This window comes from Mucilaginibacter hurinus (assembly GCF_003324525.1).
Taxonomy (GTDB): Bacteria; Bacteroidota; Bacteroidia; order Sphingobacteriales; family Sphingobacteriaceae; genus Mucilaginibacter; species Mucilaginibacter hurinus.
Window position 1 is genome coordinate 1 of record NZ_QGDC01000004.1, and the last position, 115,343, is coordinate 115,343.

General features: G+C 42.8%; 94 protein-coding genes and 3 tRNA genes. 46 read left to right on the forward strand and 51 right to left on the reverse strand.

From position 1 onward, the window contains the following. Positions 1-111: 111 nt before the first annotated feature. Positions 112-2,523, reverse strand: coding sequence for a tetratricopeptide repeat protein (locus DJ568_RS07720; protein WP_114004697.1), 2,412 nt, complete (start codon positions 2,521-2,523; stop codon positions 112-114). A 293-nt stretch (positions 2,524-2,816) separates the two neighbouring features. Between DJ568_RS07720 and DJ568_RS07725 the strand changes: the two genes are divergently transcribed. Both DJ568_RS07725 and ald read left to right on the forward strand, forming a co-directional pair. Then, a complete protein-coding gene (locus DJ568_RS07725; protein ID WP_158534893.1) occupies positions 2,817-4,661 on the forward strand; it encodes a sialate O-acetylesterase in 1,845 nt (614 codons plus the stop codon). A 388-nt stretch (positions 4,662-5,049) separates the two neighbouring features. Then, positions 5,050-6,159: an alanine dehydrogenase gene (gene ald, locus DJ568_RS07730; protein ID WP_114004699.1), complete on the forward strand. Its 1,110-nt coding sequence runs from the start codon at positions 5,050-5,052 to the stop codon at positions 6,157-6,159. A 68-nt stretch (positions 6,160-6,227) separates the two neighbouring features. On the opposite strand, the gene DJ568_RS07735 is transcribed toward ald, so the two are convergent. Then, entirely contained in the window at positions 6,228-6,869 is a 642-nt protein-coding gene (locus tag DJ568_RS07735; RefSeq protein WP_114004700.1) for a DNA alkylation repair protein, read from the reverse strand. A gap of 233 nt (positions 6,870-7,102) precedes the next feature. Beyond that, positions 7,103-7,176 (reverse strand) — tRNA-His (locus DJ568_RS07740). 83 nt (positions 7,177-7,259) lie between these two features. On the opposite strand from DJ568_RS07740, the gene rnhA reads away from it, so the two are divergent. Next, entirely contained in the window at positions 7,260-7,730 is a 471-nt protein-coding gene (gene rnhA, locus DJ568_RS07745; protein ID WP_114005004.1) for a ribonuclease HI, read from the forward strand. A 23-nt stretch (positions 7,731-7,753) separates the two neighbouring features. On the opposite strand, the gene DJ568_RS07750 is transcribed toward rnhA, so the two are convergent. From DJ568_RS07750 to DJ568_RS07785, 8 genes are all read right to left on the reverse strand, one after another. Next, complete coding sequence (locus DJ568_RS07750; protein ID WP_114004701.1) at positions 7,754-8,248, reverse strand: metallophosphoesterase family protein; 495 nt, start codon at positions 8,246-8,248, stop codon at positions 7,754-7,756. A gap of 1 nt (position 8,249) precedes the next feature. Next, a complete protein-coding gene (locus tag DJ568_RS07755; protein ID WP_114004702.1) occupies positions 8,250-10,250 on the reverse strand; it encodes an ArnT family glycosyltransferase in 2,001 nt (666 codons plus the stop codon). A 45-nt stretch (positions 10,251-10,295) separates the two neighbouring features. After that, a complete protein-coding gene (locus DJ568_RS07760; RefSeq protein ID WP_114004703.1) occupies positions 10,296-11,021 on the reverse strand; it encodes a tRNA1(Val) (adenine(37)-N6)-methyltransferase in 726 nt (241 codons plus the stop codon). A 2-nt stretch (positions 11,022-11,023) separates the two neighbouring features. After that, positions 11,024-11,413 carry an SMU1112c/YaeR family gloxylase I-like metalloprotein gene (gloA2, locus tag DJ568_RS07765; RefSeq protein WP_199560915.1) on the reverse strand — a complete coding sequence of 130 codons (390 nt, stop codon included), beginning with the start codon at positions 11,411-11,413 and terminating at the stop codon, positions 11,024-11,026. Positions 11,414-11,416: 3 nt separating this feature from the next. Continuing rightward, the gene (gene purL, locus DJ568_RS07770) at positions 11,417-13,642 is read right to left on the reverse strand and encodes a phosphoribosylformylglycinamidine synthase subunit PurL (protein WP_199560916.1); all 2,226 of its coding nucleotides are present in this window, start codon (positions 13,640-13,642) and stop codon (positions 11,417-11,419) included. Between the two features lie 333 nt (positions 13,643-13,975). Continuing rightward, the gene (locus DJ568_RS07775) at positions 13,976-14,848 is read right to left on the reverse strand and encodes an energy transducer TonB (protein ID WP_114004705.1); all 873 of its coding nucleotides are present in this window, start codon (positions 14,846-14,848) and stop codon (positions 13,976-13,978) included. A gap of 193 nt (positions 14,849-15,041) precedes the next feature. Further along, positions 15,042-15,638 (reverse strand): DUF4468 domain-containing protein, encoded by a 597-nt coding sequence (locus DJ568_RS07780; RefSeq protein WP_114004706.1) that lies wholly within the window; start codon positions 15,636-15,638, stop codon positions 15,042-15,044. 70 nt (positions 15,639-15,708) lie between these two features. Then, positions 15,709-16,737, reverse strand: a complete 1,029-nt coding sequence (locus DJ568_RS07785) for a porin (protein ID WP_114004707.1) — start codon at positions 16,735-16,737, stop codon at positions 15,709-15,711. 580 nt (positions 16,738-17,317) lie between these two features. On the opposite strand from DJ568_RS07785, the gene DJ568_RS07790 reads away from it, so the two are divergent. Further along, positions 17,318-19,492 carry a glutamine synthetase III family protein gene (locus DJ568_RS07790; protein WP_114004708.1) on the forward strand — a complete coding sequence of 725 codons (2,175 nt, stop codon included), beginning with the start codon at positions 17,318-17,320 and terminating at the stop codon, positions 19,490-19,492. Between the two features lie 63 nt (positions 19,493-19,555). Here the strand turns inward: DJ568_RS07790 and DJ568_RS07795 are convergent, their stop codons facing one another. Continuing rightward, complete coding sequence (locus tag DJ568_RS07795; protein WP_158534894.1) at positions 19,556-21,250, reverse strand: chloride channel protein; 1,695 nt, start codon at positions 21,248-21,250, stop codon at positions 19,556-19,558. Between the two features lie 152 nt (positions 21,251-21,402). On the opposite strand from DJ568_RS07795, the gene DJ568_RS07800 reads away from it, so the two are divergent. Continuing rightward, on the forward strand, positions 21,403-22,581 hold the full coding sequence (locus DJ568_RS07800; RefSeq protein ID WP_199560918.1) for an AIR synthase related protein: 1,179 nt from the start codon (positions 21,403-21,405) through the stop codon (positions 22,579-22,581). 106 nt (positions 22,582-22,687) lie between these two features. Here DJ568_RS07800 and DJ568_RS07805 read toward each other — a convergent pair whose 3' ends face one another. Then, entirely contained in the window at positions 22,688-25,819 is a 3,132-nt protein-coding gene (locus tag DJ568_RS07805) for a TonB-dependent receptor (RefSeq protein ID WP_114004710.1), read from the reverse strand. Between the two features lie 271 nt (positions 25,820-26,090). Between DJ568_RS07805 and lpdA the strand changes: the two genes are divergently transcribed. The 8 genes from lpdA (at position 26,091) to smc (ending at position 37,134) form a co-directional block, all read left to right on the forward strand. After that, positions 26,091-27,479 carry a dihydrolipoyl dehydrogenase gene (gene lpdA / locus DJ568_RS07810; RefSeq protein ID WP_114004711.1) on the forward strand — a complete coding sequence of 463 codons (1,389 nt, stop codon included), beginning with the start codon at positions 26,091-26,093 and terminating at the stop codon, positions 27,477-27,479. Positions 27,480-27,561: 82 nt separating this feature from the next. Then, positions 27,562-27,927 carry a DMT family transporter gene (locus DJ568_RS07815; protein WP_114004712.1) on the forward strand — a complete coding sequence of 122 codons (366 nt, stop codon included), beginning with the start codon at positions 27,562-27,564 and terminating at the stop codon, positions 27,925-27,927. Positions 27,928-27,975: 48 nt separating this feature from the next. Beyond that, positions 27,976-28,812, forward strand: a complete 837-nt coding sequence (locus tag DJ568_RS07820) for an MBL fold metallo-hydrolase (protein ID WP_114004713.1) — start codon at positions 27,976-27,978, stop codon at positions 28,810-28,812. Between the two features lie 112 nt (positions 28,813-28,924). Continuing rightward, positions 28,925-29,785, forward strand: a complete 861-nt coding sequence (locus DJ568_RS07825; protein WP_114004714.1) for a sigma-70 family RNA polymerase sigma factor — start codon at positions 28,925-28,927, stop codon at positions 29,783-29,785. 285 nt (positions 29,786-30,070) lie between these two features. Further along, complete coding sequence (locus DJ568_RS07830; RefSeq protein ID WP_114004715.1) at positions 30,071-31,060, forward strand: aspartyl protease family protein; 990 nt, start codon at positions 30,071-30,073, stop codon at positions 31,058-31,060. Next, positions 31,057-32,493: a glycogen-binding domain-containing protein gene (locus tag DJ568_RS07835; RefSeq protein ID WP_114004716.1), complete on the forward strand. Its 1,437-nt coding sequence runs from the start codon at positions 31,057-31,059 to the stop codon at positions 32,491-32,493. The genes DJ568_RS07830 and DJ568_RS07835 overlap by 4 nt, the downstream gene beginning before the upstream one ends. 12 nt (positions 32,494-32,505) lie before the next feature. Continuing rightward, a complete protein-coding gene (locus DJ568_RS07840) occupies positions 32,506-33,291 on the forward strand; it encodes a PhzF family phenazine biosynthesis protein (RefSeq protein ID WP_114004717.1) in 786 nt (261 codons plus the stop codon). 306 nt (positions 33,292-33,597) lie between these two features. Next, positions 33,598-37,134 (forward strand): chromosome segregation protein SMC, encoded by a 3,537-nt coding sequence (gene smc / locus DJ568_RS07845; RefSeq protein WP_114004718.1) that lies wholly within the window; start codon positions 33,598-33,600, stop codon positions 37,132-37,134. A 48-nt stretch (positions 37,135-37,182) separates the two neighbouring features. Here the strand turns inward: smc and DJ568_RS07850 are convergent, their stop codons facing one another. The 4 genes from DJ568_RS07850 to DJ568_RS07865 are packed head-to-tail and all read right to left on the reverse strand — an operon-like array spanning position 37,183 to position 40,324. Beyond that, entirely contained in the window at positions 37,183-38,706 is a 1,524-nt protein-coding gene (locus DJ568_RS07850) for a S41 family peptidase (RefSeq protein WP_114004719.1), read from the reverse strand. Positions 38,707-38,759: 53 nt separating this feature from the next. Further along, positions 38,760-39,368, reverse strand: coding sequence for an HAD family hydrolase (locus DJ568_RS07855; RefSeq protein ID WP_114004720.1), 609 nt, complete (start codon positions 39,366-39,368; stop codon positions 38,760-38,762). Beyond that, positions 39,355-39,663, reverse strand: a complete 309-nt coding sequence (locus DJ568_RS07860) for a hypothetical protein (RefSeq protein WP_114004721.1) — start codon at positions 39,661-39,663, stop codon at positions 39,355-39,357. Before DJ568_RS07860 ends, DJ568_RS07855 begins: the two co-directional genes overlap by 14 nt. Positions 39,664-39,670: 7 nt before the next feature. After that, on the reverse strand, positions 39,671-40,324 hold the full coding sequence (locus tag DJ568_RS07865) for an ABC transporter ATP-binding protein (RefSeq protein ID WP_114005007.1): 654 nt from the start codon (positions 40,322-40,324) through the stop codon (positions 39,671-39,673). Positions 40,325-40,514: 190 nt separating this feature from the next. On the opposite strand from DJ568_RS07865, the gene sucC reads away from it, so the two are divergent. Then, positions 40,515-41,708, forward strand: coding sequence for an ADP-forming succinate--CoA ligase subunit beta (sucC, locus tag DJ568_RS07870; protein ID WP_114004722.1), 1,194 nt, complete (start codon positions 40,515-40,517; stop codon positions 41,706-41,708). A 67-nt stretch (positions 41,709-41,775) separates the two neighbouring features. Here sucC and DJ568_RS07875 read toward each other — a convergent pair whose 3' ends face one another. The 3 genes from DJ568_RS07875 to DJ568_RS07885 form a co-directional block, all read right to left on the reverse strand. Then, complete coding sequence (locus DJ568_RS07875) at positions 41,776-43,287, reverse strand: family 43 glycosylhydrolase (RefSeq protein WP_114004723.1); 1,512 nt, start codon at positions 43,285-43,287, stop codon at positions 41,776-41,778. A gap of 104 nt (positions 43,288-43,391) precedes the next feature. Further along, positions 43,392-44,177, reverse strand: a complete 786-nt coding sequence (locus DJ568_RS07880) for a mechanosensitive ion channel family protein (RefSeq protein WP_114004724.1) — start codon at positions 44,175-44,177, stop codon at positions 43,392-43,394. A gap of 71 nt (positions 44,178-44,248) precedes the next feature. Beyond that, on the reverse strand, positions 44,249-47,056 hold the full coding sequence (locus DJ568_RS07885; protein WP_147238728.1) for a glycoside hydrolase family 78 protein: 2,808 nt from the start codon (positions 47,054-47,056) through the stop codon (positions 44,249-44,251). 371 nt (positions 47,057-47,427) lie between these two features. On the opposite strand from DJ568_RS07885, the gene DJ568_RS07890 reads away from it, so the two are divergent. The 4 genes from DJ568_RS07890 to DJ568_RS07905 all read left to right on the forward strand — a co-directional run bounded on the left by DJ568_RS07890 (position 47,428) and on the right by DJ568_RS07905 (position 53,771). Beyond that, on the forward strand, positions 47,428-47,814 hold the full coding sequence (locus DJ568_RS07890; protein WP_114004726.1) for a hypothetical protein: 387 nt from the start codon (positions 47,428-47,430) through the stop codon (positions 47,812-47,814). A 113-nt stretch (positions 47,815-47,927) separates the two neighbouring features. Further along, positions 47,928-49,073 carry an efflux RND transporter periplasmic adaptor subunit gene (locus DJ568_RS07895; protein ID WP_114004727.1) on the forward strand — a complete coding sequence of 382 codons (1,146 nt, stop codon included), beginning with the start codon at positions 47,928-47,930 and terminating at the stop codon, positions 49,071-49,073. 76 nt (positions 49,074-49,149) lie between these two features. Further along, positions 49,150-52,317: an efflux RND transporter permease subunit gene (locus tag DJ568_RS07900; protein WP_114004728.1), complete on the forward strand. Its 3,168-nt coding sequence runs from the start codon at positions 49,150-49,152 to the stop codon at positions 52,315-52,317. Positions 52,318-52,328: 11 nt separating this feature from the next. Next, positions 52,329-53,771, forward strand: coding sequence for a TolC family protein (locus DJ568_RS07905; RefSeq protein ID WP_114004729.1), 1,443 nt, complete (start codon positions 52,329-52,331; stop codon positions 53,769-53,771). A gap of 65 nt (positions 53,772-53,836) precedes the next feature. Here DJ568_RS07905 and DJ568_RS07910 read toward each other — a convergent pair whose 3' ends face one another. Further along, positions 53,837-54,784, reverse strand: a complete 948-nt coding sequence (locus DJ568_RS07910; RefSeq protein WP_114004730.1) for an EamA family transporter — start codon at positions 54,782-54,784, stop codon at positions 53,837-53,839. 316 nt (positions 54,785-55,100) lie between these two features. On the opposite strand from DJ568_RS07910, the gene DJ568_RS07915 reads away from it, so the two are divergent. Then, a complete protein-coding gene (locus DJ568_RS07915) occupies positions 55,101-56,630 on the forward strand; it encodes a CotH kinase family protein (protein WP_114004731.1) in 1,530 nt (509 codons plus the stop codon). A gap of 79 nt (positions 56,631-56,709) precedes the next feature. Further along, positions 56,710-58,269 (forward strand): CotH kinase family protein, encoded by a 1,560-nt coding sequence (locus DJ568_RS07920; RefSeq protein WP_147238729.1) that lies wholly within the window; start codon positions 56,710-56,712, stop codon positions 58,267-58,269. Between the two features lie 27 nt (positions 58,270-58,296). Here DJ568_RS07920 and DJ568_RS07925 read toward each other — a convergent pair whose 3' ends face one another. After that, positions 58,297-58,656, reverse strand: coding sequence for a DUF1801 domain-containing protein (locus DJ568_RS07925; RefSeq protein WP_114004733.1), 360 nt, complete (start codon positions 58,654-58,656; stop codon positions 58,297-58,299). A gap of 114 nt (positions 58,657-58,770) precedes the next feature. Between DJ568_RS07925 and DJ568_RS07930 the strand changes: the two genes are divergently transcribed. After that, positions 58,771-59,577: a glycosyltransferase family 2 protein gene (locus tag DJ568_RS07930; RefSeq protein WP_114004734.1), complete on the forward strand. Its 807-nt coding sequence runs from the start codon at positions 58,771-58,773 to the stop codon at positions 59,575-59,577. Here the strand turns inward: DJ568_RS07930 and DJ568_RS07935 are convergent. After that, positions 59,567-62,335, reverse strand: a complete 2,769-nt coding sequence (locus DJ568_RS07935) for a PAS domain-containing hybrid sensor histidine kinase/response regulator (protein WP_114004735.1) — start codon at positions 62,333-62,335, stop codon at positions 59,567-59,569. The two genes, DJ568_RS07930 and DJ568_RS07935, sit on opposite strands and share 11 nt — an antisense overlap. Before the next feature lie 226 nt (positions 62,336-62,561). Between DJ568_RS07935 and DJ568_RS07945 the strand changes: the two genes are divergently transcribed. After that, positions 62,562-62,963: a response regulator gene (locus DJ568_RS07945; protein WP_114004737.1), complete on the forward strand. Its 402-nt coding sequence runs from the start codon at positions 62,562-62,564 to the stop codon at positions 62,961-62,963. A gap of 7 nt (positions 62,964-62,970) precedes the next feature. Next, the gene (locus tag DJ568_RS17540; protein ID WP_199560919.1) at positions 62,971-64,170 is read left to right on the forward strand and encodes a sugar transferase; all 1,200 of its coding nucleotides are present in this window, start codon (positions 62,971-62,973) and stop codon (positions 64,168-64,170) included. 109 nt (positions 64,171-64,279) lie between these two features. Here DJ568_RS17540 and DJ568_RS07955 read toward each other — a convergent pair whose 3' ends face one another. Genes DJ568_RS07955 through DJ568_RS07965 form a run of 3 tightly spaced genes read right to left on the reverse strand, consistent with a single transcriptional unit; the run spans position 64,280 to position 67,039 of the window. Beyond that, positions 64,280-64,894, reverse strand: coding sequence for an acyltransferase (locus DJ568_RS07955; protein WP_114004738.1), 615 nt, complete (start codon positions 64,892-64,894; stop codon positions 64,280-64,282). 56 nt (positions 64,895-64,950) lie between these two features. Further along, positions 64,951-66,114, reverse strand: a complete 1,164-nt coding sequence (locus DJ568_RS07960; RefSeq protein WP_114004739.1) for a glycosyltransferase family 2 protein — start codon at positions 66,112-66,114, stop codon at positions 64,951-64,953. A gap of 10 nt (positions 66,115-66,124) precedes the next feature. After that, a complete protein-coding gene (locus DJ568_RS07965) occupies positions 66,125-67,039 on the reverse strand; it encodes a glycosyltransferase family 2 protein (RefSeq protein ID WP_114004740.1) in 915 nt (304 codons plus the stop codon). Between the two features lie 62 nt (positions 67,040-67,101). Between DJ568_RS07965 and DJ568_RS07970 the strand changes: the two genes are divergently transcribed. Genes DJ568_RS07970 through DJ568_RS07985 form a run of 4 tightly spaced genes read left to right on the forward strand, consistent with a single transcriptional unit; the run spans position 67,102 to position 69,674 of the window. Next, positions 67,102-67,665 (forward strand): hypothetical protein, encoded by a 564-nt coding sequence (locus DJ568_RS07970; RefSeq protein WP_114004741.1) that lies wholly within the window; start codon positions 67,102-67,104, stop codon positions 67,663-67,665. Then, positions 67,646-68,794 carry a response regulator gene (locus tag DJ568_RS07975; protein ID WP_114004742.1) on the forward strand — a complete coding sequence of 383 codons (1,149 nt, stop codon included), beginning with the start codon at positions 67,646-67,648 and terminating at the stop codon, positions 68,792-68,794. The genes DJ568_RS07970 and DJ568_RS07975 overlap by 20 nt, the downstream gene beginning before the upstream one ends. Beyond that, positions 68,791-69,126: an STAS domain-containing protein gene (locus DJ568_RS07980; RefSeq protein ID WP_114004743.1), complete on the forward strand. Its 336-nt coding sequence runs from the start codon at positions 68,791-68,793 to the stop codon at positions 69,124-69,126. The genes DJ568_RS07975 and DJ568_RS07980 overlap by 4 nt, the downstream gene beginning before the upstream one ends. A 5-nt stretch (positions 69,127-69,131) precedes the next feature. Beyond that, positions 69,132-69,674: an ATP-binding protein gene (locus DJ568_RS07985; protein WP_114004744.1), complete on the forward strand. Its 543-nt coding sequence runs from the start codon at positions 69,132-69,134 to the stop codon at positions 69,672-69,674. A gap of 3 nt (positions 69,675-69,677) precedes the next feature. Here DJ568_RS07985 and DJ568_RS07990 read toward each other — a convergent pair whose 3' ends face one another. Beyond that, positions 69,678-70,544 carry a beta-1,6-N-acetylglucosaminyltransferase gene (locus DJ568_RS07990; protein WP_114004745.1) on the reverse strand — a complete coding sequence of 289 codons (867 nt, stop codon included), beginning with the start codon at positions 70,542-70,544 and terminating at the stop codon, positions 69,678-69,680. A gap of 118 nt (positions 70,545-70,662) precedes the next feature. Between DJ568_RS07990 and DJ568_RS07995 the strand changes: the two genes are divergently transcribed. Then, a complete protein-coding gene (locus tag DJ568_RS07995; protein WP_114004746.1) occupies positions 70,663-71,775 on the forward strand; it encodes an acyltransferase family protein in 1,113 nt (370 codons plus the stop codon). A 29-nt stretch (positions 71,776-71,804) separates the two neighbouring features. Here the strand turns inward: DJ568_RS07995 and DJ568_RS08000 are convergent, their stop codons facing one another. Beyond that, a complete protein-coding gene (locus DJ568_RS08000; protein WP_114004747.1) occupies positions 71,805-73,151 on the reverse strand; it encodes an oligosaccharide flippase family protein in 1,347 nt (448 codons plus the stop codon). 69 nt (positions 73,152-73,220) lie between these two features. On the opposite strand from DJ568_RS08000, the gene DJ568_RS08005 reads away from it, so the two are divergent. The 3 genes from DJ568_RS08005 to DJ568_RS08015 all read left to right on the forward strand — a co-directional run bounded on the left by DJ568_RS08005 (position 73,221) and on the right by DJ568_RS08015 (position 75,671). Further along, on the forward strand, positions 73,221-74,012 hold the full coding sequence (locus tag DJ568_RS08005; RefSeq protein WP_114004748.1) for a glycosyltransferase: 792 nt from the start codon (positions 73,221-73,223) through the stop codon (positions 74,010-74,012). Between the two features lie 27 nt (positions 74,013-74,039). Beyond that, positions 74,040-74,828 (forward strand): glycosyltransferase, encoded by a 789-nt coding sequence (locus DJ568_RS08010; protein ID WP_114004749.1) that lies wholly within the window; start codon positions 74,040-74,042, stop codon positions 74,826-74,828. Between the two features lie 63 nt (positions 74,829-74,891). Then, a complete protein-coding gene (locus DJ568_RS08015) occupies positions 74,892-75,671 on the forward strand; it encodes a glycosyltransferase (protein ID WP_114004750.1) in 780 nt (259 codons plus the stop codon). A 45-nt stretch (positions 75,672-75,716) separates the two neighbouring features. On the opposite strand, the gene DJ568_RS08020 is transcribed toward DJ568_RS08015, so the two are convergent. The 10 genes from DJ568_RS08020 to DJ568_RS08060 all read right to left on the reverse strand — a co-directional run bounded on the left by DJ568_RS08020 (position 75,717) and on the right by DJ568_RS08060 (position 87,874). Next, entirely contained in the window at positions 75,717-76,814 is a 1,098-nt protein-coding gene (locus DJ568_RS08020; RefSeq protein WP_114004751.1) for an acyltransferase family protein, read from the reverse strand. Next, a complete protein-coding gene (locus DJ568_RS08025) occupies positions 76,811-78,016 on the reverse strand; it encodes a glycosyltransferase (protein WP_114004752.1) in 1,206 nt (401 codons plus the stop codon). Before DJ568_RS08025 ends, DJ568_RS08020 begins: the two co-directional genes overlap by 4 nt. A gap of 2 nt (positions 78,017-78,018) precedes the next feature. After that, positions 78,019-79,554 (reverse strand): O-antigen ligase family protein, encoded by a 1,536-nt coding sequence (locus tag DJ568_RS08030; protein ID WP_199560920.1) that lies wholly within the window; start codon positions 79,552-79,554, stop codon positions 78,019-78,021. A 2-nt stretch (positions 79,555-79,556) separates the two neighbouring features. Further along, positions 79,557-79,706, reverse strand: coding sequence for a hypothetical protein (locus DJ568_RS17190; protein ID WP_158534895.1), 150 nt, complete (start codon positions 79,704-79,706; stop codon positions 79,557-79,559). After that, positions 79,696-80,886, reverse strand: a complete 1,191-nt coding sequence (locus tag DJ568_RS08035) for a glycosyltransferase (protein ID WP_114004753.1) — start codon at positions 80,884-80,886, stop codon at positions 79,696-79,698. Before DJ568_RS08035 ends, DJ568_RS17190 begins: the two co-directional genes overlap by 11 nt. 17 nt (positions 80,887-80,903) lie before the next feature. Then, on the reverse strand, positions 80,904-83,066 hold the full coding sequence (locus DJ568_RS08040) for a GumC family protein (protein WP_114004754.1): 2,163 nt from the start codon (positions 83,064-83,066) through the stop codon (positions 80,904-80,906). Beyond that, positions 83,067-83,759 carry a TolC family protein gene (locus DJ568_RS08045; RefSeq protein ID WP_114004755.1) on the reverse strand — a complete coding sequence of 231 codons (693 nt, stop codon included), beginning with the start codon at positions 83,757-83,759 and terminating at the stop codon, positions 83,067-83,069. It abuts the gene before it with no gap. Between the two features lie 217 nt (positions 83,760-83,976). After that, positions 83,977-86,688, reverse strand: a complete 2,712-nt coding sequence (locus tag DJ568_RS08050) for a PAS domain-containing sensor histidine kinase (RefSeq protein WP_114004756.1) — start codon at positions 86,686-86,688, stop codon at positions 83,977-83,979. A 71-nt stretch (positions 86,689-86,759) separates the two neighbouring features. Beyond that, positions 86,760-87,545 carry an NIPSNAP family protein gene (locus DJ568_RS08055; protein ID WP_114004757.1) on the reverse strand — a complete coding sequence of 262 codons (786 nt, stop codon included), beginning with the start codon at positions 87,543-87,545 and terminating at the stop codon, positions 86,760-86,762. 38 nt (positions 87,546-87,583) lie between these two features. Next, positions 87,584-87,874 carry a YciI family protein gene (locus tag DJ568_RS08060; protein WP_114004758.1) on the reverse strand — a complete coding sequence of 97 codons (291 nt, stop codon included), beginning with the start codon at positions 87,872-87,874 and terminating at the stop codon, positions 87,584-87,586. A gap of 146 nt (positions 87,875-88,020) precedes the next feature. Here DJ568_RS08060 and DJ568_RS08065 point away from each other — a divergent pair, with 146 nt between their 5' ends. Both DJ568_RS08065 and DJ568_RS08070 read left to right on the forward strand, forming a co-directional pair. Continuing rightward, on the forward strand, positions 88,021-89,202 hold the full coding sequence (locus tag DJ568_RS08065; RefSeq protein ID WP_114004759.1) for a galactokinase: 1,182 nt from the start codon (positions 88,021-88,023) through the stop codon (positions 89,200-89,202). 19 nt (positions 89,203-89,221) lie between these two features. Beyond that, the gene (locus DJ568_RS08070) at positions 89,222-89,749 is read left to right on the forward strand and encodes an RNA methyltransferase (RefSeq protein ID WP_114004760.1); all 528 of its coding nucleotides are present in this window, start codon (positions 89,222-89,224) and stop codon (positions 89,747-89,749) included. Between the two features lie 5 nt (positions 89,750-89,754). Here the strand turns inward: DJ568_RS08070 and DJ568_RS08075 are convergent, their stop codons facing one another. The 3 genes from DJ568_RS08075 to DJ568_RS08085 form a co-directional block, all read right to left on the reverse strand. Then, positions 89,755-90,120: a hypothetical protein gene (locus DJ568_RS08075; protein WP_114004761.1), complete on the reverse strand. Its 366-nt coding sequence runs from the start codon at positions 90,118-90,120 to the stop codon at positions 89,755-89,757. A gap of 275 nt (positions 90,121-90,395) precedes the next feature. Further along, complete coding sequence (locus DJ568_RS08080; RefSeq protein WP_158534896.1) at positions 90,396-90,791, reverse strand: YcxB family protein; 396 nt, start codon at positions 90,789-90,791, stop codon at positions 90,396-90,398. A 261-nt stretch (positions 90,792-91,052) separates the two neighbouring features. Next, positions 91,053-92,657 (reverse strand): FMN-binding glutamate synthase family protein, encoded by a 1,605-nt coding sequence (locus DJ568_RS08085; RefSeq protein WP_233496652.1) that lies wholly within the window; start codon positions 92,655-92,657, stop codon positions 91,053-91,055. 224 nt (positions 92,658-92,881) lie between these two features. Between DJ568_RS08085 and DJ568_RS08090 the strand changes: the two genes are divergently transcribed. Next, positions 92,882-93,415, forward strand: a complete 534-nt coding sequence (locus DJ568_RS08090) for a YceI family protein (RefSeq protein WP_114004764.1) — start codon at positions 92,882-92,884, stop codon at positions 93,413-93,415. Positions 93,416-93,521: 106 nt separating this feature from the next. Then, entirely contained in the window at positions 93,522-94,142 is a 621-nt protein-coding gene (locus DJ568_RS08095) for an L-threonylcarbamoyladenylate synthase (RefSeq protein WP_114004765.1), read from the forward strand. A gap of 122 nt (positions 94,143-94,264) precedes the next feature. Here DJ568_RS08095 and trpA read toward each other — a convergent pair whose 3' ends face one another. The 4 genes from trpA to trpD form a co-directional block, all read right to left on the reverse strand. After that, positions 94,265-95,053, reverse strand: a complete 789-nt coding sequence (trpA, locus tag DJ568_RS08100; RefSeq protein ID WP_114004766.1) for a tryptophan synthase subunit alpha — start codon at positions 95,051-95,053, stop codon at positions 94,265-94,267. 80 nt (positions 95,054-95,133) lie between these two features. Further along, a complete protein-coding gene (gene trpB / locus DJ568_RS08105) occupies positions 95,134-96,315 on the reverse strand; it encodes a tryptophan synthase subunit beta (RefSeq protein WP_114004767.1) in 1,182 nt (393 codons plus the stop codon). Positions 96,316-96,324: 9 nt separating this feature from the next. Beyond that, on the reverse strand, positions 96,325-96,939 hold the full coding sequence (locus DJ568_RS08110) for a phosphoribosylanthranilate isomerase (protein WP_114004768.1): 615 nt from the start codon (positions 96,937-96,939) through the stop codon (positions 96,325-96,327). After that, positions 96,936-97,934, reverse strand: coding sequence for an anthranilate phosphoribosyltransferase (gene trpD, locus DJ568_RS08115; protein ID WP_114004769.1), 999 nt, complete (start codon positions 97,932-97,934; stop codon positions 96,936-96,938). Before trpD ends, DJ568_RS08110 begins: the two co-directional genes overlap by 4 nt. A gap of 268 nt (positions 97,935-98,202) precedes the next feature. Here trpD and DJ568_RS08120 point away from each other — a divergent pair, with 268 nt between their 5' ends. Together DJ568_RS08120 and DJ568_RS08125 are read left to right on the forward strand one after the other, a co-directional pair. Next, the gene (locus DJ568_RS08120; protein WP_114004770.1) at positions 98,203-99,051 is read left to right on the forward strand and encodes a metallophosphoesterase family protein; all 849 of its coding nucleotides are present in this window, start codon (positions 98,203-98,205) and stop codon (positions 99,049-99,051) included. Between the two features lie 60 nt (positions 99,052-99,111). Beyond that, the gene (locus tag DJ568_RS08125) at positions 99,112-99,972 is read left to right on the forward strand and encodes an SDR family oxidoreductase (RefSeq protein WP_114004771.1); all 861 of its coding nucleotides are present in this window, start codon (positions 99,112-99,114) and stop codon (positions 99,970-99,972) included. Between the two features lie 71 nt (positions 99,973-100,043). Here DJ568_RS08125 and DJ568_RS08130 read toward each other — a convergent pair whose 3' ends face one another. From DJ568_RS08130 to recR, 3 genes are read right to left on the reverse strand one after another with little or no spacing between them, the layout of a single operon-like run. Beyond that, positions 100,044-100,859 (reverse strand): SDR family oxidoreductase, encoded by an 816-nt coding sequence (locus tag DJ568_RS08130; RefSeq protein ID WP_114004772.1) that lies wholly within the window; start codon positions 100,857-100,859, stop codon positions 100,044-100,046. After that, complete coding sequence (locus DJ568_RS08135) at positions 100,843-101,679, reverse strand: glycosyltransferase family 2 protein (protein WP_114004773.1); 837 nt, start codon at positions 101,677-101,679, stop codon at positions 100,843-100,845. The genes DJ568_RS08130 and DJ568_RS08135 overlap by 17 nt, the downstream gene beginning before the upstream one ends. 3 nt (positions 101,680-101,682) lie before the next feature. Beyond that, the gene (gene recR / locus DJ568_RS08140; protein ID WP_114004774.1) at positions 101,683-102,300 is read right to left on the reverse strand and encodes a recombination mediator RecR; all 618 of its coding nucleotides are present in this window, start codon (positions 102,298-102,300) and stop codon (positions 101,683-101,685) included. A gap of 202 nt (positions 102,301-102,502) precedes the next feature. Between recR and DJ568_RS08145 the strand changes: the two genes are divergently transcribed. From DJ568_RS08145 to DJ568_RS08160, 4 genes are all read left to right on the forward strand, one after another. Next, a complete protein-coding gene (locus tag DJ568_RS08145) occupies positions 102,503-103,987 on the forward strand; it encodes a sodium:solute symporter (RefSeq protein WP_114004775.1) in 1,485 nt (494 codons plus the stop codon). A 23-nt stretch (positions 103,988-104,010) separates the two neighbouring features. After that, on the forward strand, positions 104,011-104,718 hold the full coding sequence (locus DJ568_RS08150) for an LOG family protein (protein ID WP_114004776.1): 708 nt from the start codon (positions 104,011-104,013) through the stop codon (positions 104,716-104,718). Positions 104,719-104,808: 90 nt separating this feature from the next. After that, positions 104,809-105,411 (forward strand): signal peptidase I, encoded by a 603-nt coding sequence (gene lepB / locus DJ568_RS08155; protein ID WP_114004777.1) that lies wholly within the window; start codon positions 104,809-104,811, stop codon positions 105,409-105,411. A 160-nt stretch (positions 105,412-105,571) separates the two neighbouring features. Next, positions 105,572-106,840, forward strand: coding sequence for a TCR/Tet family MFS transporter (locus tag DJ568_RS08160; protein WP_114004778.1), 1,269 nt, complete (start codon positions 105,572-105,574; stop codon positions 106,838-106,840). A gap of 194 nt (positions 106,841-107,034) precedes the next feature. Here DJ568_RS08160 and DJ568_RS08165 read toward each other — a convergent pair whose 3' ends face one another. After that, a complete protein-coding gene (locus DJ568_RS08165) occupies positions 107,035-107,655 on the reverse strand; it encodes a DUF502 domain-containing protein (RefSeq protein WP_114004779.1) in 621 nt (206 codons plus the stop codon). 19 nt (positions 107,656-107,674) lie between these two features. Next, positions 107,675-110,134 (reverse strand): bifunctional UDP-N-acetylmuramoyl-tripeptide:D-alanyl-D-alanine ligase/alanine racemase, encoded by a 2,460-nt coding sequence (locus DJ568_RS08170; RefSeq protein WP_233496653.1) that lies wholly within the window; start codon positions 110,132-110,134, stop codon positions 107,675-107,677. A gap of 60 nt (positions 110,135-110,194) precedes the next feature. On the opposite strand from DJ568_RS08170, the gene DJ568_RS08175 reads away from it, so the two are divergent. From DJ568_RS08175 to DJ568_RS08195, 4 genes are all read left to right on the forward strand, one after another. Next, positions 110,195-110,677 carry a regulatory protein RecX gene (locus tag DJ568_RS08175; protein ID WP_114004780.1) on the forward strand — a complete coding sequence of 161 codons (483 nt, stop codon included), beginning with the start codon at positions 110,195-110,197 and terminating at the stop codon, positions 110,675-110,677. A 104-nt stretch (positions 110,678-110,781) separates the two neighbouring features. Then, positions 110,782-110,854 (forward strand) — tRNA-Gly (locus DJ568_RS08180). Positions 110,855-110,907: 53 nt separating this feature from the next. Then, positions 110,908-110,992 (forward strand) — tRNA-Leu (locus tag DJ568_RS08185). 1,005 nt (positions 110,993-111,997) lie between these two features. Continuing rightward, positions 111,998-113,440, forward strand: a complete 1,443-nt coding sequence (locus DJ568_RS08195) for an aminotransferase-like domain-containing protein (RefSeq protein WP_114004782.1) — start codon at positions 111,998-112,000, stop codon at positions 113,438-113,440. 33 nt (positions 113,441-113,473) lie between these two features. Here DJ568_RS08195 and DJ568_RS08200 read toward each other — a convergent pair whose 3' ends face one another. After that, positions 113,474-114,217, reverse strand: a complete 744-nt coding sequence (locus DJ568_RS08200) for an SDR family oxidoreductase (protein ID WP_114004783.1) — start codon at positions 114,215-114,217, stop codon at positions 113,474-113,476. Between the two features lie 239 nt (positions 114,218-114,456). Here DJ568_RS08200 and DJ568_RS08205 point away from each other — a divergent pair, with 239 nt between their 5' ends. After that, the gene (locus DJ568_RS08205) at positions 114,457-115,176 is read left to right on the forward strand and encodes a DoxX family protein (protein WP_114004784.1); all 720 of its coding nucleotides are present in this window, start codon (positions 114,457-114,459) and stop codon (positions 115,174-115,176) included. Positions 115,177-115,343 lie beyond the last annotated feature (167 nt).

The window sequence follows — 115,343 nt, forward strand, 5'->3', positions numbered from 1 at the left end:
ATATCTTGTTTACTATAATTGGGAAAGACCACATCAGGGCATTAATGGCAAAAAACCTATCGATATGGTCTCCCTAAACAACAAATAAAAACACCTAATTCTATTACCAAATTAATAAACCCTTACAGCAATGATATTCCCGACGGTATCAAATTGTGTTACTTTTTCCAACCAGCCTAAATGATATTTTTCTTCCAGATTGATCTTTCCATTTGGATTAAACACTTCTTTAAAACCGTTTAACTCATTGTTCAGATAACTTAACCGGTTGGTTACACGGCCTTTCTCGTCATACAATATCCAATCACCCTGTCTTTGCCCTTTCACTAACCATCCCTCCGACTCGGGCTTTCCGTTTACATAAAAACTTGTAAAGTAGCCGTCATCTTCACCGTCTGTTTTATTTATCTCTGATTTCCTTTTACCGTTAAGATAATAGGTTATTGATAAGCCATTTAACTGGCCATCCCTGTAATGATTCACCTGCTCTATTTTACCCGAGGGATAGTATAACGTGTCGGCCCCGTCAACAACACCTTTACTGTTAAAGCGTGTATTTGACCTGCGATAGCCAGAGTAGCTGAACGTAGGCAAACTCGTGTTATTACCTGTTAAGTCAACGGTATGTAACAATGCACCTGCCTTATCAAAGAACGCCCGAGACTTGATCACACCGTTAACATACATCGACTTACAAAACACCTTTCCATCATCATAATACGAGATGCTCTGGCCGTCAGGCACGCCGTTTTTGCTTGCAGATTTTAACGATAACTGACCACTTTCAAAGTACTCTTCTGAGGCACCATCAGATAAATTACTTTTATAGTTACTTATGACTTTAATTTTGCCTGAAGGATAGTAATATTTCCATGTACCTTCGGCCTTATCATTGGTAAATCTGCCTTCATAAGAAATGTTCCCATTCTCGTGATAACCTTTATAAATACCATCAACTTTACCTGATACGTAAGGAATTAGGGTCTTAACTTTTCCGTTTCTATAGTATAAAGTGCTGGGGCCGTTAAATATATCATTGGTAAAGTTATTAATTTCACTAAGTGCACCGCTCGAATAATACTGGCGTTGTTCTCCTTCTCTTTTACCTTGTTTATAGTTAACGGTAAGCTTTTTGTTGCCTGCGTAATAATAGCTGGTGTATAACCCTTCGGACACCCCGTTACTATAATTATCTTCGCTGCTCAGGTTACCATTTTCGTAATAATAATACTGCTTACCATCTATCTTACCCAACTTGTAAAACTCTTTAGCTCTTGTGTCCCCATTACGATGGTAATACATCCATACACCATTCTTCTCGCCGTTAGCTGTGTAATTACCTGCCGCTCTAAGGTTGCCACCCGGATAATAAATTATCCAGGGGCCAACAAATGTTTTACCATCAACCATTCTTCCTTTGCTTACCAGTGCGCCATCTTCGAAGTAAAATCTGAGTGCTACCGTATCGCGCTCGCCATAATTAAGTTTACGGGTGGCACGTATCAGGTTGAAATAGTTACCCGCCTCCTCGGCAAATTTTTCAAGTTCTTTTTTATTTCGTTTGGTATAATTTTGCACCACCGGCAAATCAACGCCCGAGAATATGTGGAATATAAATACCTCAAACCTTTTCTGATTAAATACCTGCTTAAAATAGGGCAGATAGTATTGCACCCAAAAGTCACCATCAGTATTCTTATATTCCATTTTCTCAAACACGGCTTGTATCTGCCTTGAAATCGCGTCGTCAATAGATACCATAGGTTTGTAGGATGGGTCGAGTGCTATCTTTGATAGCACGATATCTTCTATCTCCTGATAGGCATCTCCGGCGCCAGTGCTGCGCTTATTTTTATATGCTAGCGCGTTATCATTACTTCTGGATAAGTTATTAAGAAAGGTAATGGCATTTGACACATATTTGCCCTGCGGATTTATTAATAAATACCCTATAAAGCTTAGATAAGCCGGCATTAACTTTCCTTGTTCCAGGGCCGCTATCCCAAGCTGAAAATGCGCGCTCGACATGTATGGGCTTATCAGCAACGTTTTCTTGTAAACTTCCTCAGCCTCGGCATATCGCTTCAGGCTCATTAGCGCGATCCCTTTATTAAAATATAAGGATGCAAAGGCGGGGTATTTGGCTATACCCTCGTCAAGTATTTTTAACGCTTCATCTTTCCGGTTCAGGTCATCCAAAATACTGCCTGTAATATTGTACAGATCTGGTTCATGCTCAAGATGCTCTTTCTGGCTTAGTCCTTCCTGCGCGTATTTAAGCGCCTCAGTATAATTGCTGTCTGCCTGATAATTAAGCGCACGTTCATATAGCGACCATACGTAGTTAGTGTCGTTACGCGAAATTTTGTTAAGTAGTTTTAAGGCACCTTTGTAATTACCCGAATCAGACCTGGCATTAGCCTGCCTAATCAGGTCGCCGGAGTTAATAAGTTCTATTTTTTGAGCAGAGGAAACACTATACGATACAAATAGTACTACAAGCAGCAAGTAAAAACGCGTCATGTGATAAGTAAGAAATTTTCAGGTTGAAATCTAGCAGTTTTTTCTCGAAAAACAAATTATTTGCATGATCACGCCCTGCAAATCAACTGTGATATAACGAATGCTTTGTAGTGAATCACTCCCCCCCGGGCATTAAAATTTTGCTTACATTGCATTTATCTTTACTAAAACGGTTTACATAACACCTATCAATGAAAATAAAGAGCTTGATTTTGTTAATAACAGTGGGAGCAATTTTGCAAAGCTGCAAGAGAACTGACAACCTATCCCCTTCCCAACCTCTCACTGACGCCATGGGTTCATCCAGCGGTTTAACCCTTAATACAGTAGGATCGCATAATTTTTATCAATTTATTAATAAAACCGGTAGCTGGGCAGAAGTAGCTAATGAATCGGTATCTATAGGCGGCACTTATAAACTAAGTGATTATAACGGCACATCATTCCAAAAATGGAAAATCACCCGGGTAAGTGACAGGGATTATACCATAAGTAACCTGGGTAATGGTCTATACGCACAATCATATAATCACAATGGCACACGGGTAATTGTGCAAAACAACCGGACATCCGGCGATGAACAACTGTGGCGAATAAGCCATATAAGCGGAAAAAACTATAAGGTAGTAAATGCTGCCGACGGACTTGCCATTACCGGCAACGGCACTGGTATGGTGCAACTAAAACCTTACATAGCAGCAGCGTCACAAATGTGGGGATTTAACCAGCTACCCCCAAGCGACACAATAAAAGCCGGCTCTTTTAAACTGGCCAATATTTTGCAAAACAATATGGTAATACAGCGCGACAAGCCTTTTAAAGTTTGGGGTACCGCCTCTCCAAACGCGTTGGTATCTGTTAAAGCTAGTTGGAACGGCAGTGTGCTAAGTACCAGGAGCGACGGAGGAGGTAAATGGCAGGTAGCCATCCCCGCGGTAGCGGCAAATACAACCCCCCAAACGCTGGTGGCATCAGTTACCGGTCAGCCGGCCGTTACCCTTAGCAATATACTTATAGGCGATGTCTGGGTATGCAGCGGGCAGTCGAATATGGTAATGCGCATGGACAGGGAAGGAACAGGGTTCTGGTCCTATAAAGGTGTTGAAAACTACGAGGCAGAACTGGCCGCGGCGCAATACCCCCAAATGCGCTTTTTAACTGTAGCTGATGCGCAAAACCCTGAGGCGCCCAATGCTGATATTCCGGCCTCGGGAGAGTGGAAGGTTGTTAATCCGGCTAACACGAAACGATTAAGCGCGGTGGCGTATTACTTTGGCAGGCGGGTGCATACCGCTATAAAGGTTCCCATCGGGTTAGTTGTTGCAGCTTTTGGCGGTACTGATTGTGAGGAGTGGACAAGCAAGGAAATTATAAATAATGACCCGATGCTGAAAAACTACTATGCTTCAAACCCGCGTATAGCACGCTTTTATAACGCTATGCTGTATCCCTTAAAAGATATGGCTATAAAAGGCTTTGTATGGTACCAGGGTGAAAACAATGTTGGCAACGAACCTAAAAGCAATTACACTGCATTGAATATTGCTATGGTTAAAAACTGGCGTAGCATTTTCGCAGATAATACGCTGCCGTTCTACTACACCCAATTATCAGCGTATAACCAGGGGGGGAATGACTATGTTCCTATCGCCCGTTTCCGCGAAGCGCAGGTAAGTATCATGGATTTCGACCCCGGCCGCATGGGCATGGCAGTTACGGTGGATGCAGGGCAATGGCTTGATATTCATTCTACTATAAAAAAACCGGTTGGCGATCGTCTGGCCTTTAATGCTTTACATAAAACTTATGGTTTAACTCAGGTTAAATATCGTGGTCCTAATAGCCCCACCCTTGCGCAAACGGATAACGCCGTTACCCTTACCTTTAAAGATGCTAAGGGGCTCAAAGCCAAAAAAGGAGGAACCAAAAATACCGGCGATTTTTACGTGGCCGAAGCTAACAAGATATTTGTAAAGGCAACAGCGAACATAATTGATGGGAAGGTGGTGATAACCAAACCAAAACCGAACCGCGATATAGTATCTGTCAGATATACTTGGTACGACTTTCCTACCGACAATACCTTTCAAAATAGTGATGGCCTGCCAATGGAACCCTTTCGTTTGGATGCGTGGTAAACGGTATTGCATTGTACGATATCCATGTATTTAATTAAATATGAATGCATATTAACCTTGCAGGTTGACGCAACGTTGCACGCATTTTATGAGACCATGTTATTAACCAGAACAGTTACATTAAAGCAGCCCGCATCTGCTTAATACCTTATTCATAAAATTAAATTTCATTCAAAATAGTTAAGCACAATCACATATTTGGCTAAATATTAATTAGTTAACAGTAAATTTTTTTGATTGCTGCCACCCTATGGTGCTATTTTTCTAACTAATTTTGTCACGTTAACTGACTTGCTGTCGCCCGCGTCCTACCAACTAAGGCACTGATTTTAAAGAGCACATCTTTAGAAAATGGCGAGTTATTTTACCTCAAAAAATAACTTATCTTATGACCATTGGCATTCCCAAAGAAATTAAAAATAACGAAAACCGTGTAGCGGCCACTCCCGCTGGCGTGGCCGCATTGGTGGCAGCAGGACACCGTGTAAGCGTACAGCGAAACGCCGGTGCTGGATCGGGGTTTTCAGACAGCGCCTATGAACTTGCCGGCGCTGTGCTTGTCGATACCGCCGCCGAAGCATGGTCGGCCGAAATGGTGATGAAGGTTAAAGAGCCCATCGCCACTGAGTTCCTTTACTTCCGTAAAGGGCTTATTTTGTTTACTTACCTGCATCTGGCGGCTGAACCTGCGTTAACAGCAGCCCTTGTTGATAAAGGCGTAACCGGTATCGCCTATGAAACTATCCAATTACCTAATGGCGCGCTGCCTTTACTTACGCCTATGAGCGAAGTTGCCGGACGCATGGCCGTACAGGTAGGTGCCGGTTACCTGGAGAAACCCAATGGCGGCAAAGGCGTATTGTTAAGCGGCGTACCGGGTGTACGACGAGGCAAGGTTGTGATTATCGGCGGCGGCGTGGCCGGCACCAATGCTGCTAAAATAGCGGTAGGTTCGGGTGCCGAAGTGACTATTTTAGATACTAATTTAGACAGGCTGCGCCAACTGGATGACATTTTTGGCTATCAGATTTCTACAAGGGCATCTAACGCCAGCACTATTGCCGAAGCGCTAAAGAGCGCCGACCTTGTTATTGGTGCAGTTTTAATTCCCGGCGCAAGGTCGCCCCGGCTGGTTACCGAAGCCATGGTAGCCGCGATGGAACCCGGTTCGGTAATAGTGGATGTGGCTATTGACCAGGGCGGCATATTTGAAACCGTTGATCGTGTTACCACGCACGATGAACCTATTTATATTAAGCATAATGTTATCCATTACTCGGTAGGTAATATGCCGGGGGCAGTGCCTTACACTTCCACCACCGCGCTTACCAACGCCACTTTAGGATATGCCCTGCAGATAGCCAACAAAGGCTATCAAAAGGCGCTCGCCGGCAATGCCGCCTTGGCTAAGGGGTTAAATACCTACGACGGCGCCGTGACCTACAAAGCCGTTGCAGACGTAACCGGACATGTTTACCGGGAAGTAATTTTTGATTAAAAGCTGTTATAGATAAGCAGATCTGATGATCTGCTTATTTTTGCATGCTGTTTGGAATCGGTCAGGCGTTATAAATTCCGTTTGCTGCTTTCAATGGCAATAAACTCCGGCAAGTAATCTGGGGTACATCCCTTTGATACCATCTTACCTTTATAAAGACCGTTTTTTTCTCCGATATCAATACAGCGGGCGCGGTATTCTTTATTGAAAACCCCTATCCAGCCTGCAGTGAAATTCATTGCCCATTGTACGTCAGGTTCTTCGATGCTTATCCGGTTTTCAATGGCTGCTAGCAATTCTTCGGTATTTGGGTGGTCTGTTTTACCCATCCACCGCAAACGCGCCTGGTAATACCAAAAAATCCGTCGTTGAAGCGGCGACGGGCTGTTTTGCCACGATTGCATTAGCGCTACCGTTTTCTTCTCCTTAGACAGTTGATTGGCCATCAACCAATCTACCAGACAGTTATGTTCACTAATTGGGTGCCGCTGCATATCTTTGGTCAGCTCATCAATCAAATCCTGCGAAAGAAGCTTATTATCCATTATGAGGATAGCCAATTGCCTGGGCAAAAATTCTCCGGTGGACCATAGTTCCATCGCCAGTCCATGATCCTTTTTTATATCTTTTGCAATTTTTCGCAAGTCACCCAACTTAGTTTTATCATCAATCTGGGCCAGGATGTTTTTTGCTTTTGATGAGCGTTCCATATCAATGTTGATTCGCTATTCCGGACAAATGAACAGGTAGCATTACGGTCAAAGATAAGCAGGAACATTTAGTAACACTACTAAAACTCTAATTGGATATGAAAACTTCAGGTGCTGAATTTTATAAAAGTCTTGTTAAATTAATTATAGAAGGTTTCAGATGTGAGGGCGTAAAGGTAACACGTAACCCCAACCATCAAAAAAAAGCCTCTCATTTTCATGAGAGGCTTCCGGGTAAATGATGGGGCTCGAACCCACGACCCCTAGAACCACAATCTAGTGCTCTAACCAACTGAGCTACATCTACCGTTTTGTAAGGTGTGCAAAAATAGAAATTGTAAGCCTAATTGCAAAGCTTTTTTAATATTTAACTGATACATTTGCCGCATGGTGATTGAGCTGTTTACAGATGGCGCCTCAAGCGGTAATCCCGGGCCGGGCGGATATGGTACTATCTTGCGTGCAGGACAGCACTATAAAGAACTTTCTGAAGGGTTCCGCAAAACCACTAATAACCGCATGGAGCTGCTTGCCGTTATAAAAGGACTTGAAGCGCTGAAGAACCCTAATCAAAATGTCATCATTTATTCTGACTCAAAATATGTAATAGATGCTATTGAAAAACGCTGGGTACATGGCTGGGTAGCAAAGGGTTTTAAGGATAAAAAGAACAAAGATTTGTGGCTGCGTTACCTGGAACTGGCCAAATTGCACAACATAAAGCTTAAATGGGTAAAAGGCCACGCCGGCCATCCCGAAAATGAACGCTGCGACCAACTGGCCGTAGCGGCTTACAAGCGACCTGGTTTACTCATCGACAGCGTTTTTGAAGCAGAAAATGCAAAGGTGAATTTGTTGTAGTTGATACTCGTTGATCCAAAACTTCACTTCCCGCCCAATTCAATTATCTCCATATCGCCCACCCTATCCCCTGTTATACTAAACCGCAGCAGCGTACGCACTTTTTGCCAGCCCTGCTTACCGGCCGCGCCGGGGTTAAGGTGCAGGCAGTTTATTTGCTTATCATAAATTACCTTTAATATATGCGAGTGCCCGCAAATGAAAATCTTGGGCGGGTTGCTGTAAATTTCGTTTCGTATGGCCGGATGATACTTGCCGGGATAACCGCCAATATGGGTTATCCAAATATCGGCCTTTTCGCAGGTAAAACGGAGGTTTTCAGGATATGCGCGTCGCACATACATGCCGTCGATGTTACCGTATACGGCTTTAAAAGGTTTAAAGGCGGCCAGGCGGTTGGCCACATCTATGTTTCCAATATCGCCGGCGTGCCATATCTCGTCACATTGGTCAAAGTGTTTAAACACGGCATCGTCCAAAAAGCTATGGGTGTCCGAGATAAGGCCGATGCGAGTCATTCTAATTACTTGTGGTATAAAGAAATATTGTTTTATGGCTGGCATCCCGGTTTACATACCGCTTGCCTTTGTAATCAATATACAGTTTATTGGTATTGGTAGCTACTATGCAATCAACATTGCTTTCTTTTAAGGGAATGTTTTTACTGTAATTATTTACATAAAGGTGCACCGGGTTAAGCGGGCGGCTGTAGCAATCTTTAAATAACGGGTACTCCCAATCATTATAACCTGATATAAAGCCAATGTTTTTATAACCTAACCGCTTAACTTCATTAAGTACTTCAGCATATTCAGGGTAGGTAGCCTTTTCGGTAATGAGTGAGAAATACTTTTGATACCTATTGTCGCTCACTGATATGGGCCGCGTTATCCTGAACCCGGCTACCATTGCATCGTATTTAATTAACGGGCGGCCAAAGTTAAACACCACCACCAGGTAACCATAAAATAATATTACAGGTAGCATTACGGCCGTCACTTTACGGAATAAGCCACTAACGCCTGCAGCATAACACACCAGCGGCAGGGCCATTAAAAATATGGTGGTGTGCAGCCGCGTACCCAACGACTGCCACTTTAAATACAATACAAATACTACTACCTGTAATACTACGGCTACCAACAAAAGCATTACGCTGCTGCCCGCTTTCCTTGTAGTTAGCGTGGCCAGCGTAATTATCAGGCCAATTAATATCAGGAAAAAATGGAAAAAATTGGGGGCGTAATCATCGTGCGTGGCCGTCATTCCGCCGTAAAAATAAGCCCATAACATATCGCCGGGTATTCCGGAAGTTCCGGGAATGGTGATGGCAGGGTCGTTCAGATTAACATGAACAGCATTACTGAACTTGCGCACTGCTTTATTAGCCAGTAAGGTAATATGCGGCACGCCTAAAACGCCCATGTGCAAATCGGCATTTTTTACCGCATTAACAACGAAGTACCGTACCGACATACTTTCATTTTTGTAGATGCGCGATTCCTCGTGATCCACACCCAAAAAATTACCGCTAAAACCATAGTTGCGGCTGTAATGCCCTATGTTGATCAATACAGGCAGTAACGCTGCCGTTAGCAAACCGCTATAGATATAATGTAGCTTTCTCTCTCTGAACACTTTTACAAGCACATCAATACCAAAAATGAGCAGCACCGGCGCCAGGTACATGTATGCAGTGCCCTTTGTAAAAAGACTTAGTCCCACCGCTAAGCCAAACCAGGCATAATTTTTTAGCGTTGGCTCTTTTATGGCCTTTAGCATAAAGTAAAATGCGGTGAGTACAAAGGCGGCTACCACTATATCATTTTGCGTACTTGATGCCTGCAAAAGCACCTCGGGTATTGTTGCGGCCAATATACAGCCGGCTACTTGCCAGCGGCTACCAAGGCCCATTGCCTTAATAATTAATGTAACCGCTATCATAGCCCAAACCAGGTATACAAACTGCACCGAAGACGACAAATAATCACTAAAATTTAGCAGGTTAATGTGCATAATAAGGTACTCGGCAAAGGGGGGTTGATACAGTTGCCGCACAATATGCGTTGGAAAATGTTCAACAGAGTGCTGACCTATCCAGGCAGGGATGCGTCCCATGTGGTAAGTAAGCGAATCGCGGTTATTGGGCGGATATATTATGCCCTGTGCAAATACCAGCAATAGCAACACGGCCAGCGCGCCCAACATTACCTTTTGGGACAGGCTGAGGGTAGTTAATTTAAGTTTTACATCGCTGCGAAGGTTTTTCACAAACGTATTAAGTTGCTCCCGCTGCTTAAAAAGATAGCGTATATGGCCTGCACCAACAACCGCCCACACCAGCATTATTGCCCAAACATTGATGAACGCAACCAGGCTGAGCACTTCGGTGGTTATAACTACCAGGAGCGAAAATAACAGCACGCTCTGTAGCAGCAGTGAGCGCTTATTTGAATTGGGTTGACGTACGCCAAGCGTTAAAAAGACCCCTGCAAAAGTGATAAGTAATAGTATGGCCATATAAAGGTTTACTGCGATACAGTGCCATAAAGGTATTATTATGCTTTAAAAAACTATAAAGAAATTTGCCAATGCCCGTTGGTACTGCTCGCTGTAAACTTTTGGAGCATTGTAAATTACAAACTGCTGTTGTTTTAACGCAAGCTGTTGTACACCAAAGCTTAATATTTCACGATGTGCTGCATCAGTTTTAAAAGAGTGCAGGGTAATATTTTTTTGCAGATGTAAACCGCGTTGTGCCGCTATGGACTTAACAAGCGCGGCGGTGTTTACCGGCAATACCAGCCATAGAATACCACCGGGCGATAAATGCTGCAATGAAACCGAAATTAACTCTTCAAAAAAACCGGCACCGGCATGTTTGGCCAGGTTTTTAACCGCACTTGGCGATGCCAGCGCATCAATATAAAAAGGGGGATTTGATATTATAAGGTCGTACTTATTTTCCGGATTAATTTTGAAAAAGTCGGCGAAACCCATGGCGTATGCCGTAAGTTTGTCTGCAAATGGGGAGTTATTAAAATTACTTGTCGCAGTAACGGCTGCTTCCTCATCTACCTCTACCGCATCTATTTTGGCTGTCGCGAAACGTTGTGCCAGCATTAACGCGATAACACCTGTACCGGTACCGATATCCAATATGGTTTGTGGTTTTTCCGCTTCGGCAAGAGCGCCAAGTAACACACCATCTGTATTAAGTTTCATGATGCAACCGCGCTGGTCTACATCAAATTTTTTAAAACGGAAAAGATGTTTTTCGGGCTTGCTCATGGTCAGGCTTCGTAAAGCTCAAGCGGCAGCCCGTCAGGGTCGGGGAAAAAGGTATATCGCTTTCCGGTAAATTCGTCTATCCTTACCGGCTCAGTAGCTATTCCGTATGCGTTAAGGGCAGCTATGGCCTCATCTATATCATCCACCGTAAGTGCCAAATGCCGCAGCCCCGCGGCTTCGGGCATTGAAGGGCGCGGCGGCGGCTCAGGGAACGAAAAAAGCTCAACCTGGTATTGTCCTGCAATTTCCAGATCGAGCTTGTATGAATTCCTTTCGGCGCGGTAAACCTCGCGTACTATGCTTAAACCGAGCACTTCGCAGTAAAATTGTTTTGACCGCTGATAGTCTGTACAAATTATAGCGATATGGTGTACCCCGTTTAGTTTCAGCATTGTTTATTCGTCGCCTAATATTACGTGCAGCACGTTATCATGCAGCAGCTTTACATCAGTTACGTGGCCAAACAACTCCTCATCTACATTGAAAAAACCGTTTGTAACAGTACCTAATAGCGTAAATTCGGTTTCACTTGTGGCCATCAGTTCAACAAAGCTGTCCTGCTGCTCAGGTGCAACACTCACTACTATCCTGCCCTGGGCTTCGCCAAACAGGAAAGCATCTTTACGAATGGCGCTATCAGTGGCAATGTCAAACCCTAATCCGTTAGGCATAGCTGATTCAGCCAGGGTTATGTATAAACCGCCATCAGCCACATCATGTACAGATTGCACCAATTTGTGCTGTATTAACAGTTTAATTACCTGGTGGGTGGCGTACTCTTTGTCCAGATCGAAATACGGGGCAGGCGATGCCTGTATTTTATGCCATGATGCCAGGTACTGCGACGCAGCAATATCGTTTACAGACTCCCCTATCAGGTAAATAAAATCGCCGGGTTGCTTAAAGTCAAGCGTCATTATATTATCCAGGTTATCCATTACGCCCAGCATACCAATAGTTGGGGTTGGGAACACCGGGCCCTCATCTGACGACTGGTTGTAAAAGCTTACGTTACCACCTGTTACCGGTGTTTCAAACTTACGGCAAGCCTCGCCCATGCCCTTAATAGCACCAACAAACTGCCAGTATACTTCAGGAATATATGGGTTACCAAAATTTAAACAATTGGTAATAGCAACCGGCTCGCCCCCGGCACAGGTAATATTGCGCGCAGCTTCGGCCACCGCTATGGCGCAGCCCTTTTGCGGGTCGGCATATACGTAGCGTGAGTTGCAGTCAACGGTTATTACAATGGCTTTATCGGTATCACGTACTGCAACAACAGCCGCATCACTTGGCCGGTTGGTGGTCATGGTTGATACGCCTACCATTGAATCATACTGGTCAGTTACCCAACGTTTTGAAGCAATATTGGGATGACCGATCAAATGTTCGGCTACAGCAATCAAATCTTCCGGCTCAGCGACATCTTCTATTTTAAACTTTTGGTTTTCGGCATAATAGGCAGGTTCGCGGTACTCGCGGGTATACACCGGCGCTCCGCCGCCTAATACCAAGTCGTCTGCAGGCACATCAGCAACCTTTTCGCCGTTCATAAAATACTCCAGGCGTTTGGTGTCGGTAACTTCGCCGATAATCGCACAGTTAAGATCCCACTTTTCAAACACCGCTTCAACCTCTTTTTCGCGTCCCTTGTGTACTACAATCAGCATACGCTCCTGCGATTCTGACAGCAATATTTCAAAAGGCTTCATATTTTCCTGGCGCGTAGGTACAGCATCTAGGTTTATCCGCATACCATGTTCACCCTTGGCCGACATTTCGGAGTTTGAACAAATTATACCCGCAGCCCCCATGTCCTGCATGCCCACAACCGCGCCTGTTTTAATCACCTCAAGCGTAGCTTCAAGCAGCAATTTTTCCTGGAAGGGGTCCCCTACCTGTACAGCAGGTAAGTCATTAACCGAATCTTCTGTTATATCTTTTGAGGCAAAGGCCGCACCGTGTATGCCATCTTTACCCGTTGCCGAACCCACTATATACACCGGGTTGCCAACACCATATGATGTAGCTGAAACGGTTTCGCCTTCCTTAACGATACCGGCCGAAAAGGCATTTACCAGCGGATTTATGTTATAGCATTCGTCAAAAAACAGTTCGCCGCCCACGGTAGGAATACCAAAGGCGTTGCCATAGTGGCTGATACCTTTCACCACGCCTTTAATTAACCACTTGGTTTTATCGAGATGAATATCACCAAAACGCAGGGAGTTTAGCTGTGCGATAGGACGGGCACCCATGGTAAATATATCGCGGTTAATACCGCCCACTCCTGTTGCAGCACCCTGGTAAGGCTCAAGCGCCGAAGGGTGGTTGTGCGATTCGATTTTAAAGGCACAGCCAATACCGCCGCCTAAATCTACTAAACCGGCATTCTCTTCGCCTGCTTTAGCCAGCATACGCGGACCATCCTTAGGCAAAGTTTTAAGCCATGTGATAGAGTTTTTGTAAGAACAATGCTCGCTCCACATTACCGAGAAGATAGACAATTCGGTAAAGTTAGGCACACGTCCCAGTATCTCTTTTATTCTTTCGAATTCTTCGGGTAACAGGCCAAGATCCTTGGCGGTTTCAACGGTGGTTAACTCTTGGTTCTCCAATGTGTATATTTTTATTTGAAAGGATGCGCAAAAGTAGGAAAAAGAGGCGAAAGCTTAAAGCAGAAAGCAAAAAGACTGATGCTAGCTGATATAGTATTAAAACTTATACCGATGATCAGAAAAAGCTTTTCGATTTCGATGAAGGTTACCAGTAGCATTAATGAAGCACGAACATGGTTAGCGCAAATTTAAAACATTAAGCAATCTGCCAGTGCTGCGTACCGTTTTACGGCGAGCACATACTGTATGCAAAAAGACGGCCCTTTCGGGCCGCCGCATTCGCCATCTACATATACAAATTGAGGGCTACATTTAAATAACTCACCTATAGTGTTATTCAGGTGCTCTGAAATTAATGGGAATTGTATATTTAACACGTACCGGGCGGCCATTTTGTATGCCAGGCCTCCAGGCTGGTGCCATCTTAAGTACGCGCAGGGCTTCTTCATCAAACCCGAATCCGGCTCCGCGATCCACTTTAAAATCTGTCAGCTTGCCATCTTTTTCCACAATAAAGCTTATTAGCACACGACCGTTTAAACCTTCACGCTCTGCAACTGCCGGGTAACGCAGGTGTTTTTGAAGAAACTTGCTCCACGCCTGTGCCCCGCCAACGGGCTCGGGCAATACTTCTATAGCGTTAAAGTTATATACACCGTTATCTGTACCTGCCCCTTCACCCATGCCGGTGCCCATGCCTTTAGCAGTTGCATCGCCGGTGCCGTTTGCACCACTGAGGTTTTCTACACCCGTGATGCCATCCTGGTTTTGTGGGCCGATGGCAGCGGTTAATTCGCTGATTTTTGGCGGATCAACGGTAGGCAAGTCGTCAGCTACCACTTCAGTGGGTATCGCATTTGTTTTAACCCTCGGCGCAGCAGCCGCCGGGGTTACCGGTGCAGCAGCGGGTGTAGTTATTTCAACCGGCGGCTCAACTTTTACCGGCGGTTTAATTTTTGTTATGTTGACAGGGGTTTCCTTATCCTTAGGTTCAACTATAGATACTGCCTGCTCTATTGCCGGCCTGGCGGCATATAAAACAATTGCCAATGCAGCGCCTACACCGAAAAAACCTATGCCCATTGACTTGAGCAACGTTGATGCGTAGGTTTGCCTTAACTCGTAGGCACCATAATTTTTGTTCCGGTTAGTAAATACAAGATCAAGCCACTCGGTCCTGTACAAATCAAATTTGGTGATAAGCATGATAATTGGAATTAAGTTTCTATTATAACGCGTATAAACAGTATTATATTTTGTTAAAATGGAAATATTTGCTGTTTTGAAACTTTAATAACGTTTACCCGCCGTAATTATTAAAGTAACAGATGTTTGAACACCCATATTACGTTAATGGCATAAAAAAGGCCGGTTTATTACCAGCCTTAATTATAGTTACCTACCATTCTTTAGTAATAATTTTTTTAAGCTTCGTTTCGGCGGGCGACAACCCGCTTGTTTTGGCCATATATGATTTTAATTTTGCGCCTACCCACCTGCAGTTCATCAATAACTTATCAATATAATCGTCCGTATCTTTTTGTCCGAGTTTTCTGTACCCATGTTCAAGAGGTATTTTTTTTCCAGACACCGGAACATAGTTGGCGTAACGGTCGCGCTGGTAAGGCACAACAACAAAATTAGTTAGCCAATAGCGGTATTTGTCTCCTTTAACCTCTATAGTGAGGTCAAACTCGATTTTGGCATTTGGCTGTAAAGATACAAGCGCTTTTTTCCTGACCATAAAACCACCTGTGCCTGTAAGACTTAACTTGCTCTTATTTTCTTTATTCAACTTAAGCTGATCAGATGGATATGCCGTCTTCAAAAAATGCAGTGCCCTGTTATATAAGGTGTCAGTATTTACTGATGGCTCGGAAGCAACCTGGTAATAAATGTATTTATCATTTTCATCAAACGATAATGAATCTGTTGTTTGTGCGTGAGCCAAGGCCACGCCGAAAGCAAACATTAGTGTTAATACTATTTCTTTCATTATGTAAATATAAAAAAGCCGCCCCAAATGAGGCGGCTTTCTGAAAAAATCAACTCAAATTATTCAACTATTAGAAAGCGTATACTGCTGCCAATACAAATTGAGAAGCTTGCTTAGATGGAGTTCCATTCTTTTTCAAGAAGTTTCCATCGTTGTTCCAGCTGTCAAGCCTTACCTCAGGAATAAAAGTAAGCGGACCACCTTTAATATTTGCAGTTAACGTAATAGCTTTTACGTTTTGTGATTCTACATCAACTTCAACACCTTCTTCCATAGTGGTGTAACCTTTCCATTTAAAGTACTCAGCTCTTACTCCGATGGTTGCGATGCTAGACACGGCGATTTGCGGATATAAGGCCACGCCGGTGTAACCGCCAGCGCTTTCCGGTGCCGACCAATCAGCTGCGTTTAAGCCCAATTTAAAGGCATCGGTGATTTGGTATGCTGTAGTCAGGTCAAAAATGGTACCTGATGTTTTACCTGTTAATACGTTCAGATAAGCACTCCAGCCCTCAACCGGTGTCAACCCGATCTGTGCGCCAAAATTGTCAAGTTTTTTTGCCGAACGGTAGCCATTCCAAACATCATTAAAGATACCTGCCATTAAGCTCACCTTATCATTAACAACATAGCTCGCTTTAAAGCCGGCATTTTGGAATGGGCCATTTGTAAACAAATAAGAAGTTGAGTAATTGAAATTACCTACCGGGCTAATTACCTCGTATCCTATAAACGTTCCCATATAACCGGCTGTTAATGCAAACTTGTCGGTTACATCATACGATACATATAAGTTTTGAATGTGGTAGAAGTCGCCATTTAAACCTGTGGGCAATGACTGCTCCTGTCCGCGCGGACCGAAAGAAATCTCGCCTACGAATGACGCGCGCTGCAATTTTTTCTTCAATGCTATGTCAACCATACCAATCGACATTGAATTGTGGTCAGTAGCAAAGCTGGTACCGATGTTTTTACGGTCAGCGAAATCATACTTAAAGTATGTATCTACCGAACCGCTGATCGTCAGGGTAGAATCCTGGGCTTTGGCTGTGAATACAGCTGCAGATAATAAAGATAAAAGTAAAAGTTTTCTTTTCATGATAACGATTGGATTAATTAAGTTTTCGATTTGATGATTTAATTGCAATAGTTTTTAATTTTTTTGAGAACGGTGTACGATAATTAAAACAGAAAGCTCCTATTACGCCCATAATTGTGAAAAAGGATAAATTTTAAATATCATATTTTGTTAATTATATTATAAAAAGCGTTTTCTATTAAAATTTTGATAAAAGTAGGTACTGATTTTATCAAAAACAAATTTATTAAGTAATTTTCTTAAATTATTTTCAACAAAAACACATAATATATCGATTAGCAGCAAAATAGATAAGATGTTTTTGGCATGATTAGCCTAATTACTGGAAATATCTCATTTAATAATCCTCAAAACACAAAAAAACCTATATCAATTTAATAATTAACAAAAATCAGGCGATCATTTTGCATAATAACACGGAAAATCGACATTCACTGACACAATTTCTGCTACTGGATAAGCAAAATCGAAAAACGAACCGCGGATTTGGCAATAGTTTTTGCGATTGAGTAATTATTTAAAAATTGCGCATTGTTAAATGATAATTCTAATTTTGGGGATAACCTAAAATTGATTTCAAATGCCGAGTGTACGTTTTCAAGCGCTTCAATCTGTTTTAAACAGAACTATACCCGAAGTAAAAATGCCATCGCCGAAAATTTCAGATTTTTATGGCGCCAACGTCTTTGATAAAAAGAAGATGAAGGAATATTTGTCAACTGAAGCTTATCAAAGTATTGTTAACTCTATTGACAACGGCGAGCCAATTCCGCGTGATATGGCCGACCAGGTTGCTTCTGCTATGCGCGCCTGGGCTATGAGTAAAGGCGCTACACATTACACCCACTGGTTTCAGCCATTAACCGGCACCACTGCCGAAAAACATGATTCGTTTTTTGAGCCTACCGCTGACGGAGGTGCTATAGAGCGCTTTTCGGGCGATGCACTGGCCCAGCAGGAACCCGACGCCTCAAGCTTTCCCAGCGGTGGCATACGTAATACTTTTGAGGCACGCGGTTATACAGCGTGGGATCCATCGTCGCCGGCCTTTATTATGAGCCGTACTTTATGCATACCTACAGTATACGTATCGTACACCGGCGAAGCATTAGATTATAAGGTGCCATTGTTAAAGGCACTAAATGCCTTAGATAAGGCAGCTGTTGAAGTATGTCATTACTTTGATAAAAGCGTTGAAAAGGTAAACGCATCATTAGGTATTGAGCAGGAATACTTTTTGGTTGACATTGCGCTTTTTAACGCGCGCCCTGATCTTTATTTAACCGGTCGCGCCCTATTTGGCCATATATCCGCTAAAAACCAGCAACTGGAAGACCATTACTTCGGCTCAATACCGGAGCGTGTATATGCTTTTATGCAAGATATGGAAACCGAGGCACTATTACTGGGCATACCATTAAAAACACGTCATAACGAGGTAGCCCCATCGCAATTTGAGTGCGCGCCCATCTATGAAGAGATAAACCTGGCCATTGATCACAATCAATTGTTAATGGATTTGATGGACCGCGTGGCAAAACGCCACAACTTTAAAGTACTGCTGCACGAAAAACCGTACGCCGGCATAAACGGATCAGGCAAGCATAATAACTGGAGCATGATTACCAACACAGGCCGCAACCTGTTATCACCTGGTAAAACCCCAAAAAACAACCTGATGTTCCTCACTTTTTTTGTGAACACAATAAAGGCAGTTTATGAGCATGCCGACCTTTTAAGAGCCTCTATCGCATCAGTGAATAATGATCACCGCCTTGGCGCCAATGAGGCTCCACCGGCCATCATGTCGATATTTTTGGGCAGCCAGTTAAATGATGTGCTTGACGAGATAGAAACGTCCCGCCTGAGCAAAAAAATTAAAGAGGATAACACCCTGTGGCAGGGCATACCTAAAATACCCCAGATATTGCCTGACAATACCGACCGTAACCGCACCTCTCCTTTTGCCTTTACAGGTAACAAGTTTGAATTGCGTGCGGTAGGCTCATCAGCCAACTCGGCAAGCCCGATGACCATCCTTAATCTTATAGTAGCTGACCAGCTCCGGAAATTTAAAACGGACGTTGATAAATTGATGAAGAAAGGCGAAAAAAAGGATGTTGCGCTGATGCTCACTATTAAAAGGTACATTAAGGAATCAAAGAATATCCGTTTTGAAGGTAATGGTTACAGCGAAGAATGGGAAAAAGAAGCTGAGTCTCGCGGACTGTCAAATTTCAGGACCACCCCGCTGGCCCTTGATGCGATGGTAGGCGAAAAAACCGAACAGGTATTTGCAGATACCGGGGTGTTTACCAAGCGGGAGGCGCATGCCCGTCATGACATATTGCTTGAAAGCTATTATAAAAAGTTACAAATAGAAGCACGGGTGATGGGCGAACTGGCTACCAACGTAATCATTCCGGCAGCCATCAACTATCAAACCAAGCTTGTACAAAATGTAAAGGGCCTTAAAGAGCTAGGGCTTGATGCCAGTACGTATGAAGCTCAGGTTGATATCATCAACAAACTATCTGAACACATTAACTTTATCAGAAAAAATGTGGAGGAGATGGTGCAGCAACGTAAAAACATCAATAAGGTAGATGATACCCGCCAAAAGGCTATTGATTATGATGAAAAAGTACGTTCATTCTTTCAGCCGATAAGGTACCATGTAGATAAGCTTGAACAGCTGGTTGACGACACCTTGTGGCCGCTGCCAAAATTCAGGGAACTCCTGTTCTTTAAGTAAAAAAAGTACTCTTGTTTCATTAGCACGAATGTCAGGGATTAAATTCCTTGGAATTCGTGCTTTTTAATGTGAAAACAGGTCGGCTTGTTTATGCTGGCTGATAAAAACCTCGCGGTATTTTGCGAGTAATGCCGACTTTGATATAAAACCAACAAACCTGCCGTCTTTAACAACCGGTAGTTGCCATACGTCCAGCTGGTCAAAAATCCTCATCACACTATTTACCGACTGACCATAATCAATTATGGCCGGTGGCACGGTCATCAAATCAGCCACCGTAACATTTTCCATATCGTCTAAAAACAATTGCCTCCGTACTTCATCAACCAGTACAACTCCGTCCAACGCTCCCTCATCCAGCACAGCGAAAATATTAGATTGTGTTTCACTTAAAATTTTATAGAATTCCTTAACCGACCGATTTTTATTGACCGCAACATAACTGGTGTTTATCACGCTATCAATGGCAATTGCATCAAGCATATCATCGTCATGGTCCGGATGTATATTGCGCTCATGTACAAGATCATGCCAATACATATTATGTGGTGTAAAATAACGCGACATGATGTAAGATATGGCCGACACAATCATCAATGGGATAAATAACACATACCCCCCGGTAATTTCGGCTATCAGGAATATAGCTGTAAGCGGAGCATGTAAAACACCACTCAATGCGCCGGCCATGCCAACAGCAATGAAATTTCCGGTGCTTAAATGTACGAGCCCGGTTAAATTAATACCATAAGCTAAAAATAACCCTAAAAAAGCACCTGTAAACATGGTTGGCGCAAATGTGCCGCCGTTACCACCGGCGCCTATAGTGATGCCAGCGGCTACTATCTTCATAAACACCAGCAGGGCTATAAAGCCCAGCACGGCTACTGGATGATGTAACCACGGATTTAATAGTGATTGCTGTGTTATTACCTGGATATTGCCATTGAGTATTTGCTGAAGGTAATAGTAACCCTCACCAAATAAAGGCGGGAAAAGCAATATAATTATCCCAAGCAGCAGCCCGCCGGCAACGGCCCGCACGTAGCGGTTTTGTTTTACAAAAATACCCTTTTCCAATTTACCCGCCACGGTGCTGATATAAACAGAAGTACAACCGGCCAGTAAACCTAGTAATATATAAAATGGCAAAGCTTCCATAGCCCACCCTTCAGTAACCAAGTGGAATAGCTGTTTGGAGTATAATGCTTTTGATACTACCACCCCTGTGGCTGATGCTATAAGTAATGGTATAAAGGTTGGTATAGTTATTTCTCCTATCAATAGTTCAAGCGAGAATAATACACCCGCTATCGGGCTGTTAAATACAGCGGCTATACCAGCCGAGGTTCCGGCGGCAAGCAACAGTGTTTTTTCGTAAGATGAGAGTTTAAAAAACTTACCGGTGTTTGAACCTATGGCTGCGCCTGTGCAAACAATGGGCGCCTCCAGCCCCGATGAGCCGCCAAAACCCACCGTTAATGAACTGCTTATCAAATGCGAGTAAACATTATTAACCTTGATGTTTGACCGGTTGCGTTTAATACTTACTAATATGTTTCCTATTCCCCGCTGTATCTTGTCGCGGTTAACAAGGTGTATATAAACAACGGTCAATAAAATCCCAAGCGCGGGCAAAAACACATATATAAAATGATATGGCAGGTGTGATGAGATGTTGCGGCTGATATCTTCCATCAAATGCACCAAAAATTTTAGCGCTACAGCAGCCAGGCCCCCAATTAACCCTACCACCACGCTGCAGTAAATTAAAAAATTACGCTGACTATTTAATTTAAGCCGCCACCTGTTTATGTTATAAAATAGTTTTTTTAGCATACAGGAACACCGCAAGCAGGCAATGTAATATTTTTAGAACTTTAAAAAGTTATTAAAAAGTATATTTGCCCATGATTTCCTCGCAAAGATATGACCAGCGCGGCGTATCGGCCTCAAAGGACGACGTGCACAATGCAATAAAAAATATCGATAAAGGCATATTTCCAAAGGCTTTTTGCAAAATAATACCAGACATTATTAGCGGCGACGCTGAGTTTTGCAATATTATGCATGCAGATGGTGCCGGCACCAAATCATCATTGGCTTATACTTACTGGAAGGAAACCGGGGACATATCAGTTTGGCGCGGTATAGCGCAGGATGCGATTATCATGAACCTGGACGACCTGTTATGTGTGGGTGCTATAGATAACATCCTGTTATCATCAACCATTGGCCGTAACAAGAATTTGATACCGGGCGAGGTGATTGCTGCTATTATAAATGGCACCGAAGAAATTTTAAGCGAGCTGCGTGACGCAGGTATAGGCATTTACTCAACAGGTGGTGAAACAGCCGACGTTGGCGACCTTGTGCGGACAATTATTGTTGACAGTACGGTTACGTGCCGCATGAAGCGCGACGACGTAATATCCAATCATCGTATTGCGCCGGGAAACGTTATAGTAGGGCTTGCCTCCTACGGACAGGCAAGTTATGAGCATGAGTATAACGGCGGAATGGGTTCCAATGGCCTTACGTCCGCAAGGCACGACGTATTTAATAAAACCATTGCTGATAAATTTCCTGAAAGTTACGACGCAGCCATTCCATACAACCTGATATTTTCAGGCTCAAAGAACCTTACGGACAAAATAGACATTGGCGGACAAGAAGTTACAGCCGGCAAATTGGTTTTATCGCCCACTCGTACTTATGCGCCTATTATTAAAACCATTTTGGACAACTATCGCCGGCAAATTAATGGCATGGTACATTGCAGCGGCGGCGCACAAACCAAGGTACTGCACTTTGTTGATAACGTGCATGTTATTAAAGACAACCTCTTCCCTGTTCCCCCATTATTTAAACTGATACAAGAGGAATCAAAAACAAGCTGGCAGGAAATGTACAAGGTATTTAATATGGGTCACCGTATGGAGCTGTACGTGCCCGAAGAAATTGCTGCCGATGTTATTGCCATATCAGAGCGTTTCAACGTAGAAGCCCGCATAATTGGCCGCGTAGAAGCCGGTGATAAAAAACAGGTGACGATAAAGTCGGAGTTTGGCGAATTTGTGTATAATTAATATACTTTCAAACTCTGTTTAACGGCTAACTTACAAACTAGCGAAAAACCAGTGAATGTAGGTTGCGAATGTTATAACTTTAGTGACACGCACCCACCTTGAGCTACTAGTTAAATATATACCTTATGCCTAACTGCCCCTGCCACCTGGAAGCAAGATCAGCAATATCATACCCTTTAGAATTGGTGCGACTATAATTGAACCCTTTGCTTGACGTTACCGAAATTAGCGAAACAGCCTGACTGGCGGTAAAATAAGATCTGCCCCAGTTTTTGTTCAGCAGATTACCCACGTTGAACACATCCAGCGTAAGTTGGAGAGCATTCTTTTTGCCTTTAACCAGTGCACCGATATCTTGTGTAATACGTATATCTACATGGTGCTCCCACGGTGTAGTGGCTTCATTACGACCTGCATATCGCCCTTTGTTTTTACTAAGATAAGGGTCTTCAGCAATAAATTTTTCAAGGCTGGCCCATTGCTGTTGTGCAGTTGCAATGATAGCTCCCGTTTTTGAATTGACTATGTCCTGCAGGTTTATCTGACTGGAGTTTGCGGGCACAAATAACAAATCATTGTTAAACCGTCCGTCGCCATTTAAATCACCATTATATAAATAGGTGTATGGTGTACCTGAAAAACCTGCGTAAAACAGGGCTATACCTGTGGCAAATTGTTTACTGCGGCCATAGCTGATTTTATATCCGCCGCTTGCCATTATGCGATGGCGTACTTCGTAAAAAGAGGTAGCTAACGGCAAATTGTTAGGGCCGTTTACGTTTTGCACATATTCCCAATTAGAAAGTGCTGTACTGCTTATACCGGAGTTGATGTCTTCTGAACGGCCATAGGTGTAAGCAATGACGGCATTTAAACCTGAATCAAACGTTTTTTGCAATTGCGCCGTAACACTATAAGTATATCCGCGATTAGTGTTTTCCAGATAAATAACATTTGTGTACGATGAATCAATTTTGTTTTTATTTGATATGTTATATAACGGGCGGGTGTCGGCGCCATTACTGTAGGTTTGGTCAATGCTTGCGGCGGATGGTTTAAGATTTATATCGCGGTAACTTACGTTGTTGATAGTTTTTGAATATATACCCTCTATAGTACCGATAATGCCGTACGGTAATTTGAAATCTGCGGCCAGGTTAAAGCGTGCTACCTGGGGCATCCTGAAGTTATTGTCAACCGCGTTTATTTCCGTAGTCGGTACAGCGCCTCCCACATTTTTTTGCTTGTTGATATCGGTCTCCAAACCGTTTCCGCCATTAATGTTGTTTCTTACATCTACTGTTCCTAACACCATGCCGTTGTTAATAAATTGGTTTGCCATCCATACAAACGGCACACGGCCTGTAAAAACACCTGCTCCGCCGCGTAGTTGTACGGCCCTGTCGCCCGTGATATTATAATTGAAACCTACACGCGGCGACCATAAAACATCACCGCCCGGCAACCTGTCCGTACGGACACCGGGAAACGAACCCGTAACCCTGCTGTTAAATGCTGGCTTATCACTTATCAGCGGCACATCTGCACGTAAGCCCAACGTAAGCCTGAAGCCTTGGAAGGCGTCAAACTCATCTTGTACGTAGAAACCTAATTGCACCGCGTTAAACCTGGCCGAGGGCGTAGCAACGTTGGTTAAAGAATAAGTTGCCCTGGCGCGTTCAGGCTTATCAGCACAATAATCAGCCAGGCTGGCAAAGTCCCAACGACCGTTCAGGTTATTCACGAATACATTATCAAACCGGAAAAACTCATTATGTGTACCAATGGTAAACGTGTGCTTACCGGTAAAATATTTAAAGTTATTGGTTAGTTCAAAAATATCCTGGTTCACCACATTAGCAACCGAACTCCTGTCTGAACCTAAGAACACGCTATTTGACGACACGCCGTTAAGGTTTTTTATTTCTATTTGCGGAAAAAGTTCGCCGGCTGTTTGCCGCCTGTCCCGTATAACTGAGTAGCCAATGATGAGGTTATTGGAAAAAACATCTGAAAAATTGCTACGTAATTCGGCCACCGTTACATTTTGGTTATTACGGATTGTGTACATGTTATTACCAAAAGAAAAATATGCACCCGAGCGATTTAACACCTCATCAAAGGCAGATACATAATTATGACGCAAAGCCAGCTGGTGCTTTTCTGTGATATTCCAATCCAGTTTGATAAAAACCTTATTATTTTGCCGCTGTAAGTTAACCCCACCGTAACCACCCGCATCATAGCCATATTTTTTTAGCGTAAAATCTGTTATTTCCCTTGCGATTTCTTCAGACAAGGCTGCCCCTGCTTCTCCGGCATTGTACGCCACTGGCGCATCCCTGCGACCGAGCTCACCGTTAATGAAAAAAAAGAGCTTGTTTTTAACAACGGGCCCACCTACCCTAAAACCAAATTGGTTATCAGTAAAATTTGGATAACGGCTATTAGTTAGCGTACCGGCACCAACAAGCCGCTGGCTTTTTCCAAAAAAATAAGCCGAGCCATGTACCTCATTGTTACCAGAGCGTGTTATGGCGTTAACGCCACCGCCGGTAAAATTTCCGTATGACACATCGTAAGGGGCAAGTACTACCTGTATCTCTTGTATGGCGTCCAGCGAAATAGGCTGCGTGCCGGCAAGACCGCCGGGGGTACCGGTTTGCGAAAGGCCGAACACATCGTTATTTACAGCACCATCAACGGTGATATTATTAAACCTGTTACTCGCCCCCATAAATGAGCTTCCGTTAGCCTGCGGCGTTAAGCGGGTAAAGTCTTGCAAAGAACGCGACAGTGTGGGCAAACCTTCCAGTTGCGCACGGCTGATACTGGTTGAGGGGCCGGTATGCCTGCTGTTCATAATTATATCCTTGCGGCCCGTAATATTAATCTGGTTCAGGTTTACATTGTTTTGCACTAGCCTGGCGTCAAGCGGGTACAGTTCACCTAACTTTATACTAATATCTGTTACTACCAAGGGTGCGTAACCAATAAAAGAAACTTCAATAATATAAGGCCCGCCCACGCGCATGTTAGGTATAGTATATCTACCTGCTGCGTTTGCGGCGCTACTGTAAATTGTGCCGCTTGGCTGGTGCTTTGCTTTGATGGTTGCCCCGGCCAAAGCCCCCCCGCTGTCGTCACTGATGGTCCCGGTTAATGAGCTAGTTGTTACCTGTGCTGTAGCGTTAATTGCAAAAAAGAAACTGAGTATAAAAAGTAGCCTGTTCTTCATAAAGCTGATGCTAGCTGCAACCCCCAGCTAACCCTGTATTAAATTAAAGTGATGCCTGGAAAATTAAAACATTTACCACAGGTAATAAGCATTGCGGCGTTAATTAAGGCTACCGTAAAAGTAATACTAATTGGCACATTAAACGCTGCTTAACTTAATTAAAACTATATAACACCTAATGTAATTACTTAAGCAAGCACCTAATCTATTTTACCATTTCAGCGTATTTACTTAGCTTTGGCACACATTATCAAAAAATCATCAATAAGATATGAATTACGATGTAATTATTATAGGATCGGGCCCGGGTGGTTATGTAGCGGCTATACGCGCTTCGCAATTAGGCTTAAAGGTAGCCATTGTTGAAAAAGAAGCGTTGGGTGGCATATGCCTTAACTGGGGTTGTATACCAACCAAGGCTCTGCTTAAAAGCGCGCAGGTGTTTGAATACTTACAACACGCCGGCGATTACGGTATCAAAGTGGACGGCGGCGAAGCCGACTTTGCAGCAGTGGTAAAACGTAGTCGTAGCGTAGCAGATGGCATGAGCAAGGGCGTTCAGTTTTTGATGAAGAAAAACAAGATTGACGTTATTATGGGTTTTGGTAAGCTGAAAGGCAAAGGCAGCGTTGAAGTTAAAGATGCCGACGGCAAAACCAATACATACACAGCCAAACACATTATATTAGCTACAGGGGGCCGCTCGCGCGAGTTACCAAGCCTTAAACAGGATGGCAAAAAGATAATAGGATATCGCCAGGCAATGTCATTGCCAACACAGCCAAAGTCAATGGTTGTGGTTGGTTCGGGCGCTATTGGCATTGAGTTCGCCTATTTTTATAACGCCCTGGGTACCAAGGTAACGGTAGTAGAATTTTTACCAGTTGTTGTGCCTCTGGAAGATGAAGAGGTATCAAAGCAGTTGGAACGCAGCCTTAAAAAACAAGGTATCGATATTATGCTGAACTCGACCGTTGAGTCTGTTGATGCATCAGGCGATCTCTGCAAGGTGAACATTAAAACCGAAAAAGGCAACCAGGTTGTTGAAGCTGAAATAGTATTGTCTGCCGTAGGTATTGCCACAAACCTTGAAGGTATAGGTTTGGAAGAAGCAGGTGTAAAAACCGATAAAGGCAAAGTACTGGTTGACGACTTTTACAAAACAAATGTTGAAGGCGTTTATGCTATTGGCGATATTGTTAAAGGACAGGCTTTAGCACATGTGGCATCAGCAGAAGGTATTATATGTGTTGAAAAGATTGCAGGCCATCACCCTGAGCCGCTTAATTATAATAATATACCGGGCTGTACTTATTGCACACCTGAAGTAGCTTCAGTAGGTTACACCGAAAAAGCAGCCAAAGACGCTGGTTACGAAATCAAAGTTGGTAAGTTCCCTTTCTCGGCGTCGGGCAAAGCAAGTGCCGCAGGTGCTAAAGACGGATTTGTAAAACTGGTATTTGATGCCAAATACGGTGAGATACTAGGCGCCCACATGATAGGTTATAACGTTACCGAAATGATAGCCGAAATTGTGGTAGCACGCAAACTGGAGGCTACAGGGCACGAGCTGATTAAATCAGTACACCCCCATCCAACCATCAGCGAGGCTATTATGGAAGCCGCTGCTGCAGCTTATGGCGAGGTGATACACATATAAGCAAACTATTTGTATTAAATAGAGTTTTTTTAATAGCCTTCACTTAGCAAGGCTATTTTTTTTACCATTTAATACAATTTTTATGCATTGGATCTTATTAATTATTGCCGGTATTTTTGAAGTAGGTTTTACAACATCGCTAAAATTATCTGAGGGTTTTTCAAATTGGAAGTGGGCGGCATCATTTGTTGCTTGTGTTATTATCAGCTTCATATTATTAACTAAAGCTACAGCTAAAATACCGCTGGGTACAGCTTATGCTATTTGGTCAGGTATCGGAGCTGTGGGCACCGTGCTTGTGGGAATATACTATTTTGAAGAAGACGCAAATTTTTGGAGGCTTTTTTTTATCGGCACCCTTATACTATCTATAGTTGGATTGAAGTTAGTAACTACTGATGCCAAAGACGACCCGGGCAAACCGGAAACTACTACTGTAATAAATTAGCCTGTTATTGGTTAAGGCCTCTGAATAGTATATTTGCTTGTACTTACTATGAATTTACATACTATCAACACGGGCTTTTTTAAACTCGACGGGGGTGCCATGTTTGGCGTAGTGCCTAAATCAATTTGGCAAAAAACAAACCCGGCCGACGATAAAAACCTGTGTACATGGGCCTTACGATGCCTACTTATAGAGGATGGCAACCGCCTGATATTGATTGATACCGGTACGGGAAATAAACAGGACGAAAAGTTTTTCAGTCATTATCATCTGCATGGCCCGTCAATGGATGAATCACTTTTAGTCAAAGGCTTTCACCGTGATGACATTACCGATGTATTTTTAACGCATCTCCACTTTGATCATGTGGGCGGCGCTGTAGCACGCCAGGGTAATGTGCTGCTGCCGGCGTTTAAAAATGCCGTGTATTGGAGCAATCGCCAGCATTGGGATTGGGCATATACGCCTAACGACCGGGAAAAGGCCTCGTTTTTGAAAGAAAACTTTGTGCCTTTGCAGGAAAGCGGGCACTTAAGGTTTATCGATAATGATGATGGTGCAAAATTTGCGCCGGGTATTGACGTAACGTTTGTATACGGACACACGGATGCGCAAATGCTGCCACTGATAGACTACAAAGGGCGTAAAGTGTTGTACATGGCAGACTTACTGCCATCAGTTGGACATTTGCCTATTCCCTATGTAATGGGATATGACATGTTCCCGCTTAAAACTATGGAAGAGAAAAAAAAGATATTAGCTGAAGCCCTGGAAAATGATTATATTTTGTACTTTGAGCACGATGCTGTTAACGAGTGCTGTACCTTGCAAAAAACCGAAAAAGGGATACGCGTAAACGAAATTTTTAGCTTACAAGATATATAACTTACTTATTATATAATTTTTGTGTAAATATCAAGGTGCTACCTCATTTTTGAGAACAAATTTGTACCTTTGCACGTTCAAATCTGAAATAATATCGAGGTTTATAAAATAAATGAGACAACTCAAGATAACACAATCCATTACCAACCGGGAGTCGCAGTCGCTTGACAAGTATCTCCACGAAATTGGTAAGGTTGACCTGATCACAGCCGAAGAAGAAGTAATACTTGCACAAAAAATAAGGGAAGGCGACCAGGCCGCTTTGGAACGCTTAACTAAAACAAACCTGCGTTTCGTTGTATCGGTAGCTAAACAATATCAAAATCAGGGCTTAACCCTGGGCGACTTAATAAACGAAGGTAACCTGGGTTTGATAAAGGCTGCAAAGCGTTTTGATGAAACCAAAGGTTTTAAATTTATTTCGTACGCTGTATGGTGGATCCGTCAGTCGATACTTCAGGCAATTGCTGAGCAATCACGTATTGTACGTTTGCCGCTGAACCAGGTAGGGTCTTTAAGTAAAATCAGCAAAGCTTTCTCAAAACTCGAGCAGGAATATGAGCGCGAGCCGTCGCCGGAAGAACTTGCTGATATATTAGAGACTACCGTCGACAAAATATCAGATACATTAAGTAATTCAGGCCGTCATGTATCAATGGATGCGCCGTTTGTACAAGGTGAAGAAAACACCTTACTAGACGTACTGGAAAACCACGAACCTAACACCGACTCAATACTTATAAATGAGTCGTTATCTGAAGAAATAAAACGTTCACTATCTACTTTAACAGAGCGTGAGCGCGAAATCATTGTATTGTTCTTCGGCTTAGGCACTAATCACCCGTTATCCTTAGAGGAAATAGGTGAGAAATTCAATCTTACACGTGAACGGGTAAGGCAGATAAAGGATAAGGCGCTGCAGAGATTGCGGCATACTTCAAGAAGTAAAATTCTGAAATCATATTTAGGTTAGCCATGAAAAGCCTTTCCAAATTTGGGAAGGCTTTTTTGTTTGGTACCATTCCGTGTTCATAGTCGGCGCTGACATTCTTCACGTCATTACCACATTAGCTTTTTGTAGCTTATCAAATAATGAGTAGACTATATTACCTGATTAAGATGTTTGTAAAAACAACTTTAAGTATGTTGAGTACCTTAAACTACTAGTACATAAATTCCTGAAATCTTTATCAGGTATTTTCTTACATTGTGTAACATTAACACCATCAACACCGTCTTATTGGTATTCAACTTAACAATGCATAAGGCTTGCACATATTTTATCAGCTTTTTACTGGCTATGGCCAGTTGCTTGCAAGCCAATGCTCATAAAGTTAAGGTAGGCGGCGCGGAAATTGATGTGTTATACTATGAGCCAGACCCCGACCCGGAAACCTATGGTGACTTTAAAACGCTGGTGGTACCTATTAAAAGAGCGGGTAACCTGCTTATTGTGGAGGCAAAGATTGACAGCCTTACGGGCAACTTTGTATTGGATACCGGCGCGCCCCACCTGGTGCTCAATGCTACTTATTTCAGGGATATGCCGCGTATATCTGACCATCAATCGGGCGGAATCAACGGCGAGGTAGCCAACACCTTTAAAACCGAGGTGACGGGTTTCTCGATACTCGACCTGTCATACAGGCGCTTACGGGCCGATGTTACTGATCTTTCAGCTATTGAAAACGGCCGGAACATCAAGATATTCGGTTTGCTGGGCACCCGGATGTTCTCAAAATTTGCTATAACTGTTGATATTTTTCAAAACGTATTATACATCCATAAGCTCGACGAAACCGGAGCTATCCCTGCTGCTGAACAGGTGTACCATGATCCTTATTTGAAAACATCATTTAAATTGATGAATGATGTTATTTTTTTAAAAGGCAATATTAACAGCACACACGATATGTGGTTTGCGTTTGATACCGGCGCGGAAATAAACCTTATGGACTACCGTAAGTCAAAAAAACTTGCTGAGAAAATGGAGATACTCAGCACGTCAAAGTTAACCGGTGTAGGTAATAATCCTTCGTTGCAAATTATATACGCCCGTTTTGATAATCTGTTAGTAGGCGATCGCGTTTTTATGAAAAACCGGGTTATGCTTACCAACCTTGACAATATGGGCAAAGCTTACGGCCATTCGGTAGACGGTATATTGGGTTACGATTTTTTTATGCGGGGAATTTTCACAGTAAATTTTGTGAAAAAGGAATTTGAAATGTATACTTATAAATTATGAAACTGACCAGGCATATCATTATTGCAATGCTGCTGCTTTTATGCGGCATTGTTGCGTATGCCCAGCAGAGTAACCTTATAGCAGCGAAAGATGAATTGGTGTTGCTTATTGACCTCCGATCCTCAAAGCCAAATCTTTTTAACGTGCTCACGCGGGCGGGCGTACAGGGATCAAACAATACACAGGTGTTAAAGGGAAATTTTTCATCATTATATAACGCCGGCTGGAAACTTAAGGCTAAGCAGAAATATGTGTTGCAGTTTACCAAGCCTATAACAGTAAATACCGACCGGGTGCCTGCTAAGCCGTACCTGATCACCATGAGTGTAAAGCAAACCGAGGGACGGCCCGGTTACCCGGCAAATGTAGCATATGGGGTAAATAAGTTTTCGCGGGTAACTGTATGGGAATTGCCTACCGGCGTTACCCGCTTTTTTTTGCCGGGCAATGCTAAAGCCCGTAAGGTACAGTTATCAGGCAGTTTTAACAGCTGGACCACGTCAAAAGGCATGATGACCAAAACGGATAGCGGTTGGATAAGTGATATTAAGCTGCGCCCGGGCATATATGCTTATAAATTTATCATCAACGGGCATTGGATACATGACACTAACAATGCTTTAAGCGAACACGATGGCCATAGTGGCTTTAACTCTATTTACTATCGTTACAATTATACTTTTAAATTACAGGGTGAAACGTCGGCCAGCCGCGTTACCGTTGCAGGCAGCTTTAACAAATGGAACGCCGGTGAAATACCATTAACCAAAAAAAGCGACTACTGGCAAGCCAGCCTGTACCTGCATGACGGTATGGTACTATACCGCTTTAATGTAGATGGCCGTTGGGTAGCCGATCCGGCAAATCCTACCAAAATAAAAGATGATAAAGGCAATACCAATTCAGTGATAAAGCTGGGCGAAATAGCTACTTTTCAGCTAAACGGTTATGACGATGCCCGTAAAGTTTGCGTTGCAGGCAGCTTCAATAATTGGAAACCTGATAATTTATATCTTAAACGTGTAAATGACACCTGGGTATCTCCACTTATACTAACCCCGGGTAATTATGGATACAAATTTATTGTTGATGGCAAGTGGATTACCGACCCTGCCAACACCTGTTACCAGGTTGAAGGTGGCGAAACTAATTCTTTTGTTGCCGTTAAACCAAACCACACATTCAGGTTGAGGGGATACAACAACGCCCGTACCGTACGCGTGACCGGCACCTTTAATAACTGGAATGAAGACCAATACATTATGGGCCGCAAGGGTGATGAATGGGTTATGAGCATGAAACTGCCCGAAGGCAAGGTGCTCTACAAATACATAGTTGACGGCAACTGGATGCTCGACCCCGGCAACAAGCTTTGGGAACCTAATGAGCACAATACAGGCAATTCAATTATTTGGGTTGACGGTAATAATTAATATACTTACGCAATGAAAATTCCTGTTTACCAGGCTGATGCCTTTACCGATAAATTATTTGGCGGCAACCCCGCAGCTGTATGCCCTTTAAACGAATGGCTGCCAGACGATTTAATGCAAAAGATAGCCACTGAGAACAACCTGGCCGAAACCGCCTTTTTTGTAAAAACCGATACCGGCTATAAATTACGCTGGTTTACACCCGAGTACGAGATTGACTTGTGCGGGCACGCCACGCTGGCCAGTGCACATATACTGTTTACTGAACTTGGTTTTACTGGTGACACTATATATTTTGAAACCGTAAAAGCAGGCACCCTCACGGTTAAAAGAGATGGTGACAAGTATAGCATGGACTTTCCTTCAAGATTGGTTGCCCCAGCTGAAATGCCTGAACATTTACTTGACGCACTGGGCGGCAAAGAGCCTGTGGCGGTTTTAAAATCGCGTGATTACTTCCTGGTTTACGAAAACGAGCAGGACATTCTGGATATACAGCCCGATTTTTCTTTGTTGGCTAAGGTGAATACGCTTGGTGTAATTGTTACCGCGCCGGGTACATCAGCCGATTTCGTTTCACGCTTTTTCGCACCATCAGCAGGTATAAACGAGGACCCGGTGACGGGTTCGGCACATTGTAATCTGATACCATACTGGGCAGATAAGCTTGGTAAAACAAAACTCCACGCCTATCAATTATCAGCGCGTAAAGGTGAATTATGGTGCGAGTTGCAAGGCGACAGGGTTTTAATGGCGGGTAAGGCGGTTACATTTTTGAAGGGTGAGATATTTGTTTGATGCGAAGAATTTAGATGAGAGTTTATATGCTTACGAGCTAAATACTGCTATTTACTTACACCAATATCTTTAGAACAGAGGGAGAATTGCGTTCGTTCTTATCTCCTTATCATACAAGCCACCCAGTATCCCCTCACGTATCGCTTATAAATTCCACTTTTCTTTTAAATTACATTATCTACTAATTGAACTCGCTTAATACTAAGCTTGCGCCTTTCCTGCTTCGTCTTTTACCTTTCCGCCTTAAATTAGTATATTTCACCTTTAGATAACAACTTAACATTTCCTCCTGCGGGGGATAAAAGAATGCAGCTTACACGGTTAGAGATTAAGGGTTTTAAAAGCTTTGGCGATAAGATCACCATCAACTTTGATGATGGCGTTACCGGCATAGTGGGTCCTAACGGCTGCGGCAAGTCTAACGTCGTCGATTCTATCCGCTGGGTATTGGGCGAGCAGAGCACTCGTGCTTTACGGTCTGAAAAGATGGAGAACATCATTTTTAACGGCACTAAAACCCGTAAAGCCGCTAATCTTGCCGAGGTGTCGCTAACGTTCGACAACACCAGGAACGTCCTCCCTACCGAATTTACCCAGGTAACCATAACTCGAAAACTATACCGCACCGGCGACAGTGAGTACCGCCTGAATGATGTGCAATGTCGTTTAAAAGACATTACGGACCTTTTTCTTGACACCGGTATTGGCGCCGACTCCTACTCTATCATTGAATTAAAAATGATAGATGAGATCATTACCAATAAAGAAGGTTCGCGGCGCAACCTGTTTGAGGAAGCATCGGGGATATCAAAATACAAACTGCGCAAAAAGCAAACCTTTAATAAGCTAAAAGATACCGAGGCTGACCTGGAACGCGTGCAGGATTTACTTTACGAAATAGAAAAAAACCTGAAGACACTCGAAAACCAGGCCAAGAAAACCGAACGTTACTATAAACTTCGTGAACAGTACAAAACACTTAGTGTTGCGCTGGCTTCGTTTCGCATTGCGTCATTTAGTGAGTCGTTAGCAAAAATTGAAGAACAGGAGCAAAAACATCGTGAAGAAAAATCAGGTATAGTTAGCCAGATTGATAAGCTGGAAGCGGTTATTCAGCAGCAAAAGCTGGATAGCGTAACCCGCGAAAAGAATCTGTCGATACAGCAGAAGGCTACTAATGAGTATGTAACCAAAATACGCGCTTACGAAAGCGAAAAGAAAATAAAGAACGAACAGCTAAAATTTCAGCAAGATAAAGAGTCGCGGTTGAATGAGGAGTTGGAGCGCGACCGCAACCAGCTTAACCATGTATTGTACAATGTGAAGCGCCTGGCCGAAGAAAAAGCGCAGGAGGATGAGAATTTGCTGGGTTTGCAAAACCGTGTTACCGAAATGAAGCAGGTAGTTGACGACTTACGCGACCAGCAGACCAATGCCCGCAATGCGTTAAACGAGCTAACCAGCATCAATAACCGTTTACAAAACCAGGTATACAAGGCCGAGAAGGATCTTGAGATAATGGACATACAGCAGCAGGCGCTTGAACAGGAAAGCCTGCGTAACATGGAAGATGCCAGTAATAAAGAAAACGAACTGACACACTTTAACGAAGCTGTTGCCGGCCTGCAAACCAAGGTGGACGCGTTAGAGAATGAATACCGCCTTACTGTTGAATTTGAAACTAAATTACAGCAGCAAATAGCCACGGCAGAAAAAAATATAATTGAATTAAGAGAGTCGCTAACGATTGACGCGCGTAAGCTGGATGCCCGGCAAAATGAGTACAACCTGACTAAAAGCATGGTAGACAACCTGGAAGGGTTTCCGGAATCTATACGCATGCTAAAAAAAAACACCGACTGGGCAAAAAACGCACCCTTGTTTAGTGACGTGTTGTTTTGCCGTGAAGAATACCGCGTTGCGATTGAAAACTACCTGGAGCCGTTAATGAACTACTACGTTGTTGACAGCTACAGCGAAGCCATTAAAGGCATTAGTTTGTTAAGTAACGCGTCGGGTGGCAGGGCGCAGTTTTTTATATTGAACCATTATGATAGTAAAGCTTCGCCGGGGATAGCCTACGCAGATAGCGGCCGTATACCCGCCTTATCAGTAATAGAAGTGGATAAGCGTTATCAGCCATTGTGTAATCACTTGTTAAATAACGTTTATATAATTACTGATGAAAAAGAATTGAATGATAGCGAATTGCCGGCAGATATAGTTTTGCTGGCTAAAAGCGGCAAGTTCAATAAGTCAAAACATACTATGGCCGGCGGATCAGTTGGATTATTTGAGGGTAAACGTATTGGAAGAGCCAAAAATCTAGATATTCTGCAGAAGGAGATTAAAGCGCTTGACACAAGGGTAACCGCATCGCGTGCACAATTGGATGTACTGCTAAATACGGTAGCATCACTAAAAGTGGCCGGCAAAGCGAATGAAATAAAACGGCAGGAACGGGAACTAAATCAGCTGAACACTGAACTTATAACTATTAAGACGCGGCAGGAACAATATCAAACATTTATTGAAAACAGCCTGAACCGAAAAGAAGACATTGCCAAAAAAATAACTACTATAACTGAAGAAAAGCTGGCATTACAGCCGGAATTGGCTGAACTTAAACTTCAAAAGCTGGAACAGGGTGAATTGCTGGTTGAAAAGCAAGCTGAATTTACCGAACTAACCGAGCTTGTTACGGTGCGCTCTAATGCGTATAACCAGGAAAACATTCGCTTTCACCAGCAGCAAAATAAGGTTTCGGGATTGGTAAAGGACCTGGAATACCGCGAGTCGCAGCAAGAGAATCTCGAAACGCGAATAAGCCAAAACACGGCAGAGCTTGAAAAGGTAAAAGTTGCCATACATGAAAATTTGCAGCAAACCGGCCACAGCGATGACGACCTGTTGGCCATGTATGAGCAGAAGGAATTATTAGAGAAATCTACCCAGGAAGCTGAACAGGAATATTACACCTGGCGCGGTAAAATTGCTGAAGGTGAAAACGAAATATCTACCCTCAGACGTAAAAAGGACAATGCCGAAGTAATTGAAAACGAGTTAAAAGACGAGCGTAACAATTTGAAAATTGAGTTAAACGCGATGAAAGAACGGCTGTCGGTAGAGTTTAACGTGTATATAGAGGATCTGCTGTCGGCCGAAGGTCCTCAAGACGAAGATGAAGCTGCCTTACGCGAAAAAACCGAAAAACTAAAAAAGCAGCTTGACGATTTTGGCGCTATTAACCCGATGGCTGTTGAGGCTTATAATGAGATGAATGAACGCTACGAATTTATCCAGTCTCAAAAGCGCGACCTCTCGGATGCGAAGGCATCGTTGCTGGCTACTATACAGGAAATTGACGATACGGCACGCGATAAGTTTATGTCGGCATTTACACAGGTGCGTGAAAACTTTATTAAAGTGTTCCGGTCGTTGTTTAATGAAGAAGACTCTTGCGACCTGATACTTACCGATCCGCAGAAACCGCTTGAATCAGACATAGATATTATTGCGCGCCCCAAAGGCAAACGTCCACTATCTATAAATCAATTGTCGGGCGGCGAAAAAACGCTTACGGCTACCGCAATATTATTCTCGCTTTACCTGCTTAAACCCGCCCCCTTCTGTATTTTTGATGAAGTAGACGCGCCGCTGGACGACACCAATATCGACAAGTTTAATAATATCATCCGTACCTTCTCTAAAGATTCGCAGTTCATCATTGTATCGCACAACAAACGCACCATTGCCAGCACCGATGTAATTTACGGCGTAACTATGGTTGAACAGGGTATATCAAGAGTTGTCGCGGTTGATTTGCGTGAACTGGCTGATTAGTCGTATTAACCGCCTCATCAGCCAGCGCTTATCCGCAAAATTATATAGCTATTTAGGCACATTAAAAATAGTTCCCCTGAAGCGGCGATGCTTATCTACCTTCAAACCAAGTTCACGAAATTCTGCGATAGACTGCATGCGTTTGCCCGCCATCCTTTTCGAATCTGTTGCCGGCGCCGGGAAACTCCCCGTATTTATGTAGGTTAAAGCTGCGGCAAGTGAAGTCTCGCTGATGTCGCCGAAATCTTTAGTGACATCCTCAAAGGTCAATCTCCCGGGGAATTCAGGTGATCCCGGAAGCATTCCTTCATAAAATTCACTCTTTCCTAATGAATTTTGTCCTGCAACCTGTACCAGGTACAGGTGATATTTATCCAAATTGATGCGCCAAAATCCTACAGGCTTACCGTACGTACGTTCCCCAACAATTTTCACGTCCATGTGTGGCAACAGATTATTAATTACCGACTCACTCGCCGAGGCCGTACCACCTGTAACAATAAACACCACCTTTTGGGGACTAAGTGTTTTCTGCTTATCAAAATAAACACGGTTATATTCAGGCTTAAACGCATCAAGAGGCACCTCATTATTAAACGCACGCTCATTCAATAATGGAAATTTACCGGCTTGGAGATTTGCGTTAAATATGTCAGTAGTCATTAATGCGCCATCTTTTGCCGGAGGCACTATCAGGTTAGCTAAGTAGTCGGACGTATTGCTGTAACCACCGCCATTATATCGTAAATCTACAACGAGGTCGGTAACTCCTTTGCTTATGAAATGATCAAAAGCCTGATCTAACTTTGGTTTGGCATTTCTATCTTTCTCGGTAAAGCTGTTAAATACTATATATCCTACTTTTTTTTCACCGGTATTAATCACTTTGTAAGTCAACACCGGATTTATTGGATATGCGCTTTCAACAAGTTTTGCCTCATGTATTGTACCGTCAGATCGCTGCCAGGTAATTTCCATTGTATTTCGATAATAGAAAGCATCTATAAGTGCAGTAACATTAGCTTCCACATCGTCGTCCCACTCGGTGTGGCCGTTCAACTTAATAATCTTATCGCCACGTTTAATGCCGGCATTATCCGCAGGCGAGCCCGCATATACATACTTTACATAAACATTCTGATTATCAGCGTACCTTGGTTCCATTCCGTAATCTTTTCCTTCACCACCAAGTTCACCTGAGGTTGCACCGTCATCTATGAATGAATATTTTGATAAACCAGGCTGAAGTTTGTAATACTCAAAGGGATTACCAGTGGATGGATTTATTTTGTACTGTGATAGTGCGTCAATTTCTGCCTGCAATGCAGCTATTTCTGTAGAACCATTAAAGGACCGCGGTTTAAACTTGCCATAGGCAGGTACTGCGTCATACCATAAATAGCTTTCTTTCGCGTGCAAAAAAATAGAATCCTTAATTTTTTGGACCCTTGTACCTGTAGCCGGTATTTGATCTTTATCAACATCATCGACATCGGGCGCAGGGTTATTTTTTTTACAGGCGCTTACCACAGCAGCAACTAACAACGCAAAAACATATAGATTTTTCTTCATCTGAGGTATTTAGGATTTTAATTAAAGGGCAATGTACGTAATAAAGGTTTAAGTTATAAAAAATCCTTCGATTTAACATAATCTATCCCGGCCGCCTCTGCACAGTTCCGGTCGATATCACTATCTCCAATCATTACTATGTCCCTGCGGTTAATATTTTGATCTTTAATCAATTGGTCAATGGCGTCAGGCTCGGGTTTGGCCCGTATCTCATCGGCAAAATAGCAAACCAAATATGGTTCCAGGCCATTCCATTCAATGTGTTTGATTTTATTAAGCTGCTGTTGCGGATTGCCATTTGTAACGATGAATATTTTCTTCCGGTCCACTACTATGTCCTGCATCAGGTTAAGCATGTTTTGATAAAGCAACAGCTTAAGCGGCGGTTTAGCAGTAAGCAGCATCTCATTAAAATTTAGGCGATACTTTTCGTCGACATTAAATTTTTCCTGCAATGCGTTAAATACAGCCTCATTTCCGCTTTCCTGATAAGTGCTGGTCATTAGGTTTACCATAGCTTTTGCATCCCACAATTCAGTATACTCTAACATGTTTGCAAACAGGTAATATACCTGGAACAGGTAATCCTTTTCAGGGTACAAAACATTATCCAGTTCAAAAATAAAAGCCGTTTTCTGCCCGTCTATATCACTGTATCTCATTAACTGAAATATTTATACCGTATTCTATAAATAATTGCTTCGCTTCCACCAGCGCCTCCGCCTCGGCCTCGCGTACCGGGTGTAATGATTTTATATCGTGGTCAAGGCAAAGTGTTAGCATCTCATGAGCGTAACTTGCTGATTGAGGATTGGGCAGGCGCAGCATTTTACCGGATTTTATCATAAACTCTGGTAAATCAAGGTAATCACCCAAAATCACCTCATCCGGGTTCATACTGCTTTTAAGGCGATGCGCTTCGGCAGTTGTAGCAGCAGTTATTAAAGTGAATGCCATACCAGTGCTATTGTACTATCAAGCCATCTTTCATCAAAATTTTACGATTTGATAAAGCCGCCAGATCTTCATTATGGGTAACTATTACAAATGTTTGATTAAACTCGTCGCGCAGTCTAACAAATAACTCATGCAGCTCACGTGCATTGCTTGAGTCGAGATTGCCGGATGGTTCGTCGGCAAATATAAGTGCCGGCTCGTTAACAAGCGCGCGGGCTACCGCTACACGCTGCTGCTCACCGCCCGAAAGTTGATTGGGCTTATGCTTAAGCCTGTCTGCCAGGCCTAACAAATCAAGTAATTCTTTTGCCTTTTTTTCGGCCTGTTGCTTTGGCTTGCCCGCGATGAATGCTGGTATGCACACATTTTCAAGAGCATCAAATTCAACAAGCAGGTGGTGAAACTGAAATATAAAACCAATTTTATGGTTGCGAAAAGCACTCAGATTTTTGTTATTAAGTTTGCTTACTTCCGTCTCGTTAATAAAAATCCTTCCGGAATCAGGTTTATCCAGCGTGCCCAGTATATTAAGCAGCGAGCTTTTGCCTGCACCCGATGCGCCTACAATGGTCACTATCTCACCCTTGCTTACTTCAAGATCCACACCTTTTAGTATGTGCAGTTGCCCGTATGATTTATGGATAGATTCCGCTTTAAGCATGGCGGTAAAATTAGTATTTTTTAACAACAACTGGCTAGTTACCATGATTGATTACGAGCGTAATTGATATTTTGCGGAGGACGCGTTACCAGGTAATTGCTTTTTTACCTGAACACCCTAATAAACTTAATTAACAACTCAACTAAAAACCAAAAAAAATGTAGCTTTACCGCAAATACTATAAAAAGACATGAATATTCACGAATACCAGGGTAAAGCCATATTAAAAAGCTTCGGCGTACGTGTACAGGAAGGCATTGTTGCCGACACTGTTGAACAGGCTGTTGCAGCTGCACAAAAGCTTAAGGAAGATTATAACTCAAGCTGGGTAGTTGTTAAGGCGCAGATACATGCAGGTGGCCGCGGTAAGGGCGGCGGTGTAAAGCTTGCAAAAAACATTGATGAGGTAAAAGAGAAAGCAGGTCAGATAATAGGCATGCAGTTAGTTACCCCACAAACCGGCCCCGAAGGTAAAAAGGTAAATAAGGTATTGATAGCCGAGGATGTATACTATCCGGGTGATAGCGAAACCAAGGAATTTTATGTAAGCGTACTGCTTGATCGTGCCAGAGGCCGTAATATTATAATGTATTCAACCGAGGGTGGTATGGATATAGAGCATGTAGCTGAAACCACTCCCGAAAAGATATTCAAAGAAGAAATTGACCCTAAGGTTGGCCTGCAAGGCTTCCAGGCACGTAAAATAGCGTTTAACCTTGGCCTGTCAGGCGATGCGTTTAAAGACATGACCAAGTTTATCACTGCGCTTTACAAAGCTTACATGGCCACTGATTCGTCAATGTTTGAAATAAACCCTGTGCTTAAAACTTCTGACAATAAAATTTTAGCCGTTGACGCAAAGGTAAACCTTGATGAAAACGCTTTATACCGTCACCCGGATTATGCAGCGCTGCGCGATGTTACCGAGGAAGATCCGACTGAGGTTGAAGCCGGCAAATCAAACCTTAACTATGTTAAACTTGATGGCAACGTAGGTTGTATGGTTAACGGCGCCGGTTTGGCGATGGCCACTATGGATATCATTAAACTGGCCGGCGGCGAACCTGCTAACTTCCTTGACGTTGGCGGTACCGCTAACGCGCAAACCGTTAAAGCCGGATTTAATATTATTTTGTCTGATCCTAACGTTAAGGCCATCCTGATAAACATATTCGGCGGTATTGTTCGCTGCGACCGTGTTGCACAAGGAGTTATAGATGCTTATAACGAAATTGGTAATATACCTGTTCCTATCATAGTACGTTTACAAGGCACTAACGCTGCCGAAGCTAAAGAACTTATTGATAATTCGGGCCTTAAGGTATACTCGGCAATTCTTTTAAAAGAAGCTGCCGACCGCGTGAAAGAAGTATTGGCGAAATAGCCTGCTATTATTCTGCACCTTAATAAATACGGTCCTAAAGTTATACTTTAGGACCGTATTTATTTCATTACAGGCCCTCGCCAGATGGCGCCGGCTGTGCTTCGGTAATCGGTTTTGGAGTTCCAAAATTTGGTGTTCCGTCTTCATTCCACCTAAAGGGCTGCATCCTGGTGCTTCTCGACCCACCGCACCCCTGCCCCGCCGCAGCGTTAGCATGATAGATTATCCAGTCTTCTTTGCCGTCAGGCGATTTAAAGAAACCATTGTGTCCCGGAGCAAACACCGAGTTAGCTATATTCTTCTGGAATACCGGCGTCGAATTTTTCGTCCAGCTATCCTGTTGCAAGGGATCGGTGCCGGTGAGTTTCATCATGCCTAATTTGTACTCGTCCGTCCAGCAGCCCGAAGCTGAATATATCAGGAACACATCACCCGCGGCATTCTTCAATATTTCCGGGCCCTCATTAACCAGTCCCACTTTTTCCCAGTCATAAGTAGGCTCAGATATCATATGTCTTTCGCCGGTTATTGTCCATGGATTTGACATTTCGGCTATATAAAGTTGTTGGATACCCGACTGCGAGCCGTTTTGAAAACGCCAGCCCGACCATATAAAATAACGCTTGCCCTCGTGCTCAAACACAGTACCATCAATAGCCCATATGTCGCTCGGATCGGTAATTTTGCCCTTTAAAGTCCATGTACCCATTGTAGGATCATCGGACGGATTTTCGATAACATACATTCGGTGGTTGCCATCGTTTCCGTTGTCAGCGGCTACATAAATGTACCATTTGCCATCAAGGTAATGCATTTCGGGCGCCCATAAGTTATTGGAATACATCTGGCCTTTTGGGGGCGTCCAGGCCACCCTGCTCCAGGTACTTTTCAGCTTCGACATCCTTTTGGTTTTCCATATCTGCACATCACCGCCGGTAGTTTTTGTATAGTAATACCAGCCGTTTCGCTGCACTACCCACGGATCAGCCCCGCTGCCCATTACCGGGTTATTAAATAACCGCTGGATGAACCATTGCTGTGAAGCATCGCCCGACGTAACTTCCTGCGTAATAATAGCTCCATTACCAGCCTCCGGGTTATTCAGTGAAACAACCAATCCGTTTTTATTAGTAACGCTATAAAGCTGACCGGGATTTGCAGACGTTATTTTCCATAACTGCGCATCAACGCCGGTGTAGGTGCTTTGTATCAATTGCGTTCCGGCATTGTCCTCGGGCGATGTGAGCGCCTTTCCACTTCCGAGGTTAATAATCTTATACCAATTGCCGGTTACCCTGTATGCAGTCCACTTTTGGCTGCTTAAACTCATCCAATCCATTTGTTCAACAAGTGCGCCGTCATCTGCCGATGAGTCGCCGATATCAATTACCCTGCCGGATTGGATGGCTGAAGAAACCTGTCCTGAATAAGCTGTTGGCGGCGGAGTTGCCCCTAACCGTTTCTCATTTATCTCTTTGGAATTGCTTGCCGACTGTTTAGCGCTTTCACTTTTCCGGCATGACAGGAGCATGAATAATAAGCATCCGAGTGCTATACAGCATTTTTTAACGTTCTTCATGATGGTTTATAATTTAGAATGTCAGACAGACAATTTCTATCAATTATACAAAAACAATTTTAAACCACCATTAAGCTGCCGCTAATGTAATCACTGCCAAAACCTCACAAACCGGCCAGCTTAATGCCAGATGCTTTAAGATCTTCCAAAATTGTTTCCTGAAGGGCAAGTTTGGTATCCTGGAAGCCATGTGCGTCAACCCAAACGTTTATACCTAGTTTATAACCGTTTTCTTCAAGAACGGCAACACCGATTCGTCGCTCAGGATTTTTGAGTATATGTTCTGATTTATCAATGGCCGCGTTAATAACTGACTTTACCTGCTGTATATCTATTGCATTACCAAACTTCATCTCTATGTCCAGACGTCGGTTACCCTCACGGCTAATGTTGATGATTACTTCGTTAGACAGTTTGCTGTTAGGAACTATTACAGAGCGGTTATCAAAAGTGCGCACCATAGTGTAAAATATTTGAATGGAAGTAACCGTACCTTCCAACCCCTGCGTAATGATATTATCACCTACTGAAAAAGGCTTGAGCAACAAAATAAGTATGCCGCTGGCAAAATTTTGCAGTGTACCGGAAAGTGCCAGGCCGGCTGCTACGCCGAAAGCGCCAATGATGGCTGCAAACAGCGTCATGCGTACACCTATTACCTGCATTACACCAAGTATAAGCAACACCCGGAGGGCAACAGCTATAAGGCTTGTAAAAAAAGGCTTTAAGGAAGCGTCAAAATCGCGCTTTTGCATGCCTGATTTGGACCACCTGACGATTAAGTTAATTAACCAGAAACCGACTATTAATAAAACTATTCCTATAAGTATACGTGGACCAAAAGTGATAATCCAATCATAGACCTTGTTATAAAACTTTTCTATATCCATAAAATGACCTGGTTACCGTTTTTTTAAAACGCAATAACCCGGGCCAGGTTTTAACAAGCGCTGTTGTATTACTATTTTTTTATAACAGCGCTAAACTTATACGAACCGGCACCAACTTCATAAACTACCCGCCCCCCTTCCGCGCCGAGCAATTTTACACCGTCAGCCTTGCTGGCGCGGCCACTTCCCTCATATACATCTTCTTCAGATTTAGCTGGTACGTATATTTTTGCCGTTGTGTTGGCAGGCACAGTTATATTCCAGGTAAAGCTTCCGTTTTTTATTTCCCATTCGCTTCTTATCCATCCATATGGTGATTTGTGCGACGCCTTCACAAAAGTCAGATCGGCAACTGGCGTAGGTTTCATAATAATCTTTTTAAATCCGGGGGTATTGGCATCAGGCTTAATACCGGCCAGGTCCTCAAAATACCATATAACCAAATCGCCTAACAGCATTACATGATTACCGGAATTCATGAAAGGGTCCGCAGTATTGCCGTTCCACAGTTCCCAGATGGTAGTGGCCCCGTTTTCAACCATGTAGCCCCAACCCGGATAATCTTTATTGGTAGCCAGCTTATACGCCACATCCGGCCGGCCCATATGCGTAAGTGTGCGCATCAGAAACTGTACACCAATTAGTCCGGTGCTTACGTGGCCGTTAAAGTCCCTCATAGTTGTGTTTACCATGTTGTTAAACACCGCCTGGCGTGACTTACCGGGCGTCAGCCCAAAAAACAGAGACAACCCATTTGTGGTGGCTGTATTATTTGTATAAGCGTTTCTCTTTATATCAAAAAAACGCGCGTTATAAGCTTTTTTAATATTGGCTTGCAAATTCGCGTATTCGCCGGCATCTTTCATGTTGTTATTTAACCGGGCAAAACGCTCCATAATTCCGCATAAATGGTAATAGTATGCTGTGCTTAAAACCGCGCCATCGGATTTTCTCTTTGGATCTTTGCTCATTATAATGGAAGGATCGTCAGGTGGAACGCACCAGTCCCCATACTGATCAAATTCTATGATATAATTTGTCATACGTTTGTTCCTGATAAAGTCCATCCACTTGTTCATTGAAGCATAATGCTGTATCAGCGGCTCACGGTTTCCAAACTGTTCATATAACATATTGGCGATGATAATATAGGCAGCGGGCCATGTTATATTATCAGTATTAAGCTGCCAATATGATGGTGCCACGTCAGGTATGCTACCGCTGTCTGTTTGAGCATCGTTTATATCCCGTAGCCATTTGGCGTATAACGGGGCATTGTTAAAAAGATAGCTTTCTCCGCGCGATCCGGTAGCACGGTCGCCTAACCACCCCTGCCGTTCATCGCGCTGCGGGCAGTCAGTCGGAATGCTTCTGTAATTGCCTTTAATTCCCCATTTAGCATTATTAAATATTTTATTGATTACGGCGTTTGATGTAACGAATGTACCGCCCTCTTCAAGCGCGTCGTGCACAACCATGCCCGTAATAGCATCCAGGCTTGGCTTGCCGGGATAACCGCGCACCTCAACATACCTGAAACCGTGATAAACAAAGCGCGGCTGCCAGCTTTCAATGCCGATGCCTTTTAGTGTATAAGCATCGGTTACTTTGGCGGTGCGTATAGGCGCCAGGTTCAGGTTACTATCAGGTTTCAGCACTTCGGCAAAACGCATGGCTACCTTTTGGCCTCTTTTTCCCTGCACTTTTAAGTTTACCCAGCCAACCATGTTCTGCCCCATATCAAAAATAAACACGCCAGGGGCACGCTCAAACACTGCTATGGGTTTTACTTTATTCATTACTTTAATAGGCGGGGTCATCTGGGCGCTAAGTTGTAAAGCGCCTGGCTTTACATGTCGCGCATTTTGCCATTCTTTGTCGTTGTATCCTGCTTCGCTCCATCCCGTTAATTCTTTAGTCGCATCGTACTCTTCGCCGTCAAATTCATTATTGGTAATGATAGGCCCCTGGTTAGTTAGCTTCCAGTCGGTATCGGTATATATTGTTTGGTGTGTGCCGTCGGTATACTCAATAGCTATCTGCCCTATTGCCTTTGGCATCCCGTAATGGGTTAATTTGGTAATAAAATTATTGTCATAATATACCGGAACAGGTTTTACACGTACACCTACAAAGCGGCCGTTGCCCAGCAGTATGCCAAATGCATTACGCCCCTGCTTTATATCGTTAGTAACATCATAGGTGGTGTACCATGCCCGCTTTGGATATTCGGCCAGGGCCGGCGACAGTACTGCATCGCCAATTTTTTTGCCATTTATATATAACTCTGATAAACCAAGCCCACACAAGTAAGCAGTTGCCGCTTTAACCTTCTTTAACGAAGCAAAATCTTTTCGCAGATACCGGGCGGATACACGTGTGTAAACTGCATTGACGTTATCACCAGGCATTGGCTCATCATTGCCTATCCATTTGCCTTTCCAATCAGAGGTATCCAATAATCCCACAGACCAGGTAGCGACACTACTCCATCCCGATTCTTCGCCCGTATTGTTCCATAGCTTTACCTTCCAAAAATAGCGGCCGCCTGATTGCAGCGGCATTCCATTGTAACGAATATTTATGCTGCTGTCTGATTCTATTTTTCCACTATCCCATATATCCCCGGCGTCCTTATTAAGCTTATTTATTGAGCTTGATACCAAAATGCGGTATGCGTGCTGCATAAAACCTCGCGTTTGTGATGAGGAGATCCAACTTAAACGCGGCTTGATAACGTCTATCCCTAACGGATCTTTTAAATATTCACAGGTTAAATTCTCAGGAACCGCTTGTGGTGTGGTGTACTGCCGGCATCCGGCTAGCAGATAAACAATTCCGGCGCATACTCCCAGCAGTTTTAAAGTTTTTGACAGCATAGTATTATAATTGGTGGAAGCTAAGTTGATAAAATTTACCCGCCGATACAAGATGTAGATTTGCAGTATGGTGTACTTACTTATGTTATGTATCAAAAAAATGAAATAAGCTAACACAATGAATATAAAGTTAACCAGTTTAAAGCAAGCGGCATTATTTTAGGTTTACAATAGCATAATTTTAAATCTCAGTCAGAAATGACAGCTTATTTTTACCCGGAAGAACAACAAAATGCTTTTTTTGGCTAACAATCTTGTTACATTTTAACACATTTGAGATATAAACGGAAAATAGTTAACATTTTTTTTATCAATTATCTAAAATTTTACAAATTGAATTGATAATCGAATAAAATATTACTAACTTCGCAATGAAGGTTATGTTAAAACGACTTGTTTACATATTTGTACTTGCCTGGCTTATCATCGTATCAGCAGGGTTAATTAGCGCCGATATTTTACAAGGCAACAATCAATCTCGTCAAGCTCAATCAAAACCAGTTTCATCAGTTTGCGCTGAAGAAGCTTCTTACCATGAGGATTCACCTGAATCTCGTGACAGTAAGGCACGGAGCACCCGGAACCGCATGCGCTTTTTAGCGGGCAGGTCTGTTGATGTTAGTGCTTTATTACCCTATTATCAACTCGTGCCGGGTTATTTGCCGGTGCATATAAAACAGCTCTATAAAAAATTTATAGTTCGGCCGGCTGCTCTTCCGGCGTATTACGCGTTTTTGTTCCGGCTTAGTCCATTTTAAGGTTCATTTTTTTTCTGCAGTATACCCTTGCGGTATGCAAGTTCTTTTGTCTTTATAATGTGGTACGCTGTAAATGCCGTACTGTTCAACTGGAATATTAACACGCTTAAAAAATGAAGAAATTAAAAGCTATTGGCTATTACATTGTATTAACCGGTGCTGTGCTTGTCACGGGATGCGCCTCCAAAAGCGATAAGGAAAGCGAAAATGCAGCCGCAGATACCTTAAGTTTACCCGTTATGACCTTGCAACCCAGGGATACCGTGTTGCAAAAACCTTATGTTGCTGACATACAGGCGCATAAAAATGTGGAGATACGCGCCCGTGTAAAGGGCTTTTTAGAAAAAATATACATTGACGAAGGCAAACCGGTTAAAAAAGGCCAGCCATTGTTTAAAATAAACGACCAGGAATTTAAAGTAAACCTTTCGCGCGCTAAAGCTGCTTTAAGCAATGCAATGGCCGCTGCAAAGTCAACTCAACTGGAAGTTGACCGTGTACGGATGCTTGTTGAAAAGAAGGTGATATCCAAGTCAGAACTGGAGGTTGCCCTATCAAAATTGAATGCCGACAAAGCTAATATCGACGAAGCGCAATCCATGGTGCAAAGCGCTCAAAACCAATTAGCTTACACCCATATAAATGCACCTTTTAGCGGAATTATTGACCGTATTCCGTTAAAAGCCGGTAGCTTAATAGATGAGGGCACCCTGCTTACCAGCATATCTGATATCAGTTCAATGTATGCCTATTTCAGCTTCCCCGAAAATGAGTATCTGCAATATGTACGTAATCACAAAACATCGCCTGACAAAACCAGCGACGAGGTAACACTTGTACTTGCTGATGGTGTTGCTTTTCCGCATAATGGCGAGATAGAAACAGTGGAGGGTGAAATTGAACAAACAACCGGTTCAATTAACTTTCGTGCCCGGTTTCCTAACCCCCAAGGCTTATTAAGGCATGGTGCCACGGGTAAGTTATACATATCAACCAAGGCCGAAAATGTAATCATGGTACCGCAACAGTCTGTTTTTGACATCCAGGATAAAAGTTATGTATATATCGTTGATAATGGCAATAAGCTCCGGATGCAGGAATTTACACCGCTAACCCGTTTTTCCCATTATTACATAGTACTTGAAGGACTAAAAGCCGGAGACAAAATCTTGTACGAAGGCACCCAGAATGTACGTGACGGAATGGTGATAAAACCACGGCAAATGCCAAAGAGTGCATTGCTGGCGATGCAGCGATAAGTGCTGATCAGTTCACGGCTAAGTAGGCTCGCAAAGCGGGGCCTTGTACTTTTACACAATCTTTTCTGAAACAAATATGTTTGAAACTTTTATAAAGCGACCCGTACTGTCGCTGGTTATCTCATTGATAATTACTTTACTGGGCGTACTGGCATTGGTAACATTGCCTGTTACCCAGTTTCCTGATATAGTACCCCCGTCTGTTACGGTTACTGCAAAGTACACGGGGGCCAACGCTGAGGTTTGTGCAAAAGCTGTTGCCACCCCACTTGAACGCGCTATAAACGGCGTACCCGGAATGACTTATATGTCAACCGTTTGCAGTAATGATGGTATTACCTTAATTCAAATTTACTTTAACGTGGGGATTGACCCCGACCAGGCCGCCGTAAACGTACAGGGCCGGGTATCAACCATTATAGATGAGCTGCCTGAAGAGGTAATAAAAGCGGGGGTTACAACCGAAAAAGAAGTTAACAGTATGCTGATGTACCTGAATATTATGAGCCAGGACACCAGTGCCGACGAAAAGTTCATTTACAATTTTACCGACATTAACGTACTGCAGGAGCTTAAGCGTATTGACGGCGTAGGCCGTGCCGAAATTATGGGCGCCAAAGAATACTCGATGCGGGTATGGCTTAAGCCGGATAAAATGATGGCTTATAACGTATCTACCGACGAAGTGATTGATGCCATAAGAGCGCAAAACGTAGAGGCAGCACCCGGTAAAACCGGCGAAAGCTCTGATAAATCACCGCAAATGCTGCAGTATGTACTTCGGTATACGGGTAAATTTTATGAGCCTAAGCAGTATGAAAATATTGTTATCCGCGCTGATGAAGGTGGCGCAGTGTTAAAGCTGAAAGAGATTGCCGATGTAGAATTCGGTTCGCTTACTTATAGCATGGTATCTAATACAGATGGCAGGCCTTCAGCCTCCATCATGATAAAGCAGCGCCCAGGATCAAACGCCAGTGATGTTATTAATAATATAAAAACGCGCATGGCTGAGCTAAAAGAAACCAACTTTCCATCAGGCATGACTTACAACGTCAACTATGATGTATCGCGGTTTTTGGATGCGTCCATCCACGAAGTTTTGCGCACGCTGGTTGAGGCGTTTTTACTCGTTTTTATCGTCGTATACATTTTTTTACAGGATTTCCGCTCCACGTTGATACCTGCCCTGGCTGTTCCGGTCGCGCTTATCGGCTCTTTGTTTTTTATGCAGATGCTGGGCTTCTCAATCAACCTGCTCACACTATTTGCTTTGGTATTGGCTATAGGTATTGTGGTGGATAATGCGATTGTTGTGGTTGAAGCCGTGCATGTTAAAATGCATGATGAGCATATGAATGCCATGGATGCTACCGTAGCGGCAATGAAAGAGATAAGCGGCGCTATAGTAGCTATTACGCTGGTAATGTCAGCAGTTTTTGTGCCGGTAGCTTTCATGTCGGGCCCTGTAGGTGTTTTTTACAGGCAGTTTTCACTTACGCTTGCTATCTCCATTGTTATATCAGGTGTAAACGCCCTTACACTTACTCCTGCCCTATGCGCCATAATGCTGAAACCAAACCATGCGCCTAAAAAGAAGGGCTGGATCGACAAGTTCTTTTCCGGCTTTAATAATAAATACAACCGGCTGGAAGGTCGTTACGCCAGCTTGATGATGTGGTTGTCGCCACGTAAGGGTATCACAATAGCCTTGCTCGCGGGTTTCTTTTTGTTAACGTGGGGTTTTAACGCCATACTGCCCACCGGCTTTATCCCTACAGAAGACCAGGGAATGATTTATGTTAACGTAACTACGCCGTCAGGCGCGACGGTTGAGCGTACGGAAAATGTTTTAAAAGCCATACAGCGCAGGGCTGAAAAAATACCTGCTATTGAGTCGGTTTCAACCCTTGCGGGCTACAGCCTTGTAAATGAAGTAGCCGGCGCCTCATACGGAATGGCTATGATAAATCTTAAACCCTGGGATGAAAGAACACAGTCGTTAACAGACGTGATAGAAAAACTGGAACATAGGACCCGTAATATAGGTGGTGCATCTATTCAATACTTCCCGCCGCCAACGGTACCGGGCTTTGGTAACTCAAGCGGCTTTGAAATACGCATGCTGGACCGTACAGGCCGCGGCGACCTGCAAAAAGCAGCGGAGGTATCCCAGAGCTTCGTTGCCGCATTGAACGATTCGCCGGAGATTCAGGGGGCCTTTACCAGCTTTGACCCAAACTTTCCGCAATACATGATTTCTGTAGACCAGCAAACCGCTGCTCAAAAAGGGATCACTATTGACAAAGCGATGTCTACGCTGCAAACTCTGATGGGTAGTTATTACGCTTCAAACTTTATACGGTTTGGCCAGATGTACAAGGTGATGGTGCAGGCCGCGCCGGAGTATCGCTCAAAACCCGAAGACCTTTTAAACTTACAAGTGAAGAATGATAAAGGCGAAATGGTGCCGTTTTCAACCTTCATAAAAATGGAAAAGATATTTGGCCCTGAGCAACTAACACGCTATAACATGTATACCTCCGCCATGATAACCGGCGATGCAGCGCCCGGGTACAGCAGCGGCGACGCTATTGCTGCTATAGAACGTGTAGCAAAAGAAAAGCTGCCCAAAGGTTATGTATTTGAATGGTCGGGCATGACGCGTGAGCAGATATTATCGGGCAACCAGGCAATTGTAATATTTATTATTTGTTTAATATTCGTTTATTTATTGCTGGCCGCTCAGTACGAAAGCTTCCTGCTGCCCTTGCCGGTTATCCTCTCCTTGCCTACAGGTATCTTCGGCGCATTCTTTTTCTTAAAGATAGCGGGATTAGAGAACAATATATACGCACAGGTAGCACTTGTAATGCTCATCGGCCTACTGGGCAAAAACGCCATACTTATTGTGGAGTTTGCCATACAGCGGCAAAAAGAAGGCGCTACTGTTTTGAAAGCCGCTATTGAAGGCGCTGCATCAAGGCTCCGCCCTATTTTAATGACGTCACTGGCGTTTATAGCCGGCCTTATTCCGTTGTGTATTGCCACAGGTGCCGGAGCGGCAGGTAACCGTTCAATCGGTACAGCCTCCGCCGGCGGTATGGTGATGGGTACCATCTTCGGGGTGATACTTATACCGGGGCTTTATGTCATTTTTGCTGGTTTAGCATCCCGTAAAAAGAAAAACAAAGAGCTCAACGGGATTGCAACTGAACCTGAGCCAGAACTAATTAATAATTAAATTATAAAAAAATGCTTAAAAAAGCACTTCATTATATACTACTTTCAATACCGGCGATACTGGTTACAACCGGCTGCCAAAATTATAAGGTGGCTACAACAACTGCTAATATAAAGCTGCCGGCCACTTATACCGGCGTAACGGATACGCTCAGCATAGCGCGCCTGCCCATAAAGCAGTTTTTTGCCGACCCATACCTGGTGAACCTGATAGATACGGCTATAGCAGCTAACCCAGATATTTTAACTGCATTACAGCGGGTAGAAATGGCTAAAGCAAATTTGCGCTTCAATGCATCAAAGCTGTTACCTCAAATTAATATAACGGGCAATGCCGGGGTTGAAAAGTATGGCGATTACACGATGAATGGCGTAGGCAACTATGATACTAACTTTTCGCCAAATATTAACAATAACCAGCGTATACCCAACCCGGTACCCAATTACTTTCTTGGCTTTCAAAGTTCGTGGGAGATTGATTTGTGGGGTAAATTGAATAACCGCAAAAAGGCCGCTTACGCACGTTTTCTGGCCAGCAATCACGGTTACCGTTTGGTTATCACATCCCTTACTGCGCAAATAGCACAAGCATATTACCAGTTGCTGGCGCTTGATACCGAATTAGGCATTATCAAAAAAAATATAGGTTTACAGGAAAACGCCTTAGAGATTGTTAAGATACAAAAACAGGGCGGCCGGGCAACCGAACTGGCTGTGCAGCAGTTTCAGGCGCAGCTTCTGCGTACTAAAGGTTTGGAATACAGCACCCGCCAGCAAATTAAAGAAACAGAAAACAGGCTGAACTTTTTAACCGGCGGATTTGACAGGCCGGTTGCGCGCGATTCATCAATTACTTCGGCCGCTTTACCGCCACTGCTGGCTGCCGGCATACCGTCGCAACTTTTGCTTAACAGGCCAGATATACAGGCCGCCGAACTTGAGTTAAAAGCTATGAACGCTGACATAAAAGCGGCACGAGCCAACTTTTTGCCCAGTTTAACACTTACACCATATGTTGGTTATAATGCATTTAAAGCCGCATTATTATTTGACCCGGGATCTGTTACCTATGGGGTATTAGGCGGACTTACCGCGCCATTGTTCAATCGCAAAATGCTTAAGGCGGAGTTAGAGCGCACCATTGCTGAAAGTAAAGTGGCAGTGTATAATTATCAGAAAAATATTCTGGCCGGTTTTCAGGAAGTAAGTAACGGCCTTAATGGCATTGAAAATTACAACCGGTTTTACAGGATGAAAGAACAGGAATTACAGGCTTTAAATAATGCACTTTCGGTAGCTAACGACCTATATTTGGTGGGCCGGGCCAACTACCTTGAAATAATTACAGCCCAGCGAAGTGTGCTTGATGCGGAACTGGAATTGGCCAACACCAAGCGTAATATATTCTTGAGCGCCGTTAACCTTTACCAGGCTGTTGGCGGGGGATGGCGATAGATAATATTGACCGTGAATATTAATCGGACACCATAAATACGAAGCCGGATAATGCGGCTTCGTATTTATATTGTGGCTGCTTTACGTCGCTTTGCTTTACGATAGGTTGCCATATTGATAAGCAAAACGCTGCACAATATTATAACCAGGCCAATCACCTGCTTTATGGATATTTGTTCCCCGGCAAAGGCAACGCCCAGTATCACAGCTATTACAGGATTTACGTACGAATGGGTGCTTACCTGGGCCGCTGAACGTACCTTTAACAACCAGACATAAGCACTGAAACCGATTATTGATCCGAACGTAACCAGGTAAGCTACGGCCCACCATGCGCTTGCAGGAACGGTGGATACAGAAAAACCCTTTAATTCATTATTTATTAAGATGCCGGGAATAAAAGCGATCCCGGCTGCCAGCATTTGTAAGGTGGCATTTACGGTAGCATTTGTGCCATGTGCCTTATGTTTAGCGTACAGCGATCCGGATGCCCACATAATGGAGCCGAAAATAAGCACGCACAGTTCGGGAAGCTGCGCAAACGAGTGCGTATTGAGCGCTCCGCTTAGTTGTTCACTAAATAGCAATACCACACCGCCAAATCCAATAACTAACCCTGACATAATGGATTTGCTTTTGAAGTTTATGTGCCAATGCGACTTATCCAGCAGTACAAACCAGATAGGTCCCGCTGATACCAATATAGCAGCCAGCCCGCTCGGAACACTTTGCTCGGCCCATATTAACGCGCCGTTGCCACCAAAAAGCATCATGACGCCGCTAATAAAAACGTGCTTGTTCTTTTTTAAAGTCCCGAGCTTTTCGCCAGTAAAAACGCACCATGCCAGCATAAGCATACCCGCCAATAAAAACCGTATAGCACCCATCACAAATGGTGGTATACCATGGATAGCCATCTGGATAAAAAAGTAAGTAGAACCCCATACCACGTAAATTACCGCGAAAGCTACAATCACCCAAAGGGTTGATGTCGTTTTGGTTGGTGTCGTCATATTAGCTTTTACTTCTGCAGGTGTTTAATAACAAGTGTCACAAATTAACAATTTAAAACTGCATCATCTTAGCACTTAACGTACATTGTTACTTCGCCATAACATCACCATCCATGTAAATTTTATTAAATTATATGTATGTTTGTATCAACCAAAAACTTATCAGTATGTCAGAAAAAATTAAATTACATGTACCACGTGCTTGCAAGCCTCCCAAACACCCTGTAGCGCACTACTACATATAATCAATAATTTGGGTTGAATCTGGTAATATCAGTAACTAACATTAATTTAGCAAAACCTTTAATTTACTATAATGAGAAAAATTTTACTTATAGCTTTTTTAGCTACAGCTGTACTCAGCTGTAAAAAAGATGCCGTAAAGCCATCAACCCAAACTCCTGCTGACGACCTGGCGATAAATGCTTTGCCAACGGTGGTGCTGAAAGCCAGCCATAATCCCGGTAAATTAACCGCTGATGTAAATTGCACATTTAAAGGATCTGAAGTATCTGCGTTGGTACCAACAATCGATAATAACAAAACTTTTGTGGTAGACTTTACTACCGGCGTGCCTAACGCGGTTGTAACTGTTAACGGAGTGGTACAGCAAAGCGGTGTTACCGCAGTGGATTTTACAAACCCTGTAACTTATACTGTATCGGTTAACGGGATTAACCGCAAATATAAATTTACATTAAAAAACTTTACCGGTATACCAGTACTGTATCTTAATACTTCCGGCCCTATCGTATCAAAGGACGACTACGTTACAGGCACTTTGGTAGTCAACACCAACGGATTATATGAGCAGCCAAAAAATAATATTGCGTTACAAGCCAAAGGCCGCGGAAACTCAACCTGGACTGTTCCCAAAAAACCGTATCGTTTAAAATTTGACAGTAAAGCAGAGCTTTTGGGCATGCCTGCTGCTAAAAACTGGGTTTTGTTGGCTAATTACGCAGACAGAACACTCATACGTACAAGCTTAGCGTTTGAAATGGGCCGTAAAATTGGCGCACATTTTACACCTCAAACACGTTTTGTTGAATTAGTGCTTAACGGCACCCACCTTGGAAGTTACGTATTAACCAGCCAGGTTGAAATTCATGAAAACAGGGTGAACATAGCTGAATTAAAAGAAACCGATGAAACCGGTGATGCTATTACCGGCGGCTACCTGCTTGAAGTAGATTTTAGATTAGATGCGCCACTATGGTTCCGCACCAAAAAGAATTTGCCGTTCACGCTTAAAGATCCGGACGAGCTTACTGACGCGCAGTTTGCATACATTAAAGATTATATACAGCAAACGGAGGATGCTATTTTTGCTGATAATTTTGCAGATCCGGTAAATGGTTATGCTAAATACATTAACGTTGACTCATTTATTAACTGGTATCTGATTGAAGAGTTGGGCCTTAATATTGACTCTAAAGATCAGTCGAGTGTGTATTATTATAAAGACCGTAATGGCAAATTAGGTATGGGGCCGCTATGGGATTTTGATATCAGCTTTGGCAATACCTGGCTGCCGGGGAATATCTGGTACACTAAAGGCGGCCTTTGGTTTAAGCGCTTGTTCCAAGACCCAGCATTTGTAAAGAAAGTTAGGACCAAGTGGGCTTTGGTAAAAAGCAGGGAGAAGGATATATACAAAAGGATTGATGAAATGGCGTTGTACATGAATCTGTCACAACAAAAAAACTTTGAGATATGGCCGCTACTTAAACCGGACGGCCTTCCGTTACAAAGCCGTGGAGATTACAACGGAGAGGTTGCTTATGCCAAGGAATGGATAGGAAAGCGGATACTATGGTTAGATGCAAATTTTGCAGCTTTATAATCGTTTACAAATAAATAGCGCGGATTTTGTCGGGACAATTTGAACTGACAACGTACACTTAATTAATATTGTGGCACTTATGCTTAAAAGACATTTTACCCTACTTTTTATAATAACAGCTATTTGGAGTTGCAAGAAAGAGGGCTTAAAGGAATCAGCAAACAATGGTAATTCCGGCCTACTGGCTGTTAATGCTTTGCCTGTAGTAAAAATTGAAGCCAGTAAAAACCCCGGCATTGTAAGTACAGATGTATACGCGACATTTTCAGGCAGTGAAGTAAACGCGCTAATACCTGGTATAAATAATAATAAAAAACTGGTTATAACATTTACAACAGCCGGCACCGGCGCAACGGTAAGAGTGAACGACACTTTACAGGTTAGCGGTGTAACACGTACGGATTTTACCAAACCTGTAATTTACACTGTTACGCTCCCCGGGGGTAAGGTGTACAAGTATAAATTCACTGTTAAAAACTTCACCGGTATACCTGTATTTTATATAACTACCAGCGGACCAGTGGTATCAAAGGACGACTATGTAACCGGCAGCCTTGTAATTAACACGAATACATTGTTTACGCAGGAAAAAAATAACATCCCGCTACAAATTAAGGGCCGCGGTAACTCAACCTGGGGCATGCCAAAAAAACCTTATCGTTTAAAATTTGACAGTAAAGCAGCTGTGCTGGGTATGCCATCTGCCAAAAACTGGGTATTGCTGGCTAACTACTCCGATAAAACTCTATTGCGTACAAGCCTGGCTTTTAACCTGGGTGGTAAACTTGGCGCCAATTTTACACCGCAGGGACGCCATGTTGAACTGGTAATGAATGGCGAGCACCTGGGAAGCTACCTTTTAACCAGCCAGGTTGAAGTTCACGAGAACAGGGTAAATATTCCTGAGCTTAAGGCAGGTGATGTTTCGCCAGACAAAATAACTGGCGGCTATTTACTGGAACTTGATCAAAGACTGGATGAAGATTTTTGGTTTAGAACAAGCATCAAAAATGTGCCGTTTACCATTAAATCGCCCGAAGATATACCGCAGGCGCAATTTGACTACATAAAGGATTATATGCAACAAACGGAGAATGCTATCTACGCATCAAACTTCGCTGATCCGGTTAATGGTTACGCTAAATATATAAATGTGGAATCGTTTATAAACTGGTATATAGTACAGGAGCTTATGAAAAACCAGGACGCGAAAGATTTTAGCAGCGTATATTATTACAAAGACCGTGACGGAAAATTGTGCATGGGGCCTTTATGGGATTTTGACCTGGCTGCAGGCAACGTTAACTACTCTGACGCAACGCACCCTACGGGCTGGTGGATAAAAGACGGACCATGGTTCAGCCGGTTATTTGAAGATGTTAACTTCCGTAAAAAAGTAAAAGCCCGTTGGAACCAGGTAAAAAATAAAGAGATAAGGGCAATGGGTCCGTTTATTGACAGTACTGTAAACCATATTAACCTATCCCAAAAGGAAAACTTTAAAAAATGGCCCATACTTAACCAATATGTTTGGCCGAATCCGGTTGTGTTGGGCACTTATGAAAAAGAGGTTGCTCACGTAAAAAGCTGGCTGACAAAACGTGCGCACTGGCTTGACAGTGAGTTTATAAAGATGTAACAAATAAAGGCGGATAAAAATCCGCCTTTATTTGTTATAAAAGGTTAGCGCTATAGAAAGTATTGATATAATATCGTCGACCCCGATATCCTTTTCGGGATCTACGTACAGTACTTTTACGCGTTTTCTGTTATCTTGTATTAACAAGGGATGTTGCATACGACGGCCCTCCATGATGCCCAGATATGGCTGCCCGGTTTTTTTGTCGACCCGCAGATAGCAGAACATTTTGCCTTTATAATAGTAAAAAACCATAGCGTATTTCCACTCTTCGGTAATGCCTGGTGTAAACCCGCACATCAAGTCGCGCAGCACGTATAAGCAGCTTTTAACCGGTTCCGGCTGTTTCAAAAAGTAATTATCAATGGGACGGAGCGCATTATCCATTGTTCGGTATTATTGAATTTGCACAAACATAACGCATCTATTTTCTTATTTAGGACGTAAAAGCAAGTATATTTATATAGCATTGCATATTTATTAACTACTGATAACATTGGCATGAAACCTGTTTTTATTCCGCAATACATTAAACAGTATCTACACAAAGATCACTCTGCAGCAAATTTTGAGGCAATAAGAGCAGCATATCAAAAATTATCTAAAAATACCGAGCCCGAAGTTTCGGTAGTAATGCCTGCTTATAACGAGGAGGAAAATATTGTGCAGACACTGGCATCGCTGTGCAATAACACAACCCAAAGAGCTGTGGAAATCCTGGTAGTTAATAACAACTCGAAAGATAAAACTGAAGAGCTTATAAAAGCTTGCGGTGTAAATTACGTGTTGCAAACCGTACAGGGCATTACACCCGCCCGCAATATGGGTTTATCACAAGCCCGCGGTAAATATATTTTAAATGCAGATGCCGATACGATTTATCCGAAGGACTGGATAGAGGAAATGGTTAAGCCACTGGCGAATGATAAGCGCGTAGCTATCACTTACGGCATATTTTCGTTTATCCCTATCGGCAGCACCGGGCGTTTTACCTACTACTTTTATGAAATGTTTGCCGAGTTAACTCGCTTTTATAACGCAAAATTTAAAACAGAGGCAGTAAATGTTTACGGCTTCAACTCAGGTTTCCGCAAAGCAGAAGGGCTGCAGGTTGACGGATTTAACCATCCTCCGGGCACTAATGAGGACGGTTACCTGGCACTTAAGTTAACCAATAAAGGCTTTGGCAGAATGCATCGTGTATCATCCGCTAAAGCAATTGTTTGGACCACCGACAGGCGCATACAAATTGACGGCGGTTTATGGAAGGCGACCTTTAAAAGATTTAAAAGAGTGTTTAACTTATAGATGCAGCAAACGCCTCAGGATGATCTGACTTAATTTGGGCCTTTACATTATTAAGGGTTTTTTCAAGTTCGTTGACAAGTTTATGCGGATCGTCCGAGTTACGTTGTTCAAGTTTTTGCAGCACCTCTTTAAGCGTGTCAACCCCCATATTACCTACCGTCGATTTTAACTTGTGCGCCACCTGCCCAACTACCTCCCAATCGCCGCGAGCGGCGGCGTCCTTAACCTTTGCCAGGTCCTGCCCGGTAACGTCGCAAAACATCACCAGCATTTTATTAATAAACTCAATATTGTTTTTACTGATCGTTTCGATCATTGTTAGATCATATAACTTCTTTGCATCATCCATCTGCTCGGGCTGTTGAGTTAATTCGTTTTTTGCGGAATCACTAAATAAATTGTCGTTAACGGCGACTTCTGCTTTCTCTATAACGGGCTTATGGCCTCTTAGTTTGCCTGTATTTTTTAAAGCGTTAACCATTCGCTCGTACAAAAATTCTTCGGTATAGGGTTTAGTTACACAATCGTCCATTCCCGCGTCTATATAATAATCGGCATCCCCCATCAAAGCATTGGCTGTGAGCGCTATTATTGGCAAATCGCTTTGTTTTGGATTATTTAGTTGCCGTATCAGGCGGGTGGCAGTCAGGCCATCCATCTCAGGCATTTGTATATCCATGAGCACCAAATCGTAATCAGTGGCCTTAACCTTTTCTACAGCTTCCTCTCCGTTAAAAGCCACATCTACCTTGCACCCCCATGATTCGAGTAGGTTACGCACTAAAAATTGATTTAATTCAACATCCTCGGCCACCAATATCTTTTTATTATTTAGCAAGTCAGGCTCAATAGCTTCAAGCACATCATTATAGTTACCTGATACGATTTTACTCTTTTTATAGGTTAGGCTAAATATAAACTCAGTACCGGCGTTAACCTTGCTGTATACCTTGATGTGTCCGCCCTGCATTTCAACAAGGCTTTTACAAATAGACAAGCCCAGTCCTGTGCCGCCAAACTTACGTGTAAGACTGGATGAAGCCTGTACAAAAGGATCAAATATCACTCCTATCCGGTCCTCGGGGATACCTATCCCAGTATCCTTCACCGAAAACTCAAGCAACACTTTATCGTCTGAATTATATAGCAACGATGATGACACTGTGATGCTTCCCCGCCGGGTAAATTTGATAGAATTATTGATAAGATTTGAAAGTATCTGCGCAAAACGATACTGATCGCCGGTCACAGAAAATTCATCCGGTAAACGGTTATTCAATACCAGGTCAAGACCTTTTTCCTTTGACTTATATTGAAAAAGCTGGAGTGTGCGCTTTATTTTGTTACTGATGTTGAAAGGCTTGTTTTCGAGTTCCAGCCGGCCCGTGCCAATTTTTTCTATATCAAGGATATCATTCACTATATCAAGTAAACTGTTAACCGAACCTGATATTAGATTAGCGTAACCTTTTTGCTGCTCGTTAAGATCTGTTTTTATAAGCAGGTTGTTTAAACCGAGTATCCCGTTCATCGGCGTCCGTATCTCATGGCTCATGTTTGCCAGGAAAATCTCTTTTGCACGCGCGGCGGCCTGGGTTGTGTTTTTTGCTGCCCGTAGCTCCTTTTCAATAAGTATCCGATCGGTAATATTATGGGCAAAGCCTATCACGTATGGTTCTTCACCTTCGGCGCCGGCTATGTAATTCTGGTAAAACAAATAAACTATGTCTTTGCCATTTTTATGCACCGCACGGCATATACCCTTTACAGCACCTTGCTGCTGTAGCTTGTCGTGGTACATATACTGTACCTTTTCATGATCCTGGGCATGTAAAAAAGATTTAATATTAGTATTTATAACCTGGGCTTCGCTGTAGCCCAGCGTGTTACTTATGGCAGGGTTTATTGACATGACCATGCCGCTCATATCATGTGTATAAATCAATCCGGGGTTAAGATTATACAGGTTGCGGTATTTCCGCTCGCTCATTTTTAACTGATCTTCAGCATTTTTACGATTGGTGAGGTCCATGCCGCACCCTATTACCCATTTCACCTCGTTATTGTTGTTTAACAACGGGTAAAGGTTTAGCAAACTGTGGCTAATTTTTCCATCCTTACCAGTCACCTTTTCTTCCCAGCTTACTACCTGCCGGGTTTTAAGCGCCTCTTCAAAATTAGCACGCCGTTCCTGCATAACGTTTTCGGGCCTGTTGGTGAGCCAGCAATAATCTTCATCCTTAAGCCCTATCAACCGTTCGCGAAGCGAAGTATCTTTTACCGCAGTTTTATTTATATAAATGTAGCGGTGATCAGTATCAAAAATCACGATGTCAGCAGGTGCTCCGGCTAAAATATCTTCGTAAAAATTTAGTCGCTCCTGCAAGGCATTTTTGCTTGCCGAGGAGGCTACCGAAGGTTGTTCGACATTAACATTACTTTTTATGGCATTACCAGCAAATAAAAACTGATCAGTTTGAGGCAGATATTCTAACTGCCCGTGCAAATTAATGCCCGGCTGCGATACAGGCGTTATGCAAATAGATTTGCCAACATATCGCGTAAGCGCCTCGTTGGTGACGTTAACTATTCCATCTACCTTGAAAAGCCTGTCAAAACTGGTCCGGCCGGAAGGCGTAAGCAGGTTATTGTATGCGGTTGCGCACAAATCAATTTTAAGCCCTTTACTTATAATAATGTAATACGGAAAAAGCCTATTAAATTGCTCTGTGCTAAATATATAGTGTGATACACTCATCCGGATTACTTGAAATCAATTTTCGTAAAAATCAGGCTTACAGCAGAATGCTAAAGTTATATAATTTTATACTTTTTAAATTATTGAAAAATTTAATATTTTTCCAACATATATACTGTATTTTGCGTAATAAAGTTACACGTTTAAATATTTTTACTGCCGATTGCAAGGCGCTGTAAGCTGTAAAGATGTATTTGTATTTTATTAAGAGAATCGAATTCTGTATATGAGTTTTACCAATAATAATCAAACTAAAGTGCTTGTGGTTGAAGATGATCCGTACATGCAGATTATCTTACAGGAGTTTTTAAGCTCAACCTACGAGGTACAGATTTCATCTAATGGCATGGACGCGCTGGCGTTTTTACAGAATGGTAATATACCGGATTTGATTTTATCTGATTACAATACCCCCGAGTTAACCGGTCTTGAATTGATTGACCAGGTTAAATCCAGCGATTTTTTTAAGTCGATACCAATCATCATATTATCGGGCGAAGAAAGCTCAGAAAAACGTATAAAATGCCTTGACAGAGGTGCTGATGATTTTATTGTGAAACCCTTTAACCCGGCAGAACTGGCAGCACGTATAAGAGTTGTGTTACGACGGATAGACCGGTTATCATAAATAATATATGACACGCACCCCTCCACAAAATAAGCAGGTTATAGCTTTAGTGAATGGCGATGACTCGGTGGCCGACTCTCTTTTAAAGTTAAATTTGAATGGGCGCCAGGTACGCCGTTTTGCTAACGGAATTGAATTGGCCAATGCGTGGCTTGAAGATCATATTTATATATCGGCCATTATATCACAAAGTGAGGTAATGACGCCCGGCGGGATACCCTTGCTTGAGACTTTGAAAATAAAGCGAATGCCCAATGTGCCGTTCTTTTTACTCTCGGTACATTTAAGCGCTAACCTGCGCAAACTTGCGCTTGATGCGGGTGTCGTTGACATATTCAGGCTGCCACTTAATGGCGAACACCTTGAAACACGTTTAAATTTTTTAATTGATAACTGGAGCCGGTTAAAAGGCAATTTGGTACGTAAAGTTCCGGCTATTAAGAAAACGCCGCTGGGCAAACGAATATTTGATATTGTATTTGCAGGCATGGTGCTGTTGTGCATCTCCCCACTCCTGCTACTGGTTTATATAGCTATAAAGCTCGAATCTCGCGGCCCGGCATTTTATTACTCTTTGCGGGTGGGCACCGGGTACGGTGTATTTAAGTTTTATAAGTTCCGGTCGATGTATGTTAACTCCGACCAGCGCATTATGGACCTAAAACACCTTAACCAATACGCGATAGATGCGCAGGGTAAAAAAACCCAATCGGTAGAAGATAACACTAATTTTTTGTGTAACGACTGCCGTTCATACGGGAAATGCCAGTTTCCGCTGCACGCAGACACCGTTACCTGGTGCGAAAAGCAATATATCGACTCAAAAAAAGCAGGTGGCGATTCGGCGTTCTTTAAAATAAAGGACGATCCGCGTATCACCAAGGTAGGTGCCTTTATCAGGGGTACGAGTATTGATGAACTTCCGCAATTATGGAATGTGATTATCGGCGATATGAGCATTGTAGGCAACAGACCCCTACCGCTTTATGAGGCTGAAAAACTTACCACCGACAAGTATGCACTGCGTTTTGCTGCGCCAGCGGGTATAACCGGTTTGTGGCAGGTTGAAAAACGCGGCAAAAGTGAAATGAGCGAAGAAGAACGGCTGGAACTTGATAACTATTATGCCGAGCACCATAGCATTTGGAATGATGCTAAAGTGATATTAAAAACTATACCGGCGTTATTACAGAAGGAGAAGGTTTAAAAAGCCCCTTTAAATTTCCCCCAAATGGGGAGATAAAGAGAGCGTGATTGTGAGCGTCAACGTGGCAATCTCTTTAGGCAAGGCAGCCATGCAAGCTGACGACGCTCAGTTACACCTTTACCCACTCTCCTAACTCTGCATCATACGTTTTAATAACCCTCGCAGGGTTACCAACTGCTACCGAATACGCCGGAATGTCTTTAGTTACTACCGCCCCTGCGGCTATAACGCTATGCTTGCCAATAGTAACGCCTGAGGTGATTACGGCATTTGCAGCTATCCAGCAATCGTCATGCACAGTTATCGGCGCTACCAGTATCTCTTGCGAATGGATAGCTTTATTTACATCGCGGTATTCGTGATTTAATCCGCTGGCTACCACATTCTGGGCAAAAATGACATTGTTACCAATAGTAACCGGACCTATAATAACGTTACCCATACCGATAAGCGTATTATCGCCAATAAACACATCGCCTACGCCATTATTAACCGTGCAAAAATCCTCAATGGTTGAGCTCTTTCCCAACACAAAGCGGTTAAAAGGCAATACATCCATGCGGGTACGGCACCGTACTTTTGAACTCCATGCCCGTTGGTGAACAAACGGATTAATAAACCATTTTACCCACACTCTGGGCCTCGCCTCGCCTGATGGTATCAGCATCCAATGAATGAGCTTTTTAAGCCCTGGGTTACTTTTTATTTTTTCTTTGAGTGACATGTATTATTTAATGATTTATTTCACCGATTCGTCATTGCGAGGGATGCCGTGGTGATTTATTGCCTTTGCGACTTTTCCCAAACAGCGCTTTGTCGTCCTCCGGCATACCTGAATATCCCTCTTATCACCGCGTAATTCATCATACAGAAATAGTACGGTATAAAAAATATCTTCACCTTAATTTGTTGCGACTCCAGTATCCACCCCAAAAGTGCCATGCCATAAAACGCTGCCTGCGCAGCAAGAATTATTAAATACAATCCACAACAGGCCTTGCCCACTATCAATATATTAAGTACCAAAGCCAGTATCATCAAAAAAGGCACCACCGTCCACCGCAAAACCCGGTGGCTTACATACTGAAAACTTAATATAAAATTATTAAAGGGGTTAAGTAACGGCTTTAAACGCAGTATAGATTGTATGCCACCAGCTGCAATCCTGACTTTACGCTTAAGTTCTTCCTTGATGTTTGCGGAGGCAGTTTCAATTGCATAAGCTGCAGGCTCATAAACAACACGGTAGCCTTTAATGGTTATCAATAGCGATATCATAAAATCATCCAATATGGTATCCGGTTGTACCGGCACATATAACTCACGGCGTATGCTAAACAGCTCCCCTGCCGCACCTACTACTGAATATAGCTCCGAATCCCATGCTTTCAATTTCGACTCATATTTCCAGTAAAATCCTTCGCCGGCCGTCGCATCGGCATTTTCTTCCATATGTACCCGTTTTTCACCAGCTACGGCCCCCACGTTTTTATCAGCGTAATGGCGGCAAATGTTTACAATGGCTTCGGCATTTAAAAAGGTATTGGCATCAGTAAACACCACTATCTCTGTATCTACCTCGGCTACGGCGCGGTGCACAGCTGCTATTTTGCCGCTTCTGCCGCTATTGTGCATTAATTTTATTTGGGGGTAACCGGCAATTATATCAGGGGTAGCGTCCGTTGAGCCATCTGTAATAAATATAAACTTCAGTTTACCGTCAGGATACTTTAAATCAAGGCTGTTTATTATCTTTTCTCTAATAAATCTTTCTTCGTTATAGGCTGCAACAACCAATGTACATGCAGGCAGGTTGATGGCTTCAGGCATCAACGGCTTTCCTTTAGCAGCACGTTTTACTTTTATGAGCATAAACAGCACAATACCATAACCTATAAAAGCATAAAAAACAATAAAAAGACTTATCCAAAACCCTGCTATCATATATACATATCTATCTTAAGGGATATCCTAAATAGGTGCTGTCTGTTTTTTGCGTAACGTTCCACCATATCGCCTTTAACAACCACTTTACAAAATCAGCATGACCTGTTTTAATATACCTGATAATGTTGCGCGGTGTAACCACCAATATAAAAAACATACAGAATACCAGTTTGGAGGGCAGCGGGGCGTTTTTACGTATAAACAATATCCGGTTACGATTCATAAAATACTCCTTTAACGCGCTAACCTTACCCACGGATACAGATTCTTTATGATAAATTAAAGCCGCTGTTTCCAGCCATACCTGGTAGCCCGCTCTCTTTATACGTGCACACCAATCTAATTCCTCATAATATAAAAAATAATTTTCGGCCATTAAGCCTGCCTTATCTATGCACTCGCGTTTCAACATCATAGCAGCGCCGTGCGCAAAGCCGGTAGGCCCGCTAAGATGGTCATACTGCCCCTTATCTACCTCAAACTGGCCAATTGAACTGTTACGTGCCGTATAGTAATTCATCTCTGTAAAACCCATATACTGTAGCATATCAGGCTGATCAAAATATCGTATTTTAGGGCATACCATACCTACTTCGGAATGTTCGTCTAATACTTTCACCAGGCTTTCAACAAGTCCGGGTGTAAACTCAGTATCGTTATTCACTAAAAATAAAAACTCGCCGGTTGACGGTGCAATGCCGATATTATTGCCTCCTGCAAAACCTAAATTTATCTCTGACCGTATAAATATTACATTAGGGAATTTAACCACCCATTCCGGAACACTATTAGCCGCGCTACCGTTATCAACTACAATAATTTCAATGTCCGGATAGGTATTGGTTAAAGCTATTGAATTGAGCAACTGTTCGGTAACGAAACTTTGATTAAAATTTACGGTTATAATGGATACTCTTTTCATAGATTTTTAAACCCGAAAGTATTGTTATATTGGTATGTTTTTGTTGAAATTATTAATAAAAATTGAGCGACGAAATAAATAATAAAAAAGTAAGCGTGGATGTGCCCGAGGTACCCGGCGATGAGCAGGCTATCGATAAGAAACTAGATGAACTTATCGGCCTGCTTGAAAATAATGGCATCAACAGCGAGAAAGCAAAATATCTGCAGGAGAAGCTAAATGATGCCATAGAAAATTCGACCACCGGCGACGAGGACATTGAGGCCTTTATGAAACTGGACACTGAAAACACGTCGCGGTCAGACCTGCTTGACGAATTTAGCATACTGCTTTCATCTCATAAGATAGACAGTAATACATCCAAAAATTATTTAAAGTCTGAAAAAAGCGCCAACATCGTTTTGACAGTAATAAGCCTGGTAATGATAACCCTTGGCTTTGCCATGATTATTATGCCTGCACCACCATCTTTTGAGGTTTTTACAGTATTTTATTTTACAGCCAATGATGGCGTTACCTTGATGGACCTTGTATCGTTATTAATTGTACTTTCAGGCGTATATTTACTTATCAAATCCTTTAACAAGTATTCAGCGTACCGTAAAGATGGCAGCAGCACTCAGTAATAAAGTCTTACTGGTTGATGATAATATATTCTTTTTGAATATCCTGGTGCAGGAATTTTCAAGAACCGGGCTTGAATGCACTATGGCTGAGTCGGCTAAAGAGGCTATAGAAATTCTGAAAACAGAGATCCCTGACATTATTCTGTCAGACCTTGAGATGCCAGAAATGAACGGCATTGAATTCAGGAAATACCTGATTGAACATAAAAACCTTCGCGATATTCCTTTTGTTTTTTTAACGTACCTAGCAGATAGGGAGTTGATAACCGAAGGACTTGATTTGCAAGCGATTGATTATATTGTTAAGGATACACCGATAGAGGTAATTTCATCCAAACTTAATAATATACTGAGCGCCGTGAACACACAACGCGAACGCTCGTCACTGGAAATAAGAAACGCTGCCAAATCCCTTAATATAAAATCAATACCTACAAAAATACCGTACGTTAAAGGCTTTGAAATTGATTTTTGGCACCAGCCCTATCATGACATTCCCGGAGGAGATTTTATTGACCTTATCCCGGTGAACGACCGCTACACCTTTGTGGCGCTTGGCGACATCATGGGAAAAAAATGGATGGCCTGGTATTTCACCTTCGGCTTTTTAAGCTACGTGCGTTCGGCGGTAAGGTTCGCTACATTGAACGGGGATTTTTCAACGGCGAGCATTGTACAGAAAGTGAACAGTATTATTTGCCTTGACGATGTTCTTCAGGATATTTTGTCGAGCCTGTCACTACTGTTAATCGATTCGGAAACGCAAACAATTACTTATTCGGGCGCGGGCGACTTGCCATTGCTTCATTACGAAGCGGATGCTAAAAAACTCAACATAGTAAAGTCTGAAGGATTACTGCTGGGTTTATTTGCAGAGGCCGACTACGATGAAAAGCGGATAGTGCTAAAGGATGATGATCAATTGTTTATTTTTACTGACGGCATGATAGATTTTGCCGGGGAAAACGGCAAACAAAGTGACTACAACCTTTTTGCAGACAAATTACTTTCATACTTAAAAGACAGCACCGCTGATTTCAGGCTGATGAAAAAAAATCTGTTGAGTGTTGATACAGATAAACAGGTTGACGATTGCAGTATTATTAATATTAATAAAAGATATATATGATAGACATAATCAAGCAGGAAAATGGTTACCTGCTTACAAAACTTGACGTTACTGAAGCAAACCTTAACAATTCAGAAAAATTCAAGGCAGAGTTGATCGGACTATTAGATGGGCATAACGATAAAATTGTAATAGACATGCACCGGGTAAGCTACATGGACAGCTCGTTTTTGGGGGCGCTGGTTGCCGGGCTAAAGCATGCCATCTCACTCAACTCAGATGTTCTGCTGGTTAGTTTACGTAAAGACATTAGCGACTTATTTAGTTTGATAAGGCTTGATAAGGTATTTAAGATATATAATGATTTTGACGATATAGTAATACCCCGTTAAGGCGTATGCATACCAGGTACAGCGGCAAATATTTCACCTTTATAAACGTCAGCACGGCGCTCACCTCCTCTTTAAAGCAGGTGCTGGAGTATATTGAAGAAAATTTGGCTGACTTTGCGTATGCAGAAGATATATATTTTAAAACCAAGGCCATAATTACCGAGCTGCTTACCAATGGCTTTAAGCATGCGGGCGCCGAGACAGTTAATATTAGTATTGATATTGATCCGCAATACATCACTATTGTTAAAACCGATTACGGCATACCTTTTCCACTTGTGGTATCAGGCTCGCCACAGGGCACCAAAACCATGCTGAGTTATGATATAATGCACCATTTATACGCCATCAATCTGAATGCCCGCCAGGTAAAGTTTTTGGTAGAAGATATAATCGGTGATGAAACGGACATTAAGGGCGTAGGAGAACATTTCGGCTTGCTTATCATAACAAAGTGCTCGGAGGAGTTTATTTATGATTTTGACGAGGCAAGTAAGCTGAATACATTTACCGCAAAAGTAAAGCTGCCACCGCCTGCTCACGTTTAAGTGTTAAACTTCCCCTCCCGAAGGCGCACTATTTTGTGCTTTGTCTAACCTATCCATAACTGTATTATCCTTCATTTGATCGAACTTACGAGCGTAGAATTTACCTGAACTTATTAGTTTCTCGGCATCTTCCATTGTGAGCGTTTTAGGGCTTGCCCCACCTGCCGACCAATCTATATATCTCAGGTCTTCATCAACCATGTCTGCCTTGTATTTTGAATTATACAATATGGTTTGAAAAATAAACTCATCAGGCGCCCACGTCATCTTTACAAAACGCTGCAAGGCAGGGTGCTGTTCCCAGTATTCAGTAATATATCTAATGTGGTCACCGGTAACGGTGAACCATTGCGAACGACCCACCAATATCAATCCGTCAGGAAGCTTACGCTTTGGCATTAGCTTATTTACAAGCCCTTGCAGCACGAACCTGCCCGGGAAACGAATATTGTTAAAATGATATAACTCCACCCGCGGCAATGCTTCCATCCAATGTGTTTCGGCAACAAGGGCATTCATAAATGCCTTACCGGGATTATCGCTCAAATACTGATGGATCTCGGTAGCTGATTTTAGCGGGTAGTCCTGGCCGCTCAATAAATTCACATAACCATACTGCCTGCCGGAACGTATAATTTGTTGGAAACCATTTATGGTTGCCTGCACAATATTGAATGAGCCCCAATACACCTTTACCCTATAATCTATAAAATAAACATTAGATAGCTTTTTTATAGCTTCAAAGGGTTGTAAGGGTGTTTTAGCGTCAAGGTGTATGTATATATCAGCGTCCGGGTGGGTAAGCCGCTCTACCAGCCTTTTCAATAAGTCAGGCTGGCTGTGTGCTAATATAAGGTGGGCTATTTTCATTATCTGTTGATGGCTTTTACGCTTACCGTTTACAAATGTTAGGCTAATAAACGCTAATTATTAATATACTTTAGCATTTGTATTATTTTTACCAGTAACCAATAGTATAACAACGCAAATGAAAGAACGCTTTGAGGTTTTAGATATTTTTCGAGGTATATTTTCAAGCCTCGTTGTGTTTTTTCATATGAGTGCATTCTCCGAAACACCTGTAATAAACAATGAGTTTGTTTATAATGCAGATCTTTTCGTTGACTTCTTTTTTGTACTGAGCGGATTTGTCATCGCTTACAGCTACCAGTTCATCAGCACCGGCAGTCAGTTAGGCAAATTTTTCAAAAAAAGATTTTTCAGACTATACCCGCTTCATTTCATTGTGCTGCTGCTTTTTGTCGGGATTGAATTATCCAAGCATTTTGCAGCGCAATATGTTACCGTGAACCAGTTAGATAACCAGCACAATAATGCCACTACATTTTTAAGCAACCTGTTCCTGCTTAATTCTGTAAAATTGCCGGGAGTACACGATGTAAGCTGGAATATAGCGAGCTGGAGCATCAGCGCCGAAATGATAGCGTACTTTGTATTTGGCATAGCCGTAATGCTAATTAACGTTACCAAGATAGCAGCCGCACGTAACGTTGTATACGTGTTAATAGTGATAGCTGCGTTTAGTTCGCTGTATTATTTTACCGGCACCTTTGAACTCACCCGCAGCTTCGACTATGGATTTCTGCGCGGCATCACCGGTTTTTTTATGGGCGTGCTTTGCTTTAATACCTTCACCGCAACCAAAAAATGGCTCAAACCCCTGCCAAATTCTTTATTTAGCTTTTTTGAAGCTATTGCGCTGGCAGTAACTTTTACTTTTGTTTGGTACGGCGATACCTTTAAAGCACATGGCTACATCTACGAGGCTCTTTTTTTTATCACAATCCTGATATTCGCTTTTGAGAAAGGCATATTATCTGCGTGGCTGAAAAAGCCGGCCATATTGCACGAAACGGGCAAGCTCTCCTATTCTATTTACATGATTCATACATTGGTATTGAGCTTATTTAACGTGGTATTTATCCGCGTACTTAAACTACCCCCTTCTGCGTACGCATACCTGTTCGTTGTAAACTACCTGATAGTGTTTTGGCTGGCCCGCCGAACCTTTAAGTATATCGAGATGCGGTTTAACCTGGCTAATAAAACTGAAGGAAAGAAAGCATGGTGGTTGTGGTAAGCATCGCCGGCTTTGCTCCTATGCCCCACTTAATTTTGAAATTTTCGCTTCGCGAGCATCTGCTTTGCCAGCGCTATTGTTTCTGCATACCCTACCTTAAATATACTCCAGTATGTAAAGCCATGATACTTGTTTAAGGCCCAATATCCTATCAATGTCCCGGTAAGTATAGGCATTATGGTAGCACCCGCAACGCCATAGATGTTTCCGGTAAGGTATACACCTAAAAAGTCGGCACCTATATTTACTGCCAGCATAACAAGAACTTTGTAAAAGTTGATTTTGGGTTTATGGATCACATCCAGCGTAAGCGCAAAAAACCTATCCGGCGGAAAAATGATTGCAAACGTTAAAAATATACGGAATACGTTTGCCGCCTCTGTACCTGCATATTTTCCGCCGCCTATCAGGTAAATAGGTACATCGGCCAGCAGGCAGCCTATAATCGCGCCGGGTATTAATATAACCGATAGCATACCGGCATACTTTTTCATAATGCGTATAACCCCTTCCCTGTCATTTGTGTTGTAGGCCGTGGCCAGTTCGGGCATAGCGGTTACAGCAAAGCTTCTTAACGGTATTTCTACGAGTTGCATAAGTGTTTGGCCCACATTGTAAATGGCCAAAAGTTCTTTACCCAGCAAAAAATTTATGATGTAAGTGTCTGACGAGCTGAACAGGTTAGCGCTTAGCGAGGTACCTACGCTGTATTTGCCGAAATTATATATTTCCTTAACACACGTTGTACTGCGGTTGCGTAGGTTGGTAATACGCGTCCACCTTTTTAGCAACGCGAATAAGCTGGTAATAAGATTTGAGATTAAATAAGCATACAAAATATTGTGCAGGCTGATGTTGCCGGTAACAATAAGCGCTATAATAAATACTATAAAACTACCTTGATTACTTAGCCTGATATAAAGTAGCTTACCAAAGTGCTGATCGCCCTGTATAACGCACGTTGCCAAAAACCAGGGCAGCGATATTATATAATATACACCCGACCATTTGAAGAACATTGCCAGCCCTTCGTCAGTAATGTAACCTAAAAAGAACAATGAAAATATACTTATCAGCGATAACACGCCGGTAATGGCAGCCCCCAATGTCCAGGCGGAACCCGCCACTTCCTCCATACGCTCCTTGGTGGCACCGGCGTAAAATTTTATAAAAGCAGTTGTTAAAAATCCTGATCTAAAAGTATCAACCAGCAACAACGTTGATTGAAAAAGCACCCAGGTGCCGGCCTCGGCTTTTGAGGGCAGGGAACGATAAATCAACGTCATGGTTACCAGGCCCAGACCGGACATAATAACGTTACCCGCCAATGACAGGATATATTTGTTGCGCGCTACTGATAGTACTTTTTGCAGCATGGGCCGTTTTAAAATATTAGCTAATTAACCATAAATATCGCATATTAGCTAACAATACCTAAGTATAAAATGATGAAGGAATTTAAGGACGTCACCCTCCTTGTAACCACATATAACCGCAGCAAGTCGTTAAAACGGTTGCTTGATACCTTTAACAAGCTGAATGTCAGGTTCGGTGACATGGTGGTATCTGATGACGGCAGCAAACCTGAACATTTGAACGATATAAAAGCCCTGCAAAAGGAATTTAACTTCAGGCTGATTACATCGCCTGTTAATATGGGGTTGGGCGATAACATAAATAAAGGGCAGGATGCTATTCAAACCCCTTACACCTTATACGTACAGGAAGATTTTGAACCCCTACCCGCCTTTGAAACACATTTTGCAGATGCGCTGGAGTTTATGGAAACTGACAAAGACCTGGATATAGTAAGGTTTTATGCTTACTTTAAATATCCATATACCAAACCCTACGGCAAAGGATTTTCAGAAATGCTGTTTAAGATATCGCCATTAGCTAACAATCATATAAAGTTTTACGTATACAGTGATCATCCGCATTTAAGGCGCAGTACGTTTTTCCAGAAATTTGGGCGTTACAAGCCCAAGGTGAACGTCAACCTGTCGGAGTATGGAATGGCCCTTTCATTTATTAAAAATAAAGGCAAAGGCATATTCTTTGATAAATTTAATACAGTTTTTGAGCAGGTAAATACAACCGACGAACCCAGCACCGTAGGCCGTGCGGCATGGCGCGAAAGTAAAAATCAGGCGATGCTTGCGGCAAGGGCGGTATATCTGCAATTTAAATTACTTAAGTGGACTTACAATCTGCTATTTAACACAAAAAGGCTGTAATAAATTGGATATGTAAAAAGTGTTATAATGAGTCTGCAGAAATTTGATACGGTTACTTTATTGGTTACGCATTATAACCGAAGCAAGTCGTTAGAGCGTTTGTTGCAAAGTTTTAGAGATTTGGGAATTAGCTTCGGCGACCTCGTAGTATCGGATGACGGCAGCAAGCCCGAACACCTCGCCAGATTGCAGGAGCGGCAGGCAGAATACAATTTCAGGCTGATAACAACACCGCAAAACCGTGGGTTAGGTAATAATATCAACAAAGGTCAGGACGCCATACAAACACCCTATACGTTGTATGTGCAGGAAGATTTTGTACCTACCGCTATGTTTGCGGGGCATTTTATGGATGCGCTGCAATTTATGGAGGAGGACCAATCGCTGGATATAGCCCGGATGTATGCCTATTTCAAATATCCTTACAGCAGGCCTTATAAAAAAGGATTCAGTGAAATGTTGTTTTCACCGTCTGTGTTTAAAAGCAATCACCTTAAGTTTTATGTTTACAGCGACCATCCACATTTGCGCCGTAGTAACTTTTTACAAAAGTTCGGCCGATACCCTGAAGGATTAAAAGGTGATATCACCGAATATACGATGGCGCTGTCATTTATACAGAAAAAAGGCCGCGGAATATTTTACGATGATTTTTACGACCTGTTTGAACAAAAAAATTCGCCGGACGAGCCAAGCACCATGGGCAGGGCGTCATGGCGGGAAAGTCGCAACGTTTTTATGTTGGCGGCACGGTCAGTGTATCTAAGGCTTAAATTGTTGAAGTGGACCAGTGATTATTTATTTAGGAAAGTATAGCAGGAAGGTGTTTAACAAAATTATTGACCATATCTACATAGTTTACATTAACAGACAGAGGCGATGACTTATATATTTAAAACCATAACGCTGCTGGTAACCCACTACAACCGCAGCCAGTCGTTACAACGTCTGCTGGAAGCATTTGCTAAACAACATATTATTTTTGGTGACATCGTGGTATCTGACGATGGCAGCAAAGCCGACCACCTCAACAGATTAGTTGAACTATCAGAAATTTATGGTTTCAGGCTGATAACCACGCCAACAAACAGGGGTTTAGGCAACAATATCAATAAAGGGCAGGATGCTGTAGAAACACTTTATACGCTATATGTACAGGAGGATTTCGACCCCTTCCCGGGTTATGCCTTGCATTTGCAGAACGCGCTTGATATAATGGATGAGCGTAAAGATGTCGATATGGTAAGGTTTTATGCTTATTTTAAATATCCATATCTGAAACCTTATCGGGATGGCTTTTCAGAAATGATGTTCAGTATCTGGAAGCCCGGCTACCGTAAGTTTCACGTTTACAGCGACCACCCGCACCTGCGCCGAAACAGTTTCTTTCACAAGTTCGGGCGGTATGCCGAGGGCGAGAAAGGCGATCGGACAGAGTTTTTGATGGCCATATCATTCCTGAAAAATAAAGGAAAAGCCATGTTTTATGAAGATTTTAAAGGATTGTTTGACCAGGTAAACTCCGCTGCTGAACCAACTACTATGACACGCAGCGATATGCGGCAGAGTGACAATCCTTTTATTGCTTTTATACGGATGATATACCGTAATGTAAAGCATAACTATGATCTGCTAACATTTAAAAAGGGACAGCACTGATTAGTCAATAGTCATCCGAGCTTAATGGATGGCCTATTGTAAATTTTAAAGCTTTTCAGGTTTAACCGGTGGGCTACCTGCAAACCTGGCACTAATTGCCTTACCCTTACGTATGAAAAACATCTCGAAATAGATATAATTGAAATAGCTTAAAACAAGGCTAAGTACTACCGTTAAGCCAATAAGAACCATAGGATTAGCTTCAAAAAATGAGCTTGCCGTCATTTTTATCACCGCATAAATTATGGGGTGTATCAGGTAAACTGAAAAGCTGACTTCGCCCAAAAATCGTAACGACCGCTTGCCAATCTCCGGCAAAAAATCAAAGTCGGTTTTATAAAACAGAAAGCAAAGAAAAACCACTAATACACTTAACACCATCCTGTTATAACCTGTAACCAGTTGCACAGGTTCGCCCGTTACAGGATATGATACAATTAAGCCACATACCACCACAATAGCTAGTACCGCCCATATACCAAACTTTTTCATATCCCGCTCAACCACACCCAGGGTTATACCCATTGCGAAGTAAAACATTTGCCCAACCGGGTTTACATATGCAGCCCATTGCTGCCCCAGTGGTACAACCGGGTTTAATACTTTAAATGAAAAGTAAGCAAGTATAGCCAGTGATAACAATGTAAAGCCATAAAATAGCCACTTGTTTATTTTCACTAAAAGCAGCAAAAACGGAAACAACATATAAAAAAACAGCTCATCGCCTATGGACCATGCACCATTTGCAATAAACGTTTCGGGCTTTATAGCGCCGGGGATAATGGTAATATTCGCTATCAGCTTCTTCAGGCCCAGGTATTCCGGCTGAAAAGCCACCAGCATTGTTAACGCAGTTGCCATCCACAGTAAAGGCACTATCCTAAAGAAACGCTTAATATAAAACTCCTTTAGCACCGGTTTGGTAAAGCTGAACCTTTTTATAGAAACCAGATAAAGTGTTAACCCGCTTAGAACATAAAAAATAGATACCCCGTATATCTTTATCTTGGCAAATACACTTGACGAATCAGCTTCACCGTAAGTAAAAAGGTACATATGGTAACACATAATACCTAACGCGGCCAACCCTCTTAAGTAGTCAAGCGAATCTATCCTATTTATGGTACCTGCGGGTTGGCTCATTTTTGTGGAGTGTTGTTAATGGCTTTATAAATCTCTTTTACGTTATTTTCCCAGGTGTGCGTCGAGGCGAATGCTATACGTTCACGCTGCTTTTCAGCGGAATCTTCATTTAGCGCCGTTTGGATAGCGGCAACGTAGTCCTCTTTGGTGTCGCACAGGTAAGTATGCTCGGCAAATACACTCATGGCTTCCGTACGGGTAGCTACGGTAGGTTTGCCCATTGCCAGGTACTCGTCTATTTTACGTGGGTAATTACCAATAGTTACCTGGTTTACCAACTGCGGGTTAAGGCACACGTCGAACGCATTAATGTATGCTGGTAACTCCTCACCAGGCTTGCTTCCTAAAAAATGAATGTTAGGTATGGAATGCAGTTCGCTTACTTTAAACACATCATCCTCTGGTCCTACCAGCACAATGCTCCAATTTGGTTTTTGCCGGGCGATATATGCAAGGAGCGGTATATCCAGCCGTATGTTTTGAAGCGCACCCACATAGCCAATCACCGGCTTTTGTATACTCACCATATCAACCGGCACTGCTAGCCCTTGCTTATTGGTGAATATCTCCAAATCACAACCTTGCCCCACATAATGCGAATTTTTATTATATCTGCTGCAATACGCTGCCAGGTAAGTAGAATTAGCTACGCACAAATCGCTTTTTGCAATAATCTCGGGCTCCAGTTTTTCGCCATGTTTTTTCCAGTAATCAACAAAAAGCAAATAATCGCGCGAGTAGTAAATGCTCACCGCAGGTTTTAACAGGTCTTTTAAATAAAAACTCCGGAAAATATCGTTGTCATTAAATAGTATAACATTTCTGAACTCAAGTGCTTGCAAGGCTTTATTAATGCTGCGCGCAAAACGCTTGTTATTAAGTTTATTTAACAGGTTATATAGCCAATCTCCTCTTACCCAATTAATTGATTCAATCATCTCGTCAGGATACAGGTTCCATACGTTGTCCTGCAATTTGATTAGCCCTTTATCTTTCCCCTTAATAACAGCTAACCTTTTTTGCACCTTACTATCACTTTTATGCTTCAGTAAAGTTATACGGTCTAACGGGGCGTTAACATATAGCACCCTGTTGTGCCGGCTAAATTCAAGTGCAATGTTTTTACAGTTACTACCTATCTCAACATCCCAGGCCTGCTGGCCTACAATAACTATATCACGGTTCTTAATAACATCGCTCATGGTTAGTACTTTATGGGCTCCTGCCGTTGAAATGCCTCATTCGGGCGTCGCTTCTGCCTGTCAAGCCTGTAAACTACAGTAAGCAGCGCAGCCGCCATTGAAAAATAAACGTTTGAGGGGAATTGTACGAGTGCTTCCTGTGGAAAGTTGGCAATATTATAAGCAAATATAACCAGTGTCATGGCCAGGCAATAGGTTTTCAGTTCCGGGTCGTGTATTTTATAGTAATTGTTAATACCGGTTTTTAACATGGTGAATATCATGGTACAAAACAGCAACAAGCCTACCCATCCCAGTTCAACCGCTACACGCATGTAACCACTATCGGGGGGAAAGCCGGCAAGGTATGATCCCGGTGCAAACCTGTGCCCCCATTGGCCGGTAGCACCTAATCCGCCACCAAATGGGTGCGTTTGAATAAAGGGCTGTATACGTTTTTGATTAACCTTACGTGCCGTATAAGAGTCATCCTTATTGGGCCTGAAGGCAGTTTGAAAACGGAGCAAATTAGGGTCGTTGGTTGGCACGTTTATCAGAAATACCAGAAACACGCCTGCGCAAGCCGCAAATACAAGTACTTTTTTATTGTACTTCATAATAGCGAATAAAAACAGCGCGGCCGGCAGCAGCACGTTGGCACCACGGGTGCCCGAGAAAAGCATTGCTTGCAGATAAAGACACATAGCGCCACCCAGAACTATCTTTTTCCACAGCTTAAATTTGCCCGCGATTATGCAAATACATAAAATACTGGGCATTACCATATTATAGGCAAAAGATACCGGATCAGAAAAAATAGAAAACTTACGCCAGTGGCCTGCTATCAACAATAATCCGGCAATTGCAGGGTCAGAATTAAGGTACGCCTCTTCCACGGCCGAAAAACCGATATACTCCTGTTTATAAGCATATATAGCTGCAAACAGCGCAAGCCCTAGCCACATTTTAAAAATGAGGCGCACCATTTGTATAGTGCGTATATTATATAGAAAAACAAAATAGCTTAACAACACTATAGCTACGCCACGCACACTGTACAACCATGCCATACGCGACTCAGCCCACGGATTGCCAACCTGCAAAAGGTTATAGCCTATCCATATGAGTATAATTGTGCTTATCGGGCCGCGCATAAGGTGCCAGTTTTGCTCGGCTTTAGCCCTTATTAAAACACCTATCATTAGCAATACCTGCAGGCCGTCCATTATCAGTCCTATCGGGCCGTTTAAACCAATACGTGTAAGTAAAAACAGCACGTATGCCATCAGCAGCACTACTATAACCCCAAATTGCGGATAAGCTATTACACATATCACTACAGGCACCCCCACAAATGCTACCAGTATCAGCACCCCGAACACTGCGCCAAATTTAAATGTACCCACAGCTATAATCAGCGCCAGAAGTGTAAGAATGGTTAAGCCGGTGCGGTTATAAAACTTTTCTATAAAAGTAACTTTCTTCAGCCGGGTTAGCCAACCATCTCCCTGGGCCGATGCCTTGTCAGAATTATCTATTTTTAGCTGAAAGTTATCCACACTTAAAAAAATACGATCTTTAAAATAAAGGAAAATGTACTAAGGCCGGCAACAACTATAGCCACTATACGGGTTATCCTATCAATCCGGCGCTGATAGCGTCTTTTGGCCTGGTCACTCTTCAGTACTTCTTCTTCAGGGTTAACTCTCATCCTTCTTCGCGTTTACATTGGTTACATCGGTGTGGTAATGCTGCGTAGCTACCGAGTGCTGGTTGGCTTTACGCGCCTTTAATAACGACAATACCTGGTAAAAAATAAATTTAGGAATGTTTACCAACGACTGATAGATACGCCTGTCGGTGTTTGATTTGGCCAGCGAGATATAAAAGCCCAGTACAAATATGATTAGCCCGGTAAGCCATAAAAACGACACCGTAACGCTAATAAATAAATTAACTATCATGCAAAACACCGATAGTATAAGGAAGATAAATAACGGCGGGCGCAGCAATATTAACCCAAAAACAAACGGGTTGCGGCTAAAATTCATAACACCTTTACCCAACAAAGCAAATCCGTAAGTAAAGTATTTAAACCAGGTATTAATCCATCGCGAGCGTTGTTTTACCAATTGATCTGACCGGGTTGTTTTTTCGTCATACACCACTGCATCTTCTGTAAAAGCTATGCGTTGATTACGGCCAACAATGGCGGCTTGTAATACTTTATCAAACCCAGCGCCCGAAACATCTTTATGCTCAAGACACTCGCGGTACAACCGGGTAGTAAAGGCCATACCCGAGCCCGCAAGCGTAGCTGATGAGCCAACACGAAACAACAACTTACCATCATAAAAGTGATAGTATATATCGCGCGCAGCATCCAAACGTGCGTAGTTTGTATCTAAATTCTTCGCTTCGCGAATACCTTGTACAGCGCTAAACCCAGCGTTAAACAATTTGTTCAACTCCTCAACATAGTTAGGATGCACCAGGTTATCACTATCAATAATCGTAAGTATCTCGTGCGGCCGCCTGAAATTATTTATAGCATAAAAGTGCGAGCGTGTGTTACTAGCAAGGGTTTCGGGCGGACGCAGCAATATTACGCGCTCATCATTAAAGTGAAGGTTGGATATGTCGCATTTATCGGCCACAACGTAAATAAGATAATTGCTGTAATTTACCCGGAGTATTGAATCAACCACGGCGGGCAATGATGCAGTCTGTTCATATGCCGTAACGATAAAAGCATAGTCGGGCTCATAAATATCACGAACAAACCGCCTTTTAGGTGTAAGGCCCGACAGCAGGTACAGTATGAAAGGTAAAACAAGATTATAACCAATCAATACCTGTAAAATAACCCAAATCACTTTTATTACGGCCATATAAAGCAGGCTAAATGTTATTTATTTCTACCTGACGACGCGTCTTCATCAGGTACTTTATTAAGCACCCAACCAATAAATTTAGGACGTATACTCTTAAGGTAGTTAATATTTGGCTTTGTTTCTTCGGTGATATTCTGACCTGACTCAAAAACACCCAACACCTTATCAGCCACTTCTACCCACTCCTTTGAACGGTTGAGCGTATTTAATGCTGATGATTCAATTATGATGATATCAAAATGCTTTTTCAGTTCTTCAAACCTGCCATTCACTTCGGCTTCGGGCTTAACTTCAAACAAAGATATGTCGCCGCCGCGGTTACCCCAAACGTTAAGCAAGCCGGCATTTTTTAATTCGTCGGCAGTAACTTTACCTTTTAAATAATCCTCAATGTAAATTTGCGGGTTAACAGTGGAGGTGATGTCCGAGTCTTCAAAGTTTCCGTCGATAAGCAGCACTTTCTGATTAACAACGGCCCGCGAGTAAGCCAGGCTAATGGCTAGCAAGGTTTTGCCCTCATTTGGCAGCAGGCTGTTTATCAATAATACTTTACTCCCGTCCATCTCACGGTCTATCTCAAAACGTATGGACCGCAACAGGTTTTTAAACAGCTTGGTTTTTTCGCTCCCTTCGCTGGTATCCCATATCTTTTTAAAGTCGATAATACTGTTGCTCAGCATGTTAAGATATCCTAAAACAGGCACTTTGGTACGATTGGCAAGCTCCTTTGGAGTTTTGATAGTATTATCGAAAAAGAAGAAGCCAAACAATATCAGCACATAAAAGGCGAAAGTAACCACCCCGCCAATCATAACCAGTAACATTTTTTTTGATGGCTGCGCAAGTCCGGGCATTGCTGTTATTACTTGCCGTATACGTGTCGAATAGCTGGCCTCCATGCTCACCTGGTTGTATTTAGCGAGTATTGAAAGATATTCTTCCTGCGCTACATCAATGGCCTTTTCAAACGATCCTACTACAGCCTCGTGCGGAACCAATGCATCAAAACGCTGGTTTAAACGGGCCAATTCATCATTTATAGGCCTCAGGCTGCTTTTAGCAATTACGTTATCATTTTGCAGCTTTGTTTTCTGCTGTACAAGATCCTGCTTAACGGTAAGCGGGTTAAATACATACTTATCTGACGATTGCAGTACTTTACTTGCCTGTATGCGTTTTAATGAATCGATCCTGTTTTTATAACTTTCGTCAAAACCGCTTTCTACATAAGCGTCGGTAGCCTGCTTAAGTTCTTCATTAAGCTGCACAATCTGATTATTTACCCGCACCTGTGTACTCTCCATGTATTGCCTGTCTGACGGATCGAAACGGCTGTCTATTTTGCGTATCGCAGCCTCGGTTGATACAACGTTTTCCAGTGCTTGCTGCCGTTGCGCTTCGTAATCTGATATCTGCCCGTAAAGGCTGGTTGCCTGCTCACTCAAATTAAGTACCCGGTTAGCTATTTTATATTGCCTTAGCTGTTTTGTTTTGGAGTTAAGCGAATCCTGCTTTTCGCGTAATAAGTCGGCAAGGAAATCTACGGCTTTACGCTGATTCTCGCGCACCATAGATGTATAATAGCTGATAAACTCTTTACACAATGTATTTACAACAAATGCTGATAATTCAGGATTTTCGGCATCAAACTGCACGTTGATAAAGTCGCTGGCCTCAGCACGGTAAATCAATAGCGTTTTTAATAAGGATTTGTCGTCATACTGCATTGATTCCAGCAACTGATGCAAACCATTTTGATCCCTGTCAAAAAGCGATAGCGACTGCTTTTTCTGATACAGGTTGGTATAAACTTCAAGTGCATGCCGGCGGGCCTCGTCGCTAAGGTCCAATAAAAGCTTGCTGGGCTTTCGGTAAGGCCTTTCGCTGGTGAGGTCATGTATCATTAACTGGTAGGATACTTGGTCCAGCATTTTTTTTGACCGCATCATTTCCATCAGGTTGCTAAACTCCTGCGCGATGCGTGATTCCTGCGTGATGGGATTGCTTAAAACCTGTTGAGTGTTATCTACTATACCCGTGGCCAACTGGGCTTGCGAGCTATAAACATCAGGTTGGTTTCGAACTAAAAAATAGGTGATAATAATCGCCACAACCGGTACGGCGATAAGCCCATATTTGTGCTTTAACAGGAGTTTAAAAAAATTCCTTAATTCCATCTATTTTATATTTTCCAACTTATCGCCCAGCATTTCTTCTAAAGCAGCTTTAGCTATAAAAACATTGCCTTCAGCTTCTATCTTAGTTTGTATATGCTCGGTATATTGTATCTGGGTTTGGTTATATGAATCAAACGTTACCTCGCCCCTCCTGTATTTGTGCTCAGCATCTTTCAGGGCATTTTCAGACTGTATGATAGTGCGCGACTGTAGCTTTAATTGTGCTACACGTTGCAAATATGTATAATAGCGTCTGCGCACTTCGGCACCTATTGTTAAATCATATTCGGCTTGTTCACTTTCAGCTATGCGCTGGTCTGATTTGGCCCTGCGTATATTTACGGGTACACGCAAAAGCTGGCCCAGGTTAAGAAAAACCCCTGCCTGAAAACCTTTGAAATAACTGGTGGTGGGATTAACCGGATCTATAATAGTATTTTGATTTGGTTGATAAATGTAGGATACGGTTAATGCATCAAACACAGATAAAGATGCTATGCTAACGTTTGCTTTGGCGATATCAATACGATGTTTGAATATTTTATACCGGGGATAATTAGCCTTGGCGGCGTTAACCAACTTGTCCACATACACATCCGACACTTCATTAATTATGCTTTCCTGAGCCAAAACGCGCTCATTACCAATTACTAAACCCAAGATAACTAATACAGTAAGTATCTTTATTTTCATTAATCGCGCTTTTTTAATTATAATATCCCTGCAATTTAGCGTAATGCCTTATAAAATGCCGTAAAATACAATAAAGTTTTTCATCGTAGGTAATAAGGCCTATATACGTTATATGCTAACAAATAGTTTAGTATCACTTACCTATTAAGTGTATTTACACGCATATAATCATACCTCATTGTTTATCAACGGTAATAACCCGGTAACAGGCGCCGCTTTAACGGCTTTGTTGCACCGGCAAAGCAAAACAAAATGTTGAACCCTTGTTTTCAACACTATTCACCCATATCCTGCCGCCCTCGCGTTTCACTATCTCCGAGGAGATATACAGACCCAGGCCTAAACCCGGGAAAGTATGCTGTTTATTGCCGCTAACCCGGTAAAACTGCTCAAATACATGTTCTTGTTTTTCTTCGGCTATGCCTACACCAAAATCTTCTACACAAAGGTGCACTTCATTATCATGCAGTGCCGAACGTATCAGAATATCACCGGGCTGAGGCGAATACTTTATTGCATTAGTAATCAGGTTTGTTATTACCTGTGCAATGCGCTCACGATCGGCATGCACGGTGCCTTCATAATTAAATTCATTGATAAGCCGGTGCTTTTCGGTAGTACGCTGCAGGTCTTCAACTACCTCGGTTACCAATGCGGCAAATTTAAAATCCACATCATTGAATTGCAGTTTGCCGGCATTAATTTTTGTTACATCAAGTAAATCACCAATCAAACCCGTAAGGCGGTTTACCTGGCTATCCATCTTGGATATCATGCCTGCTTCTTTGGTATCCCCTTTTTGTTTCAGCATACGCTCAAGCACCTGGGTATATGCCTTTATGCTGGTAACAGGTGTTTTAAGTTCATGACTGGCAATACTTATAAAGTCGTCTTTTTGCTGCTGAAGATTTTTGTGATCGGTAATATCAAAGGTAACACCAATAATTATGGCCGGCTTTCCCTCTTCTGTAAAACGCACTTTGCCTGCGGCGCGTAGCCAATGTACCGCGTTGTCGGGCCATATAACCTGGAACTCTTCACTATAAGCCGTTTTGTATTTGATTGCTTCGCTTACTGCACGGCGCACTTTATCGCGGTGATTGGGAGCAACAATGTTTATTAACCTGTTGAAGGTGAAAACCTGCTCACCTTTTAACCCGAAATCTTCTTTGAATTGTTCGTTGCATTGAATTTCGCCCGTAGCTATGTTCAACTCGTACGACCCCAGGCTGCCTGCCTCTAAAGCTATCTCCAGCTTTTGATTGATTTCAATTAGCGCATCTTCGGCTCTTTTGGCATCTGTTATGTCTATAACAGTACCCAATAAACGCACAGGCTGGTTGTTCTCATCAAAATACAGTTTTCCTTCGGCCCGTACCCATCGTACAGATTTATCTTTGCGTTTTATCCTCGCCTCGTACCTTAAGTGCCCGGTTTTTAATGATTCCTGGTGAGCGTTCAGCCTTAACTCCATATCATCAGGATGGATGGCATCCAGGTATTCATCACGGCTTGCACCTTTCTCAAAGCCCCATATCTGGTTGTACCTGGGTGACGTAATCAGTTCATTGGTAATATAATCCAGGTCGTATGCGCCCATCTCAACCGCGTCCATTGCCAGCCTTGCCCGCTCCTCTGCATCCTGTATCTTTTGCCTGGCAGTTACTTGTGCGGTAACATCGGTGGCTACCACAATAATCCCTTCAATATCCTGACCGTTTAAAAAAGGCGCATAAACAAAGTTGATATAAAACAGCTCCATTTTACCGTGTCGGGGCAAAAATACCGGGTGTTCACTCGCAGCAAACTTTTCGCCGGTTTTTAATACACCTTCCAGTAACTCTTCCAGGCCCTGGCCCTTTACCTCCGGTAAACCTTCAAACAGTGGCTTGTTCAAAGTTTGTTCAATAGTTTTATTCCATAACTCAAGTATGTGCTCATTGGCAACCTCTACTATGTGGTTCGGGCCTTTTAAAACACACATGGCTACCGGCGCCTGCAGTATCATCGCGCGGAAGTTTTTTTCACTCTCAATAAGCTGCCGCCGCGCTTTACTATCGTCGGTTACATCCTGTTGGGTACCGTTAAAACGCCAGGCAATGCCTTCGGCATTAAAATGTGCGCGCCCTTTTGTTCTTACAACTCTTTCTATCTTGGTAACCGGGTTTATAATGGTGTAAGTTATATCGTACTTTCCGCCTGATGAAATATCTAAAGCCCTCTCAATCGCGGCAACCACCCTGGGTCTGTCAGCTTCGGTTATCGCGTTGAGCGCTATAGAGAGGTCGAGTTCCTCGTCGGCGGGTAAGCCAAACCACTCCTTTAACCTTTGGTTGGCCTTTATTTTTTGGGTAAATGGGTTGTAATCCCACGTCCCGAGTTCGGCCGCATCCACTGCAAACGCAAGTTGGTCGCGGTTTTCTTCCTCTATTTTTACAGACAACACCTTCTCGGTCGTCTCATTGCAGGTAACGAACACTCCTGCCGGCCTGCCTGAATCATCATTTACCGGGCTGTAACTAAAAGTCCAGTATACATCCTCTATTTTGCCGTTGCGAAATATAGGCAGTAACTGATCATCAAACCAGGTAGATTCGCCGCGCAGCATTACCTTGTCTATCAATGGCTTTATAAAATCCCATATTTCAGGCCAGCAATCTTCGCCCCTTTGTCCCATTGCCGTTGGATGCTTGCCGTTGTTGCCCAAACTCGGACGATAGGCATCATTATAAAAACATATCAATTCCGGCCCCCAAAACAAAAACATTGGAAACTTGGTTCGCAGGATGATGCCCAGCACTGTTTTTAAGGTTTGCGGCCAATCACTAATAGGCCCAACCGGATTGGCCGACCAATCAATGCTGCGTATTATTTGAGCCGATTCGCCTCCGCCGTCTAAAAATGAGGTATCCGTTTGTTGTTGGAACATTGCAGGTGCTTGGGTATACAAATCTAAATTAAGAATTTCAAGATAATTAATACCCCGAAAAGATGTTCACACTAAAAGTCGGAATATTCAGCCGCCTGCAAAAATGTGATATCAATGTGTGAAACGTTATTTTTATACTCCGGCTTGGCAGATAATGTTTTCCACGCAGCGTCAACTATAAATTCATTCCAATGCTTATCGCGTTCATCTTTATTAGCAAAAGCGGTCATGTACATCAGGTTTGGCATGTTATGGCCTGATATAACCGAGCCGTAAAACACCGCGTTAAAACCAAGCCGGCTAAATATACCTATCTCATCACCCTCATTAAACATGCTCACTTTATTGATATGATATTTTTCGGTCGCGCTTTCGTAGCTGCGCAACTCGTAAATCCGCCCGGATTTAGGTGCCGAAAGCGCCGGTACTGCGGGCTGTGGCATACCTGCAAACGCTTTAAGTAATATTACCTCTAACCGGCTATACGGTGCCGTATCATGCGGGGCATCAAGGTAATCTTTGGCGTCAGCCTTATACTTAGCATCTTTTGATAGTTTGGCATCAAGCAGTTCAATATCATTTAAATTTTTAAAGGGAATGAATACGTATATCCGCCTGTCAACAGTATCATTATGCATGGTATTAAATACACCGGCGTGTTTTATGCCATTACGATGTAAAGCAGGTAAATATGCATCCTTTAAATAGTGTTGCAAGGAATTAAATTGCGAGGCGGTTTTGTAATGATAAACCTTTACCTGATAAAAGTCACCTTTAGCGACACCGCCGTACACTTTGGAAATTAATGATGATAGAAAAATGGCCGATATGAGTGTGCCTAGTGCTTTAAACTTCATAATTATTTATTGACCATCAAATATAGTCCCTTTATATATTATATTTCTGCCAGTTTAAAGGGTTTTACGTCCACAGTTTCCCATACTCTTTGGGTAATATACGGCTCCCGCTGTTTCCAGGCGTCCAATTCTTCATATGTTTCAAATTGAAGCAACATCATCGAACCAATCATTTTCCCTTCGCCGTTTAAGATCGCTCCTCCGGCTATAAAATTACCTAATGCTTTTAATTCGCGCGCACTATCAAAATGATGCGGCCGTACATCCAAACGCCGCTGCAAAGCGTCAACGTCTGTATAATCATAGGCGGTAACAATATATTGGTTCATGATAGCTTATGTAAAGTTTACAATGTAAATTAACAACGCGCTGTCAACATTGTTTAATCAGCATATGTAAATGGCAATAAATCACCCTTAATGTCTCGCAGACGGTTATTTTTTACAATATTTGCGCGCTAACAATAATTATACGAATGACAGATCGCCTGCATAATAAATATGAAGAAATTTTTGGCAAAAAGGCTACCAACGATTTTTTTTCGCCCGGAAGAGTAAACCTCATAGGCGAACATATTGACTACAATGGCGGACTTGTTATGCCTTGCGCTATAACTTTTGGTACTTATTTATTGGTAAGCTTTAATGACGACCAAATTTTTAGGTTTAGAAGCCTGAACGTTGAGGAAACAGCGGACATTGAATTACGCGGACAGTACCACAAAACCGGTGAAAGCTGGTACAATTTCCCGTTAGGTGTAGCCGACTATTTTCTGCGCGACGGGAAGGAACTAAAGGGCATGGATATGCTTTTTTACGGTGACATACCGATCGGATCGGGCTTATCTTCATCAGCATCTATTGAAGTAGTTACAGCTTACGCTTTAAATGAATTATTTGATGCCGGATATTCAAAACTCGACCTGGTAAAAATTTCAAAATGGGTGGAGAATGACTTCATTGGAGTTAACTGCGGCATTATGGATCAGTTTGCAGTGGCTTTTGGCGAAAAAGATAAAGCGTTGATGCTCAACTGCGATACCCTTGACTACCAGGCGGTAGATACTAACCTTGGCGACTATGTTTTAGCAATTATTAATACTAACAAATCGCGCAAACTGGCTGAATCAAAATACAATGAGCGCGTGCAGGAATGCGCCGCGGCCTTGAGCGCGCTGCAGCAGGAATTGGAAATTAATCATCTTTGCGACATAAATACCGAGACTTACGATAAATACCGGCACCTGGTAAAAACGGATCTAATAAACCGCCGTGCTACACACGTTATCGCTGAAAACGACCGTGTAAAGCAAGCCGCTAAAGTACTTGCAGAAAATAATCTTGGGGCGTTTGGTCAGTTAATGTATGCATCGCATGATTCATTACGGGATTTATATGAAGTAAGCGGCAAAGAACTTGATACCATTGTTGAATACTGCAGAACAAACACTGGTGTGGCCGGTGCGCGTATGACTGGTGCAGGATTTGGCGGATGTGCCGTAGCCCTGGTTAAACGGAGCGGATTTGACAAATTTAGCAGCCGGTTAACGCAATATTACGAAGAGAAAATCGGGTACGCACCATCAATTTATAGCTCACTGATAGGCGACGGTGTTGGGGGCATCAACCGGCCTGTAAATAGCGGCGATAATCTTTAATACTTACATTGTTACATACATGCGTAAATTAAAGTTAGACGAACTTAACCGGGCAACTGTTGAAGAATTTAAAGCACAGGATAAGTTGAGCGTGGCGGTGGTGCTTGATAATGTACGCAGTATGCATAATATCGGCTCCATATTTCGAACTTCAGATGCATTTGCAGTACAAAAAGTTATACTTTGCGGTATAACAGCGCAGCCTCCTCATCGCGAGATAGAAAAAACCGCACTCGGTGCTACACAATCTATCGAATGGGAATATTATAGCAATACTTTAAATGCTTTGAATGACCTGAGAGAAAATGGATATACTGCTATTGCTATTGAGCAGGCCGAAAATAGTGTAATGCTGGATACCTTTACACCTGCCGGCAATACAAAATACGCGCTTATATTTGGTAACGAGGTAAACGGCGTGGGCGACGAAGTAATGCAACATGTTGATACATGCATTGAGATACCGCAATTTGGCACCAAGCACTCCTTTAATATTGTTGTATCTGCCGGTATAGTACTGTGGGATTTCTCCTGCAAGCTACGGTAGAACTTTTATGCTGAAATTACCTTGGGTGCTTTTTTGGGCCTATGGTGAACAACTGTGTCGGGCCCGCCTAAAAACTTCAGATACATGATAAGTGCCAGCAAATATGAGCAAACCCCGATAGACCCTAACAGGATATAATTGTCAACAAACTCATCAAAAGGTATAAATATAAACGTAAGGTTTACTGCAAGGATGATATAAAGCATCACCGAATTAACAACAAATACCTTGATAAAGTTGCCGCCGGCGCTGTATAAAATACCGCCGCCAATATAAACCAGCGTAAAAAACACAGGCAAAGCGCCTAAGCAAATCCAAACAATAATATCCTCTAAGTCGGTTAGCTCTAGTTGGCAGTATATCTGGAACATACAAAGTGTAAACCCCATTATAGCGCAAAAAACTGCTGTCAATACATTATATATCCTTCTTTTACTAATAGTTAACGCCATCTACACGAAGTGAAAATAATAGTTTAAAATTGGTTTGTTTTTAGCGATGTAAAGCGGTTAAAAGCAGCCTCAATATTACAAAAAATTCAAATACCTAACGGCACAATTAACGTTATAGGCTGATTAAGATCATATAATCTTAACATTTGAACTTTAACGTTTACTTTACAAAAAAGTTATAACAACCTAAAACTTTAGTCTTTTAAATTGGACGCCAGCCCACCAATACTCTTTATTATATTGCGTAAGTTGTTTAGGTCATTTGTTGTCAAATCGATTTTTGGTATCACATTCAGCGTACGATTGTCCTGATATATCAATATCCAATTATTAAGTTCAACTACCTTTTTCACTTTGTCCCACGGTAAGAAAGACACAAATGTTTCGCCCTTTATTTCAACTTGACGGGTATCAAAAGTGTAAGTTAAAGTTTCGCTGAGTTTTTCATTTTCATTAAACTGCTTTTTTGCAGACCGGTATATGCTAAAAGGCAATCCGGCAAGAACAAAAATTGCAAAAACCAGTTGGAATACCGGGAAGCTCCCCTGCTGCCAAAATCCCAAAAAGTATGATGAAGCAAGAATTAACATTATAACACCAAAAATTGTCAAAATAATGAACGCAGGCTTTTTATAAACCAGTAAAAATTGCAAGCTCAAAAAGTGCTTGAAGGTTAATTTAGTTTTGATGTTCATGCTAAATCCTAAAGCTTATACCTGATAACTAAGCCGCTACAACAAGGTTTAAGATTGAACAGTTATTTAACCACACACTAAAGATGCATTTTAGGTCAAGATTCCATAAGCTGTTAAAAACTATAGTTATGTGAAGCGCGCTCACGGCATTAGTCGCTAACTATTAACAACATGCGGGTTCGCCGCGGCTAACTTTACATCGCTGATTTTTGTATAATCGGGCACGAAGCTATCATAGCTGCTAACAGCCATATCTCGTTCAAAACGCTGCGGGTAGGGCGTTTGCAATAAACTACCTTTTGGTATGTACGGAAACAGCTCGTCATAAGTTTGTATGCAGTTGGCACTTACCCGGCGATAAATGAACTGGCGCTGTATGTCGTCTGGGTGTTGCAGACCGGCAGCACCTAACATCTGTATGGCGGCGCTCACAGTTTGATTATGGAAATATGCTACCCTGGTTTTCTTGTCGTCAACTACAAGGCCCCGCATTAAACCTTTATCCTGCGTGGCCACACCAGTAGGACACGAATTTTTATTGCACTCCAGCGCCTGTATGCAACCTAACGCGAACATCATGCCGCGCGCGCTGTTACACATATCGGCGCCTAACGCAAAATTTTTAACCAGGTCAAAACCCGTTGCCACTTTGCCTGAAGCTATTACTTTAATGTATTGCTTTATATCAAACCCAGTAAGCACATCATACACAAATGCTAATGCCTCACGCAATGGCATGCCAATTGAGTTTGAAAACTCCAGGGGTGCAGCCCCTGTGCCGCCTTCTCCCCCGTCAACTGTAATAAAATCCGGGTAAATCTGCTCCCTTACTATAGCTTTACAAATTGCCAAAAACTCGCTTTTATGACCTATGCAAAGTTTAAACCCTACGGGCTTGCCGCCCGATAAGTCGCGTAGTTTTTTTATGAAGTGCACCAACTCTACCGGGTTTGAAAATGCTGAATGCCTTGGTGGCGACTCCACATCGTGGCCCATCTCCACCAATCTTATCCTCGCTATTTCTGCGGTTACCTTGGCGGCAGGCAATAAACCGCCATGCCCCGGCTTAGCCCCTTGCGACAATTTTATTTCTATCATTTTTACCTGCGGTAAGATGGCCCGTTGTGTAAAAGCTTCGGTATTAAAAGTACCGTCGTTGTTGCGGCAACTGAAATAACCTGTGCCAATTTGCCAAATGATATCGCCGCCGGGTTGTAAGTGGTAGTCGCTTAAGCCGCCTTCGCCGGTATTGTGCGCAAAACCGCCAAGTTTAGCGCCACTGTTTAGTGCCAGTATAGCGTTTTCGCTAAGCGAGCCAAAACTCATCGCTGATATATTATATACGCTGGCACTATACGGCTGTGTGCACTGCGGGCCACCAACCGTTACCCGGGGCTTAAGATTAAGCTGTCCGTGGGCAATAGCAGAAAGGCTGTGGTTAAGCCATTCATAACCATCCTGGTAAACGTCCAAATCGGTACCAAATGCGCGTGTATCGTCAACTTTTTTTGCGCGCTGGTATATCACACTCCGGCTTTGCCGGTTAAACGGTGTGCCATTGGTTTCACTTTCGATAAAATATTGATAAACTTTAGGTCGCAGATCTTCCATTAGGAAACGCAAACGTCCTAACACAGGAAAGTTACGTACAATTGTACTCTTAGTTTGTAATAGGTCATATAACCCAACAATAAAGAGCGGAAAAGCAATTACATAAAGGTATAGTGCAGGGTGCCAAACATAGCCCCACGCTCCTATCATTGCAAAAATTATTAATGAAACTATAAAAAAAGCTCTTATCATCTGCTTTTGATTTATCTAACAACTGCTAATCTAACAGTTTATTACAACAAATCTGACGCATTGCAGTTATAAAATTATCGCTTTGTCTGACAAATGTAATTACTAATAAAAATAATAGATGTTTAAACATATATTATTATATTTGTGTTCATAAACAATTAGAAACTAAAACATAACCAGCTATGGCAACTACAAAATGGGTATTAGATCCCACACACTCAGAAGTACAATTTAAAGTAAAGCACTTAGTTATATCAACTGTTACCGGCTCATTTAAAACGTTCGACGGTGAATTAGAGACAGACGGTGACGACTTTGAAAACGCGAAAATTCAATTCTCAGCCGATATAGCCAGCATAGACACTAACCAGGGCCAGCGCGACGGGCATTTAAAGTCAGCAGATTTTTTCGATGCTGAAAAGTATCCGAAGCTTACGTTCAAATCAACTTCATTTACAAAAAAAGGCGGTGATGAATATCTTTTAGAAGGCGATCTGACTATTAAAGATGTTACCAAACCCGTTAAACTTGATGTTGAATTTGGTGGATCTGCTACCGATTTTTATGGCAACAACAAGGCGGGCTTTGAGGTGACCGGAAAAATCAGCCGTAAAGATTTTGGGCTTACCTGGAATGGTGTAACCGAAGCCGGTGCCATAGTTGTAGCAGATGAGGTTAAGCTGATATTTAACGTGCAGTTTGCCAAACAAGCATAGTACCTTTTATCATAAACAGATATCCATCTCCAGAAGTCGCTTTAAATTCGTGAGGGACTTTTGGAGGTGTTAAAAACCTTTTTAGGGGTATATTTGCTTTATACGTATGCTGATAAAGATATATCCCGAGAACCCTAATCCTAAAGCCATTGAACAAGTAGCCAATGTGCTGCGAAAGGGTGGTATAATTATCTATCCTACTGATACGGTTTATGGCCTGGGCTGTGACATTACAAATCACCGGGCTATAGAGGCTATCTGTAAAATAAGGAATATTAAACCGGATAAGGCCAATTTTTCATTTATATGCTATGATCTCAGCCATATATCTGACTATATCAAGCCAATTGACAATACAACTTTCCGTGTGTTAAAAAAAGCATTGCCAGGCCCATTTACCTTTATATTTAACGCCAGCCATGCCGTACCTAAACTGTTAAGCTCAAATAAAAAAACAGTGGGTATACGTGTGCCCGACAATGACATAGCCCGCGAAATAGTGCGCGTGCTGGGCAATCCCATTCTGTCTACATCTATACATGACGAAGATGAAATTGTGGAATATTCTACCGATCCGGAACTTATTTACGAAAAGTACCAGGACAAAGTTGACATGGTGATAGACGGCGGTTACGGCGGTAACATTCCATCAACTGTAATTGATTGTACATCAGGAGAATTTGATGTTATACGTGAAGGAAAAGGTGAATTGGATTTGTATTTATAATGGCTATGGACGGGACTATGCTATTTATTAATTGGCGGTATGCTCCTAGTAAACAAGCACTCCCCTTACCGCTAATTTATTGAAGTTAGGATACCTGCAAACAATCCACAAACATATATAAACTAGCCCCTGCTTGATAAATCAGGCTTTATGTTTTTTATGAAGTCCGGGATGAGCGGGAGATAATTGTCGGTGGCTAAAAGCTTAACAAAAGCACTGCCTACTATGGCGCCGTTGGCGTATTGACAAGCCTTGTTAAAAGTGCTACTATTTGATATCCCGAAACCAATAATGGTTGGATTTTTAAGCTCCATAGCCTTTATACGTTTATAATAATCCTCTATGGGTACAGACACCTGCAAATTGCTGCCGGTTATGGAGGATGAAGACAGCAAATAGATAAAGCCGGTACTTAAATCGTCAATTTTACGAATACGTTCTTCTGAAGTGTTGGGTGTTACGAGGAAAATGTTGCTAAGATTATTTTCTGTAAAACAACCTGAATATAATTTCTCATATTCATACATAGGCAGGTCGGGTATAATCAGGCCATCAACACCAACTTCTGCAGCTTTTTTACAAAACCGCTCAACGCCATACTGCACCATTGGATTGATATAACCCATCAGTAGTATCGGTATGCTCACGCGTTTACGCAAATCTTTAAGTTGCTCAAACAACACATTCACGGTCATGCCGTTTTCTAAAGCCTTTTCGCTGCTCTGCTGGATTGTCGGGCCATCAGCTACGGGGTCAGAATATGGAAATCCAACCTCCAGGAAGTCAACCCCGGCTTTTTCCAGCGCTTCGGCAATATCTACAGTTGCGTTAAGTTCCGGATATCCGGCCGTGAAATAGATAGAAAGCAGGTTATCGTTTTTATTAGCGAAAAGGTTTTGTAAGCGGTTCATATATCTTTAGTTCATAGTCGATAGTTCATGATTCATAGAATATTCCGGCCATGAACCATTAACGATAAACTATATCTTAATTAATATCCAAAATGTTTTATGTACGTATCTAAGTCTTTATCTCCCCTGCCTGATATGCAAATAACTATATTATCATCGTTCTTAAACTGCATTTTTTCCAGCTGGGCCAATGCATGTGAACTTTCTATTGCGGGGATAATACCCTCTAACTGGCAACAAAGTAAGCCCGCCTGCAAAGCCTCCTCGTCTGTTGCACTAACATATTGTGCCCTATCCGCTTTAAACAGGTGAGCATGTTGCGGGCCTATGCCAGGATAATCAAGACCGGCCGAGATAGAATATGGCTCTATCACCTGTCCGTCTTCGGTTTGCATTAATATGGTACGCATACCGTGCAGCACGCCGTCTTTACCCAGCGCTGTGGTTGCTGCCGAGTGCCCGCTGTTTATGCCTTGCCCTGCGGCTTCAACTGCGATAAGTTTTACTTCCTCATCATCTAAAAAATGATAAAACATACCTATAGCATTGCTACCTCCACCAACGCAGGCAAGCACATATTCAGGTAACTCCCTGCCGGTTTGCTCAAGCAGTTGCTTTTTTGTTTCATAAGATATGATAGACTGAAACCTGGCCACCATCTCGGGGTATGGGTATGGGCCCACAACAGAGCCGATGATATAATGCGTATCTTCTGGATTGCCTATCCAATCGCGCAACGCCTCGTTAGTGGCATCTTTAAGCGTTTTGCTCCCTGATGTGGCGGGCACTACCCTGGCACCCAGCATTTTCATACGCGATACGTTTGGCGCCTGCCGGGCCATATCTATCTCGCCCATATATACTACGCACTCCAATCCTTTTAAAGCACACACTGTGGCAGTTGCCACGCCATGCTGGCCTGCCCCGGTTTCTGCAATAATGCGTTTTTTGCCAAGCCGTTCGGCCAATAAAATTTGCCCTATAGCATTATTTATTTTGTGCGAACCGGTATGGTTCAAATCTTCCCGTTTAAAAAATATATTGGCACCATATTTTTCAGAGTATCGTTTGGCATGATAAAGCGGCGAAGGCCTTCCCACGTAGTCTTTTAGCAGTTGATCAAACTCGGCTTTAAAATCATTATCTTCAAGCACCTGCAAATATTGTTTTCTTAAGGCCTCTACATTCGGATACAGCATTTCAGGGATATATGCTCCGCCAAAATCGCCGTAATAGCCGTGCTCATCAACTCCGTATTTCATGGTTGCAAATTACTTAATAGTTTTAAATGCCTGTTTTAACAAATCTACATTTTTTATGCCCGGCGATATTTCAAACCGGCTGTTCAAATCAACCCCGTATAACCGGGGATGTTTTATTTTTTTCACGTCCTCTATATTATCCGCACTTATCCCGCCGGATAGTAAGAACGGGACGTCTAACTTATATTTTTCCAGGATATCCCAGTTAAAGGTTTTGCCCGATCCGCCATGACTGGCAGTTTTTGTGTCAAACAGAAAATAATCGACGTTACCTGCGTATGGAAGCAACACGTCAAAATTAAAATCTTCATCAACACCAAATGCCTTAAATACGGTTACAGTCCCTTTAAATTGTGCGCAAAGTTCCGGCGTTTCGCTGCCATGCAATTGAATAGCTTTAAAACCATAATGTGCAATAGCCCGGGTTATTTGCTCGGCAGGCTCATTTACAAAAACACCTGTTTTAATGATGTTTGAATCAATAGCCTGCAATTCATTAACCGCCAGGCCGCCAATAAATCGCGGCGAGGGAGCATAGCAAATAAACCCCAGGTAGTCTGGCGATAACCCGGCTACTGCTTTTATATTTGCCGGTTCGGTCATGCCGCAAACTTTAATTATCATGCGGCAGAAACTTCTAACAGTATTTTAAAGCTTTGCTGCGCCTTTTTACCCGTTAGCGAGCGCTCAGCCTCGTAGTAACTGTCAGCAAAGGTTTTACCCGGCGTGATAGTTTTAATGGCGAGCGCCGCGTTGCATAATACTACGTTGTTTTGCGCATCAGCCCCTTCGCCGTTAAGCACTTTTGTAAAAATTGCCGCCGACTCGTCTACAGTTTCGCCACCTGTTATCTCACTTTCATTAAGCGGCGTAAAGCCAAGTGCTTCAATGCTATTAATCCTTTCACCGTCGGCCGAAAAAGTTTTAAAATCCCCCGTAAGTGAAACTTCGTCATATCCGTCAAGCGCATGCACAATGGTATAATTAACCTCCGACTTTTGGTACAGATAGGCATACACGCGCGCCAGCTCAAGATTAAATACGCCTGCCAATTGATTTTGCGGCTTTGCCGGATTTACCAACGGTCCAAGCATATTAAAAAAGGTTTTAACCCCAAGCTCGCGTCGGATAGGTGCTACGGTTTTCATGGCCGGATGAAAAAGCGGCGCATGCAAAAAGCAGATATTCGCTCTGTCTACGCTACGTTTTAACCTATCTATGTCATCCGTAAACCGGTAACCCAGGTGTTCCATCACGTTAGATGAGCCGCACCCCGACGACACGCCATAGTTGCCGTGCTTGGCTACTTTGTATCCTGCCCCTGCGACTACAAAAGATGCCAGTGTTGATATGTTGAATGTATCTTTACCATCGCCACCGGTGCCGCAAAGATCAATCAGGCTGTCAGCCTCTAAATTAAGCGGCAAACATAGTTCCAGCATAGCATCGCGAAATCCTTCCAGTTCAGTTACGGTAATGCTCCGCATGCAATATGCTGTCATAAAAGCCGCCATCTGCGATGGATTGTATTTACCCTGCGCTATATCGGTCAGTATTTCTTTTGACTGCTCACGCGTAAAAGTTTTATGCTCAAATAAATGGTTAAGTATCGCTTTCATAGCTTTGCCTCTTAAGGAACTCTTTTATTTTATTACCCGCCTATTAGCATTGCACTCTTAAGTGCGGGCACAAAAAAGGGCTGCCTTTTGGCAACCCTTTTGAATATTATTAAAAAACAAAAATGGAATTGCCCTACGATTACTCGTTAAGCCACCACCAGTTTTTGTTTGTTACGTTCATTTTCATTTGTGTCACAAATATGGAGATATTTTTCTTAAAAACAAGCAGAATGATAGATTTGAGTGGATTATTAACCAAAGCTAAACTATGCTTACACGCCGAAGATTTATTACCAACAGTGTAACAGCGGTCAGCGCTATTACCATATTACCTGCCATAAAAGTTTTTGGCAACGATTACCACGCAGGGCGCTTACCAGATGCCGGGAAACGCGTATTAAGGTTTGCTATAGCGTCTGATGCACACTACGGAGAACCGGGTACAAATTACAAATCCGATCTTAAAAATATGATAACATGGTTGAATAATGATCATAAAAGAAACCATCTCGACTTTGTTATCATTAACGGCGACCTGGTGCATGACCAGCCCCACCTGTTAGCGGAGGTTAAAGACCAATACCTTGATACTTTAAAAGCTCCTTTTTATGCTGTGCCCGGTAATCACGACCATGTTGATACTGCAATGTGGGAAAACATTTTTGGTTACAAGGATAACTTCACCATTGAACAAAATGGCATAGGGTTGGTATTGGGCAATACAACCAATATAAAGGGCAACATTATAGAACCGGATAACGCTTTTTTGAAAAAATCGCTTGATGCTTACGCTGCTAAAAAAGCAGTATTTATAGTGTTGCATATACCGCCGGTACGCTGGATGAAAAACGAATGGTATTTCTTTGATTTTCCAAAAACAATAGAATTAATTAATAGCTACCCTAACGTAAAAGCCGTCCTATGCGGACACGACCACTCACTTGACGGCAAACGTATGATTGGTAATGTTCCATGTTTTTTTGATTCGCACATAGGTGGCAGTTGGGGAACAGATTACAAAGGTTACAGGGTTGTTGAAGTGTTTGAAAGCAATGAAGTTTATACTTACCAGGTGAACGCCAGCCAAAACCCGCGGATAAACTCAAGCAAGCTGTAAAAATCATATTCAAGTAAACAATGGCTTTAAGGGTTTGTTCCCCATAAAAACAATAATACAATGGAACAAAAACCAACTGAATTCCCCGCCGAAAAGCAGGAACACCAACCCGGCAAAGAGAACTTAATGCATCCGCAGCCCGAGTATGTCAACAAAAACTATAAATCATCGGGCAAACTTGAGGGAAAGGTTGCGCTTATTACGGGTGGTGATAGCGGCATAGGCCGGGCAGTTAGTGTGCATTTTGCTAAAGAGGGTGCACACGTGGCCATTGTATACCTTGATGAAGATACTGATGCCCATAAAACTAAAGAACTTGTTGAACATGAAGGGCGTAACTGCCTGTTAATTAAAGGCGATGTGAAAAATAGCGACTTTTGTAAAAGTGCGGTTGAACAAACAGTAAATGAACTTGGAGGATTAAATATATTGGTAAATAACGCTGCTGTACATTATCCACAAGACGATTTTACCGCGATAACTGATGAGCAATTGGAAATTACTTTTAAAACCAACGTCCTTGCTTATTTTTATTTTGCCAAAGCTGCCCTTGAATATATGAATGAGGGCGACAGCATCATTAACACTACATCTGTCACTTCCTACCGCTCATCGCCGCACCTGATAGACTATTCAGCAACAAAGGGAGCAATAACTACCTTTACCCGGTCGCTTGCCACTAACCTCGCTAAAAAGAAAATACGAGTAAACGGCGTAGCGCCAGGCCCTGTTTGGACTCCGCTCATCGTATCAAGCTTCGATGAAGATCACATCTCAACCTTCGGGCAAAAAGTGCCAATGGGCCGCGCCGGTCAACCGTCAGAAATAGCGCCCGCGTATGTATTTCTGGCATCTGAAGATGCATCCTATATTACAGGTCAAATTATTCACGTAAACGGTGGCGAGGTTGTAAATGGATAACTGGTTAGTTCATTGCTTGAAAATTATCGCTATATAAAACAAGCTATAATATTATTACAGTCAGGTGTTGACTACTTGAAAAGTGTATCCCTTTCTTTTGAGATGACGTTGTACACCAGTTTGTCAACCCAGGCTGGTAAAAACTTATTCAGCAAAACAGTTAATTTACCCTGGCCGGTCATTACCAAAACACGGCGGCGGCTTTCTACACCGTCAGCTATTTGTTTGGCTACCTGTTCTGATGTCATCATTTTATGTTCATCAAGGTTGCTCTCACCCTGTTGCGCGCCCTCTTTATTCAGCGCCGTATTACGGATATTGGATGCCGTAAAACCTGGCATAGCCGTTAAAACATGTACCCCGGTATTTAAGTTCTCTATCCTTAATACCTCTAAAAACCCATTCATGGCAAATTTAGACGCGGAATAACCTGATCGACCCGGTAAACCCTTATAGCCTGCCACTGAGGAAACACCCACGATGCTGCCTTTGGTTTTTAAAATATAAGGCAATGCGTATTTGGTACAATAAACCATACCCCAAAAGTTAACGTCCATTATCGTTTTAAGTACGCTCAGTTCCACGTCCTTAAATAATGCCCGCATGCTGATACCTGCATTGTTTACCAAAACATCTACCTGGTTAAAGGTAAGTACAGCCTGTTTAATCAACTGTTCACAATCTGCCTCTACGGTAACGTCACACGCTACGGCCACAGCCCTTATACTATATTGTTTTTCAATTAATTGTGCTATCTCACATAAAGTGACGTACTGCCTTGCTGCCAGTACCAGGTTAGCGCCGCGCGCGGCAAATTCAAAGGCCAGGGCTTTACCTATACCTGATGACGCGCCTGTTATAATAATGGTTTTACCTTTCAACTTCATATTGCGGTGTATACATCTGCGGTAAGCCCTTTAAAGATATTTTGGGCATCTCGAACAGGTATTTTGCGACGAATATAAACATAGCGCCATAAAAGTACCTGATGTAACTCCAGCTAAATCTAGAAACTTGCTGCACGTTGAAGTTGATAATATACGTTTTGGGGAAATAGTAATTTTTAAAGCCTTCCATTTTTAAGCGAAAAGAAAGATCAATGTCATAACCATACATAAAAAACCGCTCGTCAAGCAGGCCGGTTTGATTTAATGCCGACCGGCGCAGCAACATCCCCGCACCGTTTAAAACATCAACCTCACACATCTCAAATTCTTCCGTCCAATCTTCATGTCGCCATTTGGTAAGATGTGATTTAGGGAAGTACTTTGCCAGGCCCGTCCATTTTAACAAAGTACACCATGCACTTGTAATCCCGAATTTTGATGAAGCGATAAAATGTCCCTGCGGACTTACCATACGTACACTGGCGCCGCCTGCAGCAGCATGATTATCCATAAAATTAATTAATTTTTGTATGGTATCTTTTTTGGTAATGGTATCCGGGTTGACCAGAAAAACATACTCCCCGCGCGACACTTTTATGGCCTGGTTGTACGCTTTTGCAATTCCTTCGTTTTTTTGGTTAAGTATAACGCGGATTCCAGGAAAATCAGCAGCCAGCATTTTCCGGGAGCGGTCGGTTGATGCGTTGTCAACCACAATCATCTCATAATCAATATTTTTACAAGCCTTAATTAAAGAACCTGCTGCTTGCTTTAACCACATACCCAAGTTGTGGTTAACCATAATAATCGACACCTTCATACCCTACCTGTTAAGTGAATTCTCATACGGAACACGCGTAGCGATAGAACGCCCAAGCGTTATTTCATCTACGTACTCCAATTCACCCCCAAAGGCTATGCCACGGGCTATGGTTGATATGGTTATGTTAAAATGTTTAATGCGTTTGTTGAGATAAAAAATGGTGGTATCGCCTTCCATAGTAGCACTTAGCGCGAAGATAATTTCCTTTATTTCACCGGTATTAAGCCGTTCAACCAATGTATCTACTTCAAGATCAGATGGGCCTATACCATCCATAGGCGAAATAAGCCCCCCAAGTACGTGATATACCCCATTATACTGGTTGGTGTTCTCAATAGCCATTACGTCGCGCGTATCTTCTACTACGCAAACCAGGCCCTTATCGCGTTTATGTGAAGCACATATTTCGCAAACAGGCTGATCAGAAATATTATGGCACGTATGGCAAAACTGTATCTCGTTGCGCAGTTTGCTTATGGTGTGGCTGAATTTTTCAACTTCGTACTTTTCCTGGTTAAGCAGGTGCAATACCAGGCGTAACGCCGTTTTCTGCCCTACTCCCGGGAGTTTGGCGAACTCCGCAACCGCATCCTCCAGCAACTTTGATGAAAAGTTCATTCTGCGAATTTACCACTTTAGTCGGAAAGTCGGGAAGTCCTAAACTCTTATTTCCCTAACGTACATGCCCGTGCAGCTCTGTCAAATAATATTTATGCTATTTTTATTTTGACAACCCCTGGTAAATTAATTCCTTTTCTCCCAAATCTTTCCGACTTTCGGTCTTCCGGGCCTTTCAGACTTCCGGACTTAAAATAACGATATGTCACCCGCAGTACTACTCACCTTTATCATTGGCTACTTTTTAGTATTGATAGGTATTTCATGGTTTACTTCACGCAAATCATCTGATAACGATACTTTTTTTGTAGCTAACCGCAATTCCAAGTGGTACCTGGTAGCTTTCGGCATGATAGGTACTGCGCTTAGCGGCGTCACTTTTATTTCAGTACCGGGTAAAGTCGGTTCGCCTGCCGGCGATGAGTTTTCCTATTTTCAGTTTGTATTGGGTAACGCGGTGGGTTTTATTATTATAGCTACGGTGCTGCTGCCTTTATATTACAGGTTAAAGCTTACATCGATATACAGTTACATTGAGGGCGCTTTAGGCACCTGGAGCTACAAAACCGCAGCGGGTATCTTCCTGATAAGCCGTACCATTGGTTCGGCGTTCCGCCTCTACTTAGTGGTAATTGTTTTACAGCGTTTTATATTTGACAGCTATGGCGTGCCGTTTGCCGCTACGGTATTAATATGCCTGGTGCTGATATGGTCGTACACATTTAAGGGCGGCCTTAAAACCATAATAATTACTGATAGTTTGCAAACCTTATTCCTGGTATCATCAGTGTTCCTGTCCATTTATTTTATTTGCGATAGCTTAGATATGAGCATCTTCCAGGCGGCTGAAGCTATTAAGGACAGCAGCTACTCTAAAATATTTTTCTTCGAGGATTTTGTAACCAGTCGCTTTCACTTCACCAAAGCATTCCTCGGCGGCTTGTTTATCACCGTAGCGATGACCGGACTGGACCAGGACCTGATGCAAAAAAACCTAAGCCTCAAAAACATACACGAGGCGCAAAAGAATATGTTAAGCTTTACGGCGATTTTTGTGGTTATTAATATTTTCTTCCTAAGCGTAGGCGCGCTCCTGTACATATATGCAACACGCAATGGCGTAACTGTTGAAAGAACCGATTACCTGTACCCTACTATCGCACTGAATTACCTGGGTATGGCACCGGCTATTGTGTTTATGCTCGGCCTCACCGCTGCCACCTTTGCCACTACCGATTCGGCATTAACAGCGCTTACCACTTCGTTTTGCGTGGATTTTTTAAACTTTAATAAGCGCGGAGATGTAAACAGCAAAAAGATGGTAAACTTACGCCACTATGTACACATAGCTTTTTCAGGCTTGATGTTTGTCACTATCATCATTTTTAATACTATTAATGATGATGCTGTAGTAAGCGCCATATTTAAGGTGGCATCATACACTTACGGGCCATTGGTGGGCTTATATTCTTTCGGCTTGTTTATGAGCAACAGGCAGGTTAATGATAAACTGGTACCATTTATTTGTTTGATTTCACCGGCTATCTGCTATTTCCTTAGCTCACATTCAGCCGATTGGCTTGGCGGCTATGTTTTTGACAACGAACTCATCATTGTAAACGGCCTCATTACCTTTATTGGCTTGCTTGTTACATCAACGCCTAAAACCAAAGTACCGGTGTTATAGTTTACATTAAACTTATGGAGAATATGACGGGCGACGAAAGAATCAGATCAGCATTTGATAACAAGAACTGGCACGAGATAAAAGTAACCGATTCCTGGCAGATATTTAAAATTATGGCTGAGTTTGTGGATGGCTTTGAGAAGCTTGCCCGCATAGGGCCATGCGTATCCATTTTCGGATCAGCCCGCACCAGTCCTGAGCATGATTACTATCAAATGGCGGTAGAGATAGCGCGGAGGCTTACCGAGCATGGGTATGGGGTTATATCAGGCGGTGGGCCCGGCATTATGGAGGCGGCCAACAAAGGGGCGCACGAGGCCGGCGGAAAGTCAGTAGGTCTGAATATTGAACTGCCGTTTGAACAATATCATAATAAATATATTGACCGGGATAAGCTGCTGGAATTCGACTACTTTTTTGTGCGCAAAGTAATGTTTATGAAATACTCACAAGGCTTTATCGTGCTCCCCGGTGGATTTGGCACCCTTGACGAAGCTTTTGAGGCCATTACGCTGATACAAACCGGCAAGATAGCCCGTTTTCCTATTGTATTTGTTGGCACTGATTATTGGAAAGACCTGTTTGACTGGGCCGAAAAAACGATGCTGAACAAAGAGAAGAATATCAGTCCGGAGGATTTGAAATTGTACAGGCTGGTTGACACTGCCGAAGAAGCCACCGCGCATATCTTTAAATTTTATGAAAAGTACATGCTGAAGCCAAATTTCTAGCAATGCTTAAATAACCTAACCAATTATCACAATATGAAAAAAGGAATTATAATTCTGGCTTCCCTTATAGGTTTGCTTTGCACCTGATGGGTGGTTGGCAGGGTAACACACGCTATTGATATTTACAATGTTCCGACGTCTGCCAACCAACCGGCGATACAACCCGGAACCCGCCTGATTGCTTCGAGTTTAAAGAGGCCTGTAACAGGTGCATTTATTGTGTTTAATCACCGGGAGCAAGGGGTAAACATATTTAGGTGCATCGGAAAGGAGAACGACATAATAGAAGTTAAAGATGCCACTGTATACCGAAACAATGTTAAAATAGGTGAACCCTATGTATGGAATGAGTACGTGATAAACAACTTACAACTTGGCGAAGTAGAGGGCTATTTTAAAAGTATGGGTATTGAAGTTCAGCCTATAGGCGCTGACAGTTTCAGCGTGACACTTAGCGAGAATCAACTAAAAGAATATCGTCTCTCATTGAAAAGGAGAATACTCCCCGGAACACCAAATGCACTTCATCTCGACTTTAAAAGTAGAGGATTTACACCGGATAATTTCGGCCCGGTTAAAGTGCCCGCCAAAAGCTATTTCTTACTGGGCGATAACCGGCACGATGCGATGGATTCGAGATATTTAGGATTTATAAACGAAAAGGACATAATCTCAACAGCAATTAGCCATTGATATATCTGCTTCCGTAGCAACCTTTAGGGCAGGTTTTTATTCTTAGCAAAGTTCGCCTGGATACATCGGAATCGGATTTAACTATATCTGAGTTAACGCCTTGCATATATTATGCATACGTTGATTATAAGCTAATATGGAATATTGTACTTTTACAGCCATGGAACAACTTACCTCTCAAAAACGTCCGGCGGCTTTGAGTTTTATATTCTTAACACTACTTATTGATGTAATAGGCTTGGGCATAATCATCCCTGTTTTTCCTAAGTTGATAGAAAAGCTGATAGACGGCGACTTGAGCGATGCCGCACTGTACGGCGGCTGGCTAACACTTGCGTATTCGGTGATGCAGTTTCTGTTTTCGCCGTTGGTGGGTAACCTTAGCGACAGGTTTGGCCGCAGGCCGGTACTACTGGCATCACTTGTAGGGTTTGGTATTGATTACCTGTTCCTCGCCTTTGCTCCTACTATCGGCTGGTTATTTTTGGGTCGCATTATCGCTGGCATAACCGGCGCCAGCTTTACTACGGCGTCAGCCTATATCGCAGATGTTAGTCCGCCCGAAAAACGCGCGCAAAACTTCGGCATGATAGGCGTAGCCTTTGGCGTTGGCTTTATCATCGGTCCGGTTTTAGGCGGCATATTAGGTAAGTATGATGTACAGTACCCTTTTTTCGCAGCCGCTGGTTTGGCCTTTGCCAACGCCCTGTATGGATTTTTTGTACTTCCGGAGTCGCTTGATGATGAGCATCGCCGGCCTTTTGAATGGACACGGGCAAATCCGATGGGTTCCTTAATGCAGTTGATAAAATACCCTGCTGTTATTGGCCTGGCGGCATCCCTGTTCCTGGTATACTTTGCCGGACAGGCCGTGCAAAGTGTGTGGACATTTTTTACCATGTATAAATTTAAGTGGAGCGAAGATGTTGTGGGATATTCGTTAGGCTTTGTAGGCTTGATGGTAGCTATTGTACAGGGTGGGTTGATACGCATCACCATACCAAAGCTGGGTTTGCAACGCAGTATATGGATAGGCCTGCTCCTGTATACTGTTGGTTTGGCCCTTTTTGGGGTGGCAACAGAGGGCTGGATGATGTTTGCTTTTTTAGTACCCTATGCACTTGGCGGTATAGCGGGCCCGGCATTGCAGGGTATAATGAGCAACGAAGTCCCCCCCAATGAACAAGGTGAACTGCAAGGGGGATTAACAAGCTTGATGAGCCTAAGCGCCATATTTGGCCCCTGGATAATGTCATACATCTTTTATTATTTTACCAAGCCGGGCGCGCCTGTACACATGCCCGGCGCACCCTTTTTTTTAGGCGCGGTGTTAATGCTGGCGAGTACTCTATTAGCTATACGTAGTTTTAAAAAGGTGCATGCCCCCCAGCCCGCTGAAGGGGGAGCTTTTGAAAAGCCTAAAGAATAGGCTGATCAATAGAAGATAATATAGAATGCTGAATATCCAATAATAAATGAAGTTTACCTGGATATGCGACATTTAAATTCAGCACTCGATATTATACTTATTAAAGAAACTTTGACACGCCCGAGGAAATAATAACCAATACTGAATATGAAGTTTACTTCGATATTCATCATTCAAAATTCAGTGTTTGATATTTATACTCTCCCTCTAGGGGGTTGGGGGGCATCCAGTCCGCTTACACCGCCGGATACGATGAATTTCATTACCTCTGCAGCGCTGCGGTTAATAGGTTTTATTTTATCCGCGGCAACTATGGCTACCTGGCCGGCAAACGAGTACGACAGCGGGAAATAAACAGCTACCTCCCCCGGCAGATCCAGGGCGGACATATCCTTTTTTACCAGGAAACCTATCTTTTTAAGGCCAAACTCATTTACTTCAACCAACACCGGCTCGCTGAATTTTTTCTCTTCACCCACAAAAGCTTCGGTAAGGTCCTTCACCGAAGAGTAAAGGAACTTGAATAACGGAAAGCGGTTTACCCAACGCTCAAACCAGCGCTTTATAGGGTCGGTAACAACATTGGTTACCAGTATGCCCGCAATCAGGATAATTACTATAACGTTAAGAATACCGAGTCCGGGAATATAAATCGGGTTCCCTTTAGCGTCGGTCCAGAATACGTCACTCAGGTTTAGTGCACTGTCCAGAGTCGATACAAACCAAAATAAAAGAAAAAAAACCGCGCCAATGGGTACTACAACCAGTAATCCTTTTACAAAATAATTAAGTAAGGCGGCGGCTATTCTCTTCATGGAATTATGAACGTATCAATTATTCATAAAAGTACACTCTTTTTACCCGCTGCGAAACATTAGTTAAAATTTCATATGGTATGGTGCCTATCTGGCGTGCCAGTTCTTCTATCGGATGTTTGTTACTAAACACTATTACTTCGTCTCCTTCTTTTACTTCTACCTCGCTTACATCTATCATACACATGTCCATTGATATATTGCCAACGGTCCGCACAAGCTGCCCTTTTATAAGCATAGTTCCTACACCGTTGCCAAACGCCCGCAAATAGCCGTCAGCATAACCAATACGTACAGTTGCTATACGCCCGTCTTTAGCCAGGCTGCCATTGCGGTTGTAACCTACAGTATCGCCGGCCAATACCTTTTTTATTTGCGATATGCTTGTTTTTAAAGTTGCTATAGGCTGCAGTAAGTTTTCTGCCGGCGGTATGCAGGCATCAATGCCGTACAAGCCAATGCCCAGCCTCACCATATCATACTGCGCCGCAGGCCAGCGAATAATGCCTGATGTATTGCATATGTGTTTTATAACCTTGTAACCCAACACCTCCTCAATTTGTGTAAATGCTTTTTCAAACGCATTAATTTGCTTCAAAGTGAACAAATCATGTTCCTCTGTATCACTGGCTACCAGGTGCGAAAATACGGATTGAATCCGCACGTAAGGATTTTCTTCCAACAGGTCGCACAATGTTTCAATCTCAAAATCCTCAAAACCCAGCCGGTGCATACCAGTATCAATTTTTATATGTACCGGGTAGTTAAAAATATTATTATCCTGCGCATGCTTTATAAATTCATCAAACAAGCCAAAGCTGTATATCACCGGCTCCAGCTTAAATTCAGTAAGCTTATCAAATGCAGATACTTCGGTATTTAACACCACCAGCGGCACGGTTATACCTGCCTGCCTTAAGGCTACACCTTCATCTGCATAGGCAACTGCCAGGTAATCAACCTTATTATATTGCAATACGTTAGCCAGCTCATAAGTGCCGCTGCCGTATGAAAATGCTTTAACCATGGCCATTACCTTAACCCCGGGGTTAAGTTTTGAACGGTAAAAATTCAGGTTGTGCAGCAAGGCATTCAGGTTTATCTCCATCACCGTTTCGTGCGCCTTTTGCACCAATAAGCGGCTAATTTTTTCGAACTCGAAACTGCGCGAGCCTTTTAGCAATATAGTTTGGTTACGAAACGGATGCGCATGCATCTCGTTAAGAAACGCGGCGGTATCCGGATAAAAACTTTTTTCAGCTACTTCAAATAAATTACTATGCGCTTCAAGGGCTGCTCCTATGCCTATAAATTTATTTACTTTCTTTGCCTTCACTAAGTCGGCTACCTGTTTATACAAAACATCCTCCTGCAAACCCGACTGGTAAATGTCAGACAGGATGAGCGTATTTTTTTGATGCTGGTTTTGCTGACTCAAAAAGTTCAGCGCTATTTCAAGCGACTGGACGTCTGAATTGTAGCTATCATCAATAACAGAGCAATCATTTATACCATTTTTTAGCTCAAGGCGCATACTCACCGGCGTAAGCCGTTCAATGCGGTCATCAGCATCAGCCGCACTATAACCCAATGCCAGCATAGTTGCCCAGCACACAATAGCGTTTTCAACCGAAGCCTCGTCTTTAAAAGGAATCAGGCATTCAATTTCGTCGCCTTTATACATGGCGCGCAGGTAATAATTTTTTTCGATGACAGCTTCACTGAACACATACAAATCAGCCTGGTTAAAATTGCGGCTCCATATAAAACGTTCGGGCGGTTGTATCTCCTCTTTATATCCGAGCATCTGCTCATAATTATACACCAGCAAACGGCAGTTTTTAAATAACTTCAGCTTCTCAATAATCTTTTCGTCGCGGTCGCCAAAGCCCTCATCATGTGCCGACCCAATATGGGTAAGTACACCTATTTGCGGCTTTATAATAGATTCAAGGCGATCCATTTCACCTACCGTTGACACTCCCGCCTCAAAAATCCCCAGGTCATTTTTCTCATTCATCTGCCAAACAGAAAGCGGTACTCCTATTTGCGAATTATAGCTTTTAGGATTACGTACAATATTCTTATCTGCCGACAAGAGTTGGTAAAGCCATTCTTTAACGATGGTTTTGCCGTTACTGCCGGTGACACCGATAACAAGCAAATCAAATTGTTCGCGGTGGTAAGCAGCTAACTTTTGCAAAGCCAATAGCACATCTTCGACGATCAGCAGGTTTGCTTCAGGAAAATAGCCTTCTGGTTGTTGTTTCAGCACAAAATCACGCACCCCGGCATTGTAGGCTTCGGCTACAAACTCGTGGCCATTGCGCCGGCCGCTTAGGGCAAAAAATATAGCGCCCGAAGGGTTGCTAATTCGGCGGCTGTCGGTAAGTAATATATTAATTGAATTATCAGCGAAAATATCGCCTGAGGCGTTAATTATTTGCTTAACCTGGCTTGTTGTATACCTTTTGTGCATCACGACACTAATTTGCTTATATTTCTGCCAATACAAGAATTTTAGCGAATTTTGGTTTGAATGGAGCCGACAAAAACCATAAAAATTACCGATGAAAACACCGCTATGCGCAAAGCAGAGCATTATTGTGCCTACCAGGAACGCTCGCAACAAGAAGTGCGCAACAAACTGTATGAATGGGGCGTGGTTGGCAGAATTGTAGAAACGGTTATAAGCAGGCTGATCACCGATAATTTTTTGAACGAAGAACGCTTTGCGCGCACCTATGCCCGCAGCAAATTTAACCAGAAGCAGTGGGGCCGTATAAAAATAAAACAGGGCTTAAAATTAAAACAGGTACCGGATGTATTGATAAAAAAGGCCCTGCTGGGCATTGATGCCGAAGACTATTGGCAGGTGTTACATACGCTTATCAACAAAAAAGCCCCATTGGTAAAAGAAAAAGATCCATTTAAACGCCGATACAAGCTGCAGCAATACGCTATGAGCCGTGGATTTGAAAATGACCTTATTGCAGAAGTTTTGAAAGCCAGCGAGTTATAAATTTTTAATATTTTTTTAAGTGTTTTGCTTGCAGGATTTAGTTTTCTCTCTATATTTGCAGCCACAAACAACGAAGCATTTGCTTCACGGTTTGAATAACCAACGCGAAAGTAGCTCAGTTGGTAGAGCACGACCTTGCCAAGGTCGGGGTCGCGAGTTCGAATCTCGTCTTTCGCTCAAATCCCTTCCGGTAACAAAGAAGGGATTTATTGTTAAAAGGTTAACCGCCTGCTCAGATGGTGGAACTGGTAGACACGCAGGACTTAAAATCCTGTGCCCTCAACAGGCGTGCGGGTTCGATTCCCGCTCTGAGTACATTGAACAAAAAAGCCAATCATTCCCGATTGGCTTTTTTTCTTTCACGCCGGCGTACGGGTTCGTCCCGATAGCTATCGGGACCCGCTCTGAGTACATTCAACAAAAAAGCCAATCCTTTCCGATTGGCTTTTTTTTTGCACGCCGGCGTGCGGGTTCGTCCCGATAGCTATCGGGACCCGCTCTGAGTACATTCAGCAAAAAGTCAATCCTTTCCGATTGGCTTTTTTTTTTGCACGCCGGCGTGCGGGTTCGTTCCGATAGCTATCGGGACCCGCTCTGAGTACATTCAGCAAAAAGTCAATCCTTTCCGATTGGCTTTTTTTTTTGCACGCCGGCATACGGGTTCGTCCCGATAGCTATCGGGACCCGCTCTGAGTACATTCAGCAAAAAGTCAATCCTTTCCGATTGCTTTTTTTTTTGCACGCCGGCGTATGGGTTCGTCCCGATAGCTATCGGGACCCGCTCTGAGTAAATTGAACAAAAAAGCCAATCATTCCCGATTGCCTTTTTTTCTTTCACGCCGGCGTACGGGTTCGTCCCGATAGCTATCGGGACCCGCTCTGAGTACAAAAAGCAAAAAGTCAATCCTTTCCGATTGGCTTTTTTTTTGCACGCCGGCGTGCGGGTTCGTGCCGATAGCTATCGGGACCCGCTCTGAGTATTTAGCGGGATAAAATATCCAATGCAGTTTGCAATCAAATAGTTGGAAACAGAACCAGCCGTTCGGTATTTCTGTTCTATCCAATTTATTTCCTCCTTCTAATAGTAATTCCAGTACCGTGCGCTTTAAGAATATTAGCTGCTTTTTATGCGCTGCTTCTCTTTTGCTTTCCAGCGCCGTGGTTCATTTATTAGTAACCCTTATTTCTGCTTGTCAGAATGCGACGGAAATTAGGTAGCTAGATAAAGGAGTACTCGTAATTTTTATATTTATATCCAGCGTCGTGAAGTTAGCTTTTACAAGCAAAGGTGTTAATTTTGTTTGCTCAACTACTTAGTCCATGGCGGTTCAGTCATTACCTTTCCGTACGCTCATCATTATAAACCGCAATTCTGGCGTTCCGGTGTTTTATCAGGTCGCTCGCGCCATTATGGGGCTGATCAGAAGCAGTAAACTTCAGCCGGGGCATCAGTTGCCCTCTAGCCGGCAGATGGCATCTATATTGTCTTTGAACCGCACAACCGTCGTGGCATCTTATGATGAATTGGTGGCCGAAGGCTGGCTCAAAGTAAAACCCAGAAAAGGGATATTTGTATCGGACCGACTACCGATCATTAAACCCCGACCATTTCAGGCGAATGGCTATTCAGGCACGAGCATCCCCGAAGCACCAACAATAAAGCACGAACGCCCCTTTGAGTTGCTGATTAATGACGGTTTTCCTGATCAAAGGATAGCACCTCTAAATGCAGTCATGGATCGCTATCGCAATTTGGCGGGCAAGGCCTATCTGCACAGTCCGTTACTGACCGGTGATTGGGCCGGCAGTCCCACATTGCGTGCAGAATTGGCGTCGTTCTTAGCCGCCACCCGTGCACTTCGTATAGGGCCGGAAAATATCATGGTTACACAAGGCGCGCAAATGGCGATATTTATCGTCGCCAGCATAATCCTCAAACCCGGCAGTTCTGTAATCGTCGCGGACCTTAACTATGCGTTGGCAGATCGTTTATTTGAGCAATTGGGCGCACGTTTGCTCAAAATAAAGGTTGACGAACATGGGGTCGATGTAGATGCCATCGAATGCATTTGTAGATCAGGTAAACCTGACCTTCTTTATATTATTCCGCACCATCACCATCCTACAACCGTCACCCTCAGTGTTGAAAGACGATTAAGATTACTGGATATCATCAGGAAATATCAGTTACCGGTGATTGAGGATGATTATGATTACGATTTTCATTATGCCCACAGCCCTATTTTGCCCTTGGCCAGCGCTGAACACGAGGGTTACGTAACTTACATCGGATCAATCTCCAAGATACTGGCACCCTCCTTCCGTTTAGGATATCTGGTGGCTGGCGAAAGTTTGATCCGTCAGGCCGCTAAACTTAAACAAGTTATAGCTATCCGCGGCGATGTATTAATTGAGGAGTCGGTGGGATATCTTTTTCAGACCGGTGAAATGCAAAAGCATATCCGAAATTCTGTCAAATTGTATCAGAAACGGCGGGATGCGTTCTGCGAGGAGTTAAGACAGACCATATCCGGTATAGGAGAATTTTTAGCGCCACAAGGCGGGATGGCGGTTTGGGCGACCTTTGACCGTGACTATTCAATCACATTATTATCAGAACGAATGGCAGCGAAAGGCATATTTATCAACGAAGGCAGCCGGTATCCTTATCATCCAGATGTCAACGGCCTTCGCCTGGGCTTTGCATCCTTAAATGATGCCGAAATGGCTACGTTTTTTAAGTCGTGGAACGAGGTAAAATAAAAGCAAGCCAATTGGCCTGCTTTTATTTGTGTACTAGTGTGATCGCAGCCAATCTTCAAATCGGGTAGAGCCGGTGTAAAAGTCGCCCAGTGGCACTAGAAGATCTTTAGGTATATCAAAATACATATACCGATCATTATCATCAGCGATTAGTTGTTTGACGCTGCCTTTAATATCGATGTATTGAGAAACAAATCTGGTCATGGCATCTTTTTCCGGACCCGCAATCTCCACAATCGCGTTCTTCGGTTCTTCAAGTGCAAAACGCACGATTAGTTCAGCGACATCATCCACTGCGATCGGCTGGTAATCTACCGACGAGACATGTGTTTCATTCTCGTTGCCCTGTACATTAATGATGGTTGTAATATGCTCATGAAACTGAGTTGACCTGATGATGGTATACGGTATACCTGATGCCCTCGCCTGGTCCTCTTGTTCTTTCTTCGCTCGGAGATAACCGATGTACTGCGCACGGTCGGTACCCACAATTGACAAGACCAAATGATGTTTAACGCCCGCTAACTTCTCTCCGGGAATTAGATTTTTTGCGGCATTACGGAAAAAGTTTAGCGCGGTTTCATCCTCCGGAGAAGACGAGTTAGAAAGATCGATCACCACTTTTGTCCCAGCAAGCGCCTCCGCCAGGCCTGCTCCACTTAAAATATCCACGCCCTGTGATGGTGATCCAATAACCACCTCATGCCCAGCTTCTGCTAACTTTTGGCTAACTTTTCTGCCGGTCAAGCCTGTCCCGCCTATTACTAAAATTCTCATATGCTAAATGTTTTTTCAAATGAAAGAACTTTTGGTATCAACCAGGCCATCCACTTTTTTGATTAGCGGCAGTCCAGTGTCAATTAAGATCGACATTACTTTTCTGTTCGAAAGTTAAGCGAAGCGTCACTTAAATTATATTAAACGGGGGCGCCGTCCGGCGACGCCCAAAAAATCAGGACAACTTTACTTTGAAATTTAAAATTACTAATTAACTTTGTAAAAAAAAGTACTTTTATATGCTGTTAAAATACAGGCTTGACCAATTACATACACGTGCGCGAAATAATCGCTGGATGCAATACTTTACCACTTTTACCCGGCTTGTACTTGCCGTGGGTTTTCTATTTCCCGGGTACGTTAAAATCATAGGTGAGCGCTTTACTGATCTGCATAACAATCAACCGATGGGGCGCTACCTTGAAGCCCTGTATCACACCGGTTACTATTATACTTTTATTGGCTACGCACAAATATTTGCTGCCTTACTTTTACTAATACCACGTACGGTAGCACTTGGCAGCCTGCTGTATCTTGCAATTATATTTAATATCCTTATCCTCTCCCTTGCTGTCAGGTTTGAGGGATCCCTGCTAACAGCGCCTTTAATGGTTATTGCCTGCCTGTACCTGCTTTGCTGGCATTACGAACGTATTAAATTTATTTTACCATTCAATACTCCGCCGGTAGTAACAACAGCGCCTGACAAAAAATTTCCTATAAAGTTTTTTGCCCTTGTGTTGGCCACCTTCCTGACTGTGGGCTTTACAGTTACACATATTTTTAATTTGATGCCGCGTAATACGTTATCAGATTGTGAAACCCAGTGTGATGATAGCGAGAATCCTGCAGCTTGTAAAATATTTTGTGAAAGCATCCACAATAAGGGAGTATATCTAGACGAAGCGCTAAAGAGATATGAACATAGCGTTAAGACCCAAAGCAATGCAAATGACTGATGAAGCCAGCGCATCCTTTTACAACAGATTCTCATTCCTATACCTTTTAGTCGATATATTTTTGAGGGGTCAAAAGATTATGTTGTTCAAAGAAATTTAACTCTAAAACAGTTTAAGGATAACAACTATCTACTCCCCCACAAGCTGCACGTGTAACGAATCGATTA

Excerpts from the sequence above, each read along its gene's own strand:
- DJ568_RS07965 (WP_114004740.1), bottom strand. The coding sequence starts at position 67,039 with ATGAAAAGAGTATCCATTATAACCGTAAATTTTAATCAAAGTTTCGTT.
- DJ568_RS17540 (WP_199560919.1), top strand. The coding sequence starts at position 62,971 with ATGACACGCACCCCTCCACAAAATAAGCAGGTTATAGCTTTAGTGAAT.
- DJ568_RS07990 (WP_114004745.1), bottom strand. The coding sequence starts at position 70,544 with ATGAAAATAGCCCACCTTATATTAGCACACAGCCAGCCTGACTTATTG.
- gloA2 (WP_199560915.1), bottom strand. The coding sequence starts at position 11,413 with ATGCTGAAACTAAACGGGGTACACCATATCGCTATAATTTGTACAGAC.
- DJ568_RS08145 (WP_114004775.1), top strand. The coding sequence starts at position 102,503 with ATGTCACCCGCAGTACTACTCACCTTTATCATTGGCTACTTTTTAGTA.
- DJ568_RS08165 (WP_114004779.1), bottom strand. The coding sequence starts at position 107,655 with ATGAAGAGAATAGCCGCCGCCTTACTTAATTATTTTGTAAAAGGATTA.
- DJ568_RS07720 (WP_114004697.1), bottom strand. The coding sequence starts at position 2,523 with ATGACGCGTTTTTACTTGCTGCTTGTAGTACTATTTGTATCGTATAGT.
- DJ568_RS07780 (WP_114004706.1), bottom strand. The coding sequence starts at position 15,638 with ATGAAAGAAATAGTATTAACACTAATGTTTGCTTTCGGCGTGGCCTTG.
- DJ568_RS08125 (WP_114004771.1), top strand. The coding sequence starts at position 99,112 with ATGGAACAAAAACCAACTGAATTCCCCGCCGAAAAGCAGGAACACCAA.
- DJ568_RS08035 (WP_114004753.1), bottom strand. The coding sequence starts at position 80,886 with ATGGCCGTAATAAAAGTGATTTGGGTTATTTTACAGGTATTGATTGGT.
- DJ568_RS08160 (WP_114004778.1), top strand. The coding sequence starts at position 105,572 with ATGGAACAACTTACCTCTCAAAAACGTCCGGCGGCTTTGAGTTTTATA.
- lpdA (WP_114004711.1), top strand. The coding sequence starts at position 26,091 with ATGAATTACGATGTAATTATTATAGGATCGGGCCCGGGTGGTTATGTA.
- DJ568_RS08000 (WP_114004747.1), bottom strand. The coding sequence starts at position 73,151 with ATGCTGCAAAAAGTACTATCAGTAGCGCGCAACAAATATATCCTGTCA.
- DJ568_RS07820 (WP_114004713.1), top strand. The coding sequence starts at position 27,976 with ATGAATTTACATACTATCAACACGGGCTTTTTTAAACTCGACGGGGGT.
- DJ568_RS07935 (WP_114004735.1), bottom strand. The coding sequence starts at position 62,335 with ATGAGTGTATCACACTATATATTTAGCACAGAGCAATTTAATAGGCTT.
- DJ568_RS07975 (WP_114004742.1), top strand. The coding sequence starts at position 67,646 with ATGGCAGCAGCACTCAGTAATAAAGTCTTACTGGTTGATGATAATATA.
- DJ568_RS08025 (WP_114004752.1), bottom strand. The coding sequence starts at position 78,016 with ATGAGCGATGTTATTAAGAACCGTGATATAGTTATTGTAGGCCAGCAG.
- DJ568_RS08065 (WP_114004759.1), top strand. The coding sequence starts at position 88,021 with ATGACAGATCGCCTGCATAATAAATATGAAGAAATTTTTGGCAAAAAG.
- DJ568_RS08050 (WP_114004756.1), bottom strand. The coding sequence starts at position 86,688 with ATGTTCCAACAACAAACGGATACCTCATTTTTAGACGGCGGAGGCGAA.
- DJ568_RS08020 (WP_114004751.1), bottom strand. The coding sequence starts at position 76,814 with ATGAGCCAACCCGCAGGTACCATAAATAGGATAGATTCGCTTGACTAC.
- DJ568_RS08175 (WP_114004780.1), top strand. The coding sequence starts at position 110,195 with ATGGAGCCGACAAAAACCATAAAAATTACCGATGAAAACACCGCTATG.
- DJ568_RS07775 (WP_114004705.1), bottom strand. The coding sequence starts at position 14,848 with ATGCTTATCACCAAATTTGATTTGTACAGGACCGAGTGGCTTGATCTT.
- DJ568_RS07875 (WP_114004723.1), bottom strand. The coding sequence starts at position 43,287 with ATGAAGAACGTTAAAAAATGCTGTATAGCACTCGGATGCTTATTATTC.
- DJ568_RS07905 (WP_114004729.1), top strand. The coding sequence starts at position 52,329 with ATGCTTAAAAAAGCACTTCATTATATACTACTTTCAATACCGGCGATA.
- DJ568_RS08040 (WP_114004754.1), bottom strand. The coding sequence starts at position 83,066 with ATGGAATTAAGGAATTTTTTTAAACTCCTGTTAAAGCACAAATATGGG.
- trpA (WP_114004766.1), bottom strand. The coding sequence starts at position 95,053 with ATGAACCGCTTACAAAACCTTTTCGCTAATAAAAACGATAACCTGCTT.
- DJ568_RS07825 (WP_114004714.1), top strand. The coding sequence starts at position 28,925 with ATGAGACAACTCAAGATAACACAATCCATTACCAACCGGGAGTCGCAG.
- DJ568_RS07755 (WP_114004702.1), bottom strand. The coding sequence starts at position 10,250 with ATGGCCATACTATTACTTATCACTTTTGCAGGGGTCTTTTTAACGCTT.
- DJ568_RS07840 (WP_114004717.1), top strand. The coding sequence starts at position 32,506 with ATGAAAATTCCTGTTTACCAGGCTGATGCCTTTACCGATAAATTATTT.
- DJ568_RS07895 (WP_114004727.1), top strand. The coding sequence starts at position 47,928 with ATGAAGAAATTAAAAGCTATTGGCTATTACATTGTATTAACCGGTGCT.
- DJ568_RS08200 (WP_114004783.1), bottom strand. The coding sequence starts at position 114,217 with ATGAGAATTTTAGTAATAGGCGGGACAGGCTTGACCGGCAGAAAAGTT.
- DJ568_RS07920 (WP_147238729.1), top strand. The coding sequence starts at position 56,710 with ATGCTTAAAAGACATTTTACCCTACTTTTTATAATAACAGCTATTTGG.
- trpB (WP_114004767.1), bottom strand. The coding sequence starts at position 96,315 with ATGAAATACGGAGTTGATGAGCACGGCTATTACGGCGATTTTGGCGGA.
- DJ568_RS07955 (WP_114004738.1), bottom strand. The coding sequence starts at position 64,894 with ATGTCACTCAAAGAAAAAATAAAAAGTAACCCAGGGCTTAAAAAGCTC.
- DJ568_RS07910 (WP_114004730.1), bottom strand. The coding sequence starts at position 54,784 with ATGACGACACCAACCAAAACGACATCAACCCTTTGGGTGATTGTAGCT.
- DJ568_RS07960 (WP_114004739.1), bottom strand. The coding sequence starts at position 66,114 with ATGATAGCAGGGTTTTGGATAAGTCTTTTTATTGTTTTTTATGCTTTT.
- DJ568_RS08045 (WP_114004755.1), bottom strand. The coding sequence starts at position 83,759 with ATGAAAATAAAGATACTTACTGTATTAGTTATCTTGGGTTTAGTAATT.
- DJ568_RS07880 (WP_114004724.1), bottom strand. The coding sequence starts at position 44,177 with ATGGATATAGAAAAGTTTTATAACAAGGTCTATGATTGGATTATCACT.
- DJ568_RS08080 (WP_158534896.1), bottom strand. The coding sequence starts at position 90,791 with ATGTTAATTCTTGCTTCATCATACTTTTTGGGATTTTGGCAGCAGGGG.
- DJ568_RS07890 (WP_114004726.1), top strand. The coding sequence starts at position 47,428 with ATGAAGGTTATGTTAAAACGACTTGTTTACATATTTGTACTTGCCTGG.
- DJ568_RS07830 (WP_114004715.1), top strand. The coding sequence starts at position 30,071 with ATGCATAAGGCTTGCACATATTTTATCAGCTTTTTACTGGCTATGGCC.
- DJ568_RS08075 (WP_114004761.1), bottom strand. The coding sequence starts at position 90,120 with ATGTTCCAGATATACTGCCAACTAGAGCTAACCGACTTAGAGGATATT.
- DJ568_RS08130 (WP_114004772.1), bottom strand. The coding sequence starts at position 100,859 with ATGAAGTTGAAAGGTAAAACCATTATTATAACAGGCGCGTCATCAGGT.
- DJ568_RS07925 (WP_114004733.1), bottom strand. The coding sequence starts at position 58,656 with ATGGATAATGCGCTCCGTCCCATTGATAATTACTTTTTGAAACAGCCG.
- DJ568_RS08070 (WP_114004760.1), top strand. The coding sequence starts at position 89,222 with ATGCGTAAATTAAAGTTAGACGAACTTAACCGGGCAACTGTTGAAGAA.
- DJ568_RS08005 (WP_114004748.1), top strand. The coding sequence starts at position 73,221 with ATGATGAAGGAATTTAAGGACGTCACCCTCCTTGTAACCACATATAAC.
- DJ568_RS07915 (WP_114004731.1), top strand. The coding sequence starts at position 55,101 with ATGAGAAAAATTTTACTTATAGCTTTTTTAGCTACAGCTGTACTCAGC.
- DJ568_RS17190 (WP_158534895.1), bottom strand. The coding sequence starts at position 79,706 with ATGAGAGTTAACCCTGAAGAAGAAGTACTGAAGAGTGACCAGGCCAAA.
- DJ568_RS08055 (WP_114004757.1), bottom strand. The coding sequence starts at position 87,545 with ATGAAGTTTAAAGCACTAGGCACACTCATATCGGCCATTTTTCTATCA.
- DJ568_RS07790 (WP_114004708.1), top strand. The coding sequence starts at position 17,318 with ATGCCGAGTGTACGTTTTCAAGCGCTTCAATCTGTTTTAAACAGAACT.
- DJ568_RS08110 (WP_114004768.1), bottom strand. The coding sequence starts at position 96,939 with ATGATAATTAAAGTTTGCGGCATGACCGAACCGGCAAATATAAAAGCA.
- DJ568_RS07865 (WP_114005007.1), bottom strand. The coding sequence starts at position 40,324 with ATGCTTAAAGCGGAATCTATCCATAAATCATACGGGCAACTGCACATA.
- DJ568_RS07835 (WP_114004716.1), top strand. The coding sequence starts at position 31,057 with ATGAAACTGACCAGGCATATCATTATTGCAATGCTGCTGCTTTTATGC.
- DJ568_RS08135 (WP_114004773.1), bottom strand. The coding sequence starts at position 101,679 with ATGAAGGTGTCGATTATTATGGTTAACCACAACTTGGGTATGTGGTTA.
- DJ568_RS08060 (WP_114004758.1), bottom strand. The coding sequence starts at position 87,874 with ATGAACCAATATATTGTTACCGCCTATGATTATACAGACGTTGACGCT.
- sucC (WP_114004722.1), top strand. The coding sequence starts at position 40,515 with ATGAATATTCACGAATACCAGGGTAAAGCCATATTAAAAAGCTTCGGC.
- DJ568_RS07785 (WP_114004707.1), bottom strand. The coding sequence starts at position 16,737 with ATGAAAAGAAAACTTTTACTTTTATCTTTATTATCTGCAGCTGTATTC.
- DJ568_RS07815 (WP_114004712.1), top strand. The coding sequence starts at position 27,562 with ATGCATTGGATCTTATTAATTATTGCCGGTATTTTTGAAGTAGGTTTT.
- DJ568_RS08150 (WP_114004776.1), top strand. The coding sequence starts at position 104,011 with ATGACGGGCGACGAAAGAATCAGATCAGCATTTGATAACAAGAACTGG.
- recR (WP_114004774.1), bottom strand. The coding sequence starts at position 102,300 with ATGAACTTTTCATCAAAGTTGCTGGAGGATGCGGTTGCGGAGTTCGCC.
- DJ568_RS07860 (WP_114004721.1), bottom strand. The coding sequence starts at position 39,663 with ATGGCATTCACTTTAATAACTGCTGCTACAACTGCCGAAGCGCATCGC.
- DJ568_RS07855 (WP_114004720.1), bottom strand. The coding sequence starts at position 39,368 with ATGAGATACAGTGATATAGACGGGCAGAAAACGGCTTTTATTTTTGAA.
- DJ568_RS08170 (WP_233496653.1), bottom strand. The coding sequence starts at position 110,134 with ATGCACAAAAGGTATACAACAAGCCAGGTTAAGCAAATAATTAACGCC.
- DJ568_RS08015 (WP_114004750.1), top strand. The coding sequence starts at position 74,892 with ATGACTTATATATTTAAAACCATAACGCTGCTGGTAACCCACTACAAC.
- DJ568_RS08195 (WP_114004782.1), top strand. The coding sequence starts at position 111,998 with ATGGCGGTTCAGTCATTACCTTTCCGTACGCTCATCATTATAAACCGC.
- DJ568_RS08205 (WP_114004784.1), top strand. The coding sequence starts at position 114,457 with ATGCTGTTAAAATACAGGCTTGACCAATTACATACACGTGCGCGAAAT.
- ald (WP_114004699.1), top strand. The coding sequence starts at position 5,050 with ATGACCATTGGCATTCCCAAAGAAATTAAAAATAACGAAAACCGTGTA.
- DJ568_RS07800 (WP_199560918.1), top strand. The coding sequence starts at position 21,403 with ATGATTTCCTCGCAAAGATATGACCAGCGCGGCGTATCGGCCTCAAAG.
- DJ568_RS07725 (WP_158534893.1), top strand. The coding sequence starts at position 2,817 with ATGGGTTCATCCAGCGGTTTAACCCTTAATACAGTAGGATCGCATAAT.
- DJ568_RS07850 (WP_114004719.1), bottom strand. The coding sequence starts at position 38,706 with ATGAAGAAAAATCTATATGTTTTTGCGTTGTTAGTTGCTGCTGTGGTA.
- DJ568_RS07995 (WP_114004746.1), top strand. The coding sequence starts at position 70,663 with ATGAAAGAACGCTTTGAGGTTTTAGATATTTTTCGAGGTATATTTTCA.
- DJ568_RS07900 (WP_114004728.1), top strand. The coding sequence starts at position 49,150 with ATGTTTGAAACTTTTATAAAGCGACCCGTACTGTCGCTGGTTATCTCA.
- DJ568_RS07980 (WP_114004743.1), top strand. The coding sequence starts at position 68,791 with ATGATAGACATAATCAAGCAGGAAAATGGTTACCTGCTTACAAAACTT.
- smc (WP_114004718.1), top strand. The coding sequence starts at position 33,598 with ATGCAGCTTACACGGTTAGAGATTAAGGGTTTTAAAAGCTTTGGCGAT.
- DJ568_RS07945 (WP_114004737.1), top strand. The coding sequence starts at position 62,562 with ATGAGTTTTACCAATAATAATCAAACTAAAGTGCTTGTGGTTGAAGAT.
- DJ568_RS07885 (WP_147238728.1), bottom strand. The coding sequence starts at position 47,056 with ATGCTGTCAAAAACTTTAAAACTGCTGGGAGTATGCGCCGGAATTGTT.
- DJ568_RS07985 (WP_114004744.1), top strand. The coding sequence starts at position 69,132 with ATGCATACCAGGTACAGCGGCAAATATTTCACCTTTATAAACGTCAGC.
- trpD (WP_114004769.1), bottom strand. The coding sequence starts at position 97,934 with ATGAAAGCGATACTTAACCATTTATTTGAGCATAAAACTTTTACGCGT.
- DJ568_RS07805 (WP_114004710.1), bottom strand. The coding sequence starts at position 25,819 with ATGAAGAACAGGCTACTTTTTATACTCAGTTTCTTTTTTGCAATTAAC.
- DJ568_RS08120 (WP_114004770.1), top strand. The coding sequence starts at position 98,203 with ATGCTTACACGCCGAAGATTTATTACCAACAGTGTAACAGCGGTCAGC.
- DJ568_RS07930 (WP_114004734.1), top strand. The coding sequence starts at position 58,771 with ATGAAACCTGTTTTTATTCCGCAATACATTAAACAGTATCTACACAAA.
- DJ568_RS07750 (WP_114004701.1), bottom strand. The coding sequence starts at position 8,248 with ATGACTCGCATCGGCCTTATCTCGGACACCCATAGCTTTTTGGACGAT.
- DJ568_RS08090 (WP_114004764.1), top strand. The coding sequence starts at position 92,882 with ATGGCAACTACAAAATGGGTATTAGATCCCACACACTCAGAAGTACAA.
- DJ568_RS08010 (WP_114004749.1), top strand. The coding sequence starts at position 74,040 with ATGAGTCTGCAGAAATTTGATACGGTTACTTTATTGGTTACGCATTAT.
- DJ568_RS07760 (WP_114004703.1), bottom strand. The coding sequence starts at position 11,021 with ATGAGCAAGCCCGAAAAACATCTTTTCCGTTTTAAAAAATTTGATGTA.
- DJ568_RS07735 (WP_114004700.1), bottom strand. The coding sequence starts at position 6,869 with ATGGAACGCTCATCAAAAGCAAAAAACATCCTGGCCCAGATTGATGAT.
- DJ568_RS08085 (WP_233496652.1), bottom strand. The coding sequence starts at position 92,657 with ATGATAGGAGCGTGGGGCTATGTTTGGCACCCTGCACTATACCTTTAT.
- DJ568_RS08095 (WP_114004765.1), top strand. The coding sequence starts at position 93,522 with ATGCTGATAAAGATATATCCCGAGAACCCTAATCCTAAAGCCATTGAA.